60 protein-coding genes and 9 pseudogenes (1 of these 69 cut by a window edge) are annotated in these 82,714 nt (G+C 52.2%); 54 read left to right on the plus strand and 15 right to left on the minus strand.

The annotated features are described in order from the left end of the window. The 7 genes from BHU62_RS12090 to BHU62_RS12120 all read right to left on the minus strand — a co-directional run. Positions 1 to 217, minus strand: partial view of a hypothetical protein gene (locus tag BHU62_RS12090; RefSeq protein ID WP_073532231.1) — the start only. Its footprint begins 380 nt before the window's first position; the window shows 217 of its 597 coding nt (coding positions 1-217); the start codon lies at positions 215 to 217; its stop codon lies off the left edge, out of view. A gap of 212 nt (positions 218 to 429) precedes the next feature. Next, complete coding sequence (locus tag BHU62_RS12095; protein WP_004935085.1) at positions 430 to 609, minus strand: hypothetical protein; 180 nt, start codon at positions 607 to 609, stop codon at positions 430 to 432. Positions 610 to 704: 95 nt separating this feature from the next. Then, a complete protein-coding gene (locus BHU62_RS12100) occupies positions 705 to 1,814 on the minus strand; it encodes a YbdK family carboxylate-amine ligase (RefSeq protein ID WP_073532232.1) in 1,110 nt (369 codons plus the stop codon). A 70-nt stretch (positions 1,815 to 1,884) separates the two neighbouring features. Continuing rightward, complete coding sequence (locus BHU62_RS12105) at positions 1,885 to 2,847, minus strand: Dyp-type peroxidase (RefSeq protein ID WP_073532233.1); 963 nt, start codon at positions 2,845 to 2,847, stop codon at positions 1,885 to 1,887. A 33-nt stretch (positions 2,848 to 2,880) separates the two neighbouring features. Continuing rightward, positions 2,881 to 3,798 (minus strand): bestrophin family protein, encoded by a 918-nt coding sequence (locus BHU62_RS12110; protein ID WP_073532234.1) that lies wholly within the window; start codon positions 3,796 to 3,798, stop codon positions 2,881 to 2,883. A 58-nt stretch (positions 3,799 to 3,856) separates the two neighbouring features. Further along, entirely contained in the window at positions 3,857 to 4,699 is an 843-nt protein-coding gene (gene fdhD / locus BHU62_RS12115) for a formate dehydrogenase accessory sulfurtransferase FdhD (protein ID WP_073532235.1), read from the minus strand. 121 nt (positions 4,700 to 4,820) lie between these two features. Beyond that, positions 4,821 to 5,438 (minus strand): TetR/AcrR family transcriptional regulator, encoded by a 618-nt coding sequence (locus BHU62_RS12120; protein ID WP_078062053.1) that lies wholly within the window; start codon positions 5,436 to 5,438, stop codon positions 4,821 to 4,823. Positions 5,439 to 5,533: 95 nt separating this feature from the next. Here BHU62_RS12120 and BHU62_RS12125 point away from each other — a divergent pair, with 95 nt between their 5' ends. Together BHU62_RS12125 and BHU62_RS12130 are read left to right on the plus strand one after the other, a co-directional pair. Continuing rightward, positions 5,534 to 6,484, plus strand: a complete 951-nt coding sequence (locus BHU62_RS12125) for an alpha/beta hydrolase (protein WP_073532237.1) — start codon at positions 5,534 to 5,536, stop codon at positions 6,482 to 6,484. Positions 6,485 to 7,036: 552 nt separating this feature from the next. Then, the gene (locus BHU62_RS12130; RefSeq protein WP_073532238.1) at positions 7,037 to 8,365 is read left to right on the plus strand and encodes an HdeD family acid-resistance protein; all 1,329 of its coding nucleotides are present in this window, start codon (positions 7,037 to 7,039) and stop codon (positions 8,363 to 8,365) included. 468 nt (positions 8,366 to 8,833) lie between these two features. On the opposite strand, the gene BHU62_RS12135 is transcribed toward BHU62_RS12130, so the two are convergent. Next, complete coding sequence (locus tag BHU62_RS12135; RefSeq protein WP_078062054.1) at positions 8,834 to 9,757, minus strand: LysR family transcriptional regulator; 924 nt, start codon at positions 9,755 to 9,757, stop codon at positions 8,834 to 8,836. 448 nt (positions 9,758 to 10,205) lie between these two features. Between BHU62_RS12135 and BHU62_RS12140 the strand changes: the two genes are divergently transcribed. Further along, the gene (locus BHU62_RS12140; protein WP_236720667.1) at positions 10,206 to 16,904 is read left to right on the plus strand and encodes a TcdA/TcdB pore-forming domain-containing protein; all 6,699 of its coding nucleotides are present in this window, start codon (positions 10,206 to 10,208) and stop codon (positions 16,902 to 16,904) included. A 334-nt stretch (positions 16,905 to 17,238) separates the two neighbouring features. Continuing rightward, a pseudogene (locus tag BHU62_RS24600) lies at positions 17,239 to 18,285 on the plus strand (IS3 family transposase). Between the two features lie 152 nt (positions 18,286 to 18,437). On the opposite strand, the gene BHU62_RS25405 reads toward BHU62_RS24600, so the two are convergent. Both BHU62_RS25405 and BHU62_RS12165 read right to left on the minus strand, forming a co-directional pair. Then, positions 18,438 to 23,354, minus strand: a complete 4,917-nt coding sequence (locus BHU62_RS25405; RefSeq protein WP_073532243.1) for an RHS repeat domain-containing protein — start codon at positions 23,352 to 23,354, stop codon at positions 18,438 to 18,440. Between the two features lie 467 nt (positions 23,355 to 23,821). Then, positions 23,822 to 24,739: pseudogene (locus tag BHU62_RS12165) on the minus strand (IS630 family transposase). A 285-nt stretch (positions 24,740 to 25,024) separates the two neighbouring features. On the opposite strand from BHU62_RS12165, the gene BHU62_RS25230 reads away from it, so the two are divergent. Together BHU62_RS25230 and BHU62_RS24945 are read left to right on the plus strand one after the other, a co-directional pair. After that, on the plus strand, positions 25,025 to 26,125 hold the full coding sequence (locus BHU62_RS25230) for a hypothetical protein (protein WP_073532244.1): 1,101 nt from the start codon (positions 25,025 to 25,027) through the stop codon (positions 26,123 to 26,125). A 78-nt stretch (positions 26,126 to 26,203) separates the two neighbouring features. Next, positions 26,204 to 26,299: pseudogene (locus BHU62_RS24945) on the plus strand (IS5/IS1182 family transposase); the annotation flags it as partial. 53 nt (positions 26,300 to 26,352) lie between these two features. Here BHU62_RS24945 and BHU62_RS12180 read toward each other — a convergent pair. Together BHU62_RS12180 and BHU62_RS12185 are read right to left on the minus strand one after the other, a co-directional pair. After that, positions 26,353 to 27,048 (minus strand): helix-turn-helix domain-containing protein, encoded by a 696-nt coding sequence (locus BHU62_RS12180; RefSeq protein WP_078062055.1) that lies wholly within the window; start codon positions 27,046 to 27,048, stop codon positions 26,353 to 26,355. Positions 27,049 to 27,108: 60 nt separating this feature from the next. Next, the gene (locus BHU62_RS12185) at positions 27,109 to 27,375 is read right to left on the minus strand and encodes a hypothetical protein (protein WP_078062056.1); all 267 of its coding nucleotides are present in this window, start codon (positions 27,373 to 27,375) and stop codon (positions 27,109 to 27,111) included. Between the two features lie 661 nt (positions 27,376 to 28,036). Between BHU62_RS12185 and BHU62_RS12190 the strand changes: the two genes are divergently transcribed. The 12 genes from BHU62_RS12190 to BHU62_RS24950 all read left to right on the plus strand — a co-directional run bounded on the left by BHU62_RS12190 (position 28,037) and on the right by BHU62_RS24950 (position 38,670). Continuing rightward, complete coding sequence (locus BHU62_RS12190) at positions 28,037 to 28,567, plus strand: fimbrial protein (RefSeq protein ID WP_073532246.1); 531 nt, start codon at positions 28,037 to 28,039, stop codon at positions 28,565 to 28,567. Positions 28,568 to 28,736: 169 nt separating this feature from the next. Then, complete coding sequence (locus BHU62_RS12195) at positions 28,737 to 29,279, plus strand: fimbrial protein (RefSeq protein WP_073532247.1); 543 nt, start codon at positions 28,737 to 28,739, stop codon at positions 29,277 to 29,279. A 21-nt stretch (positions 29,280 to 29,300) separates the two neighbouring features. Further along, on the plus strand, positions 29,301 to 31,952 hold the full coding sequence (locus BHU62_RS12200) for an outer membrane usher protein (protein WP_078062057.1): 2,652 nt from the start codon (positions 29,301 to 29,303) through the stop codon (positions 31,950 to 31,952). Positions 31,953 to 32,107: 155 nt separating this feature from the next. Further along, on the plus strand, positions 32,108 to 32,890 hold the full coding sequence (locus tag BHU62_RS12205; RefSeq protein WP_415915710.1) for a fimbria/pilus periplasmic chaperone: 783 nt from the start codon (positions 32,108 to 32,110) through the stop codon (positions 32,888 to 32,890). Positions 32,891 to 32,936: 46 nt separating this feature from the next. Continuing rightward, complete coding sequence (locus BHU62_RS12210) at positions 32,937 to 33,608, plus strand: fimbrial protein (RefSeq protein WP_236720664.1); 672 nt, start codon at positions 32,937 to 32,939, stop codon at positions 33,606 to 33,608. A gap of 12 nt (positions 33,609 to 33,620) precedes the next feature. Then, positions 33,621 to 34,151, plus strand: coding sequence for a fimbrial protein (locus BHU62_RS12215; protein WP_078062058.1), 531 nt, complete (start codon positions 33,621 to 33,623; stop codon positions 34,149 to 34,151). An 11-nt stretch (positions 34,152 to 34,162) separates the two neighbouring features. Further along, positions 34,163 to 34,675, plus strand: a complete 513-nt coding sequence (locus BHU62_RS12220) for a fimbrial protein (protein WP_073532249.1) — start codon at positions 34,163 to 34,165, stop codon at positions 34,673 to 34,675. A 10-nt stretch (positions 34,676 to 34,685) separates the two neighbouring features. Then, positions 34,686 to 35,258, plus strand: a complete 573-nt coding sequence (locus BHU62_RS12225) for a fimbrial protein (RefSeq protein WP_078062059.1) — start codon at positions 34,686 to 34,688, stop codon at positions 35,256 to 35,258. A 156-nt stretch (positions 35,259 to 35,414) separates the two neighbouring features. Then, on the plus strand, positions 35,415 to 36,401 hold the full coding sequence (locus BHU62_RS12230; RefSeq protein ID WP_073532250.1) for a fimbrial protein: 987 nt from the start codon (positions 35,415 to 35,417) through the stop codon (positions 36,399 to 36,401). Positions 36,402 to 36,489: 88 nt separating this feature from the next. Then, the gene (locus BHU62_RS12235) at positions 36,490 to 37,005 is read left to right on the plus strand and encodes a hypothetical protein (protein WP_073532251.1); all 516 of its coding nucleotides are present in this window, start codon (positions 36,490 to 36,492) and stop codon (positions 37,003 to 37,005) included. A 50-nt stretch (positions 37,006 to 37,055) separates the two neighbouring features. Continuing rightward, positions 37,056 to 38,348 carry an FKBP-type peptidyl-prolyl cis-trans isomerase N-terminal domain-containing protein gene (locus BHU62_RS12240; RefSeq protein WP_171971315.1) on the plus strand — a complete coding sequence of 431 codons (1,293 nt, stop codon included), beginning with the start codon at positions 37,056 to 37,058 and terminating at the stop codon, positions 38,346 to 38,348. A 43-nt stretch (positions 38,349 to 38,391) separates the two neighbouring features. Continuing rightward, complete coding sequence (locus BHU62_RS24950) at positions 38,392 to 38,670, plus strand: hypothetical protein (protein ID WP_139282279.1); 279 nt, start codon at positions 38,392 to 38,394, stop codon at positions 38,668 to 38,670. A 105-nt stretch (positions 38,671 to 38,775) separates the two neighbouring features. Here the strand turns inward: BHU62_RS24950 and BHU62_RS12245 are convergent, their stop codons facing one another. Beyond that, positions 38,776 to 39,660: a LysR family transcriptional regulator gene (locus BHU62_RS12245; RefSeq protein ID WP_073532253.1), complete on the minus strand. Its 885-nt coding sequence runs from the start codon at positions 39,658 to 39,660 to the stop codon at positions 38,776 to 38,778. Positions 39,661 to 41,138: 1,478 nt separating this feature from the next. Here BHU62_RS12245 and BHU62_RS12255 point away from each other — a divergent pair. The 35 genes and pseudogenes from BHU62_RS12255 (at position 41,139) to BHU62_RS12415 (ending at position 80,743) form a co-directional block, all read left to right on the plus strand. Next, positions 41,139 to 43,502, plus strand: coding sequence for a hypothetical protein (locus tag BHU62_RS12255; RefSeq protein WP_073532255.1), 2,364 nt, complete (start codon positions 41,139 to 41,141; stop codon positions 43,500 to 43,502). Further along, positions 43,492 to 45,615 carry a hypothetical protein gene (locus BHU62_RS12260; protein WP_073532256.1) on the plus strand — a complete coding sequence of 708 codons (2,124 nt, stop codon included), beginning with the start codon at positions 43,492 to 43,494 and terminating at the stop codon, positions 45,613 to 45,615. The genes BHU62_RS12255 and BHU62_RS12260 overlap by 11 nt, the downstream gene beginning before the upstream one ends. Continuing rightward, positions 45,612 to 46,193, plus strand: coding sequence for a hypothetical protein (locus BHU62_RS12265; protein ID WP_073532257.1), 582 nt, complete (start codon positions 45,612 to 45,614; stop codon positions 46,191 to 46,193). Before BHU62_RS12260 ends, BHU62_RS12265 begins: the two co-directional genes overlap by 4 nt. Beyond that, a complete protein-coding gene (locus BHU62_RS12270) occupies positions 46,183 to 47,589 on the plus strand; it encodes a tyrosine-type recombinase/integrase (RefSeq protein WP_073532258.1) in 1,407 nt (468 codons plus the stop codon). The genes BHU62_RS12265 and BHU62_RS12270 overlap by 11 nt, the downstream gene beginning before the upstream one ends. 252 nt (positions 47,590 to 47,841) lie before the next feature. After that, a complete protein-coding gene (umuD, locus tag BHU62_RS12275) occupies positions 47,842 to 48,195 on the plus strand; it encodes a translesion error-prone DNA polymerase V autoproteolytic subunit (RefSeq protein WP_088776052.1) in 354 nt (117 codons plus the stop codon). 2 nt (positions 48,196 to 48,197) lie between these two features. Then, positions 48,198 to 48,512: pseudogene (locus BHU62_RS12280) on the plus strand (DNA polymerase V subunit UmuC); the annotation flags it as partial. A 67-nt stretch (positions 48,513 to 48,579) separates the two neighbouring features. After that, positions 48,580 to 49,869: a site-specific integrase gene (locus BHU62_RS12285; protein WP_073532260.1), complete on the plus strand. Its 1,290-nt coding sequence runs from the start codon at positions 48,580 to 48,582 to the stop codon at positions 49,867 to 49,869. After that, positions 49,862 to 51,592 (plus strand): integrase, encoded by a 1,731-nt coding sequence (locus tag BHU62_RS12290; RefSeq protein WP_073532261.1) that lies wholly within the window; start codon positions 49,862 to 49,864, stop codon positions 51,590 to 51,592. The genes BHU62_RS12285 and BHU62_RS12290 overlap by 8 nt, the downstream gene beginning before the upstream one ends. Next, positions 51,589 to 53,628, plus strand: a complete 2,040-nt coding sequence (locus tag BHU62_RS25235; protein WP_171971316.1) for a hypothetical protein — start codon at positions 51,589 to 51,591, stop codon at positions 53,626 to 53,628. Before BHU62_RS12290 ends, BHU62_RS25235 begins: the two co-directional genes overlap by 4 nt. Further along, entirely contained in the window at positions 53,609 to 54,073 is a 465-nt protein-coding gene (locus BHU62_RS12305) for a hypothetical protein (RefSeq protein ID WP_073532264.1), read from the plus strand. The genes BHU62_RS25235 and BHU62_RS12305 overlap by 20 nt, the downstream gene beginning before the upstream one ends. A 164-nt stretch (positions 54,074 to 54,237) precedes the next feature. Further along, entirely contained in the window at positions 54,238 to 54,528 is a 291-nt protein-coding gene (locus BHU62_RS12310; RefSeq protein WP_073532265.1) for a hypothetical protein, read from the plus strand. A 477-nt stretch (positions 54,529 to 55,005) separates the two neighbouring features. Continuing rightward, a pseudogene (locus BHU62_RS25420) lies at positions 55,006 to 56,427 on the plus strand (serralysin family metalloprotease). Positions 56,428 to 57,404: 977 nt separating this feature from the next. Beyond that, positions 57,405 to 57,854, plus strand: a complete 450-nt coding sequence (locus BHU62_RS12320; protein ID WP_073532266.1) for a phage tail protein — start codon at positions 57,405 to 57,407, stop codon at positions 57,852 to 57,854. 18 nt (positions 57,855 to 57,872) lie between these two features. Then, on the plus strand, positions 57,873 to 58,949 hold the full coding sequence (locus tag BHU62_RS12325) for a phage tail sheath family protein (RefSeq protein WP_073532267.1): 1,077 nt from the start codon (positions 57,873 to 57,875) through the stop codon (positions 58,947 to 58,949). 19 nt (positions 58,950 to 58,968) lie between these two features. Further along, on the plus strand, positions 58,969 to 60,354 hold the full coding sequence (locus BHU62_RS12330) for a phage tail sheath family protein (RefSeq protein WP_073532268.1): 1,386 nt from the start codon (positions 58,969 to 58,971) through the stop codon (positions 60,352 to 60,354). Between the two features lie 41 nt (positions 60,355 to 60,395). Further along, positions 60,396 to 61,625, plus strand: coding sequence for a phage tail sheath family protein (locus tag BHU62_RS12335; RefSeq protein WP_073532269.1), 1,230 nt, complete (start codon positions 60,396 to 60,398; stop codon positions 61,623 to 61,625). A 2-nt stretch (positions 61,626 to 61,627) separates the two neighbouring features. Next, positions 61,628 to 62,185 carry a phage tail protein gene (locus tag BHU62_RS12340; protein ID WP_236720666.1) on the plus strand — a complete coding sequence of 186 codons (558 nt, stop codon included), beginning with the start codon at positions 61,628 to 61,630 and terminating at the stop codon, positions 62,183 to 62,185. Beyond that, positions 62,182 to 62,349, plus strand: coding sequence for a DUF5908 family protein (locus BHU62_RS25240; RefSeq protein WP_171971317.1), 168 nt, complete (start codon positions 62,182 to 62,184; stop codon positions 62,347 to 62,349). Before BHU62_RS12340 ends, BHU62_RS25240 begins: the two co-directional genes overlap by 4 nt. Continuing rightward, the gene (locus tag BHU62_RS12345; RefSeq protein WP_073532270.1) at positions 62,346 to 63,038 is read left to right on the plus strand and encodes a hypothetical protein; all 693 of its coding nucleotides are present in this window, start codon (positions 62,346 to 62,348) and stop codon (positions 63,036 to 63,038) included. Before BHU62_RS25240 ends, BHU62_RS12345 begins: the two co-directional genes overlap by 4 nt. After that, a complete protein-coding gene (locus BHU62_RS12350) occupies positions 63,035 to 64,699 on the plus strand; it encodes a phage baseplate assembly protein V (protein WP_073532271.1) in 1,665 nt (554 codons plus the stop codon). Before BHU62_RS12345 ends, BHU62_RS12350 begins: the two co-directional genes overlap by 4 nt. Positions 64,700 to 64,719: 20 nt before the next feature. Beyond that, a complete protein-coding gene (locus BHU62_RS12355; protein WP_073532272.1) occupies positions 64,720 to 65,139 on the plus strand; it encodes a GPW/gp25 family protein in 420 nt (139 codons plus the stop codon). Next, the gene (locus tag BHU62_RS12360) at positions 65,136 to 65,558 is read left to right on the plus strand and encodes a hypothetical protein (protein ID WP_073532273.1); all 423 of its coding nucleotides are present in this window, start codon (positions 65,136 to 65,138) and stop codon (positions 65,556 to 65,558) included. The genes BHU62_RS12355 and BHU62_RS12360 overlap by 4 nt, the downstream gene beginning before the upstream one ends. A gap of 76 nt (positions 65,559 to 65,634) precedes the next feature. Beyond that, a complete protein-coding gene (locus BHU62_RS12365) occupies positions 65,635 to 67,452 on the plus strand; it encodes a hypothetical protein (RefSeq protein WP_139282280.1) in 1,818 nt (605 codons plus the stop codon). Then, complete coding sequence (locus BHU62_RS12370) at positions 67,445 to 70,327, plus strand: hypothetical protein (RefSeq protein WP_073532275.1); 2,883 nt, start codon at positions 67,445 to 67,447, stop codon at positions 70,325 to 70,327. Before BHU62_RS12365 ends, BHU62_RS12370 begins: the two co-directional genes overlap by 8 nt. Positions 70,328 to 70,360: 33 nt before the next feature. Then, on the plus strand, positions 70,361 to 71,074 hold the full coding sequence (locus BHU62_RS12375) for a hypothetical protein (RefSeq protein ID WP_073532276.1): 714 nt from the start codon (positions 70,361 to 70,363) through the stop codon (positions 71,072 to 71,074). Then, complete coding sequence (locus BHU62_RS24955) at positions 71,071 to 71,772, plus strand: hypothetical protein (RefSeq protein ID WP_139282281.1); 702 nt, start codon at positions 71,071 to 71,073, stop codon at positions 71,770 to 71,772. The genes BHU62_RS12375 and BHU62_RS24955 overlap by 4 nt, the downstream gene beginning before the upstream one ends. A gap of 212 nt (positions 71,773 to 71,984) precedes the next feature. Continuing rightward, on the plus strand, positions 71,985 to 73,652 hold the full coding sequence (locus BHU62_RS12380; RefSeq protein WP_139282282.1) for a contractile injection system tape measure protein: 1,668 nt from the start codon (positions 71,985 to 71,987) through the stop codon (positions 73,650 to 73,652). Positions 73,653 to 73,687: 35 nt separating this feature from the next. After that, entirely contained in the window at positions 73,688 to 75,778 is a 2,091-nt protein-coding gene (locus BHU62_RS12385) for an ATP-binding protein (RefSeq protein ID WP_073532278.1), read from the plus strand. Positions 75,779 to 76,116: 338 nt separating this feature from the next. Further along, positions 76,117 to 76,659: a hypothetical protein gene (locus BHU62_RS12390; RefSeq protein ID WP_073532279.1), complete on the plus strand. Its 543-nt coding sequence runs from the start codon at positions 76,117 to 76,119 to the stop codon at positions 76,657 to 76,659. 63 nt (positions 76,660 to 76,722) lie between these two features. Further along, a pseudogene (locus BHU62_RS25425) lies at positions 76,723 to 76,908 on the plus strand (IS110 family transposase); the annotation flags it as partial. 270 nt (positions 76,909 to 77,178) lie between these two features. Continuing rightward, a complete protein-coding gene (locus BHU62_RS12395; RefSeq protein WP_073532280.1) occupies positions 77,179 to 78,060 on the plus strand; it encodes a DUF4255 domain-containing protein in 882 nt (293 codons plus the stop codon). Positions 78,061 to 78,113: 53 nt separating this feature from the next. After that, positions 78,114 to 78,284: pseudogene (locus tag BHU62_RS25605) on the plus strand (IS21 family transposase); the annotation flags it as partial. A 101-nt stretch (positions 78,285 to 78,385) separates the two neighbouring features. After that, positions 78,386 to 79,267: a DUF4255 domain-containing protein gene (locus BHU62_RS12405; RefSeq protein WP_073532281.1), complete on the plus strand. Its 882-nt coding sequence runs from the start codon at positions 78,386 to 78,388 to the stop codon at positions 79,265 to 79,267. A 271-nt stretch (positions 79,268 to 79,538) separates the two neighbouring features. Then, the gene (locus tag BHU62_RS12410) at positions 79,539 to 80,084 is read left to right on the plus strand and encodes a DUF4765 family protein (protein ID WP_073532282.1); all 546 of its coding nucleotides are present in this window, start codon (positions 79,539 to 79,541) and stop codon (positions 80,082 to 80,084) included. A 305-nt stretch (positions 80,085 to 80,389) separates the two neighbouring features. After that, positions 80,390 to 80,743: a hypothetical protein gene (locus BHU62_RS12415; protein ID WP_073532283.1), complete on the plus strand. Its 354-nt coding sequence runs from the start codon at positions 80,390 to 80,392 to the stop codon at positions 80,741 to 80,743. Positions 80,744 to 81,131: 388 nt separating this feature from the next. Here BHU62_RS12415 and BHU62_RS12420 read toward each other — a convergent pair. After that, positions 81,132 to 81,734, minus strand: a pseudogene (locus tag BHU62_RS12420) (Tn3 family transposase); the annotation flags it as partial. On the opposite strand from BHU62_RS12420, the pseudogene BHU62_RS25430 reads away from it, so the two are divergent. Beyond that, a pseudogene (locus tag BHU62_RS25430) lies at positions 81,734 to 82,024 on the plus strand (helix-turn-helix domain-containing protein); the annotation flags it as partial. The pseudogenes BHU62_RS12420 and BHU62_RS25430 sit on opposite strands and share 1 nt — an antisense overlap. A 146-nt stretch (positions 82,025 to 82,170) precedes the next feature. Here BHU62_RS25430 and istB read toward each other — a convergent pair. Continuing rightward, positions 82,171 to 82,714, minus strand: a 544-nt coding sequence (istB, locus tag BHU62_RS12430) for an IS21-like element helper ATPase IstB (protein WP_073532293.1), incomplete at its 5' end; no start/stop codon positions are given.

Raw genomic sequence — 82,714 nt, forward strand, 5'->3', positions numbered from 1 at the left:
CCCGTAGCGCGAGGCGAATATACACTGCCAGCAGCAGCCCGTCTTCCGGGGCGGCCTGCGCCTGGAAGGCATCACCGCGAAAAATCTCCACCTGATGCAGCCGCCCGTCGCGCTGCAATTGGCCGAGCAGGCTGTGCAGCCCATTGAGGTAGTTGACGGTGTCTGATCGGCGGGAATCGACCAGATCGCCGCTGATTACGCTGACTGGCGTCGGCATGGCGTGTTCCGTTGTTTGCAGAGGGGTGTTTATAAATTCGCACCTAGATACGAATATGTCAACAATTCGCCTCTTGATGCGAATTTATAGAGTATTCGCCTGTGAGTACGAAACGCGGTGGCGTGAGGAGAGGGGATGAACGGCCGGGAATGCGCGGGCCTGTCAGGCTCGCCACCGGCGGCGTAGAGGGAAAATGGCCGGCGACCGGCCGTTCAGAAGCTTTTGACCAGCACGTCGCGCGGCATTTCGCTGCCGTGTTTCAGCAGGTGCTCAAACGATCGCTCGCTGCTTTTCAGCTGCTGCAAAAACTCTTGCGGCGACAGATCGTGTTTTTTTCCGCTCATGTAAGCCAGCGCCAGTTCTTTTGCCTGATAGCGGGAGAAGTTGTACATGGTGACCTCGATACGGTGAATGCCAGTGCTCACGATTGTAGCGAAAGAGCACATAATGAACAGCGGCTTTGGCGTATGGAATCGATAGCCGAAACTTAACTTGCCGGCTGCAACAACTCATCGCACAGGCGTTTGATCACCTGAGCCTGTGGCAGGCCGTTGTGCAGCATCTGGCGGATATGCTCCGAATCGCTGATGCCTTGGCGGACATGGCGATCGATTGCCTGCAGCACGGCCCGATCCTCCCGCCGTTCGGCGAAATCGCTCAGCGCCTCGAGGGTGTGCAGGATATGGGCGGTCAGGCTGCAGCGGCGCAGCGTCGCGGGATCGACGTATTCGGCGGCGAAACCGCTGTGATAGGCGTTGATCTTGTTGTAGTGGGTGAAGGCATCGTATTCCGGCGCGATCGGCGTCCGGCGCTGCAACAGAAAATCAGCCAGCAGACGGCAGTAGCCGACCAGCAGCACGGCGTGCGCGATACGCAGCGGCGTATCGCAGATGCGGATCTCTACCGTGCCCAGTTCCGGTTTCGGCCGCGCATCCCAATAAATATCCTTGACGCTTTCAATCACGCCGGCGGTGTTCAGACGTTCGTAGTAGGCGTTGAATTCGCGCCAGCTGTAGATGTGTTCCAGGCACCCGTAGCTGGGGAAGGAATTCTGCGCGCTGAAACGGGAGCTGGCAAAGTGCGTATCGACGCCCTGATACAGTGGCGACGACGCGCTGAGCGCGATCAGCTGCGGAAAGTAGGGTGTCAGCGCATGGCACAGGTACATCGCCTCATCCCCGTCGTTGACGCCGAGGTGGATGTGTTGGCCGAACACGCAGGCCAGCTTGGAGAGATAGCCAAAGCGGCTGGCCAGCTGCCTGTAGCGCACCTTGTCGCTGATGACCTGCTTGCGCCAGTCGTTGCTCAGATGGCGGCCACCGCCGCAAACGTCGCAGCCCAGGCGCTGCGCGCTGCGCCGGACGGTATCGGTCAGGGTACGCAGTTCGGCGTGCAGCTCATCGAGATCGTGGTGCACCGAGCTGTTCAGCTCCACCATCGACTGAGTCAGCTCATGTTTAACGCGCCGGTAGTCGCCGACCTCGCTGACTACCCGGTCGGCCCGATCCGTAAGATCGTAGTGCTCGGCATCGACCAGCTGCAGCTCTATTTCGGTGCCGATGGAGAGCCTTTCCGAACGCTTGAATGTGAGCGGCATGGTGCCTCCCCCCAATACGCAACGTTAATTCAGTATAAGTCGCGGGGGGAGGCTTTGCCGCTGAAGGCGGTTAATGCAGCTCGGCGCCGCTGCGGTCGGCCAGCGCTTCCAGCAGCAGGGCGGAAGGCACGAAGAACAGGGTGCCGGTCACCGCGTGGCTAAAATCGAGCAGCCGATCGTAGTTGCCGGCCGGGCGGCCGATGAACATGTTTTCCAGCATCTGCTCGATCGGCTGCGGCGAACGCGCGTAGCCGATAAAGTAGGTGCCGAATTCGCGCAGACCGGGGCGGCCGAACGGCATGTTGTCGCGCAGAATTTTCACCTCGTTGCCTTGCTCGTCGGTGATGGTGGTCAACGAACTGTGTGATGACGACGGTTTGACCGCTTCATCCAGCTCGATGTTGGACTGTTTGTGGCGGCCGATGATCTTCTCCTGCGTTTCCACGCTGAGCGCATTCCAGCCCTGCATATCGTGCAGGTATTTTTGCACCAGCACATAGCTGCCGCCGCTGAACGCCGAATCTTCGTCGCCGATCACCGTGTAGTCGAAGGCTTCGTGCCCCTCCGGGTTCTCCGTGCCGTCGACGAAGCCGATCATGGCGCGCTGATCGAAGTAGCGGAAGCCGTGCACTTCCTCGATTACCGTCACGGCGTCCCCGAGCTTGGCGACCAGCTGTGAGGCCAGTTCGAAACACAGATCCATTTCATCGGCACGGATATGCAGCAGGATGTCGCCGGGCGTGGCGACGGCGACGCGTTCCCCGCTGCCGATCGGGCTGAACGGATGCAGCTGGCGAGGGCGCGGCGCGCCGAATAGCGTATCCCAGGCTTCGGAGCCGAAGCCGCAGACGCAGGTGAGGTTGCCCGCCGGCACGCGTTTGCCGACCGAACGCACCACGGCGGCGATGTCGCCGCACCAGGCGCGCACCGCCGCCAGATGGGCGGGAACGGGCGACAGAGTGGCGACGATGAAGATGGCATGGCGCGTCACCGGACTGAAAACGGCTTGCGGCTGCTGGATACTGTCATTCATGGCATTCGGCTCCAGTGTTTCGGGTGAAATAACTCAGATCAAATTAAAGTGCTCATCGGGTTTCATCGGCGGCGGCAGCGGGCGTTGGTCGTTCATTTCCAGCAGGTTGCGCTCGATGGTGTTGCAGATGGCGTTTAACGGCAGATGGTTGGCCGACACGCCGAACGGATCCTCCAGCTCTTCGGCCAGTGAGTCCCAGGATAAGAAGGTATAGGAAATGAACACCGAAACAAACGGTGTCATGTAATGCAGATCGGTCACCAGGGCAAACGGCAGCAGGCTGCAGAACAGGTACACGGTGCGCTGCAGGATCAGGGTATACGCGAACGGCACCGGGGTGCTGGCGAGCCGTTCGCAGCCGCCGAGGGCGTGGGACAGCTCGCTCAGCTTGTTGTCGAGCAGCTCGAAGGTGATGTCGCTCAGCAGGCCCTGGCGGCGCAGCTTGCCGATCTCCTGGCCCAGCATCAGCAGGATGCGGTTGGTCGGCATCGGGCTGGCGATCACCTCGGCCAGCTCCTTGCTGGTGAGGTTGTGGTACAGATCGGCGGTGGGATCGGTGGCGCGCAGCTGATGCTTCAGGCTCCAGCTGAAGGCGATCAGCAGTTTGGCGACCTTCTGATGCACTGCCGGTTCGTCCGGCAACAGGCTTTTGATTTGGCGCAGCAGGGATCGCTCGGTAATCAGCAGTGAGCCCCACAGGTTGCGCGCTTCGACAAAGCGGCTGTAGCCGGCGTTATTGCGAAAGCCGAGAAAAATGGCGATGGCGATGCCCAGCAGACTGAACGGCGCGATGGTTAAATGCACGCCGAGCTGTTCGTACCATTGGTAGCTGATCACCGCCACTATCGACATCAGCACGTTCAGCGACAGGCGAAAGGTGATCTTTGACAGCACGGAACCGTGCCAGGCGAACAGGCGAAAAAACCAGTTCTGGTTCGGGCGAATTATCATGACGTGGGGGCTTCCTGGTGTCCTGCTATTGAGAATAGTCGATTCTTATCCGGCGGCGTTAGGCCGCCGTCGTCGATTGCCAGAGCCGCTGCGGGTGCGTATAGACGGTGGCGCGCCCCGGTTTGCTGAATCCCACCAGCGTCAGGTTACTGCGTTCGGCCACCTCCACCGCCAGGCGGGTGGCCGCAGAGACGGCGAACAGGATCTCGACGCCGCACATGGCGGATTTTTGCACCATTTCATAACTGGCGCGGCTGGAAACCAGCGCCGCGCCCTGCAGCCACGCCTGCTGGCTGCGGTAGCCCAGCAGTTTGTCGAGCGCCACGTGGCGGCCGACGTCTTCGCATCCGCCGCTGAGCGTGCCGTCCGGCCGGATCCAGGCCGCCGCGTGGGTACAACCGGTCAATTTCCCTACCGTTTGCACCGCCTGCAGCTGCGCCAAGGCGCGGTCGAGCAGGGCCAGATCGAAGCGTTGCGTGAAGGGCAGCGGCGCGATGGGCTGGGCGACCTCTTGCAGCTGCTCCACCCCGCAGACGCCGCAACCGGTGCGGCCGGCCAGGCTGCGGCGCTTCTCTTTCAGCTGCATAAAGCGGCGGCTTGAGAGTTCCACATGCACTTCAATGCCGTTGCAGGCCGGTTGTTGACGGATGTCGTAAATATCGTCGGGGGAGGCGATGATCCCTTCGGACAGCGAAAAACCGATGGCGAAGGCCGCCAGATCTTTCGGTGTCGCCATCATCACCACGTGGGAAATGCCGTTATACACCAGGGCGACCGGCACCTCTTCCGCCAGCCAATCCTGTTGCGCCTGAGCCAGATCGTTGCGCTGCCAGACCGAATGGTGCGACAGGCAGGCCGAATCGGCATCGCCGGGTTCGTCGAGAATTAAATGCTTGTTCATGATGGTTTCGCGGCGCCGGCGGATACAGCGCCGGCGTCAGATAGAGTCTGATGAGTGATGGCCGATTTTATCATAGATGGCGCGCTTGAACAGGGCGAAACGGCGCCATCTTGTCCCTGCCTCAGGGCTCGGCGCGCCACTGGCCGAGATAGGCGGTGACCGCCCGCGTCGCTTCGCGGCAAATGGCTGCAGAGACGGTGCCTTCCCGCCCGTAGCCATATTTCATGCAGGCGAACGCCAATTCTATGGCGATCAGAACGACGTCGGGCTCCGACGGCAGCGTTTCCAGTTCGGGCAGGTCTCGTACTTTTGCCCGGAACATTTCGCCGATCGTCAGGTTTTTGGCGGCGTGGGCCTGGTGGTCAGGCTCGGCGAATGTGCCGCGCAGCAGCAAGACGCTCGCCGCCGGATGCGCGTTGTAGTAGCGGGCCGTGGCCGCCACGGCGGCATCCACCCAATCGTGCAAACTGCCGGCGTTTTCGAGCCCCGACGCGAGCAGCGCCTGCGCCAGTTGATCCATATGAGCCTGAGCCAGATGCGAAAACAGTGCGTACTTGTCCGGGAAGAACGGGTAAATCGCGGCGCGCGGCACCTCGGCCGCTTCCGCCAGGGCGGGAATGGAGGTTTTTTCCGGCCCGAGGGTGGCGAGCATCTGTTCGGCGGCGCTCAGCACTTTGGCCATGCGCGCCGCCGCGCGTTCCTGAACCGGCACGCGCGCATTTTTTTTTGCTTGCGGCATCGCTTTTTCCGACATAAGTTGTATTTTAGTAATCCGACATTTGTTGGATTATACTGACATTCATCCCGGCAACCAAGTCTCACGAGAGGTTTCGTATGGGTAATTACGCCAATCAATCTCACTGGCAGGACATTCAGCGATGCCTGCCGGAAAGCTTCCGGCTGCAGCCGGGGGAAGAACCGACAGAGGAGTGGTGGCCCTGGCGCCAGTACCGCATCCACCTGGATTCTTATCGCCGCCCCGAGGCGCCGGTGAAGGTGATCCTGTTTCATGGGGTCGGCACCAACGGCCGGCAGATGTCGACCATTCTGGGGGCACCGCTGGCGCGCCGGGGGATAGAGACGATCGCCATCGACATGCCGGGATACGGCATGACGCAGACGGGCGGACAACGGCGGCGCGTGCGTTACGACGACTGGGTGCAGATCGGCAGCGATCTGATCGACGCGGAACGGGCGAAAGATGCGCGCCCCATCGTGCTGTACGGTCTGAGCGCCGGCGGGATGGAGACCTATCACGTGGCGGCGCTGAACCGGCAGGTGAAAGGCATTGTCGGCATGACGTTTCTCGATCAGCGTGAACAACAGGTGCGCGACGAGACGGCATTGAATCGGGTCATGAGCCGCTTAGGCATTCCCCTGGCGCGGCTGGCGGCCGCTACGCCGCTGGCCGGTATGGCGATGCCGATGGCGTTGGCGAGCAAGATGCACGCCCTGGTCAATGACAAGGTGGCGCTCAAGGCGTGTTTGGCTGACAGCACGTCGGCGGGGGCCTGGGTGACGATGCGCTTTTTGGCCTCCTATGCGGAGTATGTGCCCGCCATTGAGCCGGAAGATTTCGACGTTTGCCCGATTCTGTTGACGCAGCCGGCGCAGGATCGCTGGACGCCGTTGCACCTGAGCGAATGGTTCCTCCGGCGCATCCGGCGAGTACCGGTGACCACCGTGATGCTCGAGAATGCCGGGCATTATCCTCTCGAACAGCCTGGTCTGGATCAGATGGTTGAAGCGGTGTATCGCTTTTGCATCGCCGCGGCGGGTAAATAGGGCGGCTGCGTACCGTCTGGGTGAACCGCGCGGCCCTGCCACGTTATCCACAGTTTTAGTGGATAACGTGTGTGCAAGGCGCGGCAAAGTCGTTAACCGGCGTAAAAAAAAATCGCTCAGAAAATTATTATATTACGCCGCAAAGTGCGAGCCGACGCGACCTGGGGAGGGAACGCGGATACATGTTTCTTTTATGGAGCGCTGTATAAAAATACAGTTTTATTGCGACCGTGATGAATGCTAACCGGCTGTGCGTTTTTTCGACAGTTGCCGTTGCCGGCATGTTCGGCGTGGTCTTTTCTTGCCGAGTTTTATCTTGAATTCCCCCATGCGCCATCGCCTTCACAGCAAGGCTAAATGGATGCCGCCGGGGAAGCGGCCTTGGGCGGCAGCAAAGAGGCATCACGAGCGACGTAAAACTATACTCAGTGGTATCCATTATTGTTGCCGGCCGCGCTATCGGGCGGTCGGTTTTTTTATTGGGTTTTCGGTCGCGTCAGACGGCACCGTTAAACCGTAATGCAATGAATAATGTGGCCGGGGGAATGAACGATGGTTCAGCTGGTGATGATTTTGCTGGGAGTGGATTATTTACGCGACCGCTGGCGCGGGCTGTTGGTGGTGGGCTTGTTAGGGATATTGGCCGGCCTGATCGTGTTTATCGACGCGCTGGATAACGTGGCGTACTTTCCGTTGAAACCCTTCGCCGCTCTGCTGCTGCTCGAAGGCCTGGCGACGCTGATGGTCGCCCATACGGGGATCGGCGGGCAGCGCACCTTACGCTATGTCAAAGGCGGGGCGTTCTCACTGTCGGCGATATTGATCCTGGTGGGGCACTATCACGGTAATTTTATTTTATCGATGATTTTTGGCACGTTATTTTTGGCCGATGGGTTATTGCAAATTATCTCGGCCTTAGTGGTGCGTTATAAAAATTGGAAGCTGGTTATTGTCGGCGGCACGGTAGAAATCATGTTGGCCATTTTCTTTTATCAGCCTTACCCGACGCATTACGCCGGGACTGCGCCGTATTGCTTGGGGCTGGGGCTGATATTTGGCGGCTGGAATATGGTCATGTTGGCGCTGCGGGTCAAAAGATTGAAGGTCAATCCTGCCGTGCAGGGCAACCCGGCGGCAGAAGAAGCCTGCAGCAGCAAGGCCGCGCTTCAGATAACCGAGTGGGACGGCCCTCCTGCGGACGATGAACCTGCATTGACGGTGCATGTCTGGACGCCGTCTGGCTCCTCGAAAAATACCGTGGTGCCGCACCCCGTTATCGATCGCTATATCGCCGCCGTGGACAAAGATGGGGTGATATCGACGGGGCATGCCGCGCTGGAGTCCCCCGAAGGCGTTTATATCAGCCTGTATCCCGCCGTGGATCTTGACCGCTCGCCGGATCAATTTGCCCGGTTGTTGCGGGCCACGGCGGATAATAACGTGACGGGGCAATTTCAACCGGATTATGCGACCGAATCCCGCAATTGGTGCCCTTCCACCATGCGGGTGCGGATCCGAAATTACGACGCCAGGCGGTTAACGCTGTTCTGGGAGCTTTACCGGCAAGACAATACCTATAACCTGACGCATCGCAACTGTTCAAGCAGCGTGGCGCGCGGGCTGGAAGTGGCTTTGGAAGGCGTGGTGGGCAAGATTTGGGGGCCGCGCGGCCATTGGCTGGCGTTGAGTAAAATCCTGACGACGCCGGAACTTTGGGTGGCGGTGCAAATACGCAAACGGGCGAAAACCATGGCCTGGACGCCGGGGCTGACGCTCGATTACGCGCGCGCCCTGAGCATGCTGGCGGATCCCCGGCCTGCGGGGTGGGCAGCAACCCTACGGCGGGGCATCAGGGCGATTTTCGCCTGGCGCAAGCCATAACGACAGGGCTGCGCCCATCCGGCCGGGCCTGCAGTGCCCGCCTGGCCGTTCAGATTCACGTTATCCACAGTTTTAGTGAGTAACCTGTGCATACACACCGGTAAAGTCAGCCGACAACGTAAAAAAAATCGCTCAGAAAATTATTATATTACGCGGGAAAGTGCGATCCGCTGGGGGATAGGGGGTTGCACGCGTTCGCGTTTTGTTTATGCTTTACTGTATAAATATACAGTTTGGTTATGATTATGCTGAGCACTTCAAGGTTGTATGCTTTTTCACCCGGCGAGCCCCTGGCGTTACCGCTGTTTGCCGATCGCGTGGCCTGCGGCTTTCCTTCCCCTGCCGTTTTCCCATCTGGTTTTTTATCAATGCATGACAACTCTTTAATCAACTATATGTAAAACAATATATTACTCACTATTTTTTCGGATCTTATCATGGAATAACATTGACAATTGTCAATATGACTTAAATATCGCAGATTGGACTCTGCTCTTGTTCTGGAGTAGCGGAAGTGTCGGCGGTTCCGCCATTGAACCCCATATCCATTAAAGAGCTCATTGTTTGTTGGCTATTGTTCAATGCAGCCACATTGCTATAGATATGGTGTGTTAGAGATAATTCAGGGATATTTATACTATTATATTCATATTCGTCGATATTGATGGCGGATAAAATTGACCCAAGAGTTAGCGTGATGGCTTTACCTCGACGGATAAGACTGGTTCGTAACTGGAGGTTATCGATATTCATCACCTCTTGGGAGAAACCCAGTTGCAGTAGGTGATTATGATGATTTTTAAAGGCTACTGTCTCGGAAAAATAGGGGCTTTGCACCCAAGGCAACGCACGGCATTGTTCGGAAGTTTGGTTTGCTTTGTGAAGGAGTAGGAGCTGCTGCTCTTCAGAGCAGAGATGCCGTAAAAATAGAGAAGGCGAAATGGGCTCGATGCTAAAGAGTAAATCTAACCGACTGAGCTCATGGCTGCAGATGTTCTCACCCGGGGTCAGTCGTACAAGATTGATGGCCTGGGTGGGTTTTTTCATGAGTAAATACTCCACTATCATATTGACATGCGCAGGGTTCGGGCCATAAACCCCTGCCTGGATACATTTCTTATCTTTGTAACTTCCGTTGATACGGTTGAGTTCTTCATAATGAGTAATAACATTACGATACAGATTTTCTCCCTCTTGGGTTAGCGTCAGGCCGTGGCAGTTGCGTTCGAAAAGTATAATATTCAGGCCATCTTCCAACTCCTTAATTCTTTTGCTCAATGGGGATGGTGTAATGCACAGCCGCTCTGCAGCTTTTGCTATAGACCCCTCTTGTGCTACAGCTATGAAGTAATTTACTCGCTTTGACATAAAATCCATTTTTATACCTTCCATCTAACAACTTTATTGATGCATTTTTCATTATGGGCCCTAATTTCATAACAGGAAACTGATTGGTTTGCCTTTATCATTGAATGTTTTTATTTGTGATTGGCATCTCATTTGAATCTTGAAAAATGGAGATGGTAGTAACAAAATCTGATGTAATAGCTATGTTTTTCTCGAGTTGTTTTGCTGCGATATAGTTCGTGCGTTCTCTTATATCCTTTATCAGGCCTGTCTGGGTGATATCTATCTATTTTGTTCATGTCGTTCGGATAAAAATGACCAAAGTCCGCTCATCAGGAGTAGGGTATTGCCAAAAGAAACATGACGAAGTCCAAGATGGACATCGAATTTACATTCATGATGTGTTTTATTCTGAGGGGGAGGCTTGTTGTGCGCTGTATCAATCAAGAGGGTGGGCTGGATGTTATTGTGATGAATTAGATTGTTGTTGACTGTGATTTTAATTTTGACGAACCGCTTTAAAATTAATTTTTATCTTTATCTTTATCTTTATCTTTATCTTTATCTTTATCTTATTAATGGAACATACATGAGTACATTTACTGCTGTTACCACTACTAACCGCCGCACATTTAATACGCTTCAAGAGCGAATCGATTTGGTTAGAGAAGTATACCTGCGCCTGACCAGAGAAAAAATCAAGGACGGGCAAACCCTTACCCCTGGGTTCGAGCAACTGACCCCGCTCGAGTTACAGGGATTAGATTTGGAGCTTGTAAAACGTATATTACAAGAGAAAATAGATACTTATATCCAAAATCAGCAACGCCGCGGACACTACCCGCCGACAAGTCTGACAGATGAACAAAAGACACGGATCGCCGACTTAGCCGTCGAGGGGATTGTCCGTCAGGACATCGATAAAAGAGCTGAACTTTTGACTTTTCTTGATGAACTGCGATTTTCATTCTTGCCAAAGAATGGGGCGGACAGGCTGCTTACTTTCTGGTCTGATGATTACGTAGGTTACCAGCATGTGCTGAATGACAAACTGAATGCGCTAGGAAAACCGGGCATCGCCACCGATTTTGATGTTACGGCTTTAGATTTTGTGCATCAATTGCGCGCAGGTGTTTCGAATATCATCAGTGGCAGCAATCCACCTGATAGTCTGTTTGTTAAGGCGGCAAAGCAAGGCTCTATTACGATCGCTGGCTTCCTGAGCTCGGTATATGCAGCGAGCACCGCAGAGCTTGGGGGAACAGTCTATGTCATGTCAAAAGGCGGGATCAAAATCAACAACTTCTTCTGGAACGTTGAATTACCTGTTTTACGGGCATTGCAAAAAGCGGGCGCTATCGGTGCAATTAAAATATTGCATGAGCCGTTCGAAACTTACCTGGATAAGCCGCTGGAGGAGATCGGTTCCCGCTTGACTGCTGCTGACGTAGGCGTTCTGGCAAACTACAACTATCTGCCTCAGTGGTTAGTGGACGAAAAATTTGCTGCCTTGCATAAACAATGGATTGACGGCAAGGTAAAATCGCACCTGATTGAACTCCATAAAGAGTTACAGATTTATATCGATCACCATTCCGATTCAGGTCGTCTCCCCGCGATGAAAGAGCTTCTGCGGCTAACGAACGAAAAACTGCTCGAACTGAATGATTTTGACAGTTTGGCTGTGGCGGAAAGAATCGCTGCCGCAAGAGGGGCACCCACCGGGAATAAAGTCACACTCTGGAGTGTGGATAACTTGCTTGATGAAGCTTCTGTTCCTGGGAAGAAACGGGGCGAATCGTATCAGCGTATCCTGTCATTACTGACACAAATCGATGTCGACGCTAGACCATCAGCGTTTCGTTTTCCTGATGCTCCCGGTCAAAGCCCCTATGTCACTCTTAAGTTTTATGGGGATGTAATCGACAGTTATTCCAATCAGTTAAAACGCCTGCTGCCATTCCATTTATTGCGAGAGGCGTGGGGAGTCGTCGTCACTCACAATAGCAACGAGGGGGAATTTGTGTTGAGTTGCGAGTCGGGTGGAGAAACCCGTATCAATGTTAACGCCGCTCAAACTATTGAAGACAAGCTCGAACAACAAAAACGAATCGCGGTATTGGAACGTTTCCTGTTGTCCAATTTCACGCCTCAGGACATGCCTGCTCAGTTAACCGGCGAAAGCGCATGGATCAACAGCGGTGAGCTTTTGCTTGCTGAACGTGTTGCCGAAGGTCATGGATTCATCTGGCGTACCGATCAGGCATCTGTCGATGCCGTTCGTACCGTAACGCGCGATGACAGCCTGACGGATCCTCGCCCGCTCAAAAATCGTCATGTCGAAACCTGGTTCCAACCGAGCGTTACACAGGCCAATGATGGGGGCAGCAGCCGCTACAACGCGCAGATCATTATTCAGACAGAAAATGATACCGTGGTGGCGAAAGCTGCCGCTCGCCTGGCGGCTAAGCACCCCAATAGCAGCATGATCGTTCAGCTCGACGCTGATGGCCGTGTGCGGGTTGTCTATGGGGATGTGTCCCTGTTTAAACGCACGGATAGCGGGGTACCGAAGGTACGCTGGCAGATCGTAGGACACGGGCGTACTGATGCCGATGGTGACCAAACTCTGGGTGGGTTGTTGGCCGGAGAGATGGTTGAGGTACTTGGGGTTTTGACTCACACTCTGGCCCATGATTATGGCGTGGAAGCGCCGCCCTCACGGATCAGTCTGGTCGGCTGTTCTCTAGGGAGAGATTCTGAACAAGACAGTTTCGGAACACAGTTTACCCGTAAGCTCGGTACGGCAGGACTCGAGATCTCGGTTCGTACGTCTGATCTGGCTGTCGATGCGGCCGGCCACAAGCAGACTCTCAATGGAGATGGAAACTGGGTGCACAAAGCCAGCGCCGAAAAGTTGGTACTTCAGTGGCAGGAGAGTGGTGAGATCGTCAGCCATAAAGAGCGGATGGAAAGTGCTTTGCTGGTCGGCAGGGACGAGATTGATGTTGCCCAGTTGTTCAACGCTCTTAAGGAGGGGCGCCAGCCTCTGTCGGAACTCAGCGCGGCGCAACAGTATGCACTGAGCCAGTTTTTCCCTGATGAACAGGAGCGGCTGGATAGACTTGGATTAAAAAATAGTATTGAAGATCCATCGGGCTACACCAGATTGCAGCGTTTGATACATGATCTGGGGTTCAGCCTGATCACTCCGGATGTCGCCAGTGAGGTGAATCTACGCTCTGCACTGCTTACCCTCGATGTTGAGAAGTGGGGGGAGAAGTTCGATACCGCCATTAACAGATTGCTCCGGGATAATGGTCTTGAGCAACATTGGATGCCTGTCATCGCCAATACTGAGGACATCGGGGAAGATAACTACCGGGTCCAGTTTATCCATCGCGATAGCCAAGAGGAAATGTGGGTACCCACGAACGATGCCACTTTTACTGAGTTCCGCCACTTTATCGATGAACGCTTGCGTGTGATGGGCGGACATTTCGCGCTTGAGAATGGCCAGTTACGTCGCCGAAGTGCGGTGGGTGAGGTTGCTTCAGTCGACGGTTTAAATGCCGGCTTTGCGATACAGGCCTTGATCGAATGGTTTGCCAATAAGAACCGTAACGACGTCGCGCAAGGGGCAGGCTCATCAGATCTGGCCACTGCACTCAAGGTCCACTGTTACCTCAACTATGCTCAAATGATTCACGGTGGGGGGCAAGACGTTACCAAGATCATCGAACTGGTGCGCACCGCGTTGCGTGGCGAAGCGATGGTGGCAGAAACCTCACTTGTACAATTCTCCTCTACTTTGGCGCATGTCGCTAACGAAGGGCTTGGTGTGCTTCTTAACGGTGCAATGGTGGGGTTGGATATTTATGAATTATCTCAAGCTAAGACAGAAACGCAGAAGGCGGTATTCGGCACCCAGTTAGCGTTTGATTCTGCGGGGTTAGTGACCGGGATCGCGGGCGTATCCGCAGGGGTGCTTGGCGCCTCATCGGCCGCGGCCACACTTGCGGCTCCTACGGTTATTCTCGCCGGGTTGGCGGTCGGTTTTACGGGGCTGGCACAGGCCTATGGCGCCGTTGCCGATAATGCAAAGGCGGTAGGGCGCTACTTCGACATGCTAGACAAAGCCTATCAGGGTAACGGGTATCGGTATGACGATCAGCAGCATCTATTGGTGCCATTACCCGGTGCTGTGTTCCAGCGCCTGGATATGACTAAAAATCAAATTGACTTCGATAGTCAGTATCTCTACCGATGTAAACATCATAAATATAGAGTAGGGCACATCGATTGGTTCTCATGGGGGGGCACGCCAGACATGATCCTGGACCGCGAGCAGGCAATCAACGTGCGTAGCGGAATTGGGTATACCGGCCCCCGGCATTTTGACCACGAAGACAGTGAAGTTTTAATCCTGCCAGGAACGCCAAAATCGTATATCAGATATACGCATCAGGCTTTAGCATTCGCCACAACGCGCAGGGATACAGGTTTTGATGTTCTTCGCAGGCTAGAACGCGATGAGCGATTTTATTACGATTTCTATTTGTCTCCGTCCGAATACATCGTTACCCATATTTATCAAGAGTACGTATATACGCCTATCGAAATTATTCTCGACAGACAAAATCGGCAATTAGTGATGCCTGCATTACCTTCGGAGTTTCATCATTATCTTCACTATGAGATCGCGGGAGCGGGGGGGCAGTATCGCATTGTATTGAATAAAGGAAGCACATTAAAACTCACCAGCCGTCGTACCGAGAATACGACCATTCAATGGGTTTTTGACTGCAGTCAGCTTGACAGTGACAGTATCGATTATGAGACAAACCAATTGATCATCGGCGGAGTAAAGGTTGACTTCGAACCAAAGCAATATGAACAAGTGCTGATAGTCAATAAGCAAGGGGATGTGCGCAACGTTAACTTTGTTGCTCAGACCGCTGAAATAGTGAGTGAAGATGCAAGCCAATGGCAGGGAGCCGATTGGAGGATAGAACAACACCTGAATGAAATGATAAAAACGCATAAGTTACATGGGCCGTACGTCGTTGTTGATAATTACCACTACCGCCAACGTAATGTTGGCCGGGCTTTCTATGATGTTGCCAGGGAACGGATGCTGTTCAGCGATGTGCCTCAAGAACTGAGCCTGGGCGCCAGATTGGGGGCAGTAACAAAAGAATACGCTTATTTTTATGACGCCAACAACGCGACTGCCTGGCGGGCGGATATCGTTACCGGAAAGGTCGACGCGCAGTTTGAGCCATGGTCCAATCAAATTGACGGGGAAATTTGTCGGCTGTGGCAAGAAGGAGAGATAATCTATTTGACACGACATTATTATTTAAAGGATGGAGAAGCTGAGCTGAGCTACCAACTCCTTGGGGACCGGATGGAACTCGTGGGCGTGTTTGGGAATGATGCCATGCTCCGGCATTTGGCGCAGGCTGGTCAGCAAAGGGACATTCTTGAAGGATTGTTACAGAGTTACAAGGATCATGGTATTCCGCGTACCAAGCCAACGTTGACGATGGGGGAGCGGCTTATCCAGCCAACCGAGGCGGCATTGGTCGCGGTATTCGGTACAGATATCATGGACGTTGTACACCGTTACTGGATCCGCAAGGCAGATGGGGCACTGATAAAACCAAATCTGGCAAACCCAGGCTATGATGAATTACCCCCACAATCTGATGGGAAAATGCGTAGTCATTGGCCCATTCCTACAGATTTGATGCTGGCCGGTAGTCGGGTGGGTTCCAACGGCGTAGAAGTCTTTTTCTTTTATAGTAGAAGCCAGCGGTTCGTCTTCCGTCAGGAAGGTGTTGGCCAGGCCATTCTCGATGCTGACCATCCTACTGCGTTCCGTATCGTCAACATCCCTGCATCGGCAAACCTGATCAACCTGAACGGGGAGGTGATCGCCATTATTGGCAATGGGCTCATTGCTAATCTCGATGCTAATGGGGATCTTCATTATTGTGCTGTTAACGAACATTGGTTAAAAGGACGGGCCCACTGGTGGCAAGATTTGGCCAGGGTGACGGACAGTGACATTCCTCTGCCGGTATTTGGGGTCAAGGGTAAAGATGACAGCGGCTTATTAGCGGTATGGTATTACCAGGGCAAAAAAGTCGTCGTTGGTTCAACCGCATTGCAAGGCAAGTCACTTCAGTTCCTGGGGTTTGATACCGATGGCTCCACTGCGCGTATCTTTGAACATGAAAGTGGCCAGCTATATCTGCAGACGGCTATGGCAGACGATGAGCTGATGGCTGCATTCGGTACAGGCTATCAGTTGGGGAGTACGGCGGGAGTCCCCGAAGCCCGAGAGTTATTACCGAAGTTACATCTCAAAGCTGTGCAGCAGCTCAATGAAGGTCTGCGTCTGTTCACTGTAAAAGGGGAGATTTTGGAGAGGACGGACAACGGTAATGTGCGTTTGGTGGGGGTTGACCTCGATTGGCAACAAAACAACAAACTACAGGATCTCGGTGAACTCGCCGCGCGGTGGCATGCCAAAGGAGCGTTGAGCTTATTCGGCAATAAGAGCCCAAGTTGGTTCGATATCAGCAGTGGTCAGGTGTTTTCGGGAGAAGAGATCCCTGCTTCGGATACGTTGCGTTTCGTGGGTATTAATCCCAATCAAAAAAGTGCCTTTGCGTTCACTCCAACAACTCAGATGTTGTATAAGGTTAAAGGCGGGCATGCAAAAGCGTTTGCGCAGTTTCAGGACGTGAAGCGCATTGGTTCCTCGCTACTGCTCCTGGGAGGGCGAGATAAGCTAGCATTGCTCATTGATGGTGTTGACAGCCTGGTACTGTATGGCGGGGCGGGTCAAAATACATATCGCATCGATGAGGAAATGTGGAAACACTATAGAAAAGTCGTCATCGATAATGACGATCCCGCTCAGGAAGCGGATAAAGTCATTCTACCGATCGATAACCCAAGGAAGCTTTTTATGAGTCGCTTTAATGATGACCTCCTGATTATCGATACGGAGAACCAAACGGCATTGGTGATACGGCAGGCAATGGGAAAGCTAGCGCATAACCATCAACATTTGCATTTGGAGTTCCCGGGAAGCTCAATGAATGTCAGCGATCTGGTCGACTATTACCTTTCTGGGGGGTATGCCGAAGGGGAGTTGGTTAGCTTAGGGAGAGGGTAGATGGTTAAGTAAGAACACTTAACGCCTTAGATGGCAGGCATTGTTGACAATGTTAAATGAAAAGCAATATTTCTGTCAGCAATGCCATTATTATGTAAACGCAAGGTGTAACCACCTTGCGTTTTCTTTTCGTGGAATAATTACGGCACTGCTGCAATTAGTCGGTGGCGGTAGATTGACTCTTGGTTTTTTCAGGGGAACAGAGTATGAATCCATTCAAAGGTTGGTATTTCAGGGGGATTTATCCTGTGGGCGTGTAAGTATCCCGGTAAAACGGCCCATTCACTTTTAGAGATCTTCCGACATACTGAATATGTCCTTTAAGAAGATCGCCATGCGCAAAGCCCGATTTACTGAGCACCAGATCATTACCGTGCTAAAGTCCGTCGAAGCAGAGCGGACCGGACCGTCAAAGATGTCTGCCGTGAAGTGGGAATATCTGAAGCCTCGCACTGCAACTGGAAAGCAAAGTTCGGCGGTATGGAAGCCTCCGATATCAAAAAGATGAAAGACCTCGAAGAAGAAAATCGTCGTCTTAAACAAATGTTTGCCGATCTCAGCCTTGAATGTCGTGCACTGAAAGACGTTATCGAAAAAAAGCTTTAAAACCCGCGATAAAGCGGGAGCTGGTCAGCTATCTGACCGCGCAGTTTGCCATGGGCATCCACCAAGCGTGCAGGACAGCATTGTTGAGCAGGACGGTGTATTTTTATCAGCCTGATACCAGGCGTGACGAATCTGTGCTCCCGGCGTTGACTGAACTGGCAGAACGCTATCCGCAATATGGTTTTAAGAAGCTGTTTCAGCTCCTTCGCAGGCAGGGTAACGCCTGGAATCATAAGCGTGTTCACCGGATTTACTGCCTGCTGAAACTGAATTATCGTCGCAAGAGAAGGCAGCGACTGCCAGTGCGTAACCCAGCACCACAGGTGACTCCGAAAGCGCTGAACCAGAGCTGGCCCATCGATTTTATGCACGATGCGCTGGTCTGCGGCCGGCGCTTCCGCCCCTTCAATGTGGTGGCCGATTTTAACCGCGAAGCCCTCGCAATAGAAATTGACCTGAATATCCTGGCCCAACGGGTTGTGAGGGGGCTGGACAGGATAGTGGCAAACCGTGGATATCCGCTGAAGATGCAGATGGAAACAGTCCGAAACTGATCTCATTGGCGCTGGCACAGTGGGTCGAAGAACATAGTGTGATGCTGGAATTTATTAAGCCGGGAAAATCGACGCAGAATGCGTTTATCGAACGGTTCAATCGAACGTATTGTACAGGAGTCCTGGATTTCTATCTGTTCAGAACCCTGAATGAAGCACGGGAAATTACAGAGCGTTGGCTGGCTGAAAACACGGAAATCTCCAAAAGTGCGTGGAAATAAAACGGGTGAGCTTACAAGTTCTCTGAGCATAAAAATAATTGTTATTATTGTTATTATTTTTTTTGCACAGAACCTATTAAATCAAAGCCCCGGCCTTTCGGTCAGGACTTTGTCATCAATTTGAAAACCATTCTTGAAGATGTGTTTTTTTACTAATTGAATTTATGTAGCCATAAATGACGAAGAGAACCACTTCTCACCCTTCGTACATTTAGGTTGAATGAATCTGAAAGAAAATCAGCGGTAGGGGTTAAATCTTCAAAGCTTGGTTGATAATGACCAGAATGGTTCACAATCGAAAAACTATCCCCTGAATGATACATATATCCAGCACTAATAGCACCCTTTCCCTTTGGCCCTCCGACCAGAGTTGGATGAGATAAGTTTTTAGGATCAATTTTTTTACTGATGCTACCAATAGATAGCACCCCATCCTCACTAAAAACGAATTTGTGCACTTTACTAGAATCGCGTACTTCTGCTAAATCGCTGGCTTTCGTCACTCGGGTTATTTTGGCCTTATTTTCTCTGATGGCCCAGCCCTTTAAATTCTCCTCAACGTCATATAATTTTGCCTTTGTATTTTTGAGTATAGGCATCGTAACCGTATCACTCTGCGTACCTAACTTGGGAACACCACCGGCATGTTGCAGTTTGTACTGCCAGTCACCAACAAACCTCCCGGTTTTCGAAACTCCCCTGGCCGCTAATGGCGCTAGCCCGGCAGCAATCCCGGCAACCCCAGCCCCCAAAGAGACCCAACCCAATATGGATGATGCCTTAGGATTTGTTTCCTCCGTTGCTCCACTCGCTATCCCGGTGACGTCGGCCACCAGACCTAAACCAATACCCATCAGCTTCAACGCGGAGGTGGACGCTGCCGCTGTGGCAATCGACGCACTTGCGCCTACAGCCATCGATGATGCCACCAGAGAGGATCCCAGTGTAACAACCGATAGTGCTATCCCCACAATGCCCAGACCAATACCCAGCCATCCGCTCCAACTGATATGCCCTGATGGATCGCTAAAGTTCACCGGGTCACCTGCACAATACGCATAGGGATTAATACCGCTGGCACCGAATGGGCTAAGGGAGTCTGGACAGTTGAAGCGCATCAGTGCCGGATTATAAGCACGATAGCCATTACCCAAATGGTAGGTGCCGCTGACCGGATCTGGCCGCTCGCCATTAAACCCAGGTAACATTTTCTGAGGTTCACCGGTGCCATATGGAGACCAACTGTGGAGTACGCCTTCTTTCTCATGGCTTCCCCTGGACCACAGTAGACTGTCATGTTGGTCTACCCCCGTTAGCGTTAGCATATCTCCATTATGAATCCCCAAGCAGGTGTGACCGTGCTTAATCAGGCGAACAGCTTGTTTCTGCTGCACCAGAGCCTCATTGACCAGCTCATTTCCCCGATAATAGAGTCTGCGGGTATCTCCTTCGTTGACGGTTTGAGAGACCAGCTGATCCTGTGCGTCATAGCTATAGTGTCCACCAGAATTACCTTCACCTTGGACAGAACTCAGTCGTCCGATTGCGTCATACGTCAACTGCCGTCCGGCATCATCCTTCGTCATACGACCTTCAGCATCGTATTCCAGCGAAATATTTTCCGGGTACATAGCATGAGTATGCGTCACTGCAGATAACTGAGTAGGATCATCGCTGTTATCGTACTGGTATAGTGCCGTATCCGTGCTGCTATCCTTTAGAGTGGTCACTACCTTGGTCAGGTTGTTCAGTGCATCATAACTGTATGTCTGTGCCGACATAGAGTGTCCGAAAGCATCTTGTGGCAAACTGTCGCCACTCACCCGGTAACTGACCAGACGATTACGCATATCGTATTCATATTGTTCGGTCCGGACAGTAGAGCCCTGTTGACTGATGACTCGGGTGTCCAGCAAGCCATTTTTTAGCCATGTTTGTGCCACGATAAGCTTGGCACCCGTGCTATCGGTCAGAGTTCGGGTAAGTTCCCGGCCAAAATCATCCCGGGTCAGAGCGGTCGACAATGAGCTGGCCGACGTACTATCAGTAGCCGTTTGTATCTGCAGACGGGACAGTGCGTCGTAGCCCAGCGTGATACTGATGGGACCATCCGTTATCCCGACCACCTTGCCGAAAGTATCACGCTGATACCGTGCCTGATGACCGGTGATATCCGTATACACCGTCACCTCACCAGAGAGTGTCCGGGTGTAACCTGTTTGACAGGTATCGCCCTGCCGCACAAATTCCTCCGCTTTCAGTTGGCCGTCAGCGCTCCAAGCCAGATTGTTGACATTATCGCCCTCGGATGCCTGTAGCAGGTCACCGGTCAGCGGATCGTAGTTGAATGACTGCGTAATACCCTGAGTGGTCAGTGATTTTATGGCATGGTTTAGTTCGGGGATATACGTGTATTGTGTCTTTATTCCGGAGGGCAGTGTCACCACGTCCGGTAACGGACATGCATCCTGGTAGTGGTATGTGGTCTTGCGCCCGCCGACAAGGCTTTCAGTTATACGACCTAGACTATCGAATTCCCGGATACCCATCGTGATACACCGGGACACTCCGTCCGCCATCTGTCCAGTCACCTTAATCAGACTTACCTGATTGCCACTCAGGTATGGCGCGTATTCGCGCTCTACAATAGTACCATCCGGCAGTAACCGGCGGACTTCACGGCCAAAGTCATCCCGGGTAAAGTGGGTTACATTTCCCCGTTCATCTTGCGTTTCACGCAGCTGATTCAGACCGTCATACTTGATCCGGACAATGCCTTGTTCGACATTATTGGTATCATATAGAACTTCTTTGACTGGCAGTTGGCTCTTCTCATCAAGAAACGTTGTCTTTTTCCCGGAAGTCAACACGGCTTTATCGTTCCCTCCTTGGGAATATTCGTTGATAATCAGGTCGACGGGGTCAGTATCCTTCAGGCTGTAAATTCCATTGGAATGACGCATCCCGGCGCTTTGGCCCCAACCATCATAGATCGCCTCTGCCCCTATTGAATAACTTTCCGAGCCAGGCTGCGAAGTCTGCCAGTCATATTCCCTACCCGAGGCATAATCGCCCATCAAATTGTATTGACAAGTGACCACATCAAGCCACTTTTTCGTACTGTTTGAGTCGATAGTCTGCTGTTCTCTCTCTCTGCCCATCGCGTCGAAAAGCATACGCGTCTGGTTACCGAGAGCATCAGTTTCTACTGTGATGGGGCCAGTGTCCTCAAGGGCATAGTGCCATGTACGGCGATTTTCATACTGCGTCCCGAAAGCTATCACCTGAGTCAAAGGGCGACCGACAGGGTCGTACGTATATTTATTGGTTACACCCCAAGCATTGGTCTCGCTGAACAATAACCCCGATAGAGCAGATAGCGTACGACTGGTTACCGTCGTCAGACCATCATGTCCGGTCAATGTGGTACTCTGCGTCAGGAGGCTATTGCGAACTGTAGAAGTAATTTTATGAACGTTCGTGAATATCTGCTCTTTATGGGACAGCGTCCGGGTGATACCGATAATACGACCATATTCACTGTTGCCATTGGTCGCGTTATAGTCCGTAACTTGCTCTGACAACAGTGTGGTACCAACATATTGTTTCTGACTGTGTTGTACCACATGATCTGACGACCCCAGGAAGGTATAGGTGTACTCAGTAACGCGAGCAAGAACGTCCTCATAGTCACTGCTCCGGGGGATCACCGTCATCTTATGCATAAAGCGCACAAAGCCATTGGGTGAGGGCGGGCAGTTATTTCCATCGCCGTCAGCTGAGTAGAACGTATACTCTGTGACTGTACCATCCGGAGCCTCCTGGCGAACCGGATTCCCGTTTTCATCATATTCCGTTAGTGTGACCTCCTTGCGGCTCTGCTTAGCTTCCGGACGCGATGTATCAATGAGTGAAAGTATTTTCCTCTTTGGCATCTGAAATTGCGGTGGCTGATCATCAAAATTTTCGCCCCGGATGGCATAGTATTCCGTTTCCGTGACACTGGTACACGTGGAACCGACGCGCTGAACGGTTTCTTTTGTCTGCAGATGATAGTTATTGTAAGTCCGCGTGGTTTTACTTAATTCCGCATCGTTTTCATCCAGGTAAGTCTCCGTGCTGCCGTATTCATAGTCCCCCAGGACGCCATACAGAAAATCGGTATCCTTGTCCCAAGACCCGCTGTTGCTGCTCCCAAACCCGAGGAAGTTATGGTCTGTATAGTGATAACGGATATTATGCAGTTGCGTGCCGGTTGCATCGTTTTGCCAGTAGCCGATGACATAAGGCAGGGTGCCGGATGGTCCACCGGTCGGAAACTGGTGCCCCTGCTGACCGTAGCTTACCCGGTCAATAAGTCCAGTGGGGGCAGTGACTTTTGTCAGCACGTCATCGGTGTATTCCAGCTCCCAGGTAAGGGAGAGTGACTGATTAAGAACGGAAGATAAATACTCGTTCTGCAGCATCAGTTCAAGCGTATGCGCTTCAGACGTGCCGGGCCAGACCTCAAACGTTATCAGCCCGCCGGTGCTGCTGTAACTCACTGTCAGAAGCTCAGTGGATTCGTCATGAACGGAGATCAGTCGATTGATGCCACCGAAAAGTTCCCAGGAAAGAAGCAGCTTCCGCCCGGCCGGCGATAATATCACCTCAGTGACCTTTATGCCGGCCTTGTCCGGTGCGGTCAGTATTTCGGTGATACCATTTTTATAAGAAATATAATAACCGTCCTCGCGGACTTCCGCTTTAAAGTTAATGGGTTTTGCATGGATAACATGCAGTATATTACCGGATTCGATTACCTTATAACTTTCACCGGTGGAAAGCTGAAGTGTCCGGGTACTCTTATCATAGGAGGTCACCGGGAGGGTCACGCCGATACCAAAGCCGTTATTTTCCCTTTGTAGAGGAGAATAACGAAGCAGCACGGGTAACTCAGGTCCTAGACCTGAATTACCTGAAAGGTGCGCCACGGAAATATTATATCCGTACATGCCTGTTCTGGGGTCAACCGCGCCAGACTGGGCGCTGAGGAAATTGGTGGACTGGGTAGTAAAGTCTGAAGACATAATTAGATCCTTGAATTTTGAATAAAGCAGGTCGATTTTCGTCAGAAAAGGCGGTAATCGAATAAATTCCCCGCCGCCCTCAGAGACAGAAATAATTAAGGGTAATTAACCGTGGGTGTTGGAAAGTTCGTATTTATTAACCATATTGTAACAATTTCCAGTATCTGCGGTCATCGAAAAGGATCCAGAACTCGTAATGTCACTAAAGTTCCTCATTGTGTTTCTCCATTGGAATAATAAAATGAAAAGTATCATTCAGGTAACGGTGTCTGCTGTCGGTGTCATGGCATCATAAAAATATTCAGCACTCGTACGTCTTTACCGCATCAGGTTATTACTGTAACTGTAATCAATGATAACTGAGGTGTCTCTGAGATTTATTCAGAATGTGTGGAGAAAATTTCAGGACGGAGGTTTATACTTTGTCGAAAGGGATGGGGCATAAGGAGATAACTACCTGATTAATTTTAAGATGCAAGTTTCAGAATCTGGAGGCTATCGTTAATTATGCGTGCCATAACTCCGGCGATATCCGATAATATTTCACTAAAAAGTTCAATATTCATCACATAAGCCCAGTCCTTCACCAGCGATGACCGGTGCTAACCCGCGCCACCCAGGATGATGTGCATTTTCTGACTGATCGAGTACATTTCACGGATAGCGCTGACGAACCGCACGATATTTTTCGCATTAATGGTGTTATATTCGCGGATAACGGTGTTGCCGATGTCGTTCAGATTCAGCGCGCCCATTAGGTTCAGACGTGTACGGTTGCCGCTGGTTTCCACCACGGTTTTCTAGCCTTTGGGCATCCAGCCATGCGCCAGTTTCGTGCCCTGAGTCGGGTGGACCACCATCAACAAACAGGATGGGCTCGCTGGCGCTAGTATCACACTTCAGTTGGTCACAGGCGGCCATGAACACCTGCCGTGCTTTCGCACTGAACTTATGGGGCACACCTGCTGTTTTTTGTAGCTGAAGCCGTTGCGGTGCAGCCACTTATTCATGCCCGGCACGGTGTAATGGATATCCCACCATTCTTCGACGAGAGTATTGATGGCCTGTGTGGTGGGCAGAAGATTCACCGTTAGATAAGTGATAAATTCTACGGCCTGTACTTCGCTGAGATGGCTTTGGGGATCGTCATTTTCGGATTTCAGTTTACGATTGTTAATGTCATCGCTGATGTGACGGTTCACGGTTGCCTCATGCAGACCTAGGGCCTGCGAGATCATGGCAGAACTCCATCCTTCAGATGCCAGCAGGATAGCTTTAATGCAGTCGAATTTTCGCTTATTGCGGCTTTCGCGGTGAAGTAGTTCAAGCTCAGTTTTTTGTTCATCGGTAATAAAAATGTTCATGTCGGATACTTTGATCCTCATTTTTGACAAAATCAAGCATCTTCATTGATCACGAATGTATACAGGAATTGTGATGGTTGGTCTGTTTTTTAACGCAGATTGCTACAACCGCTCCTTCTCTTCTAGTTCCTCCTGGAACTTGATATTTTCTCACTATGGCTCAAAAATAACTCAACTATTTCTATTTTTTTTATGATATAAAAACCGTGTAAGAGAAAGACGTTGATGGATGCAATTGATTTTCTCTCAGAGAGAGTCTGATGCATAAACTTGATAGTAATACATTGAAAACAAAGGTGGTTAAATATGAGTACGTTTAATGACATTGCCGGATTTGAAGCATTCTCCATAACGGCTGATAGTGATTCGACAATCACTATATTTGCTAATGGTTATCAGCAGGTCCGTGTATATGTACGCATGATTGCAATTGATAAAGATAGAAAATATGTCAACCTGAGCGGTGGTGAGTTGAAAAAGCTGCAGGAAGCTATTACATTAATCAACTTTAACAATAGTAACCTGTTAACCAAAGTAGATAAATATGCTGACGGTAAATCTGACTGGTCATATACCACCACTCAAGGTGAATATAAACAGCCAGAAACAAAAGGAGCTATCTCTGCCCTAAGTAGCAATATGATGAGTTTGACGTATTATGTGATGTGCCCGCCCGATGAGAATGAGCGTACTATCAAAGTCGCGGTTAAATTAAAATTGAGCAACGGCAAGGTTGTCGATACCACAGGCAGTTCTGGGTTTGACAGTAAAGTTTCGCTTAAAGCCAACGCCCCTACTGTTTATAACATTAATTATCGGGACAACAGGCAGAGCGAAAACGATAACTTGCGCGCAATTTACACTCGTGTAAGAAGTGAAGAAATTAATGGTGATCCAGCATGGGTGGAGAATTATACCGTCAGTATTCGAGCGGGGGAGTTTTTATATAAACGTAGTACCCCGTCCAGCGCAGTAACGTCTTATGATTCGGTTCGTGTCAGACGCGAGCATATTTCTTCATGGGCGTATTGCATGTACTTCCGACATTATGCATACACTCATCAGATTGCGAATATTTGCTACTGGTTTAGTGAGAATGATACCACCAGGAATTTGACGGTGGGATATTTTGGCGAAGTTGGTATTGGTGGTGGCGTATATATGGAAAATGTGCCCGCTAATACGGAACAGTCGCTCTTTAACTTTTCCGTGGCGCGATTTGAAGATACCGATAACAATGCTTATAGCGAAGATATCGAAAGTAGCACAGCAGTGGACACTTATATTGAATGCAATTTCCGTGACCAGTATGGCAATGCCGGGACATTCTTCGCCTACCCTCATCCGGAGACGGGTGACAATTATTATCGTGGTTATGCATACGAGTTTTTGAGCCAGCGCAAATAGCGGCTTTGTTGAATAAATTGAACTTCTGACTGTAATCAGGATCAGAGCGCCAAACTTCTGATCCTGTAGCGGTATCTCGTGGCAAAGCAAAAGTTCAAGAGCACTAACTGGGCGACCTACAACAAGGCTCTCGTCAATCGTAGATCGTTGACATTCTGGCTTGACGAGTCGGCCAGCGTTTTTTAAGGAAGTTGTCGCCGAACGATCTTTAAAGCGAATGGTTCGTTTTACCGGGTTACTTTCAGACTTTCAACCCCTCCCTTAATCGTAGAAGGCAATGACAGGAGTGATTTTGGCATAAAACCAATCAGATGTTTTTTTGACCAATAAAATAGCTCTATATTGTTGGAGAGATTTAGTTTTTGCATTGCCTTCGTTTTATGTGCGCTGACTGTTTTGCGGTGTATACCCAAATAATCAGCGATTTGCTGCAAGCTGTTTCCCTGAGATATCAATGATAATACCGTTTGTTCCCGGTCTGACAGTGATACGTCATGACATACCCATGGACACGCTTGGCTATCGCAGGTTAACGCTTGCGCAATCATGTTCATGGTCTTGGCAATGGAGTAGTGAGTAAACAGTTTCGTATGTTTACAGTTGCAACCGATATTTCCTGTTCTACCCACTCGTTCCTTGATGATGAAGATCGGTGCGTTACTGGACGGTAATCGGTACAGACTCAGTGGATGGTCGGATGCTTGGAATATGAACACCATATCCGGTCTGACGCCGGGGGGAAAACCGTTGTAAAACTGGACGGTTTTCCCCTGCGTCTGCATCAAGTTTTCCAGGCATACCATCAACCCCAGCGCGAAATAACAGTCAGGAATACAGATTGAAATATTCATTAATTTATTTGTTTCTTGCTTGTTATGTCTGTGTGTATTTTCTATTGGTGGAATAGGTGGATAACTTTTCATGATTATATCAATTCGCTCCGGGTATTGATTTTTATGTCCTGTGGCTTGAAGTTATGCGTTTCAATTTCTAGTGTTAATGGCCAGCCATCTTAACGATTTGTGAAATCGCTTTTCTGACTTCCTTGCCAGTTTCTGTTCGACCAGCTTGAGTAAAAGTGCTCTTGCGCGATATATATCAACGTCACATTGTTCCGCTAGCTCACGTGTCCCTGGCCAGGTTTCCTGCTTTTCTCCCTCTACTTTTCTTTTCTCATTGTGGCTCAGCTCAACCAGGGCTGAATGCATTTCCCTTAGCGCCATTTCACTATCCAGTACGTTATTGTTCATGTTTTTCTCCTTTTTTCTTTACCGGGGGTATTAGCTCTCACGCAGTTTCTGTGTGATTTTCAAGCCGACTTTTTGCTGTTTTCCTTGGGGCGTTGTGCCTTGGCCGTACCATTGCTTGCTTCGGTTTATTGTATCGTTTTTTTTGATTTCGCGATCTAAGCTGTTGCTTGTTGGTGTTAATATGGTGTTTTGTTCTGTTGTTGGTTTGTGTGGCGATATAGGTAATCGCTATAAGTAGTTATTTCATGTTTTGTAAGTTAATTATTGTGAATTGTCAGAGAAGGGGATTATTTCCTTTGTCCGCTTCTGTGGGTGATGTAATATTTATGACGTCGAATGTTAATGGGAAGGAGTGCTGTAAAGGGAAATTTAAATCATTAATTCACCTTGGGTGACTATACGCCGGATGTTTTCTTGTTTTTTAGTTTATCGTGTCAAATCTATTATTGATGCGGCGGTGTTGTGCTGCTTTTTTTTGGTGCGACGGTTGGTGAAGAACGAGTGTTAAGTTCGGTGTTGCTTTGTGAATGGAGTGATATCTATTTCACTAAGGAATAATTCTCATTTTGTAAAACCAGAGTTTCTTTCTAGGAATATTACCAAGGGAGCGGCTGAGGGTTGCTGTTTTTTATTTTATATAAATTTAGATAAGGATGTACGTATGAACATGAAAAAAATCGCATTGGTTATGGCTGTGGGTGCTGCGATGTCTGTTGGTGTTGTTAACGCGGCAGATCAGGGGCACGGTACTGTGACCTTCGTTGGTTCTATTATCGATGCACCGTGTTCCATCACCCCGGACACCATCGACCAGACCGTCAACCTGGGCCAAATCTCCAACAAGGCCTTGGTGAACAGCGGTAAATCCAACCCGCGCTCGTTCGATATCAAGCTGGAAAACTGTGACGTGTCCGCACTGAAAGAAAAAACTGTGACCACTACTTTCACCGGCACAGAGTCCACCGCGCTGCCGGGCTACCTGGCTATCAAGGGCACCGCTTCCGGTGCCTCTATCGCCATCACGGCGGATGACGGTAAAAACATCAAGCTGGGCGACGCCAGCCCGGCGACCAAAATCCAGGACGGTAACAACACCCTGCGTTTCGCGGCCTACCTGCAGGGCAATGGTGCCTCCTCTGTGGTGCCTGGTGAGTTCACCTCTGTTGCTAACTTCACGCTGGCTTACCAGTAAAGGACGCGGTTGAGGCCGAGTTGTCGGCCTCAACTCCTTTTCTTCGTCATTTGCCCGTCACGCGGTGTGGCGTTGGCGCGGCAAATGCTATTCCAGACTCCAAACCGTATCAGGGAGTGACACGCTGGTGAGCCCGTTATCAGAACGCCTTCTGCCCACAGGTTATACGTTGTCTTCTGCTGCTTTCCGCCTCGGGGTGGGGGCTTCCCTGCTGGCGTTGCTGGCCGCTGCCGGGGTTCAGGCCCGTGACCAGGGGCATGGCCGCGTCAACATGGAAGGTTCCATCATTGATACCCCCTGCGCCATCGACGTGGCCAGCCGTGACCAGACCATCGACATGCTGACGCTGCCCGTGGGGCAAATCATCCGTGATGGTTATGGCCCGACGCGACCGTTCAGCATTCGCCTTGTCGACTGTGCGCTGACACCAATGCTCCCCAATCGCCCGGACTGGTCGCATTTTCGCGTGACGTTTGACGGACCGACGGCGCATGACGACCTGTTCAGCGTCAGCGGCCAGGCGCGGGGCGTTGGTCTGCAGATTGCCGATATCGCAGGTGCTATTGCCGTGCCCGGCAAGCCGATGCCGGCCAGCGCGTTGCAGGTTGGCAGTATGCGGCTGGATTACACCCTGCGTCTGGTTGGGGACCATCAGACGCTGCGAGCCGGAGCATACCGGACCACTATCCGTTTCAAACTGGATTATTTCTGAGATTAAGGAAAGGGAAGAGCCATGTCATCGTTCGTTTCTCCGCGCTTGCCGGATGCCTGTGCAGACAGACCGTTGCGCCCGGTAGCTGCCGGGGTGTTGCTGGCGCTGCTGGCCATGAACCCAGGCACGGTGCTGGCCGCGGCAGACGAGGTCGAGTTCAACACCGACGTGCTGGATGTCAAAGACCGCAGCCACATTAACCTCAACCAGTTTGCTCGCGCCGGGTACATCATGCCCGGCAGCTATCAGATGGTGGTGCGGCTGAATCAGCACGAGTTGCCGGAGCAGGCGATCAGGTTCATGGCACCGGCGGGCGATCCGCAAGGCAGTGCTGCCTGTCTGACGCGGGAGACGGTTGAACAGCTGGGGCTGAAAGAGGACGCGCTGCGTCGTCTGACCTGGTGGCACGATGATCAGTGCCTCGAACCGGCCTCCTTGCCGGGCATGACATTGCGCGGTGACCTGGGGGAAGGGGCGCTCTACGTCAACCTGCCGCAGGCTTATCTGGAGTACACCGCCGAGAACTGGGATCCCCCGTCACGCTGGGATGAAGGCTTGGCCGGCGTGTTGTTCGACTACAACCTGAACGGCCAGGTCGCGCGCCCGCAGGGCGGCAAGCAGACCCAGTCGTTGAGCGGCAACGGCACCGCCGGGGCCAACCTGGGCACCTGGCGTCTGCGCGCCGACTGGCAGGCGCAGTACAACCACACCACCGGTCAGGCCGGCAGCACGCAGCAGAATTGGGACTGGAGCCGGTACTACATGTATCGGGCCATTGCCGCGTTGCGCGCCAAACTGACGTTGGGTGAAGACTACCTCACCTCCGGCATGTTCGACAGTTTCCGCTTTACCGGTGCCAGTTTGGTGACTGACGACAACATGTTGCCGCCGAACCTGCGTGGTTATGCGCCGGAAGTGACCGGGGTGGCAAAAACCAACGCCAAGGTGACCATCAGTCAGCAGGGGCGGGTGATTTACGAGACCACCGTGGCGTCGGGGCCGTTTCGCATTCAGGACCTGAATACGGCGGTCAACGGCAAGCTGGATGTCAAAGTGGCCGAGCAGGACGGCAGCGTGCAGACGTTCCAGGTCGATACGGCCAACGTACCGTACCTGACCCGTCCGGGCATGGTGCGCTACAAGTTCGCCACCGGCAAGCCCTCAGACTTCAAGCATCACAACCAGGGGCCGGTGTTTGGCACTGGGGAGTTCTCCTGGGGCATCAACAACGGCTGGTCGCTGTACGGCGGCGGGTTGCTGGCGGGGGACTACAACGCGCTTGCGCTGGGTATCGGCCGCGACCTGTTGGCCTTCGGTGCGCTGTCGTTTGACGTGACGCAGTCGCGGGCCCAGTTTCCGCGGGACGCCACCCGCTCGGGCGGTTCCTATCGGGTGAGCTACTCCAAGCGGTTCGAGGAGTACGACAGCCAGGTGACTTTTGCCGGCTACCGTTTCTCGGAGCGCAACTTCATGAGCATGTCGCAGTATCTGGATGCGCGTTACCGCGGTATCCACAACGGCAGCGGTAAGGAGTTGTACACCCTGACGTTCAACAAGCAATTCCAGGATCTGGGGCTGAGTGCTTATGTCAATTACAGCCACCAGACCTACTGGGACCGGCCGAACAACGACACCTACAACCTGTCGCTGTCGCGCTACTTCGACGTTGGGCGGTTCAAGAACGTCAGCCTGAGCCTGACGGCGTACCGCACCCAATACAATCACACCAACGACGACGGACTGTACCTGAGCCTGGCGGTACCGTGGGGCAACAGCGGTACGCTGAACTACGACGGCCAGTTTGGCCGGGGGCGCAGCACCAATACCGTGGGCTATTACGACCGGCTTGACGACAACAACAGTTACAACGTCAAGGCGGGCGTCGGGGCCGGCGGCCGGGCGGTGGGCAGCGGTTACTTCACGCACCAGGGGGATGTGGCCGAGATGACGGCCAATGCCAGCTTCCAGGGCAGTGAGTACAGCGCGATGGGCCTGTCGCTGCAGGGCGGGATGACCGCGACCCGGCAGGGGGCGGCGATGCACCGCATCAACAGCGTCGGTGGTACCCGCATGATGGTCGACGCCGACGGCGTAAGTGGTGTGCCGATCCGCGGTTACGGGGGCGTCACCTATACCAATGCCTTTGGCAAGGCGGTGGTCAGCGACGTCAACAGCTATTACCGCAACAGTCTGGATGTAGACCTCAACAAGCTGCCTGAGACGGTAGAAGCCACCCGGTCGGTGGTGCAGGGCACTCTGACCGAGGGGGCGATAGGGTATCGCAAGTTTGGGGTGATTGCCGGGCAGAAGGCGATGGCGGTGATCAAGCTGGCCGACGGCAGTACGCCGCCGTTCGGCGCCACGGTGCTGAACACGAACCAGGCGCAGGTGGGGATTGTCAACGACGGCGGCAGTGTCTGGCTGTCGGGCATCAATCCCGGCGCCGAGATGAAGGTGCAGTGGGACGGGCAGACGCAGTGCGTGGTCACTCTGCCAAAACCATTGCCGAATGACCTGGTGACACACAAGTTGCTGCTGCCGTGCCGTTTGACAGGCGGAATGGCCAACACCGACGCAGGGAACACGTCGGGGCGCCTGGACGGGGGGATGACTGAGCCCTCCCGCGGCTTGCCCGAACGACCCACACCGGCGGAGAGGGGCGGGATGTCCTGAACCGTCGGTGTGTCTCCGACCTGAACGGCGGGACGCATGACGCAGCAAAAATGGCCGCCAGGGACGGTAGCCCCCTTCGGGGGATGGGGGCTGGAGCCCATGAGGTGCCGTGAGCACCACACCTTAATTTATCCGTATTGAAAAAGAGCACAGATATGATGAAAAACGAACTTGCAGGCCGGGCATTGAGCCCTTGTGCCCTGATGGCCGGTGCCGCAATGCTGGCCGGGATGTTGACGGTGCAGCAGGCTCAGGCGGCCATTGCGCTGGATCGCACCCGGGTAGTGTTCAACGGGGCCGACAGTTCACTGGCGTTGAGCATCAGCAACCAGAACAAGGAACTGCCGTACCTGGCGCAGGCCTGGGTCGAGGATGCCGACGGCAACAAAATTGAAAGCCCGCTGACGGCGCTGCCGCCGTTGCAGCGCGTCGAGCCGGGTGCCAAGAGCCAGGTAAAAATCCAGGCGACGGGGGGGCAGAACCTGCTGGCACAGGACAAAGAGACGCTGTTCTATTTCAACCTGCGGGAAATTCCGCCAAAGGCCAACAAACCGAACACGCTGCAGATTGCGTTGCAGACGCGCATCAAGTTGTTCTATCGCCCGAAGGCGATTGCCATCACGCGTGAAGGGCAGGCCAACCCGTATCAGGAGAAACTGACGCTGACGCGTCAGGGCGATCATTTTGTGGCCAACAACCCGACGCCGTATTACGTCACGATCGCCGGGGCGCGCAGCCGGGCGCAGAACGACGACTCGGTGGCCGGCTTTACGCCGATGATGGTGCCGCCGAAGGGCAGTGCCCAGCTCGGCGGCAGCGCCGGCGCACTGGGCAGCAGCCCGGTGCTGACCTACATCAATGATTACGGTGGCCGGCCGACACTGACGTTCGGGTGTGCGGGAACCACCTGTACGGTGAAGAGCAGCAAGGCGGGCTGAGTCGGGCAATCCGGCATGAGTCCTCGCAGGGGCGGATAAGGAGAACATGATGAGTCACAGACTGCGCAATGAACGGGGTGCCCTGTCCCTGTCGTCAGCCCTGCGCAAAAAGAACCTGCGCACCGGGCTGCTGACGGTGGTGGCGCCGCTGGTCCTGACTGCCGTGTTGATGGCGACGTTGTCGCTGCCGGCCGGGGCCAATCCGGACAACTGGGATGTGGAAGGTGAGCACGGCGAGCTGCATGTGTTCGGGGCGCTGACGGAAGGGGCGTGCCGGCTGGATATGGCGTCCACCTTCCAGCAGGTCGAGGTGGGTGAAACCCCGAATGCCCGACTGCGTAAGGTGGGCAATCTGGGGACGCCGGTGACGTTCCGGCTGCAGCTGCGCGATTGTGTGCGCTCGGGCGGGCGGCAGCGTGACTTGCGAACAGGGAGCACCACTTGGGATGCGCTGCAACCGGTGATGCAGGTGTCGTTTGTGGCGCCGGCGGATGTCGACACACCGAGTCTGGTACAGGTTAAGGGCGTGACGGGCATCGGATTGCGCATTCGGGACGGCCAGGAGCGGGATATTCGTCTGGGGGACCGCGGTGCGCCGCAGTTTGTGACGCCGGCGAATGATGCCCTGGTGTACACGGTGACGCCGGAGCGGACGAAGGCGCCGCTGACGACGGGGAGTTACCGAGCGGTAATGAATTTTAGTCTCAACTATGACTGAGGACCGGGTGGCATGAAAGGACAGTCGAAGCAGGGGGGGAGAGCCCTCGCGTTGAGCGGCCTGCTGGCGCTGGGCTGTGGACTGATGGTGTCCCTGCCGGCGGAAGCCAAAATGGACACCACCAACGTGAAAATCAATATTACCGGCACGGTGGTGGCCAACGGGCGCTGCACCTTTGCCGGTGGTAACCCCATCACTGTGGAGTACGGTGATGTGTTTATCAGCGACATCGCCGGTGACCGATATCGCCAACCGCTGAACTACGGTGTTTCCTGTTCGGGGGATGCCGGCGGCAAGACCATTCAGCTGCAGCTGGCCGGGATCGGAGCGGATTTTGACGGCACGTTGCTCGGCACCAACGCCAAAGGCTTGGGTATCAAACTATTGCGGGACAACAGCCAGATGGAACCCGGGAAGTGGTATGACCTGAACCCGTCCTCTCCGCCTAAACTGGAAGGTGTTCTGGTGAAACAAAGCGGTGCTGATTTCAGCAACGGTCAGGAGTTTAGTGCTTCGGCCACGCTGAAAGTGGCCTACAACTGAGGGTGCCGGAGATGGTAATTAAATATGCGTCATCACGCGGAAAGCGAACTGCTCTGTTGATGGTGCTGGCTTGCCTGGTGACGGCGGCGCAGGCCGAACAGAAGGGCGATGAGCGTCAGGTGACGTTCCACGGCACGCTGAAAAAGAAGCCGTGCCATATTTCGGGTGACCGGGATATCAACGTGCACTTCGGCAACGTCGGCATCAACAAGGTGGACGGGCAGAAGTACCTGCAGCCGGTGCCCTACACCCTGACCTGCGAGGAGGTCAACCCGGGCTGGGCGCTGCTGCTGTCTGTGAAAGGCACGCCGACGGGGTTCGATAAATCGGCACTGGCCACCAACGCCAACGGGCTGGGGATACGCATCCTGCAAAACGGCAAACCGCTGGACATCAACCAGGCACTGCCTATCACCTATGGCAGCCCGCCGGTGCTGCAGGCGGTGCCGGTGCAGCAGCCAGGGGTGACGTTGCCGGAGCAGGACTTCAGTACCACGGCCACGTTGATGGCGGAATACCAGTGAGGAGACAGCAATGAAGCAGTCGCATAAGGATGACGTACGTCGTCGGCGCTGGCTGATGCGGATAACCGGCGCGGTCATGACGACGGTGCTGATAACCGGTCTGGCAGGGCAGGCGCAGGCGAAGGACAACAACCTGCATTTTGACGGCACCCTGGTGGCCGACCCGTGCGTGCTGGACCCGAAGACCACCGATATCCGCCTGGATTTTGGGACGGTGGTCGACAAATACCTGTACCTGAATACGCGCACCCACAGTCAGCCGTTCGTCATCAATCTGATCGAGTGTGATACGAGCCTGGGCGATACGGTCATCATGACCTTCAAGGGGGCGGAGAGCAAAGAACTGCCGGGGCTGCTGGCGCTGACCAGTGGTCCTGCCGCAGGCATTGCCATCGGCATGGAGCTGGACGACGGACATCCACTGCCGTTCAACAAGCCGACGCCGGGATTTGCGCTGCGGGATGGGGAAACGCAGCTGCGCCTGCGGGGGTACGTACAGGGTGAGCCGAGTGCGCTCCAGAGCCACCGCATCGGGCGAGGGGAATTCACGGCGGTGGCGACGTTTGAGCTTAATTATCCGTAGGGTAGGAAGAGCGAATAAAAGGGTGAGTGTTATTTATATTTCAGGTATCCAGAGGTTATTCGGTTTCAGTGAGTGCCCGATGAAAAGCTGATGTGTTCGGCATCTTTTTGGTTTCAGTAGTTATGGTATATACAGGGTGAGTGAGGAGCACTATTGATGGTATTTATAAATTCTGGGTTTAGAATGAGGTATTTTTCTACTTTCGGTAAGGGGGCGGCACTATCATTAATTTATCTTGCCGTTGTATGGCCGGTTGAGTCATTGGCATTTCATTGCCGAGTAGATGGTAAGCCTATTAGTGGTGGTGAGGAAAATCTTGATGTAACCATTGGCCCCCAGTTTAATGATGGGAAGAATACATTTTTGGATATGTCATCGCAAGTGAGGTGTTGGAATGATGGGGGGTATACAGATACATTAAGTCTTAATTCTGGGCGGACGGAGCTAAATAGAGCGGTGTTTTCTGATATGATTGGTGGCGCTACGGCAAATGGTGTGGATTATAATATCCCCGTACCTGCTGCTTATATAATGACATTGAAGCCTTGGGTCGATGAGGGGGAAGGTAGGGCGAAGCCATTACCTTTGAAAATGTATTTCCTTCTTGATAAAGGGCTTGGGAAACAGTTGCATGTTAAAAAAGGTGATTATATAGGGAGTATTGGGTTTATCATGAGGAATAACGTTGGTGATAGCTACACTTATACATGGAAACTTTATTCAAAGAATGATGCTGACATTAACACGTCTGTGTGTCGAGTAACGACAGGTGATCCGATAAACGTCAGTTTTGGCGAGCTAGAGCGTATGGATTTAGGAACGGCAGGAACGAGCGATTATACCATCAATAAGGATTTTAATATATCTTGCTCCGGACCTGTCGTAGATTTTAATGTGCAGATGAATGCTAATCCAGTAAGTTGGAATAACGATGCTATTCAGACCAGTAACAGCAATGTTGGAGTAGTGATGCGTTGGAATGGGAATGTCATGACTACTGGAAGTTCGCAGAGTATGTCGGTTAACGGTTCATCCACGGTTAAACTGAGTTTTACACCAGTGCGTCCTTCAGCGGTATCACCTGATAATATTTCCACAGGTAATTTCAATACCTCAGCTACGTTGGTGGTGTCTCAGCAATAAAATAGACAGCGAGTTGTTCGTGCCTGAATGGCAGGCTTGATATGTCTATACGTATTCGTCGCTTTAATTTATTTCTTGCAGGTATCCCATGGCATACGGACATGATGCGCGGCACAGCCGTGCCCCGCTTATTCTTATCACCCTGCTGTCGCTGCTGATGCTCTTGTTGTTATCCGGCTGTGCGCAGGAATTCAAACCGGTGGTTACCCCGGCGTCGACCAAAACGACCGGAAACGGCGGTGCCCCCGCATCTTCTTTTGCCGCTGTTGAACTGGTTCCTTTGCGGGTTGCCCCGACAGCATCGGGTGCCACGGTCACGCCCGCCGCTGTGCCGCCCGGCAGTCGCGACAGTTCCCGCCTGGCGCAGTGTACGCGCGAGTTGGATGCGCTGCGCCGCTTCAGTGCCAGCAAGTACACCCGTTACAAGACCGAGTTTGACCGCCTCACCCGTACCGGTTCGCAGTACCTGGCCGTTGCCGGGGGTATCAGCAAGGATATCAACGACCTGGTGCAGCCCAAGTACCAATATGCGCTGACCAGCCTATGTTACCGTATTCGCGGTGACCTGTCGGCGGCGTTGCTGAACCAGGTGAACACCCAATGAGTCGGTCACGGTATTTGCGTCTGTGCTCGCAGCGCTGGCTGGGTTGGTGCGTGCTCTCACTGCTGCTTACCGTGGTACCGGGGCTGCAGGCCGAAGAGCAGGGCGGTTACACGCCGCCGGCTGGAACGCCTGATGTGTCCGGTCTGATGGGGGGCTCCGGTAACCATGATTACAGTCTGGGGGCGCTGATGGTACAACAGGGCTCGGCTGGCACTAATGGTTCAGGAGTGTCTTCGGGGCACGGCTCGGTGCTGGACGGGATGGGAAGCGGCAGTGCGTCGTCATCATCAACTGCCGTTCGCAAGGCGCTGCGAGCCGAGAACCGCAAGTTGAAGGCGCAGGTCATGGCGCTAACCGGAGAGATGAGATCCTTGCAGGACAAGGTGGTTTCGGCCAGTGACCCTGCCCGGCTGGCTGAAATGACCGCCCGGCTGGCAGAGCGAGACAAAAAATTGGCTGAGCAGGATGCGCTGATTGCGTCTCTAAAGGCAACATCGGCACGGCTTGAACATGACAACCTCAGTCTGCTGGCCGGTACCGGCAGTCTGGAAAAAGCAAAGTCGGACCTGAAAGCGGTACAGACACAACTCAAGCTGGCCCGGGCAGAACTGAGCACCGTCCGGGCCGGGTTGTTACAGGCGGACAACGCCCGTGCTCAGCTGGAAAGCACGCTGCTGTCGACGCGCAGTCAGCTGGCCCGAGCCAATGAACGGGCTGCGGCTGCAGGAAAAGTGGCCGCGGTACCGCTGGACTCGGGGGCACGCAAGGAGGCGTATGTGGTCGGCCAGGCTATGGCCTCGGGGTTACGCGAACGCCTGAGCGAGTATGCCGCCTCGGGGGTGGAACTGGACTTGGCGCGGGTGAACGCCGGTCTGAATGATGGGCTTCGTAGCAAGATGCAGTTACCCCGCGGAGAGATGGATAAGGTTTACCAGAGTTTTGCCCGTCGGTTGCAGATGCAGGTGACGACAAAGGTGAAAGAGGGGGAGGCCCTACTGGCTAAACAGCTGGCCGGACGCAAGCCGGCGAAAACGGTGGCGGGCATCAGCTATGTGGTGGTGAAGAAGGGCAAGGCCATCAAGGACAGTGACGCCCCGTTGGCACTGGCATTGACGGAGCGCATGGTGGAGGGGAAGACGCTAAGCACCATCCCAAGACTGACGCTGGGGCCGGATGACGACATGCCGGCGATAGTCAGGGAAGCACTGCCGCTGCTGGGTGAGGGTGCAGAAGTGGAAGCGTATGCGCTGGCGAAGTCGGTGTACGGCACGTTGCCGCTGCCGAAGGGAGTGGCGGCGTACACGGTGCTGGTTTACCGAATGACGGGACTGAAGGCCGGGTAGGTCTGTAGTGTACTGATGGCCGGTGAGCCAGGGAAAGAGGGGGATGGAACTGTTACTGCCGGAAGGGATCGGAAATCCGGCATGGGGTGACGCCCGTCCCCCATGCCGGCAGTCAAAAACACACAATCCTGTGTTAGAAACCTCATTCATTATACCCTATCTGGGGTATCCACAGAAATGGGGGGGCGCGAAGCTGAGGTTGAAAATTAGGGAGCCAATGTTTCCCGATAGCCTATTGATGCATATATTAATGAACAACCATGCGGGAATGTGTTTTATTTATCCGATTCTGTTTGTTGATATTAAAAATTCAGGCTGGTGATGATAAATGCATGTTTTATATTTGCATGCTGGCTGATAGGGTGTTTTTCTAGGTGTAGGTTTGGTCAATGGTGGTGACTGTATTTCTCCCTGTTTTCAGGTTTATTTAGTTGGCTTCGCCTTTGATTTTTTTGGTTATATCAATGAAGTCAGAATATCGCTCTTGTTTGAAGTAAATGCATTGGTGTATATTCATTTCGACTGGAAGTGGTTTTTTTATAAAGTGTAACTCTTTTGCGCCAAAGTCTGGGTAGTGAGTGAGGCTTTCCGGGATAAAGCTAACGCCTAATCCGTTAATGACCGCGCGGTGAACATCTTTATTATCAAGCATGCAGGCTATAGAGTAATCAAAATCATATTTCTGCATTTCAAGTTTTAAGGTGTTAAATGCTGGGTGGGCTAACGCCTCACAATATTGAATCAATCGTTCGGACTTTAGAATGTCTTTGACGGAGTTATATCGCTCATAAAGCTCATCCTTTATTACCAAGCCAAGGTAATCATTAGGCAGTAATAATTGATGCGTATTTTTTTGTTTCGGCAGGGGAGTGTTGATACTTGCAACAACAACTATATCACATTTGTCGTGTTTCAAATCATCCATAAGCTCCCCTGAATTTCCCTTGAGGATGGATATTTTTCGGCTGCTTTCACCTAAAATGGATAAAAGGTTATCTGAAATGAAGGGGTAATATAGACCATCTGTTTTTACAGTCACATCACAAAAAGAATTTCCATCATCTAAAGTGTTTAATACTTTTTCACCATGTATATATAATGGCAAAACTTCATTGTATAAAAAAAGGCCGTCAGGTGTGAGGGTTATACCAGATTTTCCTCGGATGATCAGCGTTTTACCCAACCGTTTTTCTAGATCACGAATGCCATGGCTTAATGCAGATGGCGTTACCGATATTGCATCCGCCGCCTCGGAAAAACTGTTTTTCTGTACGAGAATAATGAATTGCTTTATTTGTCTAGAAAACATCATTAGAAACCCAGGCAAGTAAACATAAAGCTTACTGTACTATTTTTTACGATAATATGCACGAAAAAACACATCGTGTCAGATTGGCCATATAACTTTAACTGCATTTGCGTAACATGGGTGAAAGGTAATTCACTCTTCATAGATGATATACGAGCATCAACACTGTTGGTTTTGTGTTATTAATTTCGTAAAATATCGCTGCTCTTTTGTTAACCAGTTTCTATGTAAAACGGGTCAATTATCTCTATTTTTCACCAAGAGGAAATTTTTTCAAAAGCTATGGAGAATTTCTCATCCATCCTGCCTGGTTTTTTAACTCGCTGTAGTCAGCTCCTGCTCTCAGGTAGTGATTGAGAGTAGATAGAGCCAACACCAGCTGTATAACACCATTGTTCCGATGAGTCAGCAGGCAGGGGAAGGCGCTGTTCTTTGCCCGGTTTAACCTGTCGACTCTGGGCCAGAACACTTCGTACAGTGATTAGGGTAAAACCGCAAACGTTGCATCAAGAGTATTACCGTCACCCGGGGCTATATCAAGATATTGAAGCCTCACTGTTTGCTACGAAGGTGTTGTGAAGCAGACCGCCACGTTGTCCACGGCATGCAAGACACCGGCCGTATTGTCTCCGACATAGAAAACGGCAGCTGCTTCCTGCCGCTTGAAGGGCGCTATTATCGATAGTACTGATGCCTTCTTCTGGAGTTGTGTTTCCAGCTTTTAGCTACATCATATACACCTGAAGGGAGTTCATCCCATGGATCCGCGAGTTGCTTTCCTCGGGCTGCCCGCAACCTGAGGTTATACTCTTTATATTCAATATGATGCAGGTAGAAATAGCTTTTTTCCTGTCGAGTACTGAAGCATTTGCATGAGATGTTTCTTAGGTTAGGGTAATAAACCCAGTTAAAACAACGACCAGAGAATGCTTTAGAGTATTTGTACTGCTTTTTCAGTTTTTTCATGATACTTCCAGGTTAGTTGACGATACCTAGAAGTGAGCCTTCGCATAGTAGTTCATGATGCCTCCAGAGTTAATACCTTAAGACCTGCCAATAAGTATACATCAGGGCCGTTTTTTTGTTAACGACTATATATCGTTGAAAAATAATCGTGCTGCGAAGGGGGGGGGGCACCTCCGTATAAATGATGGCATTAGGTGAATAGTTATATGTTTGATTGTCGCCGGATCGTTCTTATGACAGTGCGGTTGCAGTAAATTATCAATTTTGAATGCGATTTTCTATAATGCTCGGTATGAAAATCGACGACTTTGCAGTCTTTAGTTACCATCACCCGGGAAAAAGTCATTATATTTAGGGGGCTTGCTTGCAAAAGGAGGGGGTTTGATTTTATACAAAAATTGTTTGTTATAATTAAATTGTCAGTCGAGATGGGTTGTCTGCTGTTGTCTTTTCAACCCCATGATCTTACACCAAAACTAAGGTTCTCACTTAATCTGACTGGATGAGGTTTCTTGATGACTCGAGTTTCTCCAAACAGTTACCCTCAAGGTATCATTGCCAAAGGCCATATAGAGAAGGATTTCAGGTTTCTGATTCTGTCGGATAGTGCCTTGACTCTTATTCAATCCCAGCTTGTCAGTTTCTCATTGTCTCAACGTCGAAGCGCAAACAGGGCACTGTTTTACTTCGAATGCCTGTTGTGGTTAACCAACCATCCTCCTATCACAAATATGATGGACTTTGTCACTCGTAGCTTTTTGAACGCTCAGCGTCTTTTCTATGGGGCGGTGTACTCAAATTGCTTTCTATCTTCTGAGGTAAAATACTCAAGTAGACGAAAGCTCATCCAGTGTTTCTTTAAGTTACTTGATCAGTTGTCAAAAAAACTTCCCGTGCGCATTTTTGCGCATGCAGACCTTACAGAGAGTCAAACGAGGCAATGTGTCGTGCAGTTTGAATCTACTTGCATCGATTCTTTGCGCGCAGCCAGGCTTACCGGATGGCATATGGTAGACCGCAGTTTTGGCTCATTTCGGTTAAAGATGAGGACTATTTTCGATATTATGGGGGCAGACTTTACTAACGCCTTGCATCAGGAAAGCCAGAAACACGCTTTAACCCATGGTCACTATGGCAATTATGTAAATGTGATATCTCGATTCGATGATTTCGTACGCTGGTACAGCGATGATGCGAACGGAAAGCAACCGTTATATCCTGATATGCTTCAAGATCCCATGTTCGTGCATCAGTTTTTTTGGGCCTTCCAGCGCTGGCATTTTGAAAGTTACTCCAAGAGAAATCAGACTCAACCGACGGAACGGGTGTTGGCAAATCTTCAGCGTCAATGGATAAGAATCATCTGTTGGGCAAAAATGGTATTGGTCAGAAGTGGGCTTATGAGTTCACCGCTCGGGGGAGTCTGGCCTGAAGGGAGCAAGAAGCTTACTCGATCTCTTTGCGAAGTAGGCCATCATAGATATGCTGATGGTGAAGCCCTTGTGTCTCAAAAGCTCCTCACGCGGATCCCGCTATCAGTTACTGACCAAGAAGCGACAGAGCTTTTATTCATGCAGATTGAAGCTGATTTTAACAAAGTTCTTCAGTGGGCTCGACGACAGATCGAGCACACAACTGCATACCTGAACGCTAGTATTATAGCCTGCGAGAAGGGGGAGTTGATAACGCTGGGAGCTCGAATATCTTCTCAAAAATATGGCGAGCCAGAGATGGCAATGAATAGTCTTATTAAGACAATAAAAGAGAGCTATGGTGGATTTACAGTTATTAACCATACTATGCGTGGTTACCTGGCAAGCGCAACCGGTTTTTCCTTCTCAGCAGCAGAATTAGCCGAAAACCTGGCATTGCCAACCAAATATGTAATAGCACCTATTGCTATTTGGTTGGTAGCACAGCATCCTATTCTGACCGATGCATCCCTGTTAGGATGTGAGTTATTCGACCGTAATGGTAAGCGAACGGGTTTCATTCTGACTGACTCAGGGGCTGTGCTTGTCGTAAAGAAGAATCGGAAAGGAAGTCAGCAGGAAGTTGTGCTGAGTGCCGAATCTGCCTCTGTGATAAAACTACTTATTCAGATTACAACGCCTGCCAGGAATTATCTCAAAGCCAAGGATGACGATGGTTGGCGACGGTTGTTTATTGTTGTGGGGGGCCAAGGTTTCCAGGAGCCCTATGTCTTTACAAATCAGATTAGCTTTGCCAAAATTATCCGGCAAAAAACATTTATACAAGCACATTATGCTGAGTTAGGCGAGTTAATTAACGCATTATCACTCGCAAGGATAAGGGCTACGGCTGGGGTTCTCGTTTATCTCAATTCGCTAAGCATAGATAAAATGGCTGAGTCACTTGGTAACTCCAAACGCGTTGCTATAAATTATTATCTTCCGCCCACTATCATACAATTCTTTCAGGAGCGATGGATCCGAATATTCCAGAATACGGTGATTGTTCACGCCATGAAAGATTCGCCATTTTTGTTGGATGCGACTGACTTTAAAAGCATAAGTGAGCTGGATCAGTTTCTTAAAATACATACCCTCCGGGTTTTTCCTGATGTATCAGGTGCTATGAACGGAGCCGCTGAACAAGAGTTAGCTGTTCCTGGGGCGGAGATTGTTATCTCTCTTGATGAGGAGATTCTTGGTGTGCTTCTTTCGCTAAAATTAGCCGTTGAGAATGCGGGGCCGCGAGCTACGGGAACGGCAGTATACTGGAGTGAGTTTGCGGTGAAGGTTGAATCCCATATCGAATCTGATGATTTTTCAGACCCCTATATTCGCAGTTTTCTGGTTAAGGCCAGGAGGATAGCGAATCCTAAACAATTTGAGGAGTTAGTCTATGTCCGATAACAACTCACTACCTCATGAGCTGGATTTTATAACGCATTCTTTCAATGCTGGCTCAAAGTTGTTTCACAGCGCTGAGTGGCTAAATTCGCAGTTTGATGATCCCGTATGGGCTACACGGATTGCTCAAAATAGCAAGAAAGATACCATTATCGATTTTAGAGTTAGGCTTAATGATGGACTGTTGCTCACTCACCCAAGGCATCAGAGCCTTCTAGAGAGCATCAAGTCATACCTATGTCTTTCATCACACTCACTGACTGCTGGAGGCATTCAACTTGCACCACGAACAATAGAATATAGAATCCATACGGCGATAGGTGTTATTGACTATTTTTTGTTAAGATCTGAACGTTTTCAATTGGCATCCCATGGCTTCAAGTCAATTACGCCACATGAAGTCACCGAGTTCATGGCAGTGTTGGCTGTTGATCAGTATTCAAAGAGCAATCTTTATGCAGTGCGTGAAGAACTTCGGAGTTATCTTCGGTTCAAAAGCCAGCAGGTCACGAAACAGGATGTACAACGTATTATCTCAAAAGTTCCCGGCATTGCCGTTGTTGACGATGCGGGGAGCGCTCATCTTGGCCTCTCTGAATCGGAGATTATTTCGGCCAGAATATTCCTGTGGATAAACGGAAACTACAAACACATACCGATAACAGCAGGTAATAATGGGCATTTATTTTTTAAACATCAAGTTTCTCCGAGCAGTATTTACACAGAGATTTATCATGAACGAACTTTAGTCACGCCTAAGTTCCTTGGTTTAGCGTTGGATGAACTCCATTTTGACCCATCTGAGAAGACTTTTCGGGAATATCCAATGGTTCCATCCATGGCTCTTAGCGGTGACCCACTGCCATCTGAGGCTGGAATTGATGCATACCGGCAAGCACTTAAACGGATGGAGTTCCTCAAGCTCTGTGGGCTGGACCATATCAATCCTCAGTCACTTGCAGCTCTGGAAAATAAGGCTTTCCTTAACCAACTAAAAATGAAAAGTAATGGACGATATCGAACGCTACCCCGAGAAGTCATATTTTCTTCGTTCAGAAATGCAGTGGAGTTCTACTTCGAGTTAGGTCAGCCAATTATTGATGGCTATCTGACACTGGCACGCGAAGCTGATTCACGCAGATGTACTCTAGGTGATTTTAGTTCGTCTGAAATAGGGAGAATTCTTCCTCAGAAATTAAGAGATATTGGGGTGCGAGTATGGGACCTCTCGAGCGATTTCCGTGGCGCGAATCGTGGTGGTGGAAGTGCTTTATTCTTTAGTCGATTTAGAGCTAATGAAGGATTGTTCCAGTTGGTTGAGGTGCTTTATGGGGCTATCTGGATCATCCTTTCTGCTCTTAGTGCCAGACGTTCTGGTGAGATTAGAGATCTTGTGACAACGACCTGTCTTGTTAAGAAAAGCCAAGGCTACTATTTACAGTTTGACTTACGAAAACGAAACTTCGGTAGGCATCGTGAGCTGACTCTTCGTCCCATTCCCAATGTTGTAGCTCAGTGTATTTTGAGCTTAACTGAACTCCATCAAAAATTGTCTACGCTGAATTCAGCTAAGGCTTCAGAGCGACTTTTCAGCAAACCTCAGTATCGTGAAGTGGGTCTGAGTGCAATGGGGTTAGCAGATACTGCAAAGGTACTTAATCGCTTTTCCGACTATTTCGAAGCACAACTGGATTCAGCTGGACGGCGCTACTATGTTCGTACTCACCAGATGCGACGTTTCTTCGCCATGACTTTTTTCTGGGCCGGTGGATTTGGCGGACTGGATACGCTTAGGTGGTTTTTGGGGCACACACATGTTGAGCACGTTTATCACTATATCACCGAGGTCGTGCCAGGAGAGGTGCTGCGGAGAGTGGGGGCAGAGTATGCCTCTGAGGCTTTGCTTTTGAGACAGGACAACACAAAGGATTTGGAGAAGCTTCTGAACGAACGCTATGGATTATCGTCCTTTTCGATCATGCAGTCGGATGAGGTTGCAGACTATATCGAAGACCTGATAAAAGAGGGGGCGTTCAAGGTGGAGCCCGTTTTCATCGATACACCGACAGGACAGCGACATGAAATTATCTTTAAAATAATTGGAGATAATGCATGAAGGGAAAAACTCGTCAGATGACAGCCAAGTTGGCGATTAGCCACGAATCAGTCCTTGCACGTGTCAGATATCTTAACTCGGTTATTCAGTCACCCGCTGGGTATCTGGAAAACAAGGATCTATTAGCCGCGCTGAAGAGCCAAAATGGACTTGCAAAACTGTCGGTTAGGGATTTTTTTATTACTCCGATGTCGCTCAATACGCTTAAAAATAGGTCGAATGATATTCTTCCTGGTGGTTTTATCACAATTGATAATTTGAGGCGCCAGGCAGAGAAAAAGCTTCGTGAATCAACCATTGTAAAATCTGTAACATCACTCTCTGCCACCAAGCAGGGGCTCAGAGATAAGATCAAAGTTCAAGAAAAAATAATCTCTCAACTCTGGGATGAAATCGCGCTGGTAACAAATATATTCAGAGAGTCGATCGTTCTGGCCAAGCAGTTTGCTGACAAATGTCCTGATCCAGCAGACCAAAGTCTCTTCAAAAAGCGCCGTAGGGAGTTACTTTCAATGCTCTCCCTAAGCAAGTTGCCTCCTCCGATGCCATCATGTGAGGATTTGTCCGATGTTGAATGATGAAAAACTTTATCATCTAACCAGCAGCGTTTTTCGATTACCTTATGGAATTGAGCAGGACGGTCATGCTTTTAGCATCAAAGCAGATAATATTCCTCTTCTCTGTTGGCCTGATGGCAGACCTTGTACTGAGGCGAATCTCTACTTACTGCACTGTTTTGAACGCGGGCTCTCTCGCAAGGAAGGGGGTGGTACGCTTACTCAATATGCCAAGCTTCTTTCACACCTCATTCGCTTTTGCTTTAACAATAACTACTCGTTTATTGACTTAACCGATTCTAATTTTTCATTGTTCATCAGAGTGTTGCAGGGGGAAATGGATCCGAGAAAACCGGGGCAGAAAAGACGTCGAGCAGGTCATGTGAAAAGTATAGGTAGGACGTGTCTCGGCTTTTTGGGGTATGTTGGAGAACTCTATCTTGAACCCTCTTTCGTCGGGCCTATGGGCACAATCAGAGCTGAGACGAAAGAAATCAAGCTCGTAAACCAGGGAAAGCAGATCGTTCGTACTTACTGGCATCACCATTCTTTTCCGCACTCAGAGCCTCAGGTACGGCGTCTGCCTATCAGCTCGGAGAATATAGCAAAACTCATCGATGTCATTCCTGAGGTTAGCACAACGACTTATCAGAGACGGCGGCGTTTTATTCTGCTCAGGCTTTTAGAAATTACGGGGGCAAGGCGAATTGAAGTCGGGGGCATTAGGGTCGAGGATATCTATAATGCGCGGAGGATGCAGCAAGGGGCAGTATTGAAGGTTTTCACTGCCAAACGCTCAAAAGGAAGAGGTGAATACAGATATTTACCGATAGCCAAATCGGACATCGAATTACTCGTTAACTTTGTCGAAAAATTCCGGCGCCGGGTCATCAATAAGACGGTCGGTATTGATAATGATTTGGGATATCTACTGATTTCCGAGAGCAGTGGGAAAAAACTTGCTACGGAGACGCTGACAAATGAATTACTGTTGCTTGCCAAAGCCGCTAAGATAGATGAGCAAGTATGCGCACATATGTTTCGGCATAGATTTATTACCAAGCTTTTTGTGACATTGATAGAGCAGCATAAATATGAGAATGAAGATGATTTTCGACGTGCTCTCTTGGATGGTGAGACACTCAAGAGGAAGGTCCAGGAATATACAGGCCATACCTCAATAAGCAGCCTTGAGCCCTATATTCACTTAGCCTTTGAGGAAGTGGCGAGGTTTGGCAATATTTTAGATTTACTCAAAGCAAGGCGGATCGTTGAATCCTTGCAGTCTAATCTTAAGGATGTTTTTTTAGAGCTCACTCAAGGCATGAGCCCTGTTGAATTAAGTATTTTACTGAGTGATTACCTCAATGTGGCGCTAGAAGAACTGAGTAACGCCTCAACGGCTGGTAAGTCATAATAAGTCTGAAATGTGTATACACCGGTCAAAACCTCCTGCACCTTACTAATCCTGTGAATTAAATTTCTCAAAACATCAAGCGGTTCGGATTGGTTTCCTAAAAACGCCTTGCACCCTACCTAAAGCTCAATAAACTGTATATAAACACAGTTTATTGGTCTGGTGGTCGTGCATGTACAAAAATTTTCACAACCCTGCTGCGGTAATCCCAAGCGGCTACATTTTCTCCAAGACTGACAAGATATGGGCAGAATGAGTTCATATGGGAATTCGGCACAGGACTATGTCGAGAGCCGGCTGGATATCGGCAAGCTGCTGGTGCGGCACCCCAACGCTACCTATTTCGTTCGTGCCAGCGGCGAATCGATGATCGACGGCAATATCCAGGACGGCGATCTGCTGATCGTCGACAGTGCCCTGACGCCAGAGCACGGCAATATCGTGATCGCCGCGGTGGACGGCGAATTTACCGTCAAAAAACTGCAGCGGTATCCCGACGTGCGCTTGTTGCCGATGAATCCCGCCTATGCACCGATCGTGTTCGACGACGAGGCGCAGCTGGAGATCTTCGGCGTAGTGACTTTTATCGTCTACGCGGCGCGGTAACCATGTTCGCCCTGGTGGACGTCAACAGCTTCTACGCCTCCTGCGAGACCATCTTTCGGCCCGATCTGCGAGGGCGGCCGGTGATCGTGCTGTCCAACAACGACGGCTGCGTGATCGCCCGCAGCGCCGAGGCGAAGGCGCTGGGCGTGCCGATGGGCGCGCCTTATTTCAAGATCAAAGAGGAGATACGCCGTCGCAACGTCGCGGTGTTCTCCTCCAACTACGCGCTGTACGCCGATATGTCCCGCCGGGTGATGGACACGCTGGAGGAGATGGCGCCGGCGGTGGAGATCTATTCGCTGGATAAGAGTAAGTTGTATAGTGTGGTCACCCAAGCAGTGGAATCCGAACTATGGACATGTTTAAACGTCTTGAGGGGGTTGCATGGCGACACTGGAACACATTCATTTTGTACCCCACATTCTCGAGCGTAGAGAAAGCAGCGTAATTTACTCAGTCAGCAGCAACCGGGCCTCTATCAAGGACTTACCTCAGATTTTCTGGGCAGGGGGAATGCCATGGAGAGAGGCAAACCTGTGGGCCATGGAGCGAGCAACGACGGGGGAAGCTTCACTGAAGACCGTTGCCAGTAACATGAATGGTCTTTTGAATTACGCCAAGTTCCTTGAGTCGCGTGGGGTGCATTGGTTCGAGTTTCCTGTCCGAAAAGCCGACCGTTGTCTGGTGCTATACCGTGGAGCGTTGATCACGATGCGCAATGCGGGCCAGATCAGCCCTTCCACGGCGTCTGAATATATGCGCAATTGCATCATGTTTTACCGGTGGGTGAGGCGCAGGGAACTTCTGGCGCCACATGTTCCTCTATGGCGAGAGCAGCCCTACACCGTCAAATTCTTTGACCAGGTGGGGTTTGAGCGATCGGTGAACGGTATCACCACCGATCTCAGCATCCCGAATCGCAAACGACTTGGCCAAACCCTGGAAGATGGGTTATTGCCGGTGTCGGCGGCGGATCGTGATGCCATACTTGATTTCGCCGCCGAGAACGCTACGCCGGAGCTCTATCTTATGTTGGCACTCGGTTTTTTTACCGGAATGCGGCTTGGCAGCATTTGTGATCTTAAAGTTCAGACGCTTGAACATGCCGTGCCCGATCCCTCTGCGGAAGGGCTGTTACGGATTGCGGTGGGGCCGGGTGCAGCTCCGCCTGTACACACGAAGTTCGGCGTAACCGGCCAGGTTTGGCTACCTGAAGCCTTGTGCGATAAGTTGCTGGAATACGCCACGAGCTGGCGGCGGATGGAGCGAGCAACGAAAGCCACGCCCGAGAATCGCGATCTGCTGTTCTTGACCCGCTTCGGCAACGCTTATGGCAGGCGCGGCACCGATCAGTCATCAGCGGTGAATGTCGAAATGTCGAACTTTCGAAAGCGGGGGAACCAGGCAGGGTTACAGATGCTCCGTAGGTTTCGCTTTCATCAGTCACGTTGTACCTTCGGTACAGAGCTGGCGCGTTTGGCTCTCTCGACTTGTGCCGATGCGGCACTCGCCATTGCAATCGTCAGCGATGCGCTGCTTCATGCCCCTAACTCCGAGGCTACCACTTTCAGGTACATACGATTCGTGCAGGCAGTGCCGATAAAGCAAGCCCTTTCTCATCGCTTTATGGCGGTATTTAGTGGCATCAGCCTGGAGGAGCGGCAGAATGGATAGTTCCAGTATCGATCTCACTTTCCCGATGCTTGAGTATGGGGGGGCTGAAACGCCCTGGGATCTCCGGCCGTTGCTGTTTCGCGGAGGCGCAGCGGCAAAGGTAAAGTCTGTGGCCCGCCAGATTGCCCAAGGCGAGTTTGGTGACCTTTTGACAGAACGTATTGAACTGGTGACAAGGCTACATGAACATGTCGCCAGCGATCTTGCCGGCGGCGGCAGCCGCTTCTCGGCAAAAAATAAGATAGGTGCGTTGCGGAGTTTCTTTGCCTGGTGCGATTTGGCAGGCGATAACCTCAGTCTTGACACGGTAGCCGACACTTTCATTCGTTGGACCGAACATTTGCTACATCGTTATCGGATTGAGCACAGCCTCAGTGAGGGGGCGTTATACGATCTCTCCAGGCTCACGGCGACGATGCTTGATCGAGTATTGGATCGCCAGGCAAGTCTGAGCAAGAGCACGCGTATTCGCAAGCCGCTCGGCAAAGGCAGAGTGCATACGAGCAAAGCGGATAAGCAGGATCTGAAAAATACTTTTGCGTTCGGGCATGTTCTGGCAGATATATGCAATGCTCTGACCTGGGAGGTAACGATAGGACCTTTGCCGGTCTGCATCCGATTGCGTACAGGCCAGATACTGAAGCAATGGTCTGGGCTGCCCTACCCGGAGAAAGTGGCGGCGCGCCGTACAAGACCTCAAACAATGACGCAGATAGAAAAGTCGCGAGTAGCACGTGCTGCCTGGGAAGAGGATCGAACCGTGCGAACTCGTTCCCCCCTTGTCAACTTACGCATCGAAAGTGAGTTGCTGATGTTCATCGCTCAGACCGGCATGAATCTGCAGCAAGCCCATACTTTGAGGGTCGAACAATTTCATTACGCCAGCCACCTGGATGGCTACCAGGTACGTGCATACAAAAATCGACGTGAAGGTGAAGTGCTGTTCGAGATCTTTGCCGGTTATCGAGAGTGGTTTAAGCGTTATCTCGAATGGCGTTCGGCGTGGTTTCCCGATGAGATGGAAAGTCTGCTCTTTCCACTGATACGTTGCGGGGGACGAGTTTTGGAGGAAGCGACGCAGTTCACCAACGTTATGCGCATTTGCCGCGAGCTTGGGATGCCGATGGTGAGACCGCGAAAACTGCGCGGGGTACGCATCAATTGGCTGCTTCGAGAGTCCCAGAACCCAGATCAGGTGGCTGAGTTGGCCCAGCACACGGTGGAAACGCTAATACGCGTTTACGCCGCCCCCCATCCGCAGATCGCTATGGTGGAGATTACACGCTTCCATCAACAGAGCGATCCGTCCCTTTCACCACCTGCACCAGGCCGATGTGTCTCGGTCGAACCTGAATCAATGGTTGCGATGCCGAAGAACGCTCCGCGACCTGACTGTATAAATGCTGCAGGTTGCTTGTTCTGTATTCAGCACCGGGATATCGAAAGTGAAGATCATGTGTGGTCTCTCGATAGCTTGCGTTACCTAAAATCGCTTGAGCTGGCGCGCTACCGCCCCCCTGTTTTGAGTCAGAATATGGTGGCAGAACATCCGGCCCTGTTGGTCATTGAGCGGTTGGCGGCTAAGCTACGCTTTTTTGAAGAAAGTAGTGAAGTTCGTAGGCTGTGGGTCGAAGAGTCGAAAGCCCGTATCCGTGAGGGCAATTATCACCCGGCCTGGGATGGTTTCATCCGCTTGGCAGAGCTGCGGCAGAAATCATCATGACAAAAAATATTCTTTCCGAACTTCGCCTTGGTATCGGCTCCCCCCTTGCAGAGCCTGATGCACCGAATTATCGCCCACCGTGCTGGCCACCCCAGCCTGATTGGCCAGTCATTCTTGATGCCGCTGGTGAGGTGGTGAGCCGTTGGGGGGATGCCGTTTGGCGGCTCGACCCGTGGGCGGGAAAAGCGGTTACGCTTAATTTCGGCGATGGCCCGGCAAAGAAATATGTCGCCGCGATTGATCCTGCTAACGCCGATTTACTGCGGATCATTATCGGTTGGTGGCTGTACGGACCCAATAGCAGCCGTGGATATCGAGGCCTGAAGACCCGCTTTGATCAGATACGTAAGCTTTTCGTTCTGTGTACTCAAGAAGGTATTCTTGCCTCCGAATTGAGCCAGTTTCCACGTGTGGCGGAGCGCCTTCCGAAAATACTGCAAGTTTCCCGGGCTGGGGAACTTTTGACATTGCTGCACGAACTGTATGAGCAGCGAGATACGTTGGGTTTTACCTTGTTGGATCGCGCAGGGCTGGCGCGTCTGGCTGCGGCCATACCCGACCACCAAAAACGCCAAACTCCCTATATCCCACCGCGTATTTGGCATTATCAGGTTACGCGCTTGCGCGAATGTCTGGATGATTTTTTGGCGCATAAAGATCAGCTTGAGGAGTGTTTCCGCTTCTGCCTGGCAGCCTACAGGCACAACGCGGCTAATCTCCAGGATAAAACCAGACCATCATCGTTTTATCCCTTTCAGTGGCCATCGGATGGAACAAATGGGAAGTTGAGCGGGCAAAAATACTATGGCCCTTTTATTGACACCGCGCATCGGTTTGGCTTAGTCGGTCTATTTAATCGCTGGTTGGGCGTGAACATCGATGAAATTAGAATTCAAACATTAAGCCGCTACCTGAATCTCGTGAGTCATGCAGGGCTAAGCTATCTACTGAATTTCAGTCTCATGAGAGTCGAAGAAGCATGGAATCTGCGCGCGGATTGCTTGCATATTGAACACGATCCGCAATTTGGCGACATCTATGTATTGCGTGGGCGAACAACCAAAACAATGCAAGATGCAGAAGCCCTGTGGGTAACGTCTCCCTCTGCCGGCACGGCGGTTGAAGCTATGCGCAGGGTTGCAGAGCTTCGTGCAGAATGCAATTCGCTATCCGACATGGAGGGTGAGCAAGCAGAAGCGTTCAGGCGTTATTTGCTTGATCGCAAGTCTGAACCTTGGGGGACGAAACTCACCAAGATCAACCGCGCGATCCGCCCGTCGATTCCGAACTATTCCAACGTAGTTGAGTCGTTCGACAGATTGTTCGATGCAGAGCAATTGCGCATTACGCCAGAAGATTTTGAATTGGCGCGATTGGTGACGCCAACGTTGTCCGACGAGTATGCGGTGGGTAAAATCTGGCCGTTGGCCTGGCACCAGCTGCGGCGAACCGGCGCAGTCAATATGCAGGCATCAGGTTTGGTCAGCGACGCCTCATTGCAGTTTCAACTGAAGCATGTCGCCAGAGCGATGAGTCTCTATTATGGGCAAAACCATTCACGGGTGCGAATGGAGGAAAAGGCCCATAGCTACTATGTTCTCACCATGTACGAGATGTTAGGCAGGCAACTGCAACAATTGACGAGCAGCCGGTTCATCAGCCCCCACGGAGAAAAGCGAAAAGCCGAGATAGTCCGATTGCTTTCGGCTGCAGAGGCCAAGAAAATCATCAATCTGGCCAGGAAGGGCATCGTGGCTTATCGGCCTATTTTACTGGGCGTCTGTACCAGCCGAACCCCTTGTTCCTACGGCGGTATCGACAACATCGCTCGCTGTGGCGGAGGTGACTCCCTTGCATACCCCAAGCCTTGTGCGGACGTGCTGTATGATCCCGAGCAACTTGACGAAGTCGAAGCGCTGGAGGCCGTGCTGGACGAGCGTTTGGCCACTGCCAGTGCAGACAGTCCGCTGAGGGCGGCACTGGAAGCCCAAAAACGTAGTGTGGAGAACTATCGCTATGTCATCCGGAAAACATGACCTTACAGATCCGGCCAAGCAGATGGGAGCCGGTGAGCAGTATCGAGCCGCGTTCGAGCGCCTAAAAAACAACAAACCCGAACGACTGCCGAAAGGGGCCTCCGTTAGCCAGAACAATGTGGCTAAAGAGGCCGGCAGAGATCCCTCCGCATTGAAGAAAACGCGCTTTCCCCTACTTATCGCCGAAATTCAAACCTATGTAGCATTATATGCAGAGGATCGCCCATTATCCGTTCGCCAGGTCAGCCTATTATCCCGTCAAAAGAATCGCGGGCTTCGTGAGCGGATTGGCGAAATCGAGCAGCAACGGGATCATCTTGCCAGCCTGCTAAGTGAAGCCGATGCGACTATTCTTGAACTGTATGACCGTATTGCCGAGTTAGAAAGGCAACTGCCGGCCTCGAACGTTCTGCCCATTGACCCGCGAGGCCGTAAAAAATTGTGAAGCGGAAAACCGACTGTGAGCGAGGAGAGGCGATATCGCCATATCTTGTTGGCCAGCCGCAAAATCAGGTACAGTAGATTTTTGCAAGCCGTGTTATTCGGAGGAAAGATGAACTACTACGCAGAGGCGCATTTCTAGGTATCGTTAACTGACCTGGAGATGTGATGAAAAAATTAAAGCCGCAATATCGAGCTCTTAGAGTTGTATCTGTCTACGAGCGGCATTTGCTGACGTATCCACAACTGAGAAATGCGTACTATAAGCATTTCAGCACCCGGCAAGAAAAAAGCTTTTTCTATCTGCATCGTATTGAGTACAAAGCCTATCCGCTTAAACTGAGAGCCGCACGAGGAAAGTTGCTGGCTGATCCCTGGGATGATTATCCTTCAAATGCTGATAGTCTCGCCAAAAGCTGGAAGCACAATGCGAAAAGACGCCATCAGTACTATCGATGATGCGGTAAGCCACGTTCGATGATGTGACGCTGGCTGCTACCGTCAGCACGGACCAGGGTTTGTGTCGCTGAGAACATGGGTTTACAAGAGGGAGTCCTGTAAATGGATTCCCTGAACCTGTTCTGCCATTCACCAACGCGTTAAGCATGGCTTTCTCCACGCATCAGAAGTACTCTCCCGATTGGCTGCTGGATTCAGTCAACCAACACAGTTTCACCTTGCGATTGAACGGCTCATTTGGGTTGCCATTATTTTGAAATAATCACACATTGTTTATATGGTATTTAATTATTCATTCCATGGAACGCGAATGTTGCGTTATGAAGCAGTCGATTAGCCAGTGCGGAAAAGTGATTTATCTGGGGGTATTTAAGAGCATTTATCACCATATTTTGAAAAAAACAATATATCGACTACAGTTTTTTACTCTGCATAAGCAGAGGGTTTTTATTAAACTTTAAATATGGAATTAATATTATGGATGAATATAGTAAAGATGGTTATTATCCTCTCGGTGACGGTTATCTCGCTGTCAAAAATATGATAAATTTGTCGATGCGGGGTGTGGATAATCAGAACGTATCGAAGCCTTCATATACCAGTGAACAGGCTGCAAAACAAATCACCCGAACGGGAAAAACGTGGAATGGAGACCATGTTTATCAACAGCCCATCACGCTGACCTATTCTTTCTTGCAAAATGCCACCGCCACGCCTGCCGGCGATCGGGGAGGGCTTGGATTTACTGCCGTGCAAGTGGAATATGCCAAACGGGCATTGGCGCTGTGGGCGGAAGTGGCCAATATCACCTTTCATGAAGTGGGCAATGACGCCGGTGCCAATATTACCTTTGGTAATTATACGCTGGATTATTATGGTAACCCAGCATGGTCACAGGCGTATGCTTATTTGCCTGGAGATTATGATGCCGCCGGCAGTACCTGGTAAAATTATAATCAGGACAGTGTGCGATATCCTGATAAACATGAGTATGGCCAACAGACACTGAATCATGAGGTAGGACATGCTCTGGGCTTGAGTCACCCGGGGAATTACAATGCCGGGAATGGATCGCCAACCTATCAGGATGCGGTGTATATCGAAGACTCACGGCAATTTTCGATCATGAGTTATTGGAGCGAGTATCAAACAGGGGGCGATAATCAGGGACATTATGCGACCGGATTATTGATGGATGACATTGCGGCCATTCAACGTCTTTACGGTGAAAATACTACCACCCGGACCGGCGATACCGTATACGGGTTTAATGCCAATGCGGGATATGACTATCTTTCTATCACCGATCCGTCGTCTTCCGTTACGTTTTGTGTGTGGGATACCGGTGGGCGAGATACGCTGGACTTTTCCGGCTATCAGCAAGACCAGCGCATTAATTTAACCGCCGGTACCTTCTCGGACGTGGGCGGCGGCAAGGGCAACGTTTCCATTGCGCAAGGTGTCACGATTGAAAACGCCATTGGCGGCCACGGCAACGATATCCTCATTGGCAATGATACCCACAACCAACTTACCGGCGGTGCCGGCAACGATATTCTTTATGGTGGGAAGGGCGTTGACTGGCTGTGGGGCGGGGAAGGGAAAGATACCTTTGTCTTTTCCGCCGCGGCGGATTCCGATCCGGCGCATCCAGACTGGATATTCGACTTCAATAAGGATGAAGATACGATCGATCTCAGCGGTTTCCGGGCTGAAGGCGGCACCCCACTTCATCTGGTCGATGCGCTGACGGGGCAGGCCGGGGAAGTGTGGGTAGGCTATGATCCCCAGACACAGCTCACAGACTTGGCCATCAATGTACAGGGCGATAGCGGTTACTATGATTTCCAGGTCAAAATCATCGGGCAGGTGGTGCCAGAGGCCAATCTGATTGTCTGACAAGACTGATGTCTGACAAGAAATTGCAAAGCCTAGAACGTTGACAACCACCTCCCATGGCGGTGGTTGAAGGGTGAAATGGAAACGGTCTCTCATCAGACAGTTTGGGTACGGGTTTTTTGATGTGGGTATCCACTGTCAGGCGAAGCTAACCCCCATTGAACCGTGCACGACAGAGTGCGCCACACTGGTCGCTGCATCAATAGCGACATTTCGCGCCGCCCGGTCAGTTGAGACATGCGATACCTGATACGCGCATTTGGAATACTGTACCGACACCTCCTGCTGTGTTTTCCAGCGACAACTCGAGGAGTGCTGTTCAGTTAAGGCAGCTAAGCTGATTTTTCTTGCCTCCTTTCCGTTAACACGATAGCTCCTAATATTCTTTGTTTGGGGCAATTAACCCGCCAGCCATTTCGAATGGTTTAAGACTTTCCCTCAATCTAAAACTTAATGAGCGGCATAATTCCGTTTAATGCCAAACAGCTTTTTTTATCGCCCCTGCGTCCTAAAATGCATTACCTATTTTCTACATATGCCTTGTACAGTAAGGTCATTATTTCAGGCATGGGGAGGGGTAATAGAAAGAATCTTGTTATAACACAAACGTTTTTACCATGAAGTGCATGGCCCGAGCGTTGACAGACTAACAGTTTGGCTCTGCAACTTAATTGAAAAGCATCCCTGCATGGGTGACGTATCTCTATGTTCCGATACTCAGCCCGGGTAGGGAAGGGAATATATAGGCTGCTTGATATAGAGGCGTGAAGGGCAAGAGGCGTAGTAATGCTGCTTCTGAGTAAAGCCTAATTGTTAAGTGTGAGTGTTTTTATTCAATGAAATGACTGGCGAAAGTTAGTGGCGGTAGCGTGGTTTTTAATAATAAGTAGAGAGTTGTTTTTTTTCATCCTCAGGGAAATGACCTTTTTTATGTTTTGTTGTAATTACCATTAACTGTAAAAACAAAGGATAATATCATGGCTGTAACTACAGACGAAATCGCAGTGCAATATCCCATTCCTACTTATCGCTTTATCGTGACTCTGGGTGATGAAAAAGTTCCATTTACCAGTGTCTCCGGTCTGGATATCAATTTTGACACTATTGAATACCGGGACGGCACCGGCAATTGGTTCAAAATGCCCGGCCAGCGGCAGGTGCCTAATATTACGCTGAGTAAAGGGGTGTTTTCGGGTAAAAATGCGATGTATGAGTGGATTAATTCTATTCAACTCAATCAGATTGAAAAGAAAGACATTATGGTCAGCCTGACCAATGAAGCCGGCACACAAATCCTGGTCAGCTGGAATGTGAGCAACGCCTTCCCAACCTCACTGACCTCTCCGTCATTTGATGCAACCAGTAACGAAATCGCGGTACAGCAAATCACGCTCATGGCCGATCGCGTGACCATTCAGACTGCCTAATAAAGAGGACATGTTGCCATGACAGTGACAACCAGTTATCCCGGCGTTTATCTCAGCGAAGATGCCGTATCGAGCTTTTCGGTCAACAGTGCCGCCACCGCCGTGCCCGCTTTTGCGTACGACAGTCAAAGTGCTGCCTCAGCGGGTGACGCTATTCAGGTTTTCCACAATTGGGCGGAATTTATCGCCGTGTACCCTGCGTCGTTGAAAGACGCTTTTTACACCAGTTTGAAATTGTGGTTTATGCACGGCGGCGGTAAATGTTATCTGGTTGACGTGACTAAAATCGCCAATGCGGTGGCGCAATACGATGATATTACGCTGATTGTTGCCGCAGGGACGGATACCACGACGGCTACCGCTATCTATGATGCGTTCAACCTGGTGGTGAGTCAGGGCTACCGTATCTTTGGCCTGTTTGACGGCCCGCAAGCGAAAATTGCCGGTACAGATAAGCCCGATGACATCATGAAAGCGTATCCAGCCTCCCCGTTTGGCGCGGTGTTTTACCCTTGGTGCACTCTGGCGTCGGGTGAGGCGGTGCCGCCAAGCGCCATCGCCGCGGCTTCCATTGCCCAAACCGACAGTGCGCGCGGCGTGTGGAAAGCGCCGGCCAACCAGGCCGTGAATGGCATTACCCCGATGTTCGCTGTCAGCGATGATTTCCAGGGTAAGTACAACCAGGGCAAGGCGCTGAACATGATCCGTACGTTCTCGGGGCAGGGCACCGTGGTGTGGGGCGCCCGTACGCTGGAGGACAGCGATAACTGGCGCTATATCCCGGTTCGCCGCCTGTTCAACTCGGTTGAACGGGATATTCAAAAAGCCCTGAATAAATTGGTGTTTGAACCCAACAGCCAGCCGACCTGGCAGCGCGTAACGGCCGCCGTAGACAGTTATCTGCACGGTTTGTGGCAGCAGGGCGCGCTGGCCGGTAATACCCCCGCCGAAGCCTGGTTTGTACAGGTCGGCAAAGATCTCACCATGATCCAGGAAGAGATCGATCAGGGGAAGATGATCATCAAAATCGGCCTGGCTGCGGTTCGCCCGGCGGAATTCATCATCCTGCAGTTCAGCCAGGATATTGCGCAATAATTCACTGAAGGAAAAGAACATGCCTACAGTTACATCTGTACCAGGCGTTTATATTGAAGAAGATGCTTCACCGGCGATGTCGGTGAGCACGGGGGCGACGGCCGTACCATTATTTGTCGCGCGATTTACCCCTCTCAAGTCAGAGTTGGCGGGCGTGATTACCCGCATCGGCAGCTGGCTGGACTATTCCGCCCTGTTTGATACCACTGTTTCTTCTTCAGCAAGCGTCAGCGTAACGTCAACGCCTGTTTCACCAAAATCTAACGAAGTGAAAACGGTTTCTGCTTCGTCTGAATCGGCTACTGCAACGCTCACCGATGAGGTATCGGGGCAATATACCTACCAGATTAAGGATGCTGAAGTCCTGGACCAGGCGGCCCCTCTCGCCCTGCAACTTTATTTCCAGAACGGCGGCGGCCCTTGCTACCTCTATCCGCTGGAAAAGGCAGACGATAAAGACGCATTGGCCGCGCTGCCGGGCCTTATCGATGAGGTAGGGGCGATCACGCTGCTGGCCTGTCCGGATCCCGACGAGACTTACCGCACGGCGGTGTATAGCGCACTGGCCGCCTCACTGGGTCAGCACAAAGGGTATTTCCTGCTGGCCGACAGCAGCGATGGCGATGCGCCCAGCGCGGTCACTGGGTCTGCCCAGGTAGCGGTGTATTACCCGGATGTGGTGGTGCCGTACACCCGGACGCTGGATGATAAGCAGGTTGCTATCGCCGGCTACACCGACGGGAGTGCAACAGTGATCGCCACACTGGCCGATCTTCGACCTGTTAATTCTGAACTTGCCGGAGAGATTGATCAGCGGCTGAGCAATAAAAAAGCGGCGCCGCTGTCGCTCCCCCCTTCTGCATTGATGGCGGGGGTGTACGGCAAGACAGACGGTGAGCGCGGGGTGTGGAAAGCACCGGCGAATGTGGTGCTCAATGGCGTCAGCGACGTCAGCGTCCGGGTCACCAATGAGCAACAGGCGGACCTGAACCCGAAAGGCATTAATGTCATTCGCCATTTCAGCGATCGCGGGCTGGTCGTCTGGGGCTGCCGCACGCAGGAAGAAGATGATGACGACTGGCGCTATATCCCGGTGCGCCGCCTGTTCGATGCGGCAGAGCGTGACATCAAAAAGGCCCTGCAGCCGATGGTGTTTGAACCCAACAGCCAACCAACCTGGAAACGAGTGCAGACGGCGATTGATCACTACCTTTACAGCCTGTGGCAACAGGGCGCCCTGGCCGGCAATAAAGCGGAAGAGGCGTATTTTGTGCGCGTCGGCGAAGGTATCACCATGACACAAGACGACATTAACCAGGGGAAAATGATCATTCAGGTTGGGATGGCCGCCGTGCGCCCGGCTGAATTCATCATCCTTAAGTTTACTCAGGACATGTCTCAGTAAAGGGGGGCCCCCCTTTTCCGACTCTTTATAAGGATACTGTGATGGCGATGGTTCTTCCTGGGGTTTCGTACGATGAAACACTGTTAACGCAAGCGTCAGGCGACGATCCGGTGACGATGCCCCTGTTTATTGGTTATACCCTGCCTGATATGACGATACCGGTCACGGTGATGCAGCCCGTCAGCGTGGGTTCACTGACGCAGGCGAACAGTCTCTTTGGACAGCGTGGGACGCTGGCGTACTCCCTGCGCCACTTCTTTGAAAACGGCGGGCGGCAGTGCTATGTGCTGCCCCTCGGGCCGGGGCAGGAAGAACCGTCCACGCGTCTGCACGCGCTGATTGCCGCATTACAGACGCCGCAGATGCTGGAGACGCTGTTGGCGGATGACAAGACCGGCCTGGTCTTGGTACCGGAGTTGAGTGAGCTCAATGAGGTTAATACATTCGAGGGATCGGATACGGCTGAGGTTGATACCCTGTGGTATCAGGGGTGGCATGCGTTACTGACGCTCTGTCGCCAGGCTCCGCAGCGCTTTGCGCTGCTGGAGTTACCGGACTCCCCGGCGCACGCCGTGACGCTGGTCGGACAGTCTTTTTCCGCAGACCTGTGTCAGCGCGGGGCGGCCTGGTGGCCACGGCTGGAAACCAGTTACCAGGATGAGGCGTCGGCGCCCGTGGTGTTGTCACCCCTGCCGGCTGTCGCGGCAGCCATTCAGCGCAGCGCCCACGATAACGGGGTCTGGAAGGCGCCGGCCAACCTCCCGTTGGCCAAAACCCGCCGCCCAACCCAAAGTGTCCTGGCGTCTCAGGCATTGCTGGATAACCAAGGGGTGTCCTGCAACCTGATCCGCAGTTTTGTCGGGAAAGGCGTGCGCCTGTGGGGATGCCGGACCTTGCTCAATGAGGAGAACACGGCCTGGCGCTATATCCAGAGCCGTTTGCTGGTCAGCAGCGTGGAGCACTACCTGAGCAAACTGGCGCGCGCTTACCTGTTTGAGCCGAATACGGCCCCGACCTGGATGAAATTAAAGGGCCAGGCCTGGATGTGGTTGCGTCAGCAATGGCTGGCCGGCGCCTTTTTCGGCACGGTGGAGGAGGAGGCTTTTTCGCTCAGTATCGGGCTGGATGAAACCATGACGGATGACGACATTCGCCAGGGAAAGATGATCCTGCAGGTCCATCTGGCGTTGTTGGCCCCCGCGGAATTTATTGTTGTCAGCCTGACGCTGGATCTGCGTGACGGCACGGCCAGCGCGCAAATCGGAGAATAATCATGATGAATACACCCGCAGTATCCCATCGTTTTCGCGTCAATTTTTTACTTAACAACATTAGCAAGCAGTTTAACAACACCAGCAAACAGGTTAACAACATTGGCAAGCAGGTTAACAACGCTAGCAAAAAGTTTAATAGCGCTAGCAAGCAGCCTCACAACACTAGCAAGCAGTTTGATATCGCGTTCCAGCGCGTCTCCGGGTTGTCGCGCACGCTGGAAGTGAGCCAATACCGGGAAGGAGGCGAAAATGCCTGCAACCTCTGGCTGGCTGAACAGGTTAATCACGGTAGCCTGGTGCTGGAGCGGGGGGTGATGAGGTCCTCCCTCCTGACACAGCAGTTTGACCGCGTGTTGCGCCGGGAAAGCACGCAGTGGGCCAACGTGGTGATCATGTTGCTGAACGAACGTTCATTACCGGTCACCAGCTGGATACTGAGTCATGCTCTGCCGGTGCGCTGGCAGATGGGTGATCTCGATGCCGACAGTAACCAGGTGCTCATCAACACGCTTGAGCTGCGCTATCAGGATATGCGCATGCTGGGGAGAAAACAATGACCGTCGAAATTCGTGAGTTGATCGTCCAGGTTGAGGTCACCGAACCGGTGCCTTCTGCCCCGTCCTTGCCGTTTGCGCAACACCGTGAGTGGGACGACGAGCGGTGGGTGGAGAGGATTAAGCAAGAGGTGCTGGAACAGCTGCTTGAAAGGGGGCATCAGTGAGCTTACTTCAACGCGGGCTGTCAAGGCTGACCCTCAACGCCTGGAAAGATCGCGAAGGGAAAATCCCTGCGGGCGGCATGACCGCCCTGTATAACCCAGAGAATATTCAGCTGGATTATCAGACGCGGTTTGACACCGAAGACACCATCAACACGGCGTCGCAAAGCAACCGCTATGTGATTTCCGAGCCGGTCGGCCTCAACCTGACCTTGTTGTTCGACAGCCAGATGCCCGGGAATACCACTCCGATAGAGACGCAGCTGGCGATGCTGAAATCTATTTGTGCCGTGGATGCGGCCACCGGGTCACCTTACTTTTTGCGCATCACCTGGGGAAAAATGCGCTGGGATAATAAAGGGTGGTTTGCCGGTCGCGCCCGCGATTTATCGGTCACCTACACGCTGTTTGACCGTGACGCCACGCCGCTGCGGGCCACCGTGCGGTTAAGCCTGGTGGCGGATGAGAGCTTGGTTATTCAGCACTCGCTTAAGGCGCTTAGCGCACCCAACCGTGTACTGGTCAGCGTACCGGATCAGGCCTCATTGCCGCAGCTGGCGAACAGCGCCGGCGGGACGCTGAGCGGAAGCGTCGATCCGTTGTCGCTGGCCAGGGATAACGATTTGGATAATCTGGATGATTTTCAGGCCGGAGACATGCTGCAGGCGACGAAAGAGGAGGAAGAGGTATGAGCCGCATCACCCTGGACATTGCGGGCATGCCGAGCACATTGGGGATCCGTCGTTTGCGGGTGCAGCAGCTGATCAATGAGATCCCGCTGGCGCAGCTGGAGCTGCGTATTCCCACGGATAACCATGGCGCAACGGATAACGAGGCAGAACGTGAAGTCAGCCGTTTTAGCCTGGGTGCCCGGGTGGTGATTGCCCTGGATAACAAGCCGCTTTTCGACGGTTATCTGGTGCAAAAGAAGATGCAGCTGAAGGGGAAAGACTGGTCCGTGCGGCTGGAGGCGCGCCACGCGTTGCAGAAACTGACGTTTTTGCCCCAGAGCCGGGTATTCCGTGAGCAGGATGACAGCACTGTCCTGAAGGGGGTGCTGCAGTCTGCAGGGGTAAAACTGACGCAAAAGGCGGCGGCGCAGCTGAGCAGCAAGCACGATCAGCTGATCCAGTTTCGTCTCAGTGACTGGCAATTTATTCGCAGCCGGCTGCTGTCCACCAACTGCTGGCTGCTGCCCGATGCCACCGGCGACGCGGTGGTGATCCGCCCGCTGTCCGACACGGCAATGGCCTCACGGACGCTTGCGCGCGACAGTCACGACTACAGGCTGTTTGAAATCAATTTGAATTTTGATAACCGCTTTACGCTGGACAGCCTGTCGCTGCAGGGATGGGATATTGCCGAGCAGCGGCTTACACCCGCGCAAAAAGGCACGGTCGGCGCGTTTCTTCCCTGGAAGCCTGAGGGTAAGGTCGGCCAGCCCTCCGCCGGGCGGCAAGACTACGCCCTGGCCTTCAGCATGCTGCCTGAAGCCACGCTGCAAACCTTGTCGAGCTCCTGGCTGAACTATCAGCAAATGACCGGTGTACAGGGCCATATTGTGCTGGCGGGCACCCGGGACTTCGCGATGGGCGAAAGTATCACCCTGAGCGGCTTTGGTGCGGGGCTGGACGGCACGGCGATACTGAGCGGGGTCAATCAGCTGTTTGATACCAAAGATGGCTGGCGCAGCGAGCTGGTGATGGGATTGCCGGCGTCCATGCTGGAGCCCACGCCACCGGTGCGATCGCTGCATATCGGCACGGTAGCGGAATTTACCGCCGATCCCCAGCATCTGGATCGGATCGCCGTGCATCTGCCGGCCCTGAATCTGCCCGACTCGCTGATTTTTGCCCGTCTGAGCAAGCCCTGGGCCAGTAAAGAAAGCGGATTCTGTTTTTACCCGGAGCCCGGTGATGAAGTGGTGGTGGGGTTTATCGACAGCGATCCGCGTTATCCGATCATTCTGGGGGCGATGCACAATCCGAAAAATACCGCGCCGTTCCCTCCGGATGAAAAGAACAACCGTAAGGGGCTGGTCGTGAATAAGGCCGACCAGACACAGGCCCTGATGATCGATACCGAGGAGAAAACGTTGAAGCTGATGGCCGGTGATAATGCGCTCACCTTAACCGGCGAGGGGGACATTGCTGTGAGTACGCCGAATGCCCTGCAACTGCAGGCTGAGGGTAAGCTGTCGATCGTGGGCAAGCAGCAGATGGACATTAGCAGCGAGGGAGATATTGCCATGAGTACGGCTAAAGCCCTGCAGCTGCAGGCCGACGGTAACCTGTCGATCGATGGTAAACAGCAGGTGGAGATCACCAGCGCAAAAATTAACCTGAAAAAATAACCTATTACGGTGAGGTTGCGATGAGTAACGACATTTTGACAGCGAGCCTGGGGCAAGGCTGGGCATTTCCACCGCGGTTTGAGCCCGGCGGCGTGTCCCTGGCTGCGGGCGTTGAGGCGGTGATGCAGAGTCTGCGCGTGCTGTTTATGACCGAGCCAGGCGAACGCATGATGCGTGAGAGTTATGGCGGAGGCATGCATGACTTTATCTTTGAGAATATCACCGATGAACTGCTGGCCAACATCCACAATCGCATCGAAGAGAGCGTTCTGCGCCATGAGCCCCGGGCGCTGCTCAAGGACGTCATTATCCAGCCGGATACTCAGGACGCGAGCCGTCTGCGGGTGCAGATCACCGTGTCTCTGTCGGGCACGGATCTGGTCGAGACGGTGGACGGGACGCTGAACATCCATGACGGCCAGACGCTGAGGTTACTATGAGCAATCGGGTGGTCATCGACGGTGACGCGCTGAAATTCATCCCGAAGTTTGGCGCGATTACGATCACGCCACCGCCCCAGCCACGGATCAGCGGCAGCGGTGAGGCCGGCATCGAGGGGAAGAAGATCTGCATTGTCGGGGATGAAAAGCAGGTTTCCTTTACCGTTGACTATATCAAGCCCCCCTTTGTCGCTTCTCCGGGAAAAGGGACGCTCACCATCAAACAGTTGGCGTCCGATCAGCAGGCTGAGTTTGCGACGGCGCCGGCGCCGATGATTGTGGTCGGCAGCCAATTTACGACGCAATTTCAGCCCACAGCACCGGCCCAGGATCCGCAAGGAAAACCGGATACGGATCTGAGCCCTGTCACCGGGGTGGGGACATTTATCAACAGCCAGTCGTTTGTCACCGCCGGGTGAGCCATTGCGCTGCCGAGGCGGCGGAAACGGGCCCCTGAGCGCCTTCTTTATCATTATATAACCAATGGACAACATTATGTCTGACCTGGAGCAACTGAAACAGAGAGTGGGCAGCGGATTAACCGACCAGACCTTCCTGCTGGCGCCACGAACGGGGAAGGACCTGCTCGAGCTGGTGGCGAAATATACCGCAGCCGTGCCGTTTGCCGGCCATGCCGGCGCTGACTGGAAAAGCTTCTGGCTGACCGGCCGCACGCCGCAAGGGCTGAGTGACATTTATCAGCGCCCCGAGCTGGCAGAGAAAAAGCTGCCGGTACAGCAGGCGTTTCTGCTGGCGCTGCTGCATCTGCTCGAAACGCCCAGAGCCCTGCTGAACACGGTGCCGGCGCGGCATCGTTCACTGTACTACCGGGATTTATTGGGGTTTTCCCCCCGCGGCCCGCAGCCGGACAGCGTGGCGGTGAGCTTTACGCTGCACAAAAATGCTTCCCCGTATGCGTTACCCGCCGGCAGCCTGCTGGATGGCGGCCAGGACAGCGCCGGGAACAGCATCACCTATCAGACTGACGACAGTTTGCTGATCACCGGCCAGCAGCTGCAACAGCTGTGCTGGACGGCTCAGGTTGAGAATACCTGGAAACGCTATACCGTCATCGACAGCGCGACGGACGTTACGCTACCGGCTGAAGGGCTGCGTCTTTTTAGCGACATCGGGGAAGGGACGGCCACGCAAGAGCAGGCTCCCGTGCTCTATCTGGGGTTCAACGGGACGTCGGCGCAGGACACCCTGTCGGTTTACTGGTCTGTGCGCGCCTCATCGGCGCTGGATCTGGCCTGGTGTTATTACAACGGCACAGACTGGGCCTCGCTGGATGCGGAGCTGCAGGACGAGACGGCGGGCCTGTCCGTCAGCAACCTGTGGCGGGCGCGGTTGCCGGCGGACAGTCAGCCAGGCTCGCCAAAGAATGATGGGCTGCAGGAGGCCGGGTATTACTGGATCAAAGGCACGCTGAACGAAAAGAAAGCGGTAAAGGACGAGCGCGCGCCTGCCGAGGCAATGCCGAAACTGCAGGCCGTGCTGGCCAGTGCGATGACCGCGACCCTGAATGTGGCGCAGACTGTTGACGACAGCCACTTTGCCCAGCCGCTGCCGGCCAACACCGTCAGCCAGCTGGTGACGCCGGTTGCCGCCATCAGCGGTGTTCGCCAGCCCCTGCCTTCGGTAGGCGGGCAGCCGCGGGAAACCGAGGCGGCGATGTCGCAGCGCGCCGCGACCCGGATAGCCCACCGCCAGCGGGCGATCACCTGGAACAATATGCGCAGCCTGCTGATGGAGCACTACCCGGAGATTTTTGATGTTCGTTTTCCCGATGTGGACAAATTGAGCCATCTCCCGGCGCTGGAGGTGCAATCGCTGATGGTTATCCCTGACGGCCGTTATGGCGATAACGATGACGCGGTGCGCCCGGCGCTCAGTGACGGAAGGCTGACCCGGATGGCGCTGTGGCTGGCGCAGTACACCTCGCTGTGGGCGGCGCCGACGCTTAAGAACCCGAAATATATCGATGTGACGGCCCGCTATCGGGTGACGTTCGTGGCGGGTATTCGCCCGGATTATGGCTATCGTCAGCTCGCGGCGCAGTTGCAACACGATTATCTGCCCTGGGCGACCGATCGGCGCCAGGCGGTCACGCCGGGCAATCAGGTGGATTACTACCTGCTGCTGGCCACGTTGCAACAGTCACCGCTGGTGCAGTCCGTGAACGCGCTGGTCCTTATTCACGACGTTATTGATGAAACGGGAAAGTCCACCTCGGTGAAAACACAAAGCACCGTCACCGCCAGGGATGACGAGGTCCTGATTTTATGTCCGCAAGGAGAGACTGATGTCTAAAGAAAACGCCCTGTTCCCGGCGGTGAAGGACGCGATTGCGTTTGAGGCACTGTGGCAACAGGCTCACGAAAAAGTTACTGCGCTCAGTGGCAATATCTGGACGGATACCGGCGATCACGATCCGGGCGTCACCTTGCTGCAGTCCGCAACCTGGAACTGTTCCGACCTCAGTTACCGCGCGTCGCTGCCGCTGAATGACCTGCTGACCCATCAAGACCGGAACACCTTGTTCCCGGAAGAGTTCTGTCCTGAACAGGTGCTCACCTGCAACACGGTGACGGCAGAGGATTACCGCCGGGCCTTACTGGACCTGCACAGCAGCGATATTAAGACCCTGGACACCCCCGGGCAGGATTTTTTATTCAGCGATGTCAGCCTGACGCAGGAACCTGAAGCGCACCGTTTTCACTGGTGGTATAACGCGGAAAAACGCGAATACAGCTTCACGGAACCGACGGTCACCCAGCCTGAAGACAAGAAGACGCTGTCTCTGCGGGGGAATCTGTGGCTGACGCTGGTCCCGACCCGCTATACCCAGTCCCTGTCATCCGAGAATCGGGCGGCAGTGGAGCAATACCTGGCTGAGTTTCTTGCGGCGCACCGTAATCTCGGCGAAGCGGTATCGCGCATTATCTGGCTGCAACCGGCGACCTTTATCCCAAGGATGACGATTGAACTGGCCGATAACATCGGCGACATCAATCAGGTGGCGGCGCAGATTTATCAGGTTACCGACGCGTTCTTGCGCCCGGCGGTCGCCCGTTATACCACCGAACAACGGCGTGCGCGCGGTGATGCCGATGACGCCATTTTCGAGGGGCCGAAGCTGAAGCACGGCTGGCAGCAAACGGCACCCTCGCAGATCGCTGCCGGGGGATACGTCCTCAACCTCGGCCCGCTGGTGAACCTGTTGCTGGCTATCCCCGGCGTGGCCAGCCTGAGCACCTTGTCAGTCGATAAAGGCGATGGACACATCACGGCCGTTGCGGGGGACAGCTGGCGCTGGCAGGTGGCTGAGGGTTATTACCCCCAGCTGTGGGGGGCATCGCCGTTGGATCTGCTGGCCACGGCCGGCGGCCCGTTAACGCTGGTGTCGAAAGGCGGTATTCGCAATGCGCTGGACAGTAAGACGATGGCGGGTTACCTGACACAGGCAGACCTGATTGAAACGACGCCCACGGTGTTACCTGCCGGCCGCTTTCGTGATCAGACGCGCTATATTCCCGTCGGGCAGCGTCTGCCCGAATGCTATGCCCTGCAGCAGCCCGATGCCGTGATTGATGACCAGACGCGGGCGGTGCATCAGTTTCTGCTGCCAGTCGATCAGCTGCTGGCCGACGTCACGGCAGAGCTGGCGCAGCTGCCGACCTTACTGGCCTTTAAAGACCGGGGCGACGACATTCGGGGAACCCGCTGGCCCTATGCCGATACGATGGTACAACAGGCTATCCATCAGCCCTACGCGGAAACGCTGAAAGCGATTGCGCAGCAGGATGCGGCGATCCTCACGCAGAGTAAGCAGCCTAATGGGGTGAATTTTGCCCGCGAACTGGATTTTCTTCAGTACCTGTTGGGGTATTTTGGCACCGAGCGGGCCGCCCTGCCGCTGACGCTGGATATGGCTGATTTTATGGCGACGCAGCGGGCATTTCTGGCGCAGCAACCCGAATTAGGCTACGACCGCACCAATATCCGTATTGACCGGGTCTCTGCCCTGCAAAAGCGCATTGCGGCGCGCATCGGTCTGGATTGTATCTGTTTTGCTGAACAGCCGGACCTCAGCCAACTGCCGTTTTACCTGGTTGAGCATCGTCAGCTGTTGCCTCAGATCCCGGACAGCGCCTTTGACAGTGAGCAGACCCCGTCCGGTTTTACGGTCGATGATCCTGACATTACCCTGACGCAGGCGGGCAGTGCCGGCAAGGTGGTCCGGGGGCAGCTTATCGACCTGATTATGATTGAAGAGGGGCATCGACTGTATGTGAAAAGGGTGCTGGTTACTGCGACCAGAGGGGACACGTTAACCCTCAATATGAATAACAGCCAACAATTACGCACTAACCTTGACCGCCTTAACAAGGCTTTCTCGGGGGACAAGTTGCGTTGGCAAAACAACAATGTCTGGCTGCAGGATATGGATTACCGATTGAACTACGGCCAACCGACGGAGCCACTGCCAGATAACCAGCGTTTACTGGCGAGCAACGCGCAATTCCCATACCCCGCCATGGCCACTGTCGGTGATGACATCGTCCTGCGTCTCGCTGGCATTCAGGGGGGAAACGGTATCGGTTCTGCCGCTATTGATGATGACTGGCAGCTTGCGGCGACCGTGGTGGCGGTCCATCCGCTTGCGGGTACGTTACTTATCGAAAAAGCGGCCGGCAGCACAGTGGATTTTCCAACGGAAGAGACCAGTTTTCATTACCAGTGGGCGTTTAGCCAGGCGAACTATGCGACGACAGACCGATTCTCGTTTGTGGTCAGCGCGGTACTCAATCGCCGTCTGATTGAGAGCCCCTATATCGAGCCTGACAAGCTGGTTGCCTGGGTGCAGAAAAGCATTATGGCGGAGTTTCCGGCCCACGTGTCCCTGATTAATCACTGGCTTGATGACGCCACCTTTAAAAACTTCGGCGCGACTTATAAGCGTTGGCAAAACAACGGTACGCCGTTGGGCGATGATGCCTTTGCGCTGATGCAGATGCTGACCTTAGGCCATCTGCCTGTTAACCAGTTGGGCATTGGCCTGATGCGCATCGCCACCGAGGCGCAGCGCACTGAGGTTGTCGGTGACGGCAGCCAATGGAACGAAAAGATCATTCTGAACGAAGAGCTGTTCTACGTGCCGCAAGACGTGCCAACCACCCTTTAATATCATGACAAAATGACAAATCTGGAGAGCAAAATGACTGATAAAAACCCGCAGAACAAGGCAGAAACCCCGGTGAATACCTCGGCAGCACCAGCCAAAGCAGCGTACACCACCCGTGACGGTGAGCTAAAGAGCAACGCCTTACCCCAGGCCGATGCGCTGAAAGAGCGCTTTAAGACGGGCAGTATTCCGCTGCAGACGGATTTTGCTGACCTGATCGATCTGGCCAATATGGGGCGCCAGGCGGTGGGGGGCGCAGAAGGTCAATCGGGCCCGGCAGAGGGGTTTACCCTCTCTGATACCGGGCGTCTGGAGTTAAAACCCAACGCGGCGAAAGGGGTTAGCGTCGATCAGGACGGCGTAGCCATTAAAACTGGGCAAGGTATCAAGGTTAATGACAGTGGCGTATATTTGCCGCTGGGATGGGGGTTGACACATGGTGGAGATGGCCTGGATGTTTTATGTAAAGAAAATGGTGGACTCGGCGCATCGACAGATGGCACGTGGGTTATTCCTGGTCAAGGTATTACGGTAGGTAGCGACGGTGTAGGTGTGAGTGCTGGCAATGGCGTTGCTGTAACCAGTGGTGGCGTGAACATCAAACTGGCGAAGGGTGATCATACCAACGGAGGTGGGGGGCAAGGTACTGATGGTACTACCTCAGGGTCTGGCGGTGGATTATGGTTGGATTCGAATGGATTGTCCGTAGATGCGGGGGAAGGTATTCAAATAGATGATGGGGGGTGAGCGTCAAGCTGGCTAATAAGAGTGGACTGAGTGCTGATGAAAGTAATGGTTTAAAAATTTGCGAAGGAAACGGCGTTGCTATTAATAGTGATGGTGTGAGCGTCAAATTGGCGAAGGGGACTTATTCCAACGGAGGTGAGGGGCAAGGGACCGATGGTACGACTTCGGGTACTGCCGGTGGATTACGCTTGGATTCGAATGGATTGTCCGTAGATGCGGGGACTGGCATGCAAATCAATGCGCAAGGCGTGAGTGTCAAATTGGCCACTGGTAGTGGCTTGAGTGCGGATGAGGATAATGGTTTAAACGTTCTTTCAGGAAATGGCACTGTTGTGACTGGCAGTGGAGTGAATGTCAAACTGGCGAAGGGGACTAATACCAACGGAGGTGGGGGGCAAGGGACCGATGGTACGACTTCGGGTACTGCCGGCGGATTATGCTTGGATTCGAATGGATTGTCCGTAGATGCGGGGACTGGCATGCAAATCAATGCGCAAGGCGTGAGTGTCAAGCTGGCCGGTAATAGTTGTCTAAGTGCTGATGAAACTTATGGTTTGTCTTTAAATCTCCCGGTAGGGTTGTGTTTTTTGAGTGTGACAACATATAACCCAAACGGACAATTATCCGGGAATTGGAGTCGTGGGGCAAACATACATATCGGGAACGGTATCTATACAATCTGGTGTAAGGAGAGTTAATGGATTTCTTTTGTAAATAATGAGTGCAAGCCATAAGACCCTATAATTTATTTAGCTGGTTTTGTAGGGTTTTATGTGGTTTTTTGTTGGGTAATGGCATTTTCTTTGCGTGGTTTTAAATTGAGTTGGTTGTATTTAAAAATGAATGCTGTTTTGCTCTCTGATTTATATGGTGGTGCTTGTATGATTATTAAGAGGTGGATAAGAATAATATGAAACTGGGTGTTGTGATTTTTAAGGTCAAAGCTCATGATCGAAGGCTTGCCGAGAACATATTAAATTCATTTCATTTTAGTTCTGAAGTAATCAAGAAAAGCCTTTCTCATATCTCACGAGAAAACAATAGTGTGAATATGATGAAAGTTGACAGGTGGGTGCTCACGTTAGCCCCTATTCCTGCTGCCCAGTTTGGCTCGCTATTTCTCCCTCGCTTGGTACAGGCATTTGCAGAGCGCTTTGCCTGTGAGCGAGAGTCAAGTACGGGCGGCCATACTCTGAAGCTACCAACATCCAATTCAACTGAATCAAATGCATTATTTAGCGGGAATCACCTTGATGGCGAGGGAGCTCTCCAGCTTGCTTGTAGTTGTCTGTCCCCTCAGACATTTAAGGCATTATTACAGGATAGTCCGGCATATCAGCTTCAGAAGTTGCTCAAGCGGTTACTTGAGGGGGCATGGCAATCTCCGAAAATGCTGCCGGTATTTTGGTATGGTCGAGTGACAGCTGCCCGATTGTCGATAGCCGCCGTATTGTACTTACTCAAAAGCCAGCAGGGGCATGATTGGCTGATGCAACAGCACTCCCCCGCAGCCAGCCAGGTGACTGGCTGGGCAGAAGCCATTGCTCGTGGTGAAATTCCCCCTGAACAGGTGGCACAGTTACTGACGGGTAATCAGCCTTCCGACAGTGCATTGCCCGAGCAACGTGATTGCCCCCCCTTGATCGTCATGCGTTGGTTGTTGCCGTTATGGCAGCAACCCACAGTACGCCAGGTGATTCGTAGAATGAAAGGGGAAGGCAGTGTGCAGCAGATTGATGCTTATCTGAGCCGTTGTGCCCAACGGCAGGATGATAACGCCGTGCTGCCGGGGTATGAGGGGGGGGACACTGAGTCTCTGCTGGCTGGACTATCGCGAGCCGACGCCACGCTGCCGGAGGGTAAGGGGATGCACACCGAGCCTCCGCAGGCTGCACTATCACGAGCCGAGGAGGGTAAGGAGAGGATTAACCCCCCAGCTCAGGTTGGGCTACCGCCTGATAATTGCATGCTATTGAAGAGTAAGGAGATACCTGCAACATCCCGACGCACGATACAACCTGGGAAAGCCGGCCTCCGTTCGCCGAATACGCCGCGCTTGTCGAGCCAGGGTATCAGCAACGCCGGTTTGCTCCTGCTGTGGCCGCTTTTGCCTCAGCTATTTTCCCAGCTGGGGCTGTGGGAGGAAGAGCGGTTTGTCAACGAGGCGGCGCGGTGGCAGGCCGTGTACGGTCTTGACCGCTTGGTCTGGGGGGAAGTTAGCCCGACGGAGGGCAGGTTGACGCTGAATCAGGTGTTATGTGGGGTGTCCTGCTCAACAGCCGTACCGCCGCCCGCACCGCTGAGTTTGGTGCAACAGCAGCAGATTGACGACTGGCTGACCGCTATCGGCCAACAACTTCCCGGTTGGCAAAAATTGAGTCTGACAGACATTCGGCAATTGTTCTTGCAGCGGGCAGGGGAAATCAACATGGAAGAAATGTTTCCTCAAATCAGTGTGCGGCCGGAACCCTATGATTTCTTACTCAGAGACTGGCCGTGGCCCATGACGCTGGCGTCTTTCCCGTGGACTGAACAGCCACTGACCATCGTCTGGCCGCTTAACGGTTTCACAGGATAAACCGCCGCTATCTTCTTTTCTTATCGGATATCAATATGACGCTTTCTTCAGCACTTCAGCCCGCGTTTATTCCGCAGGGTGATTGCCGGCTATCGCTCTTGTTTAGCGAGCTGGAACGTATCGATCTGCTATTACAGCATTATTATTACCGCCATTCGGCGCGCCACGAGGGACTTAACGCGTTTCTGCTCAGCGAAGAGGAAGTGGAGGCGCGCAGGCAACACCCTGTCGGCCGGCCTCATTGGGCCGCCGCTACTCAGCCGGTATACCGGGTGGAAAACGGGCAGCCCTTGTTGGCAGAAGGCTTAACGGAGCTGATTCATCGTTTCGAACTCACCGACTTTGAACGGGACTCGCTGCTATTGGGATTGCTGCCCCATTTTGACAGCCGTTATTATGATCTGTTTTCCTGGATCCAGCAGGGAAGGCAAAGTCAGCTGCCCAGTTTTTCATTGGCCCTCACGCTATTTTGCCCTTCAGACCGGGAAAAGCGGGCGCAGCAAGCCAGTTTTCTGCCTCAGGCGCCGTTAATGTGCTGTCAGCTGTTAACGATTGAGGAGAATAAAAAAAATCCGGCCTGGAGCCAAACCCGCTTTATGACCGACAGCAGCGTGTACCATTTTTTACTCGGGCATCACTATTTGGCACCGACGTTAGCATCGTGGGCGGAATGGTCAACGCCGCCAGTGCTACCGTTTTATCCTGCCGGCTTAAAAGACGCGCTGGCCGGCGTGTTACTGACGGACGACATTGAGCCGCGCCCCGTGGTGCTGCTGCGCGGTATGCCCGGGAGCGGCAGAACCCATGCGGTATCGGGCATTTTTGCCTCTGACAACCGGCAGACGCTGCAGGTCGACATCGATAAGTGCGCCGAGAGTGATGACGATGCGCTGTTACTGCATTTAACCTGTCTGATGCGCGAAGCCCGTATGCGCGGCGCGGGCATGGTTATACGTAACCTGCAGGCACGGATGGAAAAGAGCACGTCACTGCCGGAGAGGCTATCTGAGCAGCTGAACCAGCCGGGGTTAAGGGTGGTGTGCCTGGTTGAACCCTATGCCCCGCCTTTATGGCTGAAAAAGACGCCCTCCTTGCAGACAGCGATGCCGGTGTTAACGCAGGAGGAAAAACTGCACCTGCTCAGGGATTGCCTGCCGGAACAACGTGCGGCGGATATGGACCTTATCAGTCTCAGCCAGCGCTACACCTTTACCCCGGAAAGCCTGCCGCTGATGGTACAAGAGGCCGAACTGTATCGGCAGCAACGCGACCCGGCGGATGTGCTGCAACAGTGTGATATTCGCCAGGCGCTCAATTTACGCAACCAACAGAATTTCGGTTCCTTAGCGCAACGCATTACGCCGAAGCGGACATTAAACGACCTGTTGGTGTCAGAGAGCCTCTTGCAACAGCTCCAGGAGATGTTGACGGCCATTCGCTATCGGGAAAAAGTGCTGGCCGGCGGTTTTAAAGACAAGGTGGGATATGGCGTCGGGATCAGCGCGCTGTTCTACGGTGACTCGGGAACCGGGAAAACCATGGCGGCGGAAGTGCTCGCCCATACTCTTGGGGTGGATTTAATCAAGGTAGACCTCTCTACGGTGATCAATAAATACGTGGGTGAAACCGAGAAAAACCTCTCCCGTATCTTCGATTTGGCAGAACAGGATGCCGGCATCTTGTTCTTTGATGAAGCCGATGCCTTATTTGGCAAGCGCAGTGAAACCAAGGATGCCCATGACCGGCATGCCAATATTGAAGTGTCTTACCTGTTACAGCGGCTGGAAAATTTCCCCGGGTTGGTTATTTTATCCACCAATAACCGCAGCCATCTCGACAGCGCATTTAACCGGCGCTTTACCTTTATTACCCGCTTTGCTTATCCGGATGAATCACTGCGGCATGACATGTGGAAAAAGATATGGCCGAAGAATATCAGAATCTCACCGGACGTGGACTTTGAACAATTAGCGCAGCGGGCCAATATTACCGGCGCCAATATCAGGAATATTGCCCTGTTGGCCGCCCTCTTTGCTGAGGAGAGTGACAGTCAGGAAGTCAGTCACCGCCATATCGACGCGGCGTTAACCCGTGAGCTGGCCAAAACAGGGCGGCTTGCGATGTAACCTGTTGTCTGAACAGCTAGAATAAACGACACATCACGAACAGCCAAATCTCTGAATGTTACCGGGTGATTTGTATCTTCTTTATATTTTCGGAGAGTCAGTATGAATACGTCCCAATATATTAATCCTGCCAAAGCGACTGCCTTTAAGTTCAATAATGACAGAGAGGATGAGATTGAAAATAAGATAGATCAACCTGTGGAGTTAACAGATAGATTCAAGTATGGAGATGTTCTTTATGGATTAGATGCACCTCGTAATGTTGCTTTAGAAAATCTCGCTGCGGCCGGATTTAACAGGAAGGAAGCAGTAAAACCTAAAGTCAAAAACTTGCTGGCATGCATACGTCAGTTCTTCAAAAAACCGAAAAAAAAGCAAATATTCTTATCCAGAATGATATCACTAACGCAGTCTGGGACCCTGAGATACCCACACAGTATTCTGATGACAAGCAACTCGCGAAAGTATTAAATGACCCTGCGCGTGCTTCTGAATTCAGACAATTTATTGCCTCCCATAAAAATTACAATGTGAAAGAGCAATCCTTGATAGCACAACAAAGAGGAGAGCAACTTGATGCAAAAGATATGTGGAAAAAGACAAGCAAGGCAGGTCTTGAGTACCAGTTGCTCAACAGGAAGAAGCCGCTGCACTTTGTTGTTGATATCATTGGCGATGATATTGGTATCATTGTATCAAAAGAGGGGCACGGCACGAGTATCACCTCAAGCGAGCTGCGCTGGCTGTATCGACACAGAGATCTCCCTGAAGTTCGTTCAAATCTGATTTTTTATCGGGACGGTGTGCAGATCCCTCATGACGAAATCTTCACTAATGAGGGATGGAGTAACTATCACCCCAAAAATCAATACCGACCTTAACTGTGTACTTGGCTGTGTCCGAATCTGTCAACTGCAGTGATATTAGGATCAGCTATTTAGAGTAGCTACCTGCGGACTCTGTTTATTCACGGAGCGAGGGGCGCATGAAAGTGCCGGGGCCATGGATAACCTACCAGGAGCCCACCAACAGCAGTGACGATGGCGAACAAACTGGCGAGAACGCTATGGGCGATAGCCGCTGACCATAGTCAGTACGATAAATATTACGTCAGTATCAGGCCGCATTAATCGCTGATACCGATAAACATTAGCTCTTCATAAAAGGATGAATGCAGAAAGGTTGCTTTGGCGACCATAGTGATGACAACGACAGGTAAGACCGTGACTCACTAAACCTGAATATTTTTAGCTCTCTGAGGTAATGAGGCGTGAGTCGGCGAATTAGATAGGGGCCCGCAGTTTCCAAGCTGCAATAAAGCCGGATATAAAGCTGCAACCTACCGTCGATGTCAGAACAATGGATGGCGTTGCAAACGGGATGCGTTCATATAAACGAGTATGTCTAATTATCAAACCCTGATCGACGTGAATAACGCGATGAATAAGATGCTGCGCGCCTACGTGAATGAGGACGTGGCAATCCGTTTTGATTTACCGGATGTGGATGCGACGCAGGCTGATGCCGCAGTAAGCGTGTTTCTTTATGATATCCACGAAGACCTGCAGCTGCGCACCGCAGGACCCCGCGGGTTTAATGCCGGAACAGGGCTGTTGTCACCCGGCTGGGTCAACGTGAAGTGTAACTACCTCATTACCTATTGGGAATCAACCGCCCCCGCCACGGATGCCGGCAACCCAGACAGTCAACCGGACAATCAAGCCATCAAAGTGATGTCTCAGGTTTTGGCGGCATTGATTAACAACCGCCAGTTATCTGATATCCCTGGAGCCTATACGCAGGTTATGCCGCCCCAAGAAAACCTGAACAGCCTGGGTAACTTTTGGCAATCTCTGGGCAATCGTCCGCGCCTTTCGCTTAACTATTGTGTCACTGTACCGATTAGTCTGGGGGGTAAAGGCGAGGCAGTGACGCCGGTTAAATCCGTGTCTACCATCGTTGAGCCAAAAGCGCCGGTTTCTCCACAGGCCATTTCCGATGCACTGCGAGAGCAACTGATAGTGGCGCTGGGCGGTGACTATGATGCCCGTCTTGCGATGACGCACGTGAATCTGGATGCCTCGCCGGTTGCTGCTTCAAACGGGAGTGCGGCTGACATCAGGGTGGCGTTACGGGTTTCCGGTATGACGCGAACAGAATATCTCGACCCGATGAACACGGTTTTTGACACCTGGAAAAAGGATGGGGCTGCGGTGGTCACGCCCGATGGCTATCACATTCATATCACTGCAGTTGATAATGCAGACTTGACGGGGATTTAAACACATACTGAATGTGGCAATGTGCAGCAGGATAACCGGTTTGTATAACCTTCTTCTGTGGGCCAACTATCCGCATTATTAGTCCAGACACGGGCGAAGTGCGCCAAGCGCAGATCTTCGTCGCCACATTGGGCACCTCAAACTACACCGATGTTTAAGCCTGTGAAAACCAGCGCCAGGAAAGCGGGCTGATGGCGCATGTCAGGGCGTTCGAGTTCTTCGGCGTCATCACGGGGCGGCTTGCTCTTCAGCCCGCAACATAAAAACCACAGTGAGAAACTCATCATAGACAGTGATGACGTACCATTAATGCAGAGAAACGAGTATGTCTAATTATCAAACCTTGGTTGATGTGAATAAGGCGATGGAAAAGATGTTGCGCTTATATGTGGATCTGGGTGTGGCAATCCGCTTTGATTTACCGGATGTGGATGCCACGCAGGCTGATGCTGCAGTAAGCGTGTTTCTTTATGATATTCACGAAGACCTGCAGCTGCGCACCGCAGGACCCCGCGGGTTTAATGCCGGAACGGGGCTGTTGTCACCCGGCTGGGTCAACGTGAAGTGTAACTATCTCATTACCTATTGGGAATCAACCGCCCCCGCCACGGATGCCGGCAACCCAGACAGTCAACCGGATAATCAGGCCATCAAAGTGATGTCTCAGGTTCTGGCGGCATTGACTAACAACCGCCAGTTCGCTGATATCCCAGGGGTCTACACGCAGGTTATGCCGCCCCAAGAAAACCTGAACAGCCTGGGTAATTTCTGGCAATCGCTGGGCAATCGCCCGCGCCTGTCGCTTAACTATTGTGTCACCGTACCAATTAGTCTGAGTGATAAAGGCGAGAAAGTGACCCCGGTGAAATCCTTGTCTACCATCGTTGAGCCAAAAGCGCCGGTTTCTCCACAGGCCATTTCCGATGCACTGCGAGAGCAACTGATAGTGGCGCTGGGCGGTGACTATGATGCCCGTCTTGCGATGACGCACGTGAATCTGGATGCCTCGCCGGTTGCTGCTTCAAACGGGAGTGCGGCTGACATCAGGGTGGCGTTACGGGTTTCCGGTATGACGCGAACAGAATATCTCGACCCGATGAACACGGTTTTTGACACCTGGAAAAAGGATGGGGCTGCGGTGGTCACGCCCGATGGCTATCACATTCATATCACTGCAGTTGATAATGCAGACTTGACGGGGATTTAAACACATACTGAATGTGGCAATGTGCAGCAGGCACCTTGGAATTGCAAGTTATTAAACGATACACAAGGCACTATTGAATTCATTGATAGTTAAATAGGCTCACTCTGGTGTAATGCTGTTCACCTTAAGTGAACAACATTACGTTAGCTGGCATTTCTCTGGGGATGTGCCCTCTATTTTTTTATGATTCCAATTTGCGAATTTCACACAAAATGTAAATACACATACAAATACCCCCATTAATCCAACCTGATAATGAAAAAGGAATGATATGTTTTCTATAAAATCTTTGAGTAAGGTAACTAAAACCCTTCCAGCGTATAGCCAGTTAGATGAAGAAGATGATGATTATGTGGATGACGAACATGAAGACGGCCCTTTGCCTGTAGAACTGGAAGGGGAATACAAAACTCTCGATTACAATTTTCTCCGTGAGCAAATCGCTAATAGACTTAACCCAGATGAAGAATACATTTTGTATAGGGGAACAAGTAGCCATGGTGTTATAAACATGCTTAATAACAATTCTGCAGGCGATAAACTTGACGCTGAAACCCCACCTCCATCTGTAGCAGAGGTAAAAAAACAAGTAGGTAAGGGCGCTTTTTTACCAGAATTTACCACTGACAGTAGTGTTTTTGACCGTTTTTCAAGAGGCCACTATGGTGTTGTTGTTAAAATAAAACAACGCTATCTCGCTGCAGGAAGCTGGAGTGAATCAGGCGTTGTGGTTAACAAGAGCGCACCGATAACAATTCTTCAAGTTTATGATAGAACTTTTGGAAAACCCGAAGTTTTCGGACCTAACGCTTCATAAGGCTGTTTGGTTCATGGTCAGAAAATTGAACTTTTTTGGTATTGTATGATGACTATCAATGGCATTGATTAGATCATGCATATTCCGACCTAAACCGATCATCGATTCCGATTTAAGCCGATCACACTTTCCTATTTAATTCGATCACGTTTTCCGATTTTAACCGGCCAACTTTTACCGTTCTTCAGAACCGGTGATCCTGGCTTCGGAATCCGTGATCGGATTGTCGGAATTTATGATCCTGACGTCGGAATCTCAACTATTGTGTCACCGTACCAATTAGTCTGAGTGATAAAGGCGAGAAAGTGACCCCGGTGAAATCCTTGTCTACCACCGCTGAGCCAAAAGAGCCTGTTTCTCCACAGGCAATTTCCGACGCACTGCGAGAGCAACTGATAGTGGCGCTGGGCGGTGACTATGATGCCCGTTTTGCGATGACGTACGTCAATCTGGATGCCTCGCCGGTTGGCGCTTCAAACGGGAGTGCGGCTGATATCAGGCTGCCGCTGCGGGTTTCCGGTATGACGCGAACAGGATATCTCGACCCGATTAACACGGTTTTTGAAGCATGGGAAAAGGATGAGGCTGCGGTGGCGGCATGCAACGGCTGTGACATCTACATTAGTACTATCGATAAGTCTGGCCTGACGGAGGCTTAGGTTAAATATCGGCCACCAAGATTTTATTAGGTGATCTTTATCATCCTGGCAACGGAATGAGGCTTCGAAAAGTGTGAATCTTTGTTGGGTAAACGTTCTGGTCTGAGTGTGAAGCGTGTCGCTGTTGTAATAAAGATATACACCGTGATTTTTTTGCGAAAAAAATGAGTTATATTTTCTCTCGTTGCGAGTAAACGTCAAAACTATAGAATAGCAGTAGCGTTAAAGTTTGTTTTTGAGGCCGAGTTTTCTAACTGGAGCGACCTGGCTTTATCATTGTTGAGTTCTTTCTCTAGCAGGATTATTACACGAGAGGGTTTTGTAAGGTTGTTTTTTGATGTAATGCATTTTTATAGGGGGCTGACGCTCAGTGGAACGAAAACTCACGCTAAGCAATGTTTTCTTCATCCGACGCCTCTTTTAATGACCGCAGATGCTCTTTCGTCACCAGTTCTGCCAGCGTGAAGGAATAATGGCCGAGCATATTGATATGTCCGTGGCAAAGTGGTGAGAGGCGTGCGATATCTTCATCATTCACGGTTTCACCCTGTTCCCGGAGATGATCCAGGGCAGCCTGCATATAAATAGTGCTCCATAATACGACGGCGTTAGTCACCAGCCCCAGAGCTCCCAGTTGATCTTCCTGACCGTCGGTATATCGCTTTCTTATCTCACCTTTCTGTCCGTGGCAGATCGCTCTGGCAACCGCATGTCGGCTTTCTCCCCGGTTAAGTTGGGTCAGAATGCGTCGGCGGTAATCTTCATCATCAATATAATTAAGCAGATACAACGTTTTGTTAATGCGTCCCACTTCAATGATTGCCTGAGTCAGTCCGGAGGGGCGTTCACTTTTCAGTAATGAACGTACCAGCACCGAGGCCTGAACTTTTCCCAGCTTCAGGGAACCAGCGGCCCGGATCATTTCGTCCCACTGAAGGACTATTTTTCGGGGATCTGACTGCCCTCTGGCAATATCATTCAGCACTCCATGTGCGTTTTATTGACGACGGGATCAGTACCGATGGTGATATGGGACAAATGGTGGTCACAATTTTGTCGGCAGTGGCGCAGGCTGAACGCCGGAGGATCCTCGAGCGTACAAATGAAGGCTGACTGGAAGCCAGGCTGAAAGGTATCAGGTTTGGCCGCAAACACTCAGTTGACAGAGACACTGTGCTGGCGCTTCATCAGAAAGGCACTGGAGCAACGGAAGTCGCTCGTCAGCTCAGTATTGCTCGTTCCACGGTTTATAAGATTCTGAAAGAAGATAAGGTGGTGTAAGGATATCTATTTTTATTTATTAACCACTTGATAATTAACTAGTTATGTGCGTATTCCGCTCTATCCGATCACGGATTGGCATCGAAGTTCGATCAGCGATTCGCATCCATTCGATCAACCGGGAACTTAACTTTTCCTGCTGCTTTTTAACCTGTTTTTTCGGCGCTTTCCACTATCGGTTTATTTTTCCTCATTGACTCACCCTGGAGTACCAGTCTGTGCGCGTTATGCACCAGTCTGTCCAGGATCGCATCGGCCGTTGTCGGGTTATCCATCAGACCGTGCCACTTGTCTACCGGGAACTGACTGACCACGATGGTGCTGCTTTGTCCGTAGCGGTCTTCGATGATCTCCAGCAGGTCGTTACATTGCGCGTTGGTCAGCGGCTCCAGACCCAGATCGTCCAGTATCAGCACCTGCGTTTTCTGCAACTGTTTAAGATGCTTCAGCCAACTGCCGTCAACGCGCCCCTGCGCTAGCATCTCCAGTAGCCGTCCTGCACGCCAGTACTGCACGCTGTGTTTCTGCCGACACGCCTGCTCACCCAGCGCATTGGCTATCCAGCTCTTTCCACACCCCGTCGGACCGGTGATCAGCAGGTTTTTCTTGTGGATGATGTAGTGACCGCTCAGCAGTTCACGCATCTGTTCGGCCCGCAACCCACGGGAGATCGGGTAATGCAGCCCCTCC

Origin of the sequence: Serratia marcescens, from assembly GCF_001902635.1 — a bacterium.
GTDB classification, from domain to species: Bacteria; Pseudomonadota; Gammaproteobacteria; order Enterobacterales; family Enterobacteriaceae; genus Serratia; species Serratia marcescens_F.

Coding starts and splice junctions, on each gene's coding strand:
- BHU62_RS12095 (WP_004935085.1), bottom strand. CDS start 609: ATGTACAACTTCTCCCGCTATCAGGCAAAAGAACTGGCGCTGGCTTAC.
- BHU62_RS12100 (WP_073532232.1), bottom strand. CDS start 1,814: ATGCCGCTCACATTCAAGCGTTCGGAAAGGCTCTCCATCGGCACCGAA.
- BHU62_RS12105 (WP_073532233.1), bottom strand. CDS start 2,847: ATGAATGACAGTATCCAGCAGCCGCAAGCCGTTTTCAGTCCGGTGACG.
- BHU62_RS12110 (WP_073532234.1), bottom strand. CDS start 3,798: ATGATAATTCGCCCGAACCAGAACTGGTTTTTTCGCCTGTTCGCCTGG.
- fdhD (WP_073532235.1), bottom strand. CDS start 4,699: ATGAACAAGCATTTAATTCTCGACGAACCCGGCGATGCCGATTCGGCC.
- BHU62_RS12120 (WP_078062053.1), bottom strand. CDS start 5,438: ATGCCGCAAGCAAAAAAAAATGCGCGCGTGCCGGTTCAGGAACGCGCG.
- BHU62_RS12125 (WP_073532237.1), top strand. CDS start 5,534: ATGGGTAATTACGCCAATCAATCTCACTGGCAGGACATTCAGCGATGC.
- BHU62_RS12130 (WP_073532238.1), top strand. CDS start 7,037: ATGGTTCAGCTGGTGATGATTTTGCTGGGAGTGGATTATTTACGCGAC.
- BHU62_RS12135 (WP_078062054.1), bottom strand. CDS start 9,757: ATGGAAGGTATAAAAATGGATTTTATGTCAAAGCGAGTAAATTACTTC.
- BHU62_RS25405 (WP_073532243.1), bottom strand. CDS start 23,354: ATGTCTTCAGACTTTACTACCCAGTCCACCAATTTCCTCAGCGCCCAG.
- BHU62_RS25230 (WP_073532244.1), top strand. CDS start 25,025: ATGAGTACGTTTAATGACATTGCCGGATTTGAAGCATTCTCCATAACG.
- BHU62_RS12180 (WP_078062055.1), bottom strand. CDS start 27,048: ATGAAAAGTTATCCACCTATTCCACCAATAGAAAATACACACAGACAT.
- BHU62_RS12185 (WP_078062056.1), bottom strand. CDS start 27,375: ATGAACAATAACGTACTGGATAGTGAAATGGCGCTAAGGGAAATGCAT.
- BHU62_RS12190 (WP_073532246.1), top strand. CDS start 28,037: ATGAACATGAAAAAAATCGCATTGGTTATGGCTGTGGGTGCTGCGATG.
- BHU62_RS12200 (WP_078062057.1), top strand. CDS start 29,301: ATGTCATCGTTCGTTTCTCCGCGCTTGCCGGATGCCTGTGCAGACAGA.
- BHU62_RS12205 (WP_415915710.1), top strand. CDS start 32,108: ATGATGAAAAACGAACTTGCAGGCCGGGCATTGAGCCCTTGTGCCCTG.
- BHU62_RS12210 (WP_236720664.1), top strand. CDS start 32,937: ATGATGAGTCACAGACTGCGCAATGAACGGGGTGCCCTGTCCCTGTCG.
- BHU62_RS12215 (WP_078062058.1), top strand. CDS start 33,621: ATGAAAGGACAGTCGAAGCAGGGGGGGAGAGCCCTCGCGTTGAGCGGC.
- BHU62_RS12220 (WP_073532249.1), top strand. CDS start 34,163: ATGGTAATTAAATATGCGTCATCACGCGGAAAGCGAACTGCTCTGTTG.
- BHU62_RS12225 (WP_078062059.1), top strand. CDS start 34,686: ATGAAGCAGTCGCATAAGGATGACGTACGTCGTCGGCGCTGGCTGATG.
- BHU62_RS12230 (WP_073532250.1), top strand. CDS start 35,415: ATGGTATTTATAAATTCTGGGTTTAGAATGAGGTATTTTTCTACTTTC.
- BHU62_RS12235 (WP_073532251.1), top strand. CDS start 36,490: ATGGCATACGGACATGATGCGCGGCACAGCCGTGCCCCGCTTATTCTT.
- BHU62_RS24950 (WP_139282279.1), top strand. CDS start 38,392: ATGGAACTGTTACTGCCGGAAGGGATCGGAAATCCGGCATGGGGTGAC.
- BHU62_RS12245 (WP_073532253.1), bottom strand. CDS start 39,660: ATGATGTTTTCTAGACAAATAAAGCAATTCATTATTCTCGTACAGAAA.
- BHU62_RS12255 (WP_073532255.1), top strand. CDS start 41,139: ATGACTCGAGTTTCTCCAAACAGTTACCCTCAAGGTATCATTGCCAAA.
- BHU62_RS12260 (WP_073532256.1), top strand. CDS start 43,492: ATGTCCGATAACAACTCACTACCTCATGAGCTGGATTTTATAACGCAT.
- BHU62_RS12265 (WP_073532257.1), top strand. CDS start 45,612: ATGAAGGGAAAAACTCGTCAGATGACAGCCAAGTTGGCGATTAGCCAC.
- BHU62_RS12270 (WP_073532258.1), top strand. CDS start 46,183: ATGTTGAATGATGAAAAACTTTATCATCTAACCAGCAGCGTTTTTCGA.
- umuD (WP_088776052.1), top strand. CDS start 47,842: ATGAGTTCATATGGGAATTCGGCACAGGACTATGTCGAGAGCCGGCTG.
- BHU62_RS12285 (WP_073532260.1), top strand. CDS start 48,580: ATGGCGACACTGGAACACATTCATTTTGTACCCCACATTCTCGAGCGT.
- BHU62_RS12290 (WP_073532261.1), top strand. CDS start 49,862: ATGGATAGTTCCAGTATCGATCTCACTTTCCCGATGCTTGAGTATGGG.
- BHU62_RS25235 (WP_171971316.1), top strand. CDS start 51,589: ATGACAAAAAATATTCTTTCCGAACTTCGCCTTGGTATCGGCTCCCCC.
- BHU62_RS12305 (WP_073532264.1), top strand. CDS start 53,609: ATGTCATCCGGAAAACATGACCTTACAGATCCGGCCAAGCAGATGGGA.
- BHU62_RS12310 (WP_073532265.1), top strand. CDS start 54,238: ATGAAAAAATTAAAGCCGCAATATCGAGCTCTTAGAGTTGTATCTGTC.
- BHU62_RS12320 (WP_073532266.1), top strand. CDS start 57,405: ATGGCTGTAACTACAGACGAAATCGCAGTGCAATATCCCATTCCTACT.
- BHU62_RS12325 (WP_073532267.1), top strand. CDS start 57,873: ATGACAGTGACAACCAGTTATCCCGGCGTTTATCTCAGCGAAGATGCC.
- BHU62_RS12330 (WP_073532268.1), top strand. CDS start 58,969: ATGCCTACAGTTACATCTGTACCAGGCGTTTATATTGAAGAAGATGCT.
- BHU62_RS12335 (WP_073532269.1), top strand. CDS start 60,396: ATGGCGATGGTTCTTCCTGGGGTTTCGTACGATGAAACACTGTTAACG.
- BHU62_RS12340 (WP_236720666.1), top strand. CDS start 61,628: ATGATGAATACACCCGCAGTATCCCATCGTTTTCGCGTCAATTTTTTA.
- BHU62_RS25240 (WP_171971317.1), top strand. CDS start 62,182: ATGACCGTCGAAATTCGTGAGTTGATCGTCCAGGTTGAGGTCACCGAA.
- BHU62_RS12350 (WP_073532271.1), top strand. CDS start 63,035: ATGAGCCGCATCACCCTGGACATTGCGGGCATGCCGAGCACATTGGGG.
- BHU62_RS12355 (WP_073532272.1), top strand. CDS start 64,720: ATGAGTAACGACATTTTGACAGCGAGCCTGGGGCAAGGCTGGGCATTT.
- BHU62_RS12360 (WP_073532273.1), top strand. CDS start 65,136: ATGAGCAATCGGGTGGTCATCGACGGTGACGCGCTGAAATTCATCCCG.
- BHU62_RS12365 (WP_139282280.1), top strand. CDS start 65,635: ATGTCTGACCTGGAGCAACTGAAACAGAGAGTGGGCAGCGGATTAACC.
- BHU62_RS12370 (WP_073532275.1), top strand. CDS start 67,445: ATGTCTAAAGAAAACGCCCTGTTCCCGGCGGTGAAGGACGCGATTGCG.
- BHU62_RS12375 (WP_073532276.1), top strand. CDS start 70,361: ATGACTGATAAAAACCCGCAGAACAAGGCAGAAACCCCGGTGAATACC.
- BHU62_RS12380 (WP_139282282.1), top strand. CDS start 71,985: ATGAAACTGGGTGTTGTGATTTTTAAGGTCAAAGCTCATGATCGAAGG.
- BHU62_RS12385 (WP_073532278.1), top strand. CDS start 73,688: ATGACGCTTTCTTCAGCACTTCAGCCCGCGTTTATTCCGCAGGGTGAT.
- BHU62_RS12390 (WP_073532279.1), top strand. CDS start 76,117: ATGCATACGTCAGTTCTTCAAAAAACCGAAAAAAAAGCAAATATTCTT.
- BHU62_RS12395 (WP_073532280.1), top strand. CDS start 77,179: ATGTCTAATTATCAAACCCTGATCGACGTGAATAACGCGATGAATAAG.
- BHU62_RS12405 (WP_073532281.1), top strand. CDS start 78,386: ATGTCTAATTATCAAACCTTGGTTGATGTGAATAAGGCGATGGAAAAG.
- BHU62_RS12410 (WP_073532282.1), top strand. CDS start 79,539: ATGTTTTCTATAAAATCTTTGAGTAAGGTAACTAAAACCCTTCCAGCG.